This is a genomic window from Streptomyces kurssanovii (genome assembly GCF_040677245.1).
Lineage (GTDB): Bacteria > Actinomycetota > Actinomycetes > Streptomycetales > Streptomycetaceae > Streptomyces > Streptomyces kurssanovii.
The window spans coordinates 1-115,343 of record NZ_JBFAQK010000020.1; the positions used below are offsets into that span (position 1 = coordinate 1).

General features: G+C 71.5%; 104 protein-coding genes and 1 riboswitch (1 of these 105 running past the window's edge). Of the genes, 81 read left to right on the forward strand and 23 right to left on the reverse strand.

Annotated features, from left to right (window positions below; translation table 11 throughout):
• From AB0K36_RS16540 to AB0K36_RS16580, 9 genes are all read left to right on the forward strand, one after another.
• Positions 1-193 (forward strand): hypothetical protein (locus AB0K36_RS16540; protein WP_364594243.1); only part of this gene is annotated, 193 nt, incomplete at its 5' end.
• Positions 163-705 (forward strand): crossover junction endodeoxyribonuclease RuvC, encoded by a 543-nt coding sequence (ruvC, locus tag AB0K36_RS16545; protein ID WP_159693799.1) that lies wholly within the window; start codon positions 163-165, stop codon positions 703-705. The genes AB0K36_RS16540 and ruvC, both read left to right, overlap by 31 nt.
• Complete coding sequence (gene ruvA, locus AB0K36_RS16550; protein WP_364594246.1) at positions 702-1,310, forward strand: Holliday junction branch migration protein RuvA; 609 nt, start codon at positions 702-704, stop codon at positions 1,308-1,310. Before ruvC ends, ruvA begins: the two co-directional genes overlap by 4 nt.
• A 61-nt stretch (positions 1,311-1,371) precedes the next feature.
• Entirely contained in the window at positions 1,372-2,442 is a 1,071-nt protein-coding gene (gene ruvB, locus AB0K36_RS16555) for a Holliday junction branch migration DNA helicase RuvB (RefSeq protein WP_364594248.1), read from the forward strand.
• A gap of 162 nt (positions 2,443-2,604) precedes the next feature.
• Positions 2,605-3,093: a preprotein translocase subunit YajC gene (yajC, locus tag AB0K36_RS16560; protein ID WP_364594250.1), complete on the forward strand. Its 489-nt coding sequence runs from the start codon at positions 2,605-2,607 to the stop codon at positions 3,091-3,093.
• 152 nt (positions 3,094-3,245) lie between these two features.
• Positions 3,246-5,033, forward strand: coding sequence for a protein translocase subunit SecD (gene secD, locus AB0K36_RS16565; protein ID WP_364594252.1), 1,788 nt, complete (start codon positions 3,246-3,248; stop codon positions 5,031-5,033).
• A 1-nt stretch (position 5,034) separates the two neighbouring features.
• The gene (gene secF, locus AB0K36_RS16570; protein WP_364594254.1) at positions 5,035-6,135 is read left to right on the forward strand and encodes a protein translocase subunit SecF; all 1,101 of its coding nucleotides are present in this window, start codon (positions 5,035-5,037) and stop codon (positions 6,133-6,135) included.
• Positions 6,135-6,677: an adenine phosphoribosyltransferase gene (locus AB0K36_RS16575; protein ID WP_364594256.1), complete on the forward strand. Its 543-nt coding sequence runs from the start codon at positions 6,135-6,137 to the stop codon at positions 6,675-6,677. The genes secF and AB0K36_RS16575 overlap by 1 nt, the downstream gene beginning before the upstream one ends.
• 216 nt (positions 6,678-6,893) lie before the next feature.
• On the forward strand, positions 6,894-9,377 hold the full coding sequence (locus tag AB0K36_RS16580) for a RelA/SpoT family protein (protein WP_435877873.1): 2,484 nt from the start codon (positions 6,894-6,896) through the stop codon (positions 9,375-9,377).
• A gap of 114 nt (positions 9,378-9,491) precedes the next feature.
• On the opposite strand, the gene AB0K36_RS16585 is transcribed toward AB0K36_RS16580, so the two are convergent.
• Positions 9,492-10,721, reverse strand: a complete 1,230-nt coding sequence (locus AB0K36_RS16585; protein WP_189473599.1) for a DUF349 domain-containing protein — start codon at positions 10,719-10,721, stop codon at positions 9,492-9,494.
• Positions 10,722-10,895: 174 nt separating this feature from the next.
• On the reverse strand, positions 10,896-11,678 hold the full coding sequence (locus AB0K36_RS16590) for a peptidylprolyl isomerase (RefSeq protein WP_364594259.1): 783 nt from the start codon (positions 11,676-11,678) through the stop codon (positions 10,896-10,898).
• A 193-nt stretch (positions 11,679-11,871) separates the two neighbouring features.
• Between AB0K36_RS16590 and AB0K36_RS16595 the strand changes: the two genes are divergently transcribed.
• The 4 genes from AB0K36_RS16595 (at position 11,872) to AB0K36_RS16610 (ending at position 16,096) form a co-directional block, all read left to right on the forward strand.
• Positions 11,872-12,582, forward strand: coding sequence for an MBL fold metallo-hydrolase (locus AB0K36_RS16595; protein ID WP_364594262.1), 711 nt, complete (start codon positions 11,872-11,874; stop codon positions 12,580-12,582).
• Between the two features lie 13 nt (positions 12,583-12,595).
• On the forward strand, positions 12,596-13,858 hold the full coding sequence (gene hisS, locus AB0K36_RS16600) for a histidine--tRNA ligase (protein ID WP_364594265.1): 1,263 nt from the start codon (positions 12,596-12,598) through the stop codon (positions 13,856-13,858).
• A 192-nt stretch (positions 13,859-14,050) separates the two neighbouring features.
• Positions 14,051-14,695: a vitamin K epoxide reductase family protein gene (locus AB0K36_RS16605; RefSeq protein ID WP_364594268.1), complete on the forward strand. Its 645-nt coding sequence runs from the start codon at positions 14,051-14,053 to the stop codon at positions 14,693-14,695.
• Positions 14,696-14,737: 42 nt separating this feature from the next.
• Complete coding sequence (locus AB0K36_RS16610) at positions 14,738-16,096, forward strand: replication-associated recombination protein A (protein WP_189473604.1); 1,359 nt, start codon at positions 14,738-14,740, stop codon at positions 16,094-16,096.
• Between the two features lie 6 nt (positions 16,097-16,102).
• Here the strand turns inward: AB0K36_RS16610 and AB0K36_RS16615 are convergent, their stop codons facing one another.
• Entirely contained in the window at positions 16,103-16,798 is a 696-nt protein-coding gene (locus tag AB0K36_RS16615; RefSeq protein WP_364594271.1) for a DUF2470 domain-containing protein, read from the reverse strand.
• A 188-nt stretch (positions 16,799-16,986) separates the two neighbouring features.
• Here AB0K36_RS16615 and rpsD point away from each other — a divergent pair, with 188 nt between their 5' ends.
• A complete protein-coding gene (gene rpsD / locus AB0K36_RS16620; RefSeq protein ID WP_159693823.1) occupies positions 16,987-17,601 on the forward strand; it encodes a 30S ribosomal protein S4 in 615 nt (204 codons plus the stop codon).
• Positions 17,602-17,653: 52 nt separating this feature from the next.
• Here rpsD and AB0K36_RS16625 read toward each other — a convergent pair whose 3' ends face one another.
• Positions 17,654-19,798 (reverse strand): ATP-binding protein, encoded by a 2,145-nt coding sequence (locus tag AB0K36_RS16625; RefSeq protein WP_364594275.1) that lies wholly within the window; start codon positions 19,796-19,798, stop codon positions 17,654-17,656.
• Positions 19,799-19,957: 159 nt separating this feature from the next.
• On the opposite strand from AB0K36_RS16625, the gene AB0K36_RS16630 reads away from it, so the two are divergent.
• From AB0K36_RS16630 to nusB, 15 genes are all read left to right on the forward strand, one after another.
• Complete coding sequence (locus AB0K36_RS16630) at positions 19,958-20,389, forward strand: DUF948 domain-containing protein (protein WP_189473607.1); 432 nt, start codon at positions 19,958-19,960, stop codon at positions 20,387-20,389.
• Positions 20,390-20,395: 6 nt separating this feature from the next.
• Entirely contained in the window at positions 20,396-20,809 is a 414-nt protein-coding gene (locus AB0K36_RS16635) for a DUF6167 family protein (protein WP_189473608.1), read from the forward strand.
• The gene (gene alaS, locus AB0K36_RS16640) at positions 20,809-23,493 is read left to right on the forward strand and encodes an alanine--tRNA ligase (protein ID WP_364594278.1); all 2,685 of its coding nucleotides are present in this window, start codon (positions 20,809-20,811) and stop codon (positions 23,491-23,493) included. Before AB0K36_RS16635 ends, alaS begins: the two co-directional genes overlap by 1 nt.
• A gap of 17 nt (positions 23,494-23,510) precedes the next feature.
• A complete protein-coding gene (ruvX, locus tag AB0K36_RS16645) occupies positions 23,511-23,975 on the forward strand; it encodes a Holliday junction resolvase RuvX (protein ID WP_053557810.1) in 465 nt (154 codons plus the stop codon).
• 102 nt (positions 23,976-24,077) lie between these two features.
• A complete protein-coding gene (gene mltG, locus AB0K36_RS16650) occupies positions 24,078-25,931 on the forward strand; it encodes an endolytic transglycosylase MltG (protein ID WP_364594282.1) in 1,854 nt (617 codons plus the stop codon).
• Positions 25,931-26,758, forward strand: coding sequence for a shikimate dehydrogenase (locus AB0K36_RS16655; RefSeq protein WP_364594285.1), 828 nt, complete (start codon positions 25,931-25,933; stop codon positions 26,756-26,758). Before mltG ends, AB0K36_RS16655 begins: the two co-directional genes overlap by 1 nt.
• A 51-nt stretch (positions 26,759-26,809) precedes the next feature.
• Positions 26,810-27,133 carry a hypothetical protein gene (locus tag AB0K36_RS16660; RefSeq protein ID WP_364594288.1) on the forward strand — a complete coding sequence of 108 codons (324 nt, stop codon included), beginning with the start codon at positions 26,810-26,812 and terminating at the stop codon, positions 27,131-27,133.
• Between the two features lie 150 nt (positions 27,134-27,283).
• Positions 27,284-28,468 carry a chorismate synthase gene (aroC, locus tag AB0K36_RS16665; protein ID WP_189473613.1) on the forward strand — a complete coding sequence of 395 codons (1,185 nt, stop codon included), beginning with the start codon at positions 27,284-27,286 and terminating at the stop codon, positions 28,466-28,468.
• Positions 28,465-28,980 carry a shikimate kinase gene (locus AB0K36_RS16670; protein WP_189473614.1) on the forward strand — a complete coding sequence of 172 codons (516 nt, stop codon included), beginning with the start codon at positions 28,465-28,467 and terminating at the stop codon, positions 28,978-28,980. The genes aroC and AB0K36_RS16670 overlap by 4 nt, the downstream gene beginning before the upstream one ends.
• Positions 28,977-30,071: a 3-dehydroquinate synthase gene (gene aroB / locus AB0K36_RS16675; protein WP_364594291.1), complete on the forward strand. Its 1,095-nt coding sequence runs from the start codon at positions 28,977-28,979 to the stop codon at positions 30,069-30,071. The genes AB0K36_RS16670 and aroB overlap by 4 nt, the downstream gene beginning before the upstream one ends.
• Positions 30,068-30,508, forward strand: a complete 441-nt coding sequence (locus AB0K36_RS16680; RefSeq protein WP_189473616.1) for a type II 3-dehydroquinate dehydratase — start codon at positions 30,068-30,070, stop codon at positions 30,506-30,508. Before aroB ends, AB0K36_RS16680 begins: the two co-directional genes overlap by 4 nt.
• A 167-nt stretch (positions 30,509-30,675) precedes the next feature.
• Positions 30,676-31,560: a Pro-rich N-terminal domain-containing protein gene (locus AB0K36_RS16685; RefSeq protein WP_364594294.1), complete on the forward strand. Its 885-nt coding sequence runs from the start codon at positions 30,676-30,678 to the stop codon at positions 31,558-31,560.
• A 756-nt stretch (positions 31,561-32,316) separates the two neighbouring features.
• Complete coding sequence (locus AB0K36_RS16690) at positions 32,317-33,423, forward strand: aminopeptidase P family protein (protein ID WP_364594297.1); 1,107 nt, start codon at positions 32,317-32,319, stop codon at positions 33,421-33,423.
• A gap of 61 nt (positions 33,424-33,484) precedes the next feature.
• A complete protein-coding gene (gene efp, locus AB0K36_RS16695) occupies positions 33,485-34,051 on the forward strand; it encodes an elongation factor P (RefSeq protein ID WP_005319856.1) in 567 nt (188 codons plus the stop codon).
• Between the two features lie 2 nt (positions 34,052-34,053).
• Complete coding sequence (gene nusB, locus AB0K36_RS16700; protein WP_005319859.1) at positions 34,054-34,482, forward strand: transcription antitermination factor NusB; 429 nt, start codon at positions 34,054-34,056, stop codon at positions 34,480-34,482.
• Between the two features lie 239 nt (positions 34,483-34,721).
• Here nusB and bldD read toward each other — a convergent pair whose 3' ends face one another.
• Positions 34,722-35,222, reverse strand: coding sequence for a transcriptional regulator BldD (gene bldD, locus AB0K36_RS16705; protein WP_005319862.1), 501 nt, complete (start codon positions 35,220-35,222; stop codon positions 34,722-34,724).
• A 231-nt stretch (positions 35,223-35,453) separates the two neighbouring features.
• Here bldD and pyrR point away from each other — a divergent pair, with 231 nt between their 5' ends.
• From pyrR to AB0K36_RS16775, 14 genes are all read left to right on the forward strand, one after another.
• A complete protein-coding gene (gene pyrR / locus AB0K36_RS16710) occupies positions 35,454-36,032 on the forward strand; it encodes a bifunctional pyr operon transcriptional regulator/uracil phosphoribosyltransferase PyrR (protein WP_189473619.1) in 579 nt (192 codons plus the stop codon).
• An 89-nt stretch (positions 36,033-36,121) separates the two neighbouring features.
• Entirely contained in the window at positions 36,122-37,105 is a 984-nt protein-coding gene (locus tag AB0K36_RS16715) for an aspartate carbamoyltransferase catalytic subunit (protein WP_189473620.1), read from the forward strand.
• A 4-nt stretch (positions 37,106-37,109) separates the two neighbouring features.
• The gene (locus AB0K36_RS16720; protein WP_364594303.1) at positions 37,110-38,396 is read left to right on the forward strand and encodes a dihydroorotase; all 1,287 of its coding nucleotides are present in this window, start codon (positions 37,110-37,112) and stop codon (positions 38,394-38,396) included.
• Between the two features lie 11 nt (positions 38,397-38,407).
• Positions 38,408-38,959 carry a PH-like domain-containing protein gene (locus tag AB0K36_RS16725; protein ID WP_435877876.1) on the forward strand — a complete coding sequence of 184 codons (552 nt, stop codon included), beginning with the start codon at positions 38,408-38,410 and terminating at the stop codon, positions 38,957-38,959.
• Positions 38,956-40,107, forward strand: a complete 1,152-nt coding sequence (carA, locus tag AB0K36_RS16730; protein WP_189473623.1) for a glutamine-hydrolyzing carbamoyl-phosphate synthase small subunit — start codon at positions 38,956-38,958, stop codon at positions 40,105-40,107. Before AB0K36_RS16725 ends, carA begins: the two co-directional genes overlap by 4 nt.
• Complete coding sequence (gene carB, locus AB0K36_RS16735; RefSeq protein ID WP_364594310.1) at positions 40,100-43,408, forward strand: carbamoyl-phosphate synthase large subunit; 3,309 nt, start codon at positions 40,100-40,102, stop codon at positions 43,406-43,408. Before carA ends, carB begins: the two co-directional genes overlap by 8 nt.
• 58 nt (positions 43,409-43,466) lie before the next feature.
• Positions 43,467-44,576 (forward strand): quinone-dependent dihydroorotate dehydrogenase, encoded by a 1,110-nt coding sequence (locus AB0K36_RS16740; protein ID WP_364594313.1) that lies wholly within the window; start codon positions 43,467-43,469, stop codon positions 44,574-44,576.
• Positions 44,573-45,415, forward strand: a complete 843-nt coding sequence (gene pyrF, locus AB0K36_RS16745) for an orotidine-5'-phosphate decarboxylase (RefSeq protein ID WP_364594316.1) — start codon at positions 44,573-44,575, stop codon at positions 45,413-45,415. Before AB0K36_RS16740 ends, pyrF begins: the two co-directional genes overlap by 4 nt.
• Before the next feature lie 397 nt (positions 45,416-45,812).
• Entirely contained in the window at positions 45,813-46,136 is a 324-nt protein-coding gene (locus AB0K36_RS16750) for an integration host factor (protein WP_005319887.1), read from the forward strand.
• A gap of 39 nt (positions 46,137-46,175) precedes the next feature.
• Positions 46,176-46,739, forward strand: coding sequence for a guanylate kinase (gene gmk / locus AB0K36_RS16755; RefSeq protein WP_159693867.1), 564 nt, complete (start codon positions 46,176-46,178; stop codon positions 46,737-46,739).
• Positions 46,740-46,781: 42 nt separating this feature from the next.
• Positions 46,782-47,054, forward strand: a complete 273-nt coding sequence (rpoZ, locus tag AB0K36_RS16760; RefSeq protein WP_005319902.1) for a DNA-directed RNA polymerase subunit omega — start codon at positions 46,782-46,784, stop codon at positions 47,052-47,054.
• Between the two features lie 162 nt (positions 47,055-47,216).
• On the forward strand, positions 47,217-48,452 hold the full coding sequence (coaBC, locus tag AB0K36_RS16765; RefSeq protein WP_435877874.1) for a bifunctional phosphopantothenoylcysteine decarboxylase/phosphopantothenate--cysteine ligase CoaBC: 1,236 nt from the start codon (positions 47,217-47,219) through the stop codon (positions 48,450-48,452).
• Between the two features lie 307 nt (positions 48,453-48,759).
• Positions 48,760-49,968: a methionine adenosyltransferase gene (gene metK, locus AB0K36_RS16770; protein WP_364594320.1), complete on the forward strand. Its 1,209-nt coding sequence runs from the start codon at positions 48,760-48,762 to the stop codon at positions 49,966-49,968.
• A gap of 156 nt (positions 49,969-50,124) precedes the next feature.
• On the forward strand, positions 50,125-52,257 hold the full coding sequence (locus AB0K36_RS16775) for a primosomal protein N' (RefSeq protein ID WP_364594323.1): 2,133 nt from the start codon (positions 50,125-50,127) through the stop codon (positions 52,255-52,257).
• Positions 52,258-52,430: 173 nt separating this feature from the next.
• Here the strand turns inward: AB0K36_RS16775 and AB0K36_RS16780 are convergent, their stop codons facing one another.
• A complete protein-coding gene (locus AB0K36_RS16780) occupies positions 52,431-52,934 on the reverse strand; it encodes a hypothetical protein (RefSeq protein WP_364594326.1) in 504 nt (167 codons plus the stop codon).
• Positions 52,935-53,164: 230 nt separating this feature from the next.
• Here AB0K36_RS16780 and fmt point away from each other — a divergent pair, with 230 nt between their 5' ends.
• On the forward strand, positions 53,165-54,109 hold the full coding sequence (gene fmt, locus AB0K36_RS16785; protein ID WP_189473631.1) for a methionyl-tRNA formyltransferase: 945 nt from the start codon (positions 53,165-53,167) through the stop codon (positions 54,107-54,109).
• Between the two features lie 34 nt (positions 54,110-54,143).
• Positions 54,144-55,577: an RsmB/NOP family class I SAM-dependent RNA methyltransferase gene (locus tag AB0K36_RS16790; protein WP_364594329.1), complete on the forward strand. Its 1,434-nt coding sequence runs from the start codon at positions 54,144-54,146 to the stop codon at positions 55,575-55,577.
• A gap of 25 nt (positions 55,578-55,602) precedes the next feature.
• Here AB0K36_RS16790 and AB0K36_RS16795 read toward each other — a convergent pair whose 3' ends face one another.
• Positions 55,603-57,753, reverse strand: coding sequence for an MMPL family transporter (locus tag AB0K36_RS16795; protein ID WP_364594332.1), 2,151 nt, complete (start codon positions 57,751-57,753; stop codon positions 55,603-55,605).
• Between the two features lie 136 nt (positions 57,754-57,889).
• On the opposite strand from AB0K36_RS16795, the gene rpe reads away from it, so the two are divergent.
• From rpe to AB0K36_RS16815, 4 genes are all read left to right on the forward strand, one after another.
• A complete protein-coding gene (gene rpe / locus AB0K36_RS16800) occupies positions 57,890-58,576 on the forward strand; it encodes a ribulose-phosphate 3-epimerase (RefSeq protein ID WP_364594335.1) in 687 nt (228 codons plus the stop codon).
• Between the two features lie 110 nt (positions 58,577-58,686).
• Positions 58,687-59,730 carry a sugar-binding transcriptional regulator gene (locus AB0K36_RS16805; RefSeq protein WP_364594338.1) on the forward strand — a complete coding sequence of 348 codons (1,044 nt, stop codon included), beginning with the start codon at positions 58,687-58,689 and terminating at the stop codon, positions 59,728-59,730.
• A gap of 175 nt (positions 59,731-59,905) precedes the next feature.
• Positions 59,906-61,348 (forward strand): GuaB1 family IMP dehydrogenase-related protein, encoded by a 1,443-nt coding sequence (locus tag AB0K36_RS16810; protein WP_364594341.1) that lies wholly within the window; start codon positions 59,906-59,908, stop codon positions 61,346-61,348.
• 141 nt (positions 61,349-61,489) lie between these two features.
• Positions 61,490-62,365: an RNA polymerase sigma factor SigF gene (locus tag AB0K36_RS16815; RefSeq protein ID WP_435877875.1), complete on the forward strand. Its 876-nt coding sequence runs from the start codon at positions 61,490-61,492 to the stop codon at positions 62,363-62,365.
• A 256-nt stretch (positions 62,366-62,621) separates the two neighbouring features.
• Here AB0K36_RS16815 and AB0K36_RS16820 read toward each other — a convergent pair whose 3' ends face one another.
• Positions 62,622-63,023 (reverse strand): ATP-binding protein, encoded by a 402-nt coding sequence (locus tag AB0K36_RS16820; RefSeq protein ID WP_364594344.1) that lies wholly within the window; start codon positions 63,021-63,023, stop codon positions 62,622-62,624.
• 377 nt (positions 63,024-63,400) lie between these two features.
• Here AB0K36_RS16820 and AB0K36_RS16825 point away from each other — a divergent pair, with 377 nt between their 5' ends.
• The 4 genes from AB0K36_RS16825 to AB0K36_RS16840 all read left to right on the forward strand — a co-directional run bounded on the left by AB0K36_RS16825 (position 63,401) and on the right by AB0K36_RS16840 (position 68,273).
• Complete coding sequence (locus AB0K36_RS16825; protein ID WP_364594347.1) at positions 63,401-64,855, forward strand: amino acid permease; 1,455 nt, start codon at positions 63,401-63,403, stop codon at positions 64,853-64,855.
• A 94-nt stretch (positions 64,856-64,949) separates the two neighbouring features.
• Entirely contained in the window at positions 64,950-65,402 is a 453-nt protein-coding gene (locus AB0K36_RS16830; RefSeq protein ID WP_005319952.1) for an Lrp/AsnC family transcriptional regulator, read from the forward strand.
• A gap of 292 nt (positions 65,403-65,694) precedes the next feature.
• Positions 65,695-66,516 carry a carbon-nitrogen hydrolase family protein gene (locus tag AB0K36_RS16835; protein WP_364594350.1) on the forward strand — a complete coding sequence of 274 codons (822 nt, stop codon included), beginning with the start codon at positions 65,695-65,697 and terminating at the stop codon, positions 66,514-66,516.
• A 59-nt stretch (positions 66,517-66,575) separates the two neighbouring features.
• A complete protein-coding gene (locus AB0K36_RS16840; protein ID WP_364594353.1) occupies positions 66,576-68,273 on the forward strand; it encodes a flavin monoamine oxidase family protein in 1,698 nt (565 codons plus the stop codon).
• 10 nt (positions 68,274-68,283) lie between these two features.
• Here AB0K36_RS16840 and AB0K36_RS16845 read toward each other — a convergent pair whose 3' ends face one another.
• Complete coding sequence (locus AB0K36_RS16845; RefSeq protein ID WP_364594356.1) at positions 68,284-68,988, reverse strand: DUF5995 family protein; 705 nt, start codon at positions 68,986-68,988, stop codon at positions 68,284-68,286.
• A gap of 82 nt (positions 68,989-69,070) precedes the next feature.
• Positions 69,071-70,513: a uracil-xanthine permease family protein gene (locus tag AB0K36_RS16850; RefSeq protein WP_364594359.1), complete on the reverse strand. Its 1,443-nt coding sequence runs from the start codon at positions 70,511-70,513 to the stop codon at positions 69,071-69,073.
• A 130-nt stretch (positions 70,514-70,643) separates the two neighbouring features.
• On the opposite strand from AB0K36_RS16850, the gene AB0K36_RS16855 reads away from it, so the two are divergent.
• Positions 70,644-71,120, forward strand: coding sequence for an acyl-CoA thioesterase (locus AB0K36_RS16855; protein WP_364594362.1), 477 nt, complete (start codon positions 70,644-70,646; stop codon positions 71,118-71,120).
• Here the strand turns inward: AB0K36_RS16855 and AB0K36_RS16860 are convergent.
• Positions 71,080-72,303, reverse strand: coding sequence for an MFS transporter (locus AB0K36_RS16860; RefSeq protein ID WP_364594365.1), 1,224 nt, complete (start codon positions 72,301-72,303; stop codon positions 71,080-71,082). The genes AB0K36_RS16855 and AB0K36_RS16860 overlap by 41 nt on opposite strands.
• A gap of 88 nt (positions 72,304-72,391) precedes the next feature.
• Between AB0K36_RS16860 and AB0K36_RS16865 the strand changes: the two genes are divergently transcribed.
• Positions 72,392-73,537 carry an ROK family transcriptional regulator gene (locus AB0K36_RS16865; protein WP_364594368.1) on the forward strand — a complete coding sequence of 382 codons (1,146 nt, stop codon included), beginning with the start codon at positions 72,392-72,394 and terminating at the stop codon, positions 73,535-73,537.
• A gap of 21 nt (positions 73,538-73,558) precedes the next feature.
• Here the strand turns inward: AB0K36_RS16865 and AB0K36_RS16870 are convergent, their stop codons facing one another.
• Positions 73,559-74,554 carry a GNAT family N-acetyltransferase gene (locus AB0K36_RS16870; protein ID WP_364594371.1) on the reverse strand — a complete coding sequence of 332 codons (996 nt, stop codon included), beginning with the start codon at positions 74,552-74,554 and terminating at the stop codon, positions 73,559-73,561.
• Positions 74,555-74,608: 54 nt separating this feature from the next.
• Between AB0K36_RS16870 and AB0K36_RS16875 the strand changes: the two genes are divergently transcribed.
• Positions 74,609-75,250, forward strand: a complete 642-nt coding sequence (locus AB0K36_RS16875; protein ID WP_364594374.1) for a TetR/AcrR family transcriptional regulator — start codon at positions 74,609-74,611, stop codon at positions 75,248-75,250.
• A 77-nt stretch (positions 75,251-75,327) separates the two neighbouring features.
• On the forward strand, positions 75,328-76,071 hold the full coding sequence (locus tag AB0K36_RS16880) for a class I SAM-dependent methyltransferase (protein ID WP_364594377.1): 744 nt from the start codon (positions 75,328-75,330) through the stop codon (positions 76,069-76,071).
• A gap of 136 nt (positions 76,072-76,207) precedes the next feature.
• Here the strand turns inward: AB0K36_RS16880 and AB0K36_RS16885 are convergent, their stop codons facing one another.
• The gene (locus tag AB0K36_RS16885) at positions 76,208-78,571 is read right to left on the reverse strand and encodes a chitinase C-terminal domain-containing protein (RefSeq protein ID WP_435877877.1); all 2,364 of its coding nucleotides are present in this window, start codon (positions 78,569-78,571) and stop codon (positions 76,208-76,210) included.
• A gap of 265 nt (positions 78,572-78,836) precedes the next feature.
• Positions 78,837-78,967: riboswitch (FMN riboswitch) on the forward strand.
• Positions 78,968-79,122: 155 nt separating this feature from the next.
• On the opposite strand from AB0K36_RS16885, the gene ribD reads away from it, so the two are divergent.
• The 10 genes from ribD (at position 79,123) to AB0K36_RS16935 (ending at position 87,702) form a co-directional block, all read left to right on the forward strand.
• Positions 79,123-80,214 carry a bifunctional diaminohydroxyphosphoribosylaminopyrimidine deaminase/5-amino-6-(5-phosphoribosylamino)uracil reductase RibD gene (gene ribD, locus AB0K36_RS16890; protein ID WP_364594383.1) on the forward strand — a complete coding sequence of 364 codons (1,092 nt, stop codon included), beginning with the start codon at positions 79,123-79,125 and terminating at the stop codon, positions 80,212-80,214.
• Positions 80,215-80,823 (forward strand): riboflavin synthase, encoded by a 609-nt coding sequence (locus AB0K36_RS16895; protein ID WP_159693903.1) that lies wholly within the window; start codon positions 80,215-80,217, stop codon positions 80,821-80,823. It begins immediately after the preceding gene.
• A 5-nt stretch (positions 80,824-80,828) separates the two neighbouring features.
• Positions 80,829-81,476 carry a nicotinamide mononucleotide transporter family protein gene (locus tag AB0K36_RS16900; protein WP_189473692.1) on the forward strand — a complete coding sequence of 216 codons (648 nt, stop codon included), beginning with the start codon at positions 80,829-80,831 and terminating at the stop codon, positions 81,474-81,476.
• A complete protein-coding gene (locus AB0K36_RS16905; RefSeq protein WP_364594386.1) occupies positions 81,473-82,762 on the forward strand; it encodes a bifunctional 3,4-dihydroxy-2-butanone-4-phosphate synthase/GTP cyclohydrolase II in 1,290 nt (429 codons plus the stop codon). The genes AB0K36_RS16900 and AB0K36_RS16905 overlap by 4 nt, the downstream gene beginning before the upstream one ends.
• A 42-nt stretch (positions 82,763-82,804) precedes the next feature.
• The gene (gene ribH, locus AB0K36_RS16910) at positions 82,805-83,290 is read left to right on the forward strand and encodes a 6,7-dimethyl-8-ribityllumazine synthase (protein ID WP_159693905.1); all 486 of its coding nucleotides are present in this window, start codon (positions 82,805-82,807) and stop codon (positions 83,288-83,290) included.
• Between the two features lie 33 nt (positions 83,291-83,323).
• A complete protein-coding gene (locus AB0K36_RS16915) occupies positions 83,324-83,596 on the forward strand; it encodes a phosphoribosyl-ATP diphosphatase (protein WP_005319995.1) in 273 nt (90 codons plus the stop codon).
• Positions 83,597-83,647: 51 nt separating this feature from the next.
• Positions 83,648-84,496: an ATP phosphoribosyltransferase gene (gene hisG / locus AB0K36_RS16920; protein WP_005319998.1), complete on the forward strand. Its 849-nt coding sequence runs from the start codon at positions 83,648-83,650 to the stop codon at positions 84,494-84,496.
• A 17-nt stretch (positions 84,497-84,513) separates the two neighbouring features.
• Positions 84,514-85,002, forward strand: coding sequence for a PH domain-containing protein (locus AB0K36_RS16925; protein ID WP_364594391.1), 489 nt, complete (start codon positions 84,514-84,516; stop codon positions 85,000-85,002).
• Positions 85,003-85,210: 208 nt separating this feature from the next.
• Positions 85,211-86,563, forward strand: a complete 1,353-nt coding sequence (locus AB0K36_RS16930; protein ID WP_364594394.1) for a hemolysin family protein — start codon at positions 85,211-85,213, stop codon at positions 86,561-86,563.
• Positions 86,560-87,702: a hemolysin family protein gene (locus AB0K36_RS16935; protein ID WP_364594397.1), complete on the forward strand. Its 1,143-nt coding sequence runs from the start codon at positions 86,560-86,562 to the stop codon at positions 87,700-87,702. Before AB0K36_RS16930 ends, AB0K36_RS16935 begins: the two co-directional genes overlap by 4 nt.
• A gap of 12 nt (positions 87,703-87,714) precedes the next feature.
• Here the strand turns inward: AB0K36_RS16935 and AB0K36_RS16940 are convergent, their stop codons facing one another.
• Entirely contained in the window at positions 87,715-89,610 is a 1,896-nt protein-coding gene (locus tag AB0K36_RS16940; RefSeq protein ID WP_364594400.1) for an AAA family ATPase, read from the reverse strand.
• 433 nt (positions 89,611-90,043) lie between these two features.
• A complete protein-coding gene (locus tag AB0K36_RS16945) occupies positions 90,044-90,655 on the reverse strand; it encodes a uridine kinase family protein (protein WP_364594403.1) in 612 nt (203 codons plus the stop codon).
• Between the two features lie 199 nt (positions 90,656-90,854).
• Here AB0K36_RS16945 and AB0K36_RS16950 point away from each other — a divergent pair, with 199 nt between their 5' ends.
• From AB0K36_RS16950 to AB0K36_RS16960, 3 genes are all read left to right on the forward strand, one after another.
• On the forward strand, positions 90,855-92,231 hold the full coding sequence (locus tag AB0K36_RS16950; protein ID WP_364594406.1) for a C39 family peptidase: 1,377 nt from the start codon (positions 90,855-90,857) through the stop codon (positions 92,229-92,231).
• Positions 92,232-92,381: 150 nt separating this feature from the next.
• Entirely contained in the window at positions 92,382-92,531 is a 150-nt protein-coding gene (locus AB0K36_RS16955) for an SCO1431 family membrane protein (protein WP_364594409.1), read from the forward strand.
• 243 nt (positions 92,532-92,774) lie between these two features.
• Positions 92,775-93,947, forward strand: coding sequence for an acyl-CoA dehydrogenase family protein (locus AB0K36_RS16960; protein WP_364594465.1), 1,173 nt, complete (start codon positions 92,775-92,777; stop codon positions 93,945-93,947).
• Between the two features lie 603 nt (positions 93,948-94,550).
• On the opposite strand, the gene AB0K36_RS16970 is transcribed toward AB0K36_RS16960, so the two are convergent.
• Positions 94,551-94,967 (reverse strand): hypothetical protein, encoded by a 417-nt coding sequence (locus AB0K36_RS16970; protein WP_364594415.1) that lies wholly within the window; start codon positions 94,965-94,967, stop codon positions 94,551-94,553.
• A 205-nt stretch (positions 94,968-95,172) separates the two neighbouring features.
• Between AB0K36_RS16970 and AB0K36_RS16975 the strand changes: the two genes are divergently transcribed.
• From AB0K36_RS16975 to fxsA, 4 genes are all read left to right on the forward strand, one after another.
• The gene (locus AB0K36_RS16975; RefSeq protein ID WP_159693926.1) at positions 95,173-95,613 is read left to right on the forward strand and encodes an Lrp/AsnC family transcriptional regulator; all 441 of its coding nucleotides are present in this window, start codon (positions 95,173-95,175) and stop codon (positions 95,611-95,613) included.
• An 80-nt stretch (positions 95,614-95,693) separates the two neighbouring features.
• A complete protein-coding gene (locus AB0K36_RS16980; protein ID WP_364594418.1) occupies positions 95,694-97,340 on the forward strand; it encodes an amidohydrolase in 1,647 nt (548 codons plus the stop codon).
• Between the two features lie 544 nt (positions 97,341-97,884).
• Positions 97,885-98,700 carry a polyprenol monophosphomannose synthase gene (locus AB0K36_RS16985; RefSeq protein ID WP_189473659.1) on the forward strand — a complete coding sequence of 272 codons (816 nt, stop codon included), beginning with the start codon at positions 97,885-97,887 and terminating at the stop codon, positions 98,698-98,700.
• A gap of 46 nt (positions 98,701-98,746) precedes the next feature.
• A complete protein-coding gene (gene fxsA, locus AB0K36_RS16990) occupies positions 98,747-99,319 on the forward strand; it encodes an FxsA family membrane protein (RefSeq protein WP_364594421.1) in 573 nt (190 codons plus the stop codon).
• 170 nt (positions 99,320-99,489) lie between these two features.
• Here the strand turns inward: fxsA and AB0K36_RS16995 are convergent, their stop codons facing one another.
• The 4 genes from AB0K36_RS16995 to yczE form a co-directional block, all read right to left on the reverse strand.
• Positions 99,490-99,864, reverse strand: coding sequence for an RNA polymerase-binding protein RbpA (locus AB0K36_RS16995; protein ID WP_003959706.1), 375 nt, complete (start codon positions 99,862-99,864; stop codon positions 99,490-99,492).
• A 266-nt stretch (positions 99,865-100,130) separates the two neighbouring features.
• Positions 100,131-101,489, reverse strand: a complete 1,359-nt coding sequence (locus AB0K36_RS17000; protein ID WP_364594424.1) for an MFS transporter — start codon at positions 101,487-101,489, stop codon at positions 100,131-100,133.
• Positions 101,490-101,550: 61 nt separating this feature from the next.
• Positions 101,551-102,315, reverse strand: a complete 765-nt coding sequence (locus AB0K36_RS17005) for a glycerophosphodiester phosphodiesterase family protein (protein ID WP_364594427.1) — start codon at positions 102,313-102,315, stop codon at positions 101,551-101,553.
• Positions 102,312-103,031, reverse strand: coding sequence for a membrane protein YczE (gene yczE, locus AB0K36_RS17010; protein ID WP_364594468.1), 720 nt, complete (start codon positions 103,029-103,031; stop codon positions 102,312-102,314). The genes AB0K36_RS17005 and yczE overlap by 4 nt, the downstream gene beginning before the upstream one ends.
• Positions 103,032-103,061: 30 nt before the next feature.
• On the opposite strand from yczE, the gene AB0K36_RS17015 reads away from it, so the two are divergent.
• On the forward strand, positions 103,062-104,561 hold the full coding sequence (locus tag AB0K36_RS17015; RefSeq protein ID WP_364594430.1) for an SCO1417 family PLP biosynthesis transcription factor: 1,500 nt from the start codon (positions 103,062-103,064) through the stop codon (positions 104,559-104,561).
• Between the two features lie 69 nt (positions 104,562-104,630).
• Here AB0K36_RS17015 and AB0K36_RS17020 read toward each other — a convergent pair whose 3' ends face one another.
• A complete protein-coding gene (locus tag AB0K36_RS17020) occupies positions 104,631-106,214 on the reverse strand; it encodes a hypothetical protein (RefSeq protein WP_364594432.1) in 1,584 nt (527 codons plus the stop codon).
• Positions 106,215-106,247: 33 nt separating this feature from the next.
• The gene (locus tag AB0K36_RS17025) at positions 106,248-106,442 is read right to left on the reverse strand and encodes a hypothetical protein (RefSeq protein ID WP_005320068.1); all 195 of its coding nucleotides are present in this window, start codon (positions 106,440-106,442) and stop codon (positions 106,248-106,250) included.
• A 295-nt stretch (positions 106,443-106,737) separates the two neighbouring features.
• Here AB0K36_RS17025 and AB0K36_RS17030 point away from each other — a divergent pair, with 295 nt between their 5' ends.
• From AB0K36_RS17030 to AB0K36_RS17050, 5 genes are all read left to right on the forward strand, one after another.
• Positions 106,738-107,130, forward strand: coding sequence for an ankyrin repeat domain-containing protein (locus AB0K36_RS17030; RefSeq protein WP_189473665.1), 393 nt, complete (start codon positions 106,738-106,740; stop codon positions 107,128-107,130).
• 267 nt (positions 107,131-107,397) lie between these two features.
• Entirely contained in the window at positions 107,398-108,816 is a 1,419-nt protein-coding gene (locus AB0K36_RS17035) for a HEAT repeat domain-containing protein (RefSeq protein WP_364594436.1), read from the forward strand.
• Positions 108,817-109,042: 226 nt separating this feature from the next.
• Positions 109,043-110,167: a glycosyltransferase family 4 protein gene (locus tag AB0K36_RS17040; RefSeq protein WP_364594439.1), complete on the forward strand. Its 1,125-nt coding sequence runs from the start codon at positions 109,043-109,045 to the stop codon at positions 110,165-110,167.
• The gene (locus tag AB0K36_RS17045) at positions 110,164-111,333 is read left to right on the forward strand and encodes a glycosyltransferase (RefSeq protein ID WP_364594442.1); all 1,170 of its coding nucleotides are present in this window, start codon (positions 110,164-110,166) and stop codon (positions 111,331-111,333) included. Before AB0K36_RS17040 ends, AB0K36_RS17045 begins: the two co-directional genes overlap by 4 nt.
• Positions 111,334-111,386: 53 nt before the next feature.
• Positions 111,387-112,340 carry an SGNH/GDSL hydrolase family protein gene (locus AB0K36_RS17050; protein ID WP_364594445.1) on the forward strand — a complete coding sequence of 318 codons (954 nt, stop codon included), beginning with the start codon at positions 111,387-111,389 and terminating at the stop codon, positions 112,338-112,340.
• Positions 112,341-112,396: 56 nt separating this feature from the next.
• Here the strand turns inward: AB0K36_RS17050 and AB0K36_RS17055 are convergent, their stop codons facing one another.
• Positions 112,397-113,674 (reverse strand): MFS transporter, encoded by a 1,278-nt coding sequence (locus tag AB0K36_RS17055; protein WP_364594448.1) that lies wholly within the window; start codon positions 113,672-113,674, stop codon positions 112,397-112,399.
• A 358-nt stretch (positions 113,675-114,032) separates the two neighbouring features.
• Between AB0K36_RS17055 and AB0K36_RS17060 the strand changes: the two genes are divergently transcribed.
• Positions 114,033-115,343: the 5' portion of a hypothetical protein gene (locus AB0K36_RS17060; protein ID WP_364594450.1), read on the forward strand. The gene runs 234 nt beyond the window's last position; the window shows 1,311 of its 1,545 coding nt (coding positions 1-1,311); the start codon lies at positions 114,033-114,035; its stop codon lies beyond the right edge, outside the window.

The window sequence follows — 115,343 nt, forward strand, 5'->3', positions numbered from 1 at the left end:
CATCGCCTACGCGGAGAACCCGCCGAAGAAGTACCAGGACATCTACCCCATCGCGTTCGACGCGGACATGAAGGGCCTGGTCCGCGAGACGGTCCCGTACCGCCATGCTCTGTCGGTGGCAGCCGATAGCCTGCACAAACAGATGAACGATGGGAGGGGCGCGTGCGCGTACTGGGCGTGGACCCGGGGCTGACCCGGTGCGGCGTGGGCGTGGTGGAAGGCGTCGCGGGCCGTCCGCTGACGATGCGCGGAGTCGGCGTCGTGCGGACCCCGCCGGACGCCGAGCTGGGCGCCCGGCTCGTCGCCATCGAGCAGGGCATCGAGCAGTGGCTCGACGAGCACCGGCCCGAATTCGTGGCCGTGGAGCGGGTGTTCAGCCAGCACAACGTGCGCACGGTGATGGGCACCGCCCAGGCCAGCGCCGTCGCCATGCTGTGCGCGTCACGCCGCGGCATCCCCGTGGCCCTGCACACCCCCAGCGAGGTCAAGGCCGCCGTCACCGGCAGCGGCCGGGCCGACAAGGCGCAGGTCGGCGCGATGGTGACCCGGCTGCTGCGGCTCGACGCCCCGCCGAAGCCGGCCGACGCCGCGGACGCCCTCGCCCTGGCCATCTGCCACATCTGGCGCGCTCCCGCGCAGAACCGCCTCCAGCAAGCCGTCGCCGCGCACCGCACGACGTACGCATCGAAAGGACGTACCGCATGATCGCCTTCGTGAGCGGCCCCGTCGCCGCGCTCGCACCGACCACGGCGGTGATCGAGGTCGGCGGCATCGGCATGGCCGTCCAGTGCACCCCGAACACCCTCTCCGAACTGCGGATCGGCCAGGACGCGAAGCTCGCCACCTCGCTCGTCGTCCGTGAGGACTCGCTCACGCTGTACGGCTTCGCCGACGACGACGAGCGTCAGGTGTTCGAGCTGCTGCAGACGGCGAGCGGCGTCGGACCGAGGCTGGCGCAGGCCATGCTCGCCGTGCACAGCCCCGACGCGCTGCGGATCGCCGTCGCCACCGGCGACGAGAAGGCGCTCACCGCGGTGCCCGGCATCGGCAAGAAGGGCGCGCAGAAGCTGCTGCTCGAGCTGAAGGACCGGCTGGGCGAGCCGCTCGGCTCCGGCCCCGCCGTCGGCGCCCCGGTCAGCCGGTCGTGGCGGGACCAGCTGCACGCCGCACTGATCGGCCTCGGCTATGCCACCAGGGAGGCGGACGAGGCTGTCGCCGCGGTGGCGCCCCAGGCCGAGGCGATGGGGGCGGCCCCCGAGGTGGGCCCGCTGCTGCGGGCGGCGCTCCAGTCGCTGAGCCGGGCGCGGTGACCTGTCCGAGAGGGGCCGCAGCCCCTGCCCGCCCCACCCACCACCGAGAAGGCAGACACACGTGAACCGGGAAGACGAGACCACCACCGCCGCGGACGCCCGGCTGGTCGCGCCCTCCGCCGACACCGAGGACAGTGCCGTCGAGGCGGCCCTCCGGCCGAGGACGCTCGACGAGTTCGTCGGCCAGGAACGGGTCCGCCAGCAGCTGGACCTCGTCCTGCGGGCCGCCCGGCAGCGCGGCGCGACCGCTGACCATGTTCTTCTCTCCGGCGCGCCGGGCCTCGGCAAGACCACCCTGTCCATGATCATCGCGTCGGAGATGAACGCGCCGATCCGCATCACCTCCGGCCCCGCCATCCAGCACGCGGGCGACCTGGCGGCCATCCTCTCCTCCCTCCAGGAGGGTGAGGTCCTCTTCCTCGACGAGATCCACCGGATGTCCCGGCCCGCCGAGGAGATGCTGTACATGGCGATGGAGGACTTCCGGGTCGACGTGATCGTCGGCAAGGGCCCCGGCGCCACCGCCATCCCGCTGGAGCTGCCGCCGTTCACCCTGGTCGGGGCCACCACCAGGGCCGGTCTGCTGCCGCCGCCGCTCCGGGACAGGTTCGGTTTCACCGCGCACATGGAGTTCTACGAGCCGGTCGAGCTCGAGCGCGTCATCCACCGGTCCGCGCAGCTCCTCGACGTCGAGATCGACCCCGACGGCGCCGCCGAGATCGCCGGCCGTTCCCGCGGCACGCCCCGCATCGCCAACCGCCTGCTGCGCCGGGTGCGCGACTACGCGCAGGTGGAGGCCGACGGCCGGGTCGACCGCGAGGTGGCCGCCGCGGCACTGCAGGTGTACGAGGTGGACACCCGCGGTCTGGACCGCCTCGACCGGGCCGTGCTCCAGGCTCTGCTCAAGCTGTTCGGCGGCGGGCCCGTCGGCCTGTCGACGCTGGCGGTGGCCGTGGGGGAGGAGCGGGAGACCGTCGAGGAGGTCGCCGAACCGTTCCTCGTGAGAGAGGGACTGCTGGCCCGTACTCCCCGTGGCCGGGTGGCCACGCCCGCGGCGTGGACACACCTCGGGCTCACCCCGCCCCAGCAGGCGCACGGCGCAAGCGGACAACAGGGTCTGTTCGGGACGTGACGGCGAGGAGACTCGCACGCCCAGGAACCACGGTGGGATGCTGGGCGTTGTTCCATCGATGCGGACTCGCTTAGACTCCGCCGATGCCGCCCGTACAGGTCGGCGTGCCCACCCCCGTAGATCGGCCGCTCACTCAGCGCGGTCATGCGAAGGAATTCCCCCGTGGATATCTTGACCCTCCTCCCTTTCATCGTGCTCATCGGGGCCATGTTCCTGATGACCCGCTCCGCCAAGAAGAAGCAGCAGGCGGCCGCCAACATGCGCGACCAGATGCAGCCCGGAACCGGCGTGCGGACCATCGGTGGCCTCTACGCCACCGTCAAGGAGGTCACTGACGACACGGTCCTCCTCGAGGCCGCTCCCGGCGTCCACCTGGTGTTCGCGAAGAACGCGATCGGGGCCGTGCTCTCCGACGAGGAGTACAACCGCATCGTCCACGGCGACGACCCTTCGGCCGACACCGAGGCCGTTCCCGACGATGCCTCTTCGCTGACCGGCGCCGACGACGCGGACCAGCCCGCGGACGACGCCAAGCTCGACCTCGGCAAGAAGACCGAGAAGGCCGACAAGGCCGAGAGCGGCGACACGGCCGAGAAGGACGGCGTCGAGCCGAAGGACGGCAAGGCCGACGGCGAGGCCGACGCGAAGTAGCCACGATTCGGGGACCGCGGCGGCGCCGGCAGGCGTCCGTGCGGTCCCCCGGGCGTGCCGACTGATCGCGGGGGCAGGCCCCCACAACACTTCGTGGCCGCCCCGGGCGCACACCCTGCGCCGTGGGCGGTTGGACAGGGAGAAACGAGAAGGTGGCAGCACCGAACAGGGGCCGAAGGCCCGCGGGGGCTCAGGGCAAGCCGGGGCGTGCCCTGGCTCTGATCCTGATCGCCATGGTCGCGCTCACGGGCGGGATGTTCTGGGCCGGTCAGCTCACGCCGCGTCTGGGCATCGATCTGGCGGGCGGTACGACCATCACGCTCGAGGCCAAGAACCAGCCTGGCCAGGAGAACGCGGTCAACGAGACCAACATGAACACCGCGGTCGGCATCATCGAGCGCCGTGTCAACGGTCTCGGTGTCTCCGAGGCAGAGGTTCAGACCCAGGGCAACAGTCACATCATTGTGAACATCCCCAAGGGCACGAACTCCGAGCAGGCCCGTGAGCAGGTCGGTACCACCGCCCAGCTGTTCTTCCGGCCCGTGCTGACGGTCGCCGCCGGCGGTCCTGCCGCCCCGGAGCCCTCGCCGAGCGCCTCGACCAGCGGTGCGCCCAAGGACGACAAGGACAAGGAGACGGCCACCCCGCCGTCCGGTTCCCCGTCCGGCACACCGTCGCCCAGTGCCACCACCCAGGGCCGCGCGGTCACCGAGGGCCTGAAGGCCCCGGCAGCCACCCCCAGCCCGTCGGCCTCGGCGTCCGGATCGCCCAAGGCGTCCGAGAGCCCCAAGCCCGGTGAGAGCCCCGTGCCGACGCCGTCGGCCGACCCGGCCACCGCGGCGCTGGAGAAGCAGTTCACCACGCTGGACTGCACCGACGACAAGGCCCGCGGCACGCTCGGCGACAACGTCAAGCCGACCGAGCCGGCCGTCGCCTGCGGCAAGAACAGCGCGGGTGAGTGGGAGAAGTACATCCTCGGCCCGGCCGAGGTGAACGGCAAGGACGTCGACGACGCCAAGGGCCAGCTCGACCAGCAGCGCGGCATGTGGATCGTCACGATGGACTTCACCGAGGCCGGTGCCAAGAAGTTCCAGAAGATCACCAGCCGGCTGTCGCAGCAGCAGCCCCCGATGAACCAGTTCGCCATCGTCCTCGACGGTGAAGTGGTCTCGGCCCCGCAGGTCAACCAGACCCTGAGCGCCAGCGCCGAGATCACCGGCAACTTCGACCAGGACTCCGCCCAGAACCTGGGCAACATCCTGTCCTACGGCGCGCTGCCGCTGTCCTTCGAGGAGGACAGCGTCACCACCGTCACCGCCGCCCTCGGTGGCGAGCAGCTCCAGGCCGGTCTGATCGCCGGTGCGATCGGCCTCGCCCTGGTCATCATCTACCTGGTCGTCTACTACCGCGGCCTGTCGTTGATCGCTCTGCTGAGCCTCGCCGTCTCCGCGATCCTCACGTACACGATCATGACGCTGCTCGGCCCGGCCATCGGCTTCGCGCTGAACCTGCCGGCGGTCTGCGGCGCCATCGTCGCCATCGGTATCACCGCCGACTCGTTCATCGTCTACTTCGAACGCATCCGGGACGAGATCCGGGAAGGACGCACCCTGCGTCCCGCCGTCGAGCGCGCCTGGCCGCGCGCCCGTCGCACCGTCCTGGTCTCCGACTTCGTGTCGTTCCTCGCCGCCGCGGTGCTGTTCGTCGTCACCGTCGGAAAGGTCCAGGGCTTCGCGTTCACGCTGGGTCTGACCACCCTGCTCGACGTGGTCGTGGTCTTCTTCTTCACCAAGCCGGTGATGACGCTCATGGCCCGCCGGAAGTTCTTCGCCAGCGGCCACCCGTGGTCCGGACTCGACCCGAAGCGGCTCGGCGCCAAGCCGCCGCTGCGCCGTTCGCGCCGCGCCACCGCCCCGACGACCGAACCGAAGGAGGCGTGAGATGTCGCGACTCGGCAATCTCGGCGCCAGGCTCTACCAGGGCGAGGTCGGTTACGACTTCGTCGGCAAGCGCAAGGTCTGGTACGGCGTCTCCATCCTGATCACGATCACCGCGATCGTCGCCCTCGCCGTCCAGGGCCTCAACATGGGCATCGAGTTCAAGGGCGGAGCCGTCTTCACGACCCCGAAGGCGGACGTGAGCGTCAGCCAGGCCACGGAGGTGGCCGGGGAGATCTCCGACCACATCCCGATCGTCCAGGAGCTGGGCACCGGCGGTCTGCGGATCCAGATCAGCGGCGTGGACACGGCCGAGGCCGACCGCGTCCAGGCGGAGCTCGCCAAGGCCCTGAACATCGAGGCCGCCAGCATCAACGCCGACCTCGTGGGCCCCAGCTGGGGTGAGCAGATCGCCAACAAGGCCTGGACCGGCCTCGGCGTCTTCATGCTCCTGGTCGTGATCTACCTGGCCATCGCCTTCGAGTGGCGGATGGCCGTGGCGGCCCTGGTCGCGCTGATCCACGACATCACCATCACCGTCGGCATCTACGCGCTCGTCGGGTTCGAGGTCACCGTCGGTACGGTCATCGGTCTGCTGACCATCCTCGGTTACTCGCTGTACGACACGGTGGTCGTCTTCGACAGCCTCAAGGAAGGCCAGAAGGACATCACCAAGCAGACCCGCTTCACGTACAGCGAGATCGCCAACCGCAGCATCAACAGCACCCTGGTGCGTTCCATCAACACCACGGTCGTCGCGCTGCTGCCGGTCGCCGGCCTGCTGTTCATCGGTGGCGGCTTCCTCGGCGCCGGCATGCTCAACGACATCTCGCTGTCGCTGTTCGTCGGTCTCGCGGCCGGTGCCTACTCCTCGATCTTCATCGCCACTCCGCTCGTCGCCGACCTCAAGGAACGCGACCCGCAGATGAAGGCCCTGAAGAAGCGGGTGCTCGCCAAGCGCGCGGCCGCGGAGGCCAGGGGCGAAGCCGGCGAGGACCAGCAGGGCGAGGCCCCGGACGACGCGGTGCCGGACGGCGCCGCGCCCGCCGGCGCGGTCGTCGGACCCCGCGGCCGCGGCCGTGGCCGCCCCTCGGGCAGGCGTTGATGACGCTCAGCACCCAGGAGCTGCTGCTCAGCCGCATCCGTGACGTCGCCGACTATCCGAAGCCGGGGGTGATGTTCAAGGACATCACGCCCCTGCTCGCGGACCCGGTCGCCTTCACGGCGCTGACCGAGGCGTTCACCGAGTTCTGCGTCCGGCACGGCGCGACGAAGATCGTGGGCCTGGAGGCCCGCGGCTTCATCCTGGCCGCGCCGGTCGCCGTCCGCGCCGGCATGGGGTTCATCCCGGTCCGCAAGGCGGGCAAGCTCCCGGGGGCGACGCTCTCCCAGGCGTACGAGCTGGAGTACGGCACCGCCGAGATCGAGGTGCACGCCGAGGACCTCAGCGCGGGCGACCGCGTCATGGTCATCGACGACGTCCTCGCCACCGGCGGCACCGCGGAGGCGTCCCTCGAGCTGATCCGCCGGGCCGGAGCCGAGGTCGTCGGCGTCGCGGTCCTGATGGAGCTGGGATTCCTCGGTGGCCGGGCCCGGCTCGAGCCGGCGCTCGCCGGGGCACCGCTGGAGGCCCTGATCACCATCTGACGCGCCTCTGAGCTGCGGATTCACCGACAGCTTCGGCCGCTCACCCATCGAGACGGGCACCCGGGAACAACCGGGTGCCCGTCTCGCGTTGTGAGCAGCCTCCCCTCCCCGCGCGATCGGGGCGGCCGAGGTCGATACCATGGCCTTTCCGGGCCTGACCCGGGGGACCCGGACCCTCCCCCAGACTCCGTCTGGGGGGACCCCCAAGGAGCGCTCTTGCCAGACGAGGCCCAGCCCGCCGCCGCGCAGCCCGACGAGAAGGCCGAGAAGGCCGCGGCATCCCCTGTCACGCCCGAGCCGAAGCGGACGGAGAGGCCGGGGCCGGCCGCGCCCGAGCGAGTGAGCCAGGTCCCCGTCACGGCGCCCAAACCGTTGCCCCCGAGCACGGCGCGCACCGGCGGGTCCTCGAACCGGGTACGCGCGCGTCTCGCACGCCTGGGCGTGCAGCGCTCGTCGCCGTACAACCCGGTGCTCGAGCCGCTGCTGCGGATCGTGCGCAGCAACGACCCCAAGATCGAGACGTCGACGCTCCGGCAGATCGAGCGCGCGTACCAGGTCGCGGAGCGCTGGCACCGCGGGCAGAAGCGCAAGAGCGGCGACCCGTACATCACGCATCCGCTGGCGGTCACCACCATCCTCGCCGAGCTGGGCATGGACCCCGCGACGCTGATGGCCGGGCTTCTGCACGACACGGTCGAGGACACCGAGTACGGCCTCGACCAGCTGCGCCGGGACTTCGGTGACTCGGTCGCGCTGCTCGTCGACGGCGTCACCAAGCTCGACAAGGTCAAGTTCGGTGAGGCCGCCCAGGCCGAGACCGTGCGCAAGATGGTCGTCGCCATGGCCAAGGACCCGCGCGTCCTGGTCATCAAGCTCGCCGACCGGCTGCACAACATGCGCACCATGCGCTACCTCAAGCGGGAGAAGCAGGAGAAGAAGGCCCGCGAGACGCTCGAGATCTACGCGCCCCTGGCCCACCGCCTGGGCATGAACACCATCAAGTGGGAACTCGAGGACCTCGCGTTCGCGATCCTCTACCCCAAGATGTACGACGAGATCGTCCGTCTCGTCGCGGAGCGGGCGCCCAAGCGCGACGAGTACCTCGCCATAGTGACCGACGAGGTCCAGTCCGATCTGCGCGCCGCCCGTATCAAGGCCACCGTCACCGGCAGGCCCAAGCACTACTACAGCGTCTACCAGAAGATGATCGTCCGCGGCCGGGACTTCGCGGAGATCTACGACCTGGTGGGCATCCGCGTCCTCGTCGACACGGTCCGCGACTGCTACGCGGCACTGGGCACCGTCCACGCCCGCTGGAACCCGGTTCCGGGGCGGTTCAAGGACTACATCGCGATGCCCAAGTTCAACATGTACCAGTCGCTGCACACGACGGTCATCGGACCGAACGGCAAGCCCGTCGAGCTGCAGATCCGCACCTTCGACATGCACCGCCGCGCCGAGTACGGGATCGCCGCGCACTGGAAGTACAAGCAGGAGACCGTCGCCGGCGCCTCCAAGATCCGCACCGACGTCCCCAAGGCCGGCAAGGGCACGGCCGGCCAGGACACCGTCAACGACATGGCGTGGCTGCGGCAGCTGCTGGACTGGCAGAAGGAGACCGAGGACCCCGGCGAGTTCCTGGAGTCGCTGCGCTTCGACCTCTCCCGCAACGAGGTCTTCGTCTTCACGCCCAAGGGCGACGTCATAGCGCTGCCCGCCGGCGCCACCCCGGTGGACTTCGCCTACGCGGTGCACACCGAGGTCGGTCACCGGACCATAGGGGCTCGGGTCAACGGGCGGCTGGTGCCGCTCGAGTCGACCCTCGACAACGGCGACCTGGTGGAGGTCTTCACCTCCAAGGCCGAGGGCGCGGGCCCGTCCCGTGACTGGCTGGGCTTCGTCAAGTCGCCGAGGGCGCGCAACAAGATCCGCGCCTGGTTCTCCAAGGAGCGCCGCGACGAGGCCATCGAGCAGGGCAAGGACGCCATCGCGCGTGCCATGCGCAAGCAGAACCTGCCGATCCAGCGGATCCTCACCGGGGACTCCCTGGTCACCCTCGCCCACGAGATGCGCTACCCCGACATCTCGTCGCTGTACGCGGCGATCGGTGAAGGCCATGTGGCCGCTCAGGGCGTCGTGCAGAAGCTCGTGCAGGCGCTCGGCGGCGAGGAGGCCGCCAGCGAGGACCTCGCCGAGTCCACCCCGCCGTCCCACGGCCGCAGCAAGCGCCGCAAGAGCGCCGATCCGGGTGTCGTGGTCAAGGGCGTCGAGGACGTGTGGGTGAAACTGGCCCGCTGCTGCACACCGGTGCCGGGCGACCCGATCATCGGGTTCGTCACCCGCGGCAGCGGCGTGTCCGTACACCGCGCGGACTGCGTCAACGTCGACTCGCTCTCGCAGCAGCCCGAGCGGATCCTCGACGTCGAATGGGCCCCGACCCAGTCGTCGGTGTTCCTCGTCGCCATCCAGGTCGAGGCACTCGACCGGTCCCGTCTGCTGTCCGACGTGACCCGGGTCCTCTCCGACCAGCACGTCAACATCCTCTCGGCGGCCGTGCAGACCTCCCGCGACCGGGTGGCCACCTCACGCTTCACCTTCGAGATGGGCGACCCCAAGCACCTGGGCCATGTCCTGAAGGCCGTTCGAGGCGTGGAGGGCGTCTACGACGTCTACCGAGTGACCTCGGCACGACGACCGTAGGACCGAGGGGGAGGGCCCGCACCGCGAGCACGACGACCCCGATCCGGCCCCCGAGCACGACGAAGGCCCCGCGCCACTTGCGCGGGGCCTTCGTCACTCACGGACGGCCGGGCCTCAGCCCCCGAACTCGTGCAGGCCCTTCAGCGCCTGGTCCAGCAGCGCCTGACGACCCTCGAGCTCCTTGGCGAGCTTGTCGGCCCGTGCGTTGTTGCCCGACGCGCGGGCGGCGTCGATCTGGCCGCGCAGCTTGTCGACGGCTGCCTGGAGCTGGCCCGTCAGACCCTCGGCACGCGCACGCGCCTCCGGGTTCGTCCGGCGCCACTCGTTCTCCTCGGACTCCTGCAGGGCCCGCTCCACGGCGTGCATCCGGCCCTCGACCTTGGGACGGGCGTCCCGCGGCACATGGCCGATGGCCTCCCAGCGCTCGTTGATCGAACGGAAGGCGGCACGGGCGGCCTTCAGGTCGGTCACCGGCACCAGCTTCTCCGCCTCGGCCGCGAGCTCCTCCTTGAGCTTGAGGTTCTCCGTCTGCTCGGCGTCCCGCTCGGCGAAGACGCCGCTGCGGGCGGCGAAGAACACGTCCTGGGCGCCGCGGAAGCGGTTCCACAGATCGTCCTCGGCCTCGCGCTGGGCACGGCCGGCGGCCTTCCACTGCGCCATCAGGTCCCGGTACCGGGCCGCCGTGACACCCCAGTCCGTGGAACCGGAGAGCGCCTCGGCCTCCGCGACCAGCTTCTCCTTCGTCCTGCGGGCCTCCTCGCGCTGCGCGTCCAGCGACGCGAAGTGCGCCTTGCGGCGCTTGGAGAACGCGGAGCGCGCGTGCGAGAACCGGTGCCACAGTTCGTCGTCGGACTTCCGGTCGAGCCGGGGCAGGCCCTTCCAGGTGTCCACCAGCGCACGCAGCCGCTCGCCCGCCGACCGCCACTGCTCGCTCTGGGCCAGCTCCTCCGCCTCGGCGACCAGGGCCTCCTTGGCCTTGCGTGCCTCGTCGGTCTGCTTCGCCCGCTGTGCCTTTCGCTCCTCACGGCGCTTCTCGACCGTCGCCACGAGTGCGTCGAGCCGCACCCGGAGTGCCTGGAGGTCGCCCACCGCGTGGTGCTCGTCCACCTGCTGACGCAGATGGTCGATGGCGGCCTGGGCGTCCTTGGCCGACAGGTCGGTGGTCTTCACGCGCCGCTCGAGGAGGCCGATCTCGACCACCAGGCCCTCGTACTTGCGCTCGAAGTAGGCCAGAGCCTCCTCTGGAGTCCCGGCCTGCCACGATCCGACGACCTGCTCGCCCTCGGCAGTACGCACGTACACGGTGCCCGTCTCGTCGACGCGGCCCCACGGGTCGCTGCTCACAGCGCCTCCTCAACCTGATGCCGACGAGGGGTTCGTCCCCCGGGCATCGTCCACAGTTTCCCGGACGGGCCTCGCCCGCCCTCCACGGCGCGCGTCCAGCACGCGCCGTACAACGCCCAATCTAGGCGACCGGCCACCCGGCTGTCCGCACTCAGCGCGGCCGAAATTGCCCGGCTACACCTTCGGAACGGTGGCCTTCTCGATGGTCACGGCCTTCTTCGGCGGACCGTCCGCGCCGCCGCCCTCGACGCCTGCCTTCGCCACGTCCTGAACGGCCTTGAGGCTCTTCGCGTCCATGGTGCCGAACGGCGTGTACGTGGGCGGAAGTTTGGTGTCCTTGTAGACGAGGAAGAACTGGCTGCCGCCCGAGTCGGGCTGGCTGGTGTTCGCCATCGCGACCGTGCCCGCCGGGAACGTGACCGTGCCGTCGGCGCCTGCCTTGCCGAGCGCGTCGAGGTTCTCGTCGGGGATCGTGTAACCGGGACCGCCGGTGCCGTCGCCCTTCGGGTCGCCGCACTGCAGCACGAAGATGTTCTGGGTGGTCAGACGGTGACACTTCGTGCCGTCGAAGTAGCCCTTGTCCGCCAGCGACTTGAACGAGTTGACCGTGTGCGGCGTCTTCGCGGCGTCCATCGCGATCGCGATGTCACCCTGGTCGGTCTTGAGCTGGAAGGAGTACTTGGCCTTCTTGTCGATCGCCATCGCCGGTGCCGGCGTGCTGCTCTCGGAAGGGGAGGCGCTCGGCGGGGGATCGAGCGGCGCGGCGTCGTCCTTCTTGTCCTCCCCGGTGAGGCCCAGCGCGTAGACGGCGCCGCCGCCCGCGAGCACCACGGCGAGCGCCGCCGCGATCACGGAGTTGCGGACCTTGGCCTTCTTCCGCGCCTGCTCCCTGCGCTGCTGCTGGCGCTCGAACTTCTCCCTGGCGAGCTGCCGCCGTCGCTGATCGCTGCTGACCACCGGGTCTTCTCCTTGTAACTCGTGGGTCGAAGGTCGTTCAAGGCGCGTACGTCGGATGAGGCCGACCGCCGGGCTTGCCCCGTACCGTATACGGGTTGGCTGTGTGATGAGCAGCGCCGGTAGGCTCTGATCTGCTGCAATCCACTGCAAACCACGCAGCGGCCGACCGACGACGACCGAACTGAGGACGATCGTGCTTATTGCCGGGTTCCCCGCCGGGGCCTGGGGGACCAACTGCTATCTGGTCGCCCCCGCCGCAGGCGAGGAGTGCGTGATCATCGACCCGGGCCACCAGGCCACCGAGGGTGTCGAGGAAGCGCTGAAGAAGCATCGGCTCAAGCCTGTCGCCGTCGTCCTCACCCATGGGCACATCGACCACGTCGCGTCCGTCGTCCCTGTGTGCGGCGCCCATGACGTCCCGGCCTGGATCCACCCCGAGGACCGCTACATGATGAGCGACCCGGAGAAGGCACTCGGCCGCTCCATCGGGATGCCGCTCATGGGCGAGCTCACCGTCGGGGAGCCCGACGACGTCAAGGAGCTCACCGACGGCGCCGCGCTCAGCCTGGCGGGCCTCGATTTCTCCGTCTCGCACGCGCCCGGCCATACCAAGGGGTCGGTGACCTTCAAGATGCCCGAGTCGGCGGACGTCCCGTCCGTCTTCTTCTCGGGCGACCTGCTGTTCGCCGGCTCCATCGGACGCACGGACCTGCCCGGCGGCGACATGGACGAGATGCTCGAGTCGCTGGCACGGGTGTGCCTGCCCCTCGACGACTCGACCGTGGTGCTGTCCGGCCACGGCCCCCAGACGACCATCGGCCGCGAGCGCGCCACCAACCCGTATCTGCGGGAAGTGGCCGCCGGCCAAGGGAGCGGTCGGCCCGCTCCCCGACGAGGAATGTGACGAGACTCCACAGGTGAATACCTTCCAGGCCCCCAAAGGCACGTACGACCTGCTTCCGCCGCGCTCCGCGACGTTCCTCGCGGTGCGCGAGGCCATCGCGGCCCCGCTGCGAAACTCCGGCTACGGCTACGTCGAGACCCCCGGCTTCGAGAACGTCGAGCTGTTCGCGCGCGGTGTCGGTGAGTCCACCGACATCGTGACCAAGGAGATGTACGCCTTCGAGACCAAGGGCGGCGACAAGCTGGCACTGAGGCCCGAGGGCACGGCGTCCGTGCTGCGCGCCGCGCTGGAGGCGAACCTGCACCGGCAGGGCAATCTTCCGGTCAAGCTCTGGTACTCGGGCTCGTACTACCGGTACGAGCAGCCGCAGGCCGGCCGCTACCGGCACTTCTCCCAGGTCGGCGCCGAAGCGATCGGCGCCGAGGACCCGGCGCTGGACGCCGAGCTGATCATCCTGGCCGACCAGGCGTACCGCTCGCTCGGTCTGCGCGAATTCCGCATCCTGCTCAACTCGCTCGGCGACAAGGAGTGCCGTCCCGTCTACCGCGAGGCCCTGCAGAACTTCCTGCGCGACCTCGACCTCGACGACGACACCCGCCGCCGTATCGAGATCAACCCGCTGCGGGTCCTCGACGACAAGCGCGACGCGGTGCAGAAGCAGCTGGCCGGCGCCCCCATGCTGCGCGACTACCTGTGCGACGCGTGCAAGGCGTACCACGAGCAGGTGCGTGAGCTGCTGACCGCGGCGGGCGTCGCCTTCGAGGACGACGAGAAGCTGGTGCGTGGCCTCGACTACTACACGCGCACGACCTTCGAGTTCGTCCACGGCGGTCTCGGTTCGCAGTCCGCGGTGGGCGGCGGCGGCCGTTACGACGGCCTGTCCGAGATGATCGGCGGCCCCGCGCTGCCGTCCGTCGGCTGGGCGCTCGGCGTGGACCGCACGGTCCTCGCGCTGGAGGCGGAGGGCGTCGAGCTCGACATCCCGGCCGCCACCAGCGTGTACGCGGTGCCGTTGGGCGACGAGGCCAGGCGCGTGCTGTTCGGCATCGTGACCGACCTGCGCAAGGCGGGCGTCGCGGCCGACTTCTCGTACGGCGGGAAGGGCCTCAAGGGCGCGATGAAGAACGCGAACCGCAGCGGCGCCCGGTACGCGATCGTCGCCGGCGAGCGTGATCTCGCCGACGGCGTGGTCCAGCTCAAGGACATGGAGTCGGGCGAGCAGGAGCCGGTGCCCGTCGCCGAGGTCCTCACCCGGCTGCGCGCCCTGCTCGGCTGAGACGCTGCGCGGCCCGGCCGGCAACGGCGGTCGCGGGGGCCCGGGGCGGACAACTGCCCCGGGCCCCCGCGCTGTTACGGGTCCGGCGGGCCGGCCCGACCGGATCTTCCTTATCCGGATCGAACGGAGAGGATCCGTAGCGGTGCGGCAGAATGGCCGTGCCCAGCAGCCCCGGAGCGATGGAACGGCGAAATGACGAGTGCAGCGGCCAAAGACGTGCCCACCGACGATGACGCGCCCGGTGGGCGCGGGGTCGGCGCCGGCAGGGCCTTCGCCTGGCTGCTCGTCGTCACCGGCGCCGCCGGTGTGCTGGCCGCGTGGGTCATCACGATCGACAAGTTCAAGATCCTCGAGGCGAAGATCGCCGGCACCACCTTCACCCCGGGGTGCAGCCTCAATCCGGTGGTCTCCTGCGGCAGCGTCATGGAGAGCGACCAGGCCGCGGCCTTCGGTTTCCCGAACCCGATGCTCGGCCTGGTGACCTACGGCATCGTGGTCTGCGTCGGCATGAGCCTGCTCGCCGGCGCCCGGTTCCGCCGCTGGTACTGGCTGACCTTCAACGCGGGCACCCTCTTCGGTGTCGGATTCTGCACCTGGCTGATGCAGCAGTCGCTGTACGAGATCAACGCGCTGTGCCTGTGGTGCTGCCTGGCCTGGGTCGCCACGATCTTCATGTTCTGGTACGTGACCTCGCACAACGTCCGCCACGGACTGCTGCCCGCGCCGGCCTGGCTGCGCGGCTTCCTCGACGAGTTCACCTGGGTGCTGCCCGTCCTGCACACCGGTGTGATCGGCATGCTGATCCTGACCCGCTGGTGGGACTTCTGGACCTCCTGACCGGAGCCGGCGCTGTCAGTGGGCTGACATAGGCTTCACAGCGTGGAGCCCGACCTCTTTACCGCCGCAGCCGAAGAACGCCAGGAGAAGGACCCGACCAGCAGTCCACTGGCGGTCCGGATGCGCCCGCGCACCCTCGACGAGGTCGTCGGCCAGCGGCATCTGCTCAAGCCCGGTTCACCGCTGCGCCGCCTGGTCGGGGAAGGCGGCGGGGGAGGGCCGGCCGGCGTCTCGTCCGTGATCCTCTGGGGCCCGCCCGGCACGGGCAAGACCACGCTGGCCTACGTGGTCTCCAAGGCGACGAACAAGCGCTTCGTCGAGCTCTCCGCGATCACCGCGGGCGTCAAGGAGGTCCGGGCCGTCATCGAGGGCGCCAAGCGCGCCGCCGGCGGCTTCGGCAAGGAGACCGTCCTCTTCCTCGACGAGATCCACCGCTTCTCCAAGGCCCAGCAGGACTCGCTGCTGCCCGCGGTCGAGAACCGCTGGGTCACGCTGATCGCGGCCACCACCGAGAATCCGTACTTCTCGGTGATCTCCCCGCTCCTCTCCCGTTCGCTGCTGCTCACCCTGGAGCCGCTGACCGACGACGACGTGCGCGGTCTGCTGCGCCGGGCGCTCACCGAGGAGCGGGGCCTCGGCGGCGCCGTGTCGCTCCCCGAGGAGGCGGAGGCGCATCTGCTGCGCATCGCGGGCGGCGACGCCCGCCGGGCACTGACGGCCCTGGAGGCCGCGGCCGGTGCGGCCCTCGACAAGGGCGAGGAGGGGATCAGCCTGGTGACCGTGGAGGAGACGGTCGACCGGGCGGCGGTGAAGTACGACCGCGACGGCGATCAGCACTACGACGTCGCCAGCGCGCTCATCAAGTCCATCCGCGGTTCCGACGTGGACGCGGCGCTGCACTATCTGGCGCGGATGATCGAGGCCGGGGAGGATCCGCGGTTCATCGCCCGGCGGCTGATGATCTCGGCGAGCGAGGACATCGGTCTGGCCGATCCGACGGCGCTGCCGACGGCGGTGGCGGCGGCCCAGGCCGTCGCCATGATCGGTTTCCCCGAGGCGGCGCTGACCCTCAGCCACGCCACGATCGCCCTCGCGCTCGCCCCCAAGTCCAACGCGGCGACGACGGCGATCTCCGCCGCCCAGCAGGACGTGCGCAACGGCCTGGCCGGGCCGGTCCCGCGTCATCTGCGCGACGGCCACTACAAGGGGGCCGCGAAACTGGGCCACGCCCAGGGCTACGTCTATCCGCACGACGTCCCCGGCGGTATCGCGGCCCAGCAGTACGCACCGGACGCCGTCCACGGCAAGCGGTACTACGAACCGACGCGCTACGGCGCGGAGGCGCGCTACGCGGACGTGGTGGAGAAGGTGCGCGAGCGCCTGCGCGGCGAGGAGGACTGAGCGGCGTCAGTGGGACGCCGCCTCGAAGAGGGTGTGCATCGCGCGGCGCAGCTCCGTGACGTCCGCCACGGGTGAGGGGAAGTCGAAGCGGGCGTCGAAGCAGCGCTCGCCGGTGAACCGCACCCGCAGCCCGAACCGGTCCAGCGCCAGCGGTACCGCTCGCCGTCCTTCCTCTGCGGCCGTCCCTTCCCGCTCGCCGAGCAGTGAGCCCAGCGCCTGCACCTGGTCGCTGTGCGCGGAGTGCAGATGCTGGAGCAGTTCGGTCTCGTGGGAGACGAGCGGGTCGACGGCCGCGTGCGCGAACTCATCGGGTTCCACGCGGGCGGCGCCCCACAGGTCGTCGACGCTCGCCTCGCCGACCTCGAGGCGCAGCATCATGCAGCCGGGCTCGGCGGCGAGGCCGGGGACGCTGGTCAGCCAGCCGGAGACCCAGGCGCGGCCCCGGATACGATCGCGCACGGCGACGGGCGCGACGTCGGTGAGCTCCAGCACCGCCGACAACTCGTCGTCCTGTGCGTGGGTCGCGGCCCGCACGGCGGGGGAGTCGGCGGCGAACAGCATGAAGACCTCGCCGTCGGTACCGACCGCCCTGGCGCGGGGGCTCAACTGCTCCGGGCGGGCGCCCTCCAGCCCCGGGACGAGCAGTACCGCTGAGCATGTACTCTGTACGAGAGTTCGTGTGCGCTCGGCTGCTGACGGCATCCGAGTGATTTCAAGCCCGCTGGGACGCGGCTGACCATGAGCTGATCGGACCTCCGTCACCTCGATGCCCGAAGAGGCATCGGCGTTGTTTGTGCTGTCCGTGATGCGCTTGGTGTTCCCAGGGCGAGACATGCGATCTCCTTGAGTAAGGTGAGCCTAACCTAACCTACAACGGAGGTCTGGAGAACGTGCCTAACCAGTCGCGTCCCAAGGTCAAGAAGTCGCGTGCGCTCGGTATCGCGCTGACGCCGAAGGCTGTCAAGTACTTCGAAGCCCGCCCCTACCCCCCGGGCGAGCACGGCCGTGGCCGCAAGCAGAACTCGGACTACAAGGTCCGTCTGCTCGAGAAGCAGCGCCTGCGTGCGCAGTACGACATCAGCGAGAAGCAGATGGCCCGCGCCTACGACCGCGCGCGTAAGGCCGAGGGCAAGACCGGCGAGGCGCTGGTCATCGAGCTCGAGCGCCGCCTCGACGCCCTGGTCCTGCGTTCGGGCATCGCCCGCACCATCTACCAGGCCCGTCAGATGGTCGTCCACGGCCACATCGAGGTCAACGGTGGCAAGGTCGACAAGCCGTCGTTCCGCGTCCGTCCCGACGACGTCGTGATGGTCCGCGAGCGCTCCCGCGAGAAGACCCTCTTCCAGGTCGCCCGCGAGGGTGGCTTCGCCGCCGACGGCGAGACCCCGCGCTACCTGCAGGTCAACCTCAAGGCCCTGGCGTTCCGCCTGGACCGTGACCCGCAGCGCAAGGAAGTTCCGGTCATCTGCGACGAGCAGCTCGTCGTCGAGTACTACGCCCGCTGATCCTGGCGGCCCCTCCCGGCAGTAGCCGGGAGAGCCGGCCGCTCGCAGCGCTTCAGCCCGCCGCTTCCCCGCCGTTCCCGGTGGGGGAGCCGGCGGGCTCCCGCGTTTCCCGGGGCCGTACCCGCTGGGTCCCGACCAGTCCCGGCCGCGGCTTCTTCGGCGCCGCGAGGGCACGCCGCACCGCCTCGTCGAGGGACAGTCCGCGCCCGTCGCGTACGCATTCCTCGAACCGCTCGTCGCCCAGCAGCCCTCTTGCCCGCTCCTCGGACAGGGCCCGCGGCGCACCGAAGTAGCTGGAGCCGAACAGGGAAGGACCCACCGAGCCCCAGAGCGTGGCCGCCGCGCCCTGAAGGACCGCCGCCTCCGCCGGGTCCCCCTCGCTCGCCGTCACCAGGGCCAGCAGCTCGAGGGCCAGGACCAGGCCGACGAGGTCGTTGAACCGGTGGTCGATGGCGACGCACTCGTTCAGCAGCTCCCGCGCGTGGTCGTACGTGTCCGACTCCCAGGCCGCATAGGCGAGCACGTAGAGCGCGTACGCGCGGGCCCACTGCTCGCCGTGGTCCTCGCAGACCTCCTTGACGGCCTCGCACAGCACCACCGCCGCGTCCAGCCGGTCCTGGAAGACCAGCGTCATCGCCAGCTCGACCCGGCCCATCAGGACATTGCTGTTGAGCTCGCCCAGCTCCTCGTAGGAGGCGAGTGCCGAGCGCAGCAGCCGCTCGGCGCGCGGCATCTCGTCGGCGAGCAGCGCGAGGCAGCCCTTGCGGTGCGTCGCGTAGGCGGCGGCGAGCGGGTCCCCCGCCCGGTCCGCCCGCTCGGCGCACTCGTGCAGCGCGGCCGCCGCGGCCGCCGGGTCGCCCTGCAGGATCGCCACGTAGCCGAGCACCCACAGCGCCTTGAGCCGTGTCTCCTCGTGCCCCGAGTCGTGGGAGAGGCACCGGTCGAGCCAGTGCCGGCCCTCGGCGAGCCGGCCGCAGCCGACCCAGTAGAACCAGAGGGTCCCCGCCAGATGCCGCCCCAGATGCGCGTCCTCCGGTTGTTCCAGGCACAGTTCGAGGGCTGCCCGCAGATTGGGGAGCGCGCTGTCCGCGCAGGCCGCCACCTCCGCCTGGCGGGGGCTGAACCACTCCAGCTCGCACCAGGTGGCGAGCCCCATGTACCAGTCGCGGTGCCGTCTGCGCAGCCGCTCCGCGTCGCCGATCGCGCGAAGCCACTCCGCCCCGTACTCACGGACCGTGTCCAGCAGGCGGTAACGCAGCCCGGCCGGCGTCTCCTCGCGGCAGACCACGGACTGGGCGACCAGCTCGCCGAGCACGTCGAGGACACCGTCGGCGGGCAGCTCCGGGCCGGTGCAGATGTACTCGACGGCGTCCAGGTCGAACTGTCCGGCGAAGACCGACAGCCGGGCCCACAGCAGCCGTTCCTCCGGTGAGCACAGTTCATGGCTCCAGCCGACGGCGGTGCGCAGGGTGCGATGGCGCGGCAGGGCGCCCCGGCAGCCGCCGGTGAGCAGTGCGAAGCGGTCGTCGAGCCGGTGCAGCAGCTGGTCGAGGGAGAGCGCCGGCAGGCGTCCGGCGGCGAGTTCGAGCGCCAGCGGGATGTGTTCGAGGCGGCGGCACACTTCGAGGACCGCGGGCCGCTCGGCGTCGGTGGCACGGTGGTTCGGCAGCACGGCCGCGGCTCGGGCCTCGAAGAGCGCCGCGGCGTCCTCCTCCGTCATCGAGGCCAGCTCGAAGATCTGCTCCCCGTCGAGCCGCAGCGGTCTGCGGCCCACCGCGAGGACCTGCACACCGGGAGCGCGGCGCAGTACGTCCCGTACGAGCTCCGCGCACGCGTCGACGATCTGCTCGAAGCCGTCCACGACGAGCAGCAGGCTGGCGCCCGCGAGTTCGTCGGTCACGACCTCCCGGGGCGGCCTGGTGGTGTGGTCGGTGACGCCGAGCGTCTCCGCCATGGCGTGGGCCAGCAGATCAGGGTCCCGTAACAGGGACAGCTCGCACAGGCGCACCCCGTCGGCGTACCGATTCTGCACGGCCGCCGCGGCATGCACCGCCAGACGGGACTTGCCGACGCCGCCCGGTCCGACGACGGTGATCAGACGGGAGTCGTCGAGGGCGCCGATGAGCGCGGTCAACTCGTCGTTGCGACCCACGAAACGGTTCAGTTCCGCGGGAAGACTGCTGTGGCGACGTCGCATAGGACACGCAGCGTACTCATGCGTAAGCACTGCGTACAATCGGCCCGGACAACCTTCCCGGAGCACGCCGGTAATGCGGTACGGGCCGCCGTCGAGGGCGCGATAGGCTCGGAGGGCGATTTCCCGTACACCCGAAGACGATGCAGAGAGCGGTGCGCAGTGACCGGTGGAGAGGTTGCCGGGATTCTGGTGGCCGTCTTCTGGGCGATCTTGGTCTCCTTCCTCGCCGTGGTGCTCGTGAGGCTGGCCCAGACGCTCAAGGCGACCACCGAACTCGTGGCGGACGTGACCGAACAGGCGGTGCCCCTGCTGGCCGACGCCTCGGCGACCGTGCGCTCCGCGCAGACCCAGCTCGAGCGGGTGGACGCCATCGCGACCGACGTCCAGGAGGTCACCTCCAACGCCTCCGCGCTCTCCACGACGGTCGCCTCCACGTTCGGCGGCCCGCTGGTCAAGGTGGCCGCCTTCGGCTACGGCGTCCGCCGCGCCATGAGCCGCAAGGGCGACGACAAGCCCGCCGCGCCGTCGCGCCGTTCGGTGATCGTCGGCCGCACCGTGCCGGCCGCCCGGCGCTGGAACCGGAAGGGCTGAAGCACCATGTTCCGCCGCACGTTCTGGTTCACCGCCGGCGCAGCAGCCGGTGTCTGGGCCACCACCAAGGTCAACCGCAAGCTCAAGCAGCTCACCCCGGAGAGCCTCGCCGCCCAGGCCGCGAACAAGGCCGTCGACGCGGGCCACAAGCTCAAGGACTTCGCGCTCGACGTCCGCGCCGGGATGGTGCAGCGCGAGGGCGAACTCGCCGAGGTGCTGGGGCTGCACGCCCCCGTCGACGGCGAGCTGCCGGCCCAGCGGGGGCGGGCGGCGGTCGGGCGGGGGGAGCCCGCGCAGATCACGTACCTGCACGGCGGGAAGCCGGGCGGGAAGTCGCACCGCAAGCATTCGAACACCGAGCAGCCGCACGGCGAAGAGCCGCACGGCGAGCATTCGTACAACCGGAATGAGGACCACTGATGGAGTCGGCTGAAATCCGCCGCCGCTGGCTGAGCTTCTTCGAGGAGCGCGGGCACACCGTCGTGCCTTCGGCGTCGCTCATCGCGGACGACCCGACTCTGCTCCTCGTCCCCGCGGGCATGGTCCCCTTCAAGCCGTACTTCCTCGGTGAGGTCAAGCCGCCCGCCCCGCGCGTGACCAGCGTCCAGAAGTGCGTGCGCACGCCGGACATCGAAGAGGTCGGCAAGACCACCCGCCACGGCACGTTCTTCCAGATGTGCGGCAACTTCTCCTTCGGCGACTACTTCAAGGAAGGCGCCATCGAGCTTGCCTGGGAGCTGCTCACCAGCCCCCAGGACAAGGGCGGTTACGGCCTCGAGCCGGAGAAGCTCTGGATCACCGTCTACCTCGACGACGACGAGGCCGAGCAGATCTGGCGCGAGAAGATCGGCGTGCCCGCCGAGCGCATCCAGCGCCTCGGCAAGAAGGACAACTTCTGGTCGATGGGCGTCCCCGGCCCCTGCGGACCCTGCTCCGAGATCAACTACGACCGCGGTCCGGAGTTCGGCCCCGAGGGCGGCCCCGCCGTCAACGACGAGCGCTACGTGGAGATCTGGAACCTGGTCTTCATGCAGTACGAGCGCGGCGCCGGCGACGGCAAGGAGGACTTCCCGATCCTCGGGGACCTGCCGAGCAAGAACATCGACACCGGTCTCGGCCTCGAGCGTCTCGCCATGATCCTTCAGGGCGTGCGGAACATGTACGAGACCGACACCCTGCGCGTCGTCATGGACAAGGCCACGGAGCTGACCGGCGTCCGCTACGGCGACAAGCACGAGTCGGACGTCTCCATGCGTGTGGTCGCCGACCACATCCGCACCTCCACGATGCTCATCGGCGACGGCGTCACCCCCGGCAACGAGGGCCGCGGCTACGTGCTGCGCCGCATCATGCGCCGCGCCATCCGCAACATGCGTCTGATGGGCGCCACCGGCCCGGTCGTCAAGGACCTCGTCGACGTCGTGATCGACACCATGGGGCAGCAGTACCCGGAGCTGATCACCGACCGCAAGCGGATCGAGACCGTCGCCCTCGCCGAGGAGGCCGCCTTCCTCAAGGCCCTCAAGAGCGGCACCAACATCCTCGACACCGCCGTCACGGAGACCAAGGCCAAGGGCGGCACCGTCCTGCCCGGCGACAAGGCCTTCCTGCTCCACGACACCTGGGGCTTCCCCATCGACCTCACCCTCGAGATGGCCGCCGAGCAGGGCCTGACCGTGGACGAGGACGGCTTCCGCCGCCTGATGAAGGAGCAGCGGGACAAGGCCAAGGCCGACGCCAAGGCCAAGAAGACCGGCCACGCCAACCTCACGGCCTACCGCGAGATCGCCGACAGCTCGGGCAGCACCGAGTTCACCGGCTACACCTCCACCGAGGGCGAGTCCACCGTCGTCGGCCTGCTCGTCGACGGTGTCTCCTCCCCGGCCGCCTCCGAGGGCGACGAGGTCGAGGTCGTCCTCGACCGCACGCCGTTCTACGCCGAGGGCGGCGGTCAGCTCGCCGACCAGGGCCGGATCAAGCTGCACTCGGGCGCCGTCATCCAGGTCCGCGACGTGCAGCAGCCGGTGCCGGGCGTCAGCGTCCACAAGGGTGTCGTCCAGGTCGGCGAGGTCACCGTCGGCGCCTCCGCCTACGCCGTCATCGACGTACGCCGCCGGCGGGCCATCGCCCGCGCCCACAGCGCCACCCACCTGACCCACCAGGCCCTGCGCGACGCTCTCGGCCCGACGGCCGCCCAGGCCGGCTCGGAGAACTCGCCCGGCCGCTTCCGCTTCGACTTCGGCTCGCCGAACGCCGTCCCCGGCACGGTCCTCACGGACGTCGAGCAGAAGATCAACGAGGTCCTCGCCCGTGAACTCGACGTGCACGCCGAGGTCATGAGCATCGACGAGGCCAAGAAGCAAGGCGCCATCGCCGAGTTCGGCGAGAAGTACGGCGAGCGCGTGCGCGTCGTGACCATCGGCGACTTCTCCAAGGAGCTGTGCGGCGGCACGCACGTCCACAACACCGCCCAGCTCGGTCTGGTGAAGCTGCTCGGCGAGTCCTCCATCGGTTCCGGCGTGCGCCGGGTCGAGGCCCTCGTCGGCGTCGACGCGTACAACTTCCTCGCCAAGGAGCACACGGTCGTCGCCCAGCTCCAGGAGCTGGTCAAGGGCCGCTCCGAGGAGCTGCCGGAGAAGATCGCCGCCATGCTCGGCAAGCTGAAGGACGCCGAGAAGGAGATCGAGAAGTTCCGCGCGGAGAAGGTGCTCGGCGCCGCCGCCGGGCTCGCCGAGGGCGCCAAGGACGTCCGCGGCGTCGCCCTGGTCACGGGCACCGTCCCGGACGGCACGTCCGCGGACGACCTGCGCAAGCTGGTCCTCGACGTGCGCGGCCGGCTGGATCAGAAGTCGGGGGCGGCCGACCGTCCGGCCGTCGTGGCCGTCTTCACGACGGCCAACGGCCGTCCGCTCACGGTCATCGCCACCAACGAGGCCGCCCGCGAGCGTGGCCTCAAGGCCGGCGACCTGGTCCGCACCGCCGCCAAGACGCTGGGCGGCGGCGGAGGCGGCAAGCCGGACGTCGCCCAGGGCGGCGGCCAGAACCCGGACGCCATCGGCGACGCCGTGGCCGCCGTCGAGCGCCTCGTCCTCGAGACCGCGTGACCGAGGACAGGCCGCAGATGCGCCGCGGACGTCGCCTCGCGATCGACGTCGGGGACGCCCGGATCGGGGTCGCCTCGTGCGACCCCGACGGGCTCCTCGCCACACCGGTGGAGACCGTGCCGGGACGTGACGTCCCGGCCGCCCACCGGCGGCTGCGCCAACTGGTGGAGGAGTACGAGCCCATCGAGGTCGTGGTCGGCCTGCCCCGTTCCCTCAGCGGACGGGAAGGCCCGGCGGCCAAGAAGATCCGGAGTTTCGCACAGACGCTCGCACAGGGCGTCAAGCCGGTGCCCGTCCGGTTGGTCGACGAGAGGATGACCACAGTGACGGCCACTCAGGGACTGCGCGCTTCGGGCGTGAAGTCCAAAAAGGGCAGGTCCGTCATCGACCAGGCTGCCGCTGTGGTGATCCTTCAGAACGCTCTGGAGTCCGAACGGGCGTCAGGCAATGCCCCGGGCGAGGGCGTCGAACCGATTGTCTGATCGCGATACGGTAACGTTCCGCGCGATGCGGCGGTGTTCGAACAGCCGCCGCACAGAAAAGAGGCGGAACGTTCCGCGCCGTCTCGCGGCCCTAGGGGATCGATGACTGAGTATGGCCGGGGCCCCGGCTCCGAACCGTGGCACCCTGAGGACCCCTTGTACGGGGACCAGGGGTGGGGAGGACAGCAGCCCGCGGCCGGTCATGCTCCGTATGCCGGCGAACCGCAGCAGCAGCAGTACCCGCAGGCGCAGCAGGACCAGTACCAGCAGGGCCAGCAGGACCAGTACCAGCAGGACCAGTACCAGTACGGGCAGGGTCAGTACGACACCGGTCAGGGCCAGTACGCCCAGGGTCAGTACGACACCGGTCAGGGCCGGTACGACACGGGGCAGGGGCAGTACGCCCAGGGTCAGTACGACACCGGTCAGGGCCAGTACGACACGGGGCAGGGCCGGTACCAGGACCCGTACCAGCAGGGCGGTCAGCAGCAGTACCAGGACCCGTACCAGCAGCAGTCCGGGAACCAGCGGCAACAGCCGCACGACGGCGGCTGGGACACCGGCCAGCACTCCGCGGTGCCGTACGGCACCGACCCCTCGGCCACCTACGGCGGCGAGCCCGCCGGGTACACCACCCGCCAGGAAGCCGACTACTACGGCACGCCCGACGCCTACCCGCCGCCGCAGCCCCCCGGCCGGCGCCGCGCCGAGCCGGAGCCGGCCACCGACTGGGAGGCCGAGGCCCAGCAGGAGGAGACCCACCCCTTCTTCACCGGCGACGACAGCCGTGACGAGGACGACGGTTACGACGAGGACGCGCGTGGCGGCGGCGACGGTGCCGGTCGCGACCGCCGTGGCAAGGGAACGAAGAAGAAGGGCGGCCGCAACGGCCTGGCCTGCCTGGTGGTCGCCGCGGTCCTCGTGGGCGGCCTCGGGACCGTCGGCTACTTCGGCTACCAGTTCGTCCAGGGCCAGTTCGGCGAGCCTGAGGACTTCGAGGGCACCGGCGTCGCCGAGACCGTCGAGGTGAAGATCCCCAAGGGCGCCACGGGCAGCGAGATCGGGAACATCCTCAAAGAACTCGGCGTGGTCAAGAGCGTCGACGCGTTCGTCTCCGCCCAGGCCAAGAACCCCAAGGGCGGCACGATCCAGGACGGCGTCTACCTCCTGAAGAAGGAGCAGTCGGCCGAGAGCGCGGTCGAGTCGATGCTCAACCCCGCGAGCCGCAACAACCTGACGATCCCCGAGGGCACCCGCAACGCCACCGTCTACACGTCGATCGACAAGAAGCTCAAGCTCAAGCCGGGAACGACGGAGTCGGTCGCGGAGGCCAAGGCCGACAGCCTCGGGCTGCCCGACTGGGCGAAGAACCACGAGGACGTCAAGGACCCGCTCGAGGGCTTCCTCTTCCCGGCCGCCTACCCGGTCTCGCAGGGCGACAAGCCGGAGACGATCCTCAAGAAGATGGTCTCCCGCGCCAACCAGGAGTACGAGAAGGCGGGCCTGGAGTCCAAGGCCAAGGGCCTCGGCCTCGAGAACCCGTGGGAACTGCTCACACTCGCCAGCCTGGTCCAGGTCGAGGGCAAGACGCACGACGACTTCCGCAAGATGTCCGAGGTCATCTACAACCGCCTCAAGCCCGCCAACACCGAGACGAACCAGCTGCTCCAGTTCGACTCCGCGTTCAACTACCTCAAGGGTCAGAGCAAGATCGACATCTCTGAGGACGAGATCAACAGCAACCAGGACCCGTACAACACGTACACCCAGAAGGGTCTGACGCCGGGACCCATCAGCAACCCCGGCAACGAGGCCCTGACCGCGGCCCTCAACCCGACGGACGACGGCTGGCTGTACTTCGTGGCGACGGACGGCATGAACAAGACCGAGTTCGCGAAGACGCTCGCCGAGCACCAGAAGCTGGTGGACAAGTTCAACGACTCGCGGGGCAACTGATGGCGTCGCCCCGCCGTGCGGCCGTCCTCGGCTCGCCCATCGCACACTCGCTGTCCCCGGTGCTGCACCGCGCCGCCTACGCCGAACTCGGCCTCGGCGACTGGTCCTACGACCGGTTCGAGGTCGACGAGGCGGCGCTGCCGGGCTTCGTCGCGGAGCTCGACGGGTCGTGGGCCGGTCTGTCGCTGACGATGCCGCTCAAGCGGGCGATCATCCCGCTGCTCGACGAGATCAGTGACACCGCCGCCTCCGTCGAGGCCGTCAACACCGTCGTCTTCACCGAGGACGGCCGACGCGTCGGTGACAACACCGACGTCCCCGGCATGATCGCGGCCCTGCGCGAGCGGGGTGTCGGGACGGTGGACTCCGCCGCGATCCTCGGAGCGGGCGCCACCGCCTCCTCCGCGGTCGCCGCCCTCGCCCGTGTCTGCACCGGCCGGGTGACGGCGTACGTGCGCAGCGAGGCGCGGGCCGCCGAGATGCGCGGCTGGGGCGAGCGGCTGGGCGTCGATGTCCGCACCGCCGACTGGGCGGACGCCGCAGAGGCACTGCGCGCGCCCCTGGTGATCGCCACCACGCCCGCCGGCACGACCGACGCCCTCGCGGCCGAGGTCCCGGCCGCGCCCGGCACCCTCTTCGACGTGCTGTACGACCCGTGGCCGACGGCCCTGGCGGCTGCCTGGTCGGAGAACGGCGGCGGGGTCGTGGGCGGGCTCGACCTCCTGGTGCACCAGGCGGTGTTCCAGGTCGAGCAGATGACGGGCCGCTCACCCGCGCCGCTGCGGGCGATGCGTACCGCCGGTGAGCACGCGCTCCGAGCCCGCTAGGATCGGCGCGTTCGATCAGGAGCACGTCAACAGCACAGGGGGAGTCCGGCCATGGAAACCGGTCAGCCGCAGGCGTCGATCGCCAAGAACATCGTCGAGGGGATCCTCTCGTTCCTGCCCGAGTGGCTGCAGATCCCGATCGTGTGCCTGATCATCCTGCTGGTCGTCCTCGGCTGGGTGTCCTCGCTCCGCAAGAAGGCCGCGCGGCGCCGCGCGGCACGCAACCCCCAGCCGGTGCCGCCGGCCTACACCAACCAGGGCAGCGGTGCCGCCCACCTCGGCCCGTACGCGCCCGCCCAGCAGGCTCCGCGGCAGCCGAGCGGTGCCGACCACCTCGGGTCGTACGCGCCCCAGCAGCGCCGCGACGGCGACTGACCCGCTCCGGACCGGCCGTCCACGGGCGTCCGCCAGGTGGACCGGTGACCGGGAGCCGGGCGCGGACGTGGGAGGATCGAGGGAGGCGGGCCAGGGCCGCGCACCCGGTCGCGCCGTCGCAGTTCTGAGGCGCGAGCATGAGGAGCACCGTTGAGCAGGTTGCGTTGGCTGACCGCGGGCGAGTCGCACGGACCCGCACTGGTGGCGACGCTGGAGGGTCTTCCCGCCGGTGTGCCGATCACCACCGACATGGTGGCGGACCACCTCGCGAGGCGGCGCCTCGGCTATGGGCGCGGTGCCCGGATGAAGTTCGAGCGCGACGAGGTCACCTTCATCGGCGGCGTGCGCCACGGGCTGACCATGGGGTCGCCGGTGGCGGTCATGGTGGGCAACACCGAGTGGCCGAAGTGGGAGAAGGTCATGGCGGCCGACCCCGTCGACCCCGACGAGCTCGCCCAGCTGGCCCGTAACGCCCCGCTGACACGCCCCCGGCCCGGTCACGCCGACCTCGCCGGTATGCAGAAGTACGCGCTCGACGAGGCCCGCCCGATCCTGGAGCGCGCGAGCGCCCGTGAGACCGCGGCCCGGGTCGCCCTGGGCGCGGTGGCCCGCTCGTACCTGAAGGAGACGACGGGCATCGAGATCGTCTCCCACGTCGTCGAACTGGCCGCGGCCAAGGCCCCGTACGGTGTCGTGCCCGTCCCCGCCGACGAGGAGCGCCTGGACGCCGACCCGGTCCGCTGCCTGGACGCCGACGCGAGCAAGGCGATGGTCGCCGAGATCGACCAGGCCCACAAGGACGGCGACACCCTCGGTGGTGTGGTGGAGGTCCTCGCGTACAACGTGCCGGTCGGCCTCGGCTCGCACGTCCACTGGGACCGCAGGCTCGACGCGCGTCTCGCCGCCGCCCTCATGGGCATCCAGGCCATCAAGGGCGTCGAGGTCGGCGACGGCTTCGACCTGGCCCGCGTACCCGGCTCCCAGGCGCACGACGAGATCGTGTCCACCGACGAGGGCATCCGCCGCACGTCCGGCCGGTCCGGCGGCACCGAGGGCGGCATGTCCACCGGTGAGCTGCTGCGCGTACGCGCGGCGATGAAGCCGATCGCGACCGTGCCGCGCGCCCTGCGGACCATCGACGTCGAGACCGGCGAGCCCGCGGCAGCCCACCACCAGCGCTCCGACGTCTGCGCGGTGCCCGCCGCGGGCATCGTCGCCGAGGCGATGGTGGCGCTGGTCCTCGCCGACGCCGTCGCGGAGAAGTTCGGCGGCGACAGCGTGGCGGAGACCCGCCGCAACGTCCGCTCGTTCCTCGACAACCTGCACATCCGATGAGCGCCCCGCTGATCGTCCTCGTCGGGCCGATGGGCTCGGGCAAGTCCACGGTCGGCGAACTTCTCGCCGGCCGGCTCGGCGTGGCCTTCCGGGACACCGACGCGGACATCGTCGCCGCCGAGGGCCGCGAGATCTCCGACATCTTCGTCGAGGACGGCGAGGACCACTTCCGTGACCTCGAGCGCGCGGCCGTCCGGTCCGCCCTGGCGGAGCACGGCGGCGTCCTCGCCCTCGGCGGCGGCGCGATCCTCGACGAGGGGACCCGCGAGCTCCTCACCGGCCTGCCCGTCGCCTACCTGTCGATGGACGTGGAGGAGGCGGTCAAGCGCGTCGGGCTCAACACGGCCCGTCCGCTGCTCGCCGTCAACCCCCGCCGGCAGTGGCGCGAGCTGATGGACGCCCGCCGGCCCCTCTACAACGAAGTGGCCCGCGTCGTCGTGGCCACCGACGACCGCACCCCCGAAGAGGTCGCACAGGCGGTCCTCGACGCACTGGAGCTGAAGGACGCATGACTGACCAGGCAGTGACCCGTATCCAGGTCGGCGGAACGGCCGGTACGGACCCCTACGAGGTGCTGGTCGGCCGGCAGCTGCTCGGCGAACTGCCGGGCCTGATCGGGACCCGGGCCCAGCGGGTGGCGGTGCTCCACCCCGAGGCGCTCGCGGAGACCGGTGAGGCGCTGCGCGCGGACCTCGCCGATCAGGGCTACGAGGCCGTCGCGATCCAGGTGCCGAACGCGGAGGAGGCCAAGACCGTCGAGGTCGCCGCGTACTGCTGGAAGGCGCTCGGCCAGACCGGTTTCACCCGCACCGACGTCATCGTCGGCGTCGGCGGCGGCGCCACGACCGACCTCGCCGGGTTCGTCGCGGCGAGCTGGCTGCGCGGCGTGCGCTGGATCGCCGTCCCGACGACCGTGCTCGGCATGGTGGACGCCGCCGTGGGCGGCAAGACCGGCATCAACACCGCGGAGGGCAAGAACCTCGTCGGCGCGTTCCACCCGCCGGCCGGTGTGCTGTGCGACCTGGCGGCGCTGGACTCGCTGCCGGTCAACGACTACGTCAGCGGCATGGCGGAGATCATCAAGGCCGGCTTCATCGCGGACCCGGTCATCCTCGACCTCGTCGAGGCCGACCCGCAGGGCGCCCGCACGCCCGCCGGTCCGCACACGGCCGAGCTGATCGTGCGCTCCATCCAGGTCAAGGCCGACGTCGTCTCCAGCGACCTCAAGGAGTCCGGACTCCGCGAGATCCTGAACTACGGGCACACTCTCGCGCACGCCATCGAGAAGAACGAGCGCTACAAGTGGCGGCACGGCGCGGCCGTCTCCGTCGGCATGGTCTTCGCCGCCGAACTCGGCCGCCTCGCCGGACGGCTGGACGACGCCACCGCCGACCGGCACCGCACGGTCCTCGAGTCCGTCGGACTCCCGCTGACCTACCGCGGCGACCAGTGGCCCAAGCTGCTGGAGACCATGAAGGTCGACAAGAAGTCCCGCGGCAACCTGCTGCGCTTCATCGTCCTCGACGGGCTGGGCAAGCCGACCGTGCTCGAGGGCCCCGACCCGGCCGTGCTGCTCGCCGCCTACGGCGAGGTCTCCGCATGACCCGCCGGGTGCTCGTGCTCAACGGCCCCAACCTCGGCCGCCTCGGCTCCCGCGAGCCGGACGTCTACGGCGCGACCTCCTACGCCGGTCTGGTGGACACCTGCCAGGCCCTCGGCAAGGAGCTCGGCTTCGACGTCGACGTGCGTGAGACGAACGACGAGGGCGAGATGATCCGCTGGCTGCACGAGGCCGCGGACGGTTCAATTCCGGTCGTTCTCAACCCCGGTGCCTTCACGCACTACTCGTACGGGATGCGCGACGCCGCCGCCCAGCGCACGGCCCCGCTCATCGAGGTGCACATCTCCAACCCGTACACCCGCGAGGCGTTCCGCCACACTTCTGTGGTGGCCGCGGTCGCCAGCGGCACGGTGGCCGGCTTCGGCATCGGCTCCTACCGGCTCGCGCTGCGCGCGCTGGCGGAGGAACTCGGCGGCTGACGCGCCGCCGCGTGGAGCAGGGCACTTCGAGCCGCCCCGGACCGTTGTCGCTACGGCGGCCGGGCCCGGTCGCACATCCGAGCGGCACCGGGAGGGTACCGTTCGGTAGCACGGCGGCCGTCGGCCGTCCGACAGAGCGTCAGTCGTACGAGACGGAGTGGCACCGGATGCAGCACGCAGTGGGGGCTCCGCTGCCGCCGCCCCACGGACCGGGGCAGGGACCGACCGGATGGATACACGGTGCACAGCACCCGGGCCCCGGCCCGGGGCTTCCCGCGGGACCGCCACCGCCGCCGCCCGCGGCGCCCGCCGGACCTCCGCCGCCGCCCCCGCAGGGCTCCCCCGCGGGGCCCGCGATGCCTCCCCGCCGGCCCGGCCCGGCACCGCACGGCGGCCCACCGCAGCCCTCCCGGGAGACGACCGGCCACATCCAGCTCCCGCCCGGCGGGCTGGTCCCCATACCCGCCCCGCCCCCGGCGGACAGCGGCACCGGCACCGCGATGCTCGCCGTGCTCCTGATCGGTCCGGCCGGTGCGGGAAAGACCACGGTGGCGCGCCACTGGGCCAACCACCGCCGGGTGCCGACGGCGCACATCAGCCTCGACGACGTCCGGGAATGGGTGTGTTCCGGCTTCGCCGACCCCCAGTCGGGCTGGAACGACAACTCCGAGGCCCAGTACCGTCTCGCCCGGCGCACCTGCGGCTTCGCCGCCCGTAACTTCCTGGCGAACGGCATCTCCTGCATCCTCGACGACGCGGTCTTCCCCGACCGCCCCGCCGTCGGCCTCGGCGGCTGGAAGCGCCACGTCGGCCCCGGCCTGCTCCCCGTGGTGCTCCTGCCGGGCCTCGAGATCGTCCTCGAACGCAACGCGGAGCGCAGCGGTAACCGGCGCCTGTCGGACGAGGAGGTCGCCGGGATCCACGGGCGGATGGCCGGGTGGTACGGGTCGGGCCTGCCGATCATCGACAACTCGAAGTACGACGTGGAGACGACGGCGCGCGTCCTCGACGACGTGCTGGCACGGGCGATCGCGAGCCCTCCGAGCTGGTAGCCGGTACCAGCTCCCCCTCCGGCGTTCCTTTTTCCCCACCCCGCCCCTTCCCGAACCGGAGCCAGCCCCGTACCGCGCTCCGCGCGGTGCCTGGCGGCCGTGGGCGGCGCCCTTTAGGCGGGCTGGATGCCGCTGCGTGGCATCCAGCCCCAAGCGGCGGGTCCAGCCCCGCAGGCGCATTCATCCTGGTGGCGGCGCGAGCCCCGCCTGCGGCGGCTGACGGCCCCCGCCGGGCGGGTTTTGCGGATCACCTGCGGCGGCTGCGGCCCTTCGCATGCGCCGCTCATGCCTCCGCCGCACGGAGGAGTACTCAGCTTCGCTGGGTGTCTCCCCACGCCCGTCAGGCCGTGGAAAACACCGCCCGGGACGTTCCGGGCTGCGGCCTGACGGCGTCAACGCCACCGGGTCCTGTCTCGCCTGCGACGGCTGAGACCCTTCACATCCCCGGCCAGCCCTCGCCGGGAGTCGCTTCCCTGCACGCCAGGGCCAGCGGAGCTGAGGCGCGAAGGCCGGTGGCCCCGTCCGGGCCCCTGGACCTACGGCGTCGGCCGGGTGGCCATACGTGCGCGTTCGCCGGTGCGCGGCCTTCGAGCCCCGGAACGTGGCGCGGAGCGCGGCGGCAGGCCGGGGTGGAGGCCGGTTTCGGGAAGTGGGGGTCCCCACGGCCGTCAGGGCGCGGGGGAACGCGTTGCACCGCGGGGACCCGCTCGGCCGCGTCACCGGGCCCGCGGACCGCCGCGCTCGTACGCTCGAAGAATGTCTGAGGTGTATGGGGTCCGTCGTGGCCGACTGCGCGATCGATGCGCCGCGACCGGCAGCGCGGCGGCCCTGATCTCCCGGCCCGCGAACGTCCGCTATCTCGCCGGAGGGGCTCCGCCCGGCGCCGTGCTGCTCCTCGGGCCCGCCGACGACGTGCTCGTCTGTCCCCGCACGCCCACCGGCGATCCCGCCGACGGACGGCCGGACGAAGGGCTGCGGCTCGTCGTGATGCAGACGTCCGCCGGTGACGCGGCGGTCGCCGCCGCCGAGCTGGCGCGCACGGAGGGCGTCGAGTCGCTGGCGGTCGAGGAGCACCACCTCACGGTCGCCCGGCACCGTGCCCTCGGGTCCGTCGCGCCCCGCCTCCGCTTCGCCGATCTCGGGCTCGCCGTCGAGCAGCAGCGGATCGTCAAGGACGAGGACGAGATCGCCTGTCTGCGTATCGCGGCGGAGATCACCGACCAGGCCCTCGGCGAGCTGCTCGAGTCCATCCTCGTGGGCCGCACCGAGCGGCATCTCGCCCTCGAGCTGGAGCGCCGTCTGGTCGACCACGGCGCCGACGGCCCCGCGTTCCCGACCTCTGTCGCCACCGGCCCCAACTCGGGGCGAACAGGACACCGTCCGGGTGACCGGCGCGTGGAGGAGGGGGATTTCCTCTCCGTCTGCCTCGGCGCGAACTACCGCGGCTACCGTTGCGAGATCGGCCGTACCTTCGTGATCGGCACGACGCCGGCCGACTGGCAGATCGAGCTCTACGAGCTCGTCTTCGCCGCTCAGCGGGCCGGCCGGGAGGCTCTGCTCCCCGGCACCGCGTACCGCGACGTCGACCACGCGGCACGGCAGATCCTGGATGTGGCGGGCCACGGGGAGGAGCTCCCGCCCCGTACCGGGCACGGTGTCGGGCTCGAAATCGACGAGGACCCGCAGCTCGCCCCTGCGGCCATGGGTAAACTGGACGCTTGTGTGCCGGTCACCGTCGAACCGGGGGTCCACCTCCCGGGCCGGGGCGGGGTCCGGATCGATGACACGCTCGTCGTGCGCCAGGAGGCGGACGGCGGACCCGAGCTACTCACCATCACGACCAAGGAGCTGCTCGCGCTGTAGCGAGCCGCGGTGCGAAAGACTTGGTCGTCCACCCAGCGTCAGTCCAGGAGATTCCGCAACCGTGGCTTCCACGAACGACCTCAAGAACGGCATGGTGCTCAAGCTCGACGGAGGCCAGCTCTGGTCCGTCGTCGAGTTCCAGCACGTCAAGCCCGGCAAGGGCCCGGCCTTCGTGCGCACCAAGCTCAAGAACGTGCTCTCCGGCAAGGTCGTCGACAAGACCTTCAACGCCGGCGTGAAGGTCGAGACGGCCACCGTCGACCGCCGCGACATGCAGTTCTCTTACATGGACGGCGAGTACTTCGTCTTCATGGACATGCAGACCTACGACCAGCTGATGGTCGACCGCAAGCAGGTCGGCGACGCCGCGAACTTCCTCATCGAGGGCTTCACCGCCAGCGTCGCGCAGCACGAGGGCGAGGTGCTCTACGTGGAGCTCCCGGCCGCCGTCGAGCTGACCGTCCAGCACACCGAGCCCGGCGTGCAGGGCGACCGTTCCACCGGTGGTTCCAAGCCCGCCACCCTGGAGACCGGCTACGAGATCCAGGTCCCGCTCTTCATCACCACTGGTGAGAAGATCAAGGTCGACACCCGCTCGGGCGACTACCTCGGCCGGGTGAACAGCTAACCGTGGCTGCCCGTAACAAGGCCCGCAAGCGCGCCTTCCAGATCCTCTTCGAGGCCGACCAGCGCGGGGCGACCGTGCACACGGTCCTCGCGGACTGGGTCCGGCACGCCCGTACCGACGAGCGGCAGCCGCCGGTCGCCGAGTACACGATGGACCTCGTCGAGGGGTACGCGGAGCACGCGGACCGCATCGACGAGCTCATCGCCACCTACGCCGTCGGCTGGACCATCGACCGTATGCCGGTCGTGGACCGGAACATCCTCCGGCTCGGCGCGTACGAGCTGGTCTGGAAGGACGAGACCCCCGACGCGGTGGTGATCGACGAGGCGGTGCAGCTCGCCAAGGAGTTCTCCACGGACGAGTCGCCGGCCTTCGTGAACGGCCTGCTGGGCCGTTTCAAGGACCTCAAGCCGAGCCTGCGCCGCGACTGATCCGCGTCACGGCCGGTTTCACCGGGCCCGGGGCGGAAGACGAGAGTCTTCCGCCCCGGGCCCGGTGTTTTTCCCGGCGCGAGGTCGCGGCAGCCCACGCTGTGGAGCCACGGCGGGGGAGCGGGGGGAGCCGGACCCGGGCGACGCCGGGAGCCCGGAACGCCGGAGGGCGGGGCCGGTGGGATCCGGCCCCGCCCTCCGGCGTGACGTTTTTTCAAAAGTGCAGGCAGAGCCGGGGATCAGCTCTCCTCGTGCGCCACCGCACGGCGCGCGTCAGCGTCCAGCACACCCCAGCTGATGAGCTGCTCGGTCAGGACCGAGGGCGACTGGTCGTAGATCACGGCGAGGGTGCGCAGGTCGTCCTGGCGGATCGACAGCACCTTGCCGTTGTAGTCGCCGCGCTGCGACTGGATCGTCGCCGCGTACCGCTGGAGGGGGCCTGCCTTCTCCTGCGGGACGTGGGCCAGGCGCTCCAGGTCGAGGACGAGCTTCGGCGGCGGTTCGGCGGCGCCGCCGGGCGTGGTGCCGGGCAGCAGTTCCTGCACCGGGACGCCGTAGAAGTCCGCCAGCTCGGCGAGGCGCTGCACCGTGACGGCACGGTCGCCGCGCTCGTAGGAACCCACGACAACGGCCTTCCAGCGGCCCTGGGACTTCTCCTCGACGCCGTGGAGGGACAGCCCCTGCTGGGTGCGGATGGCGCGGAGCTTGGCCCCGAGCTGTTTTGCGTATTCGCTGGACATATAGCTCCCCGGACGCAGTGACGACGTGCGGCTCCGCCGCGTGGCTGGTAACTCACTGTGAGGTTACGCAGCGTTACTTGGATGAGTCAAGCCGAATGGGTCCGGACCGGTTCCGGCCGGCGGCCGGTGGACCCGGATCAGTGCATCCATCAAGCCCTGGTAACGTTGAGCGCGCAATTCCGACGTCCTTTAAGGTCCGTCCCGTGAGGCGGAGAAGGAGGTCCGTTTCCTATGGACACTTCCAGCAGTTCCGATGCCGCCAGGCCCGTTCTCGAAGGCCCCGACATCGCGCGGGTACTGACCCGTATCGCCCATGAGATCGTCGAGCGCGCCAAGGGCGCCGACGACGTGGTTCTCCTCGGCATCCCGACCCGCGGTGTGTATCTGGCCCGCCGGCTCGCCCAGAAGCTCGAAGGCATCACCGGCCGCAAGATCCCGGTCGGCTCCCTCGACATCACCATGTACCGCGACGACCTGCGGCTGAAGCCCGCCCGCGCGCTGGCCCGCACCGAGATCCCCGGTGACGGCATCGACGGCCGCCTCGTCGTCCTCGTCGACGACGTGCTCTTCTCCGGCCGCACCATCCGCGCCGCGCTCGACGCCCTCGGCGACCTCGGCCGGCCCCGGGCCGTGCAGCTCGCCGTCCTGGTGGACCGCGGACACCGCGAGCTGCCCATCCGCGCCGACTACGTCGGCAAGAACCTCCCCACGTCGCTGCGCGAGACGGTCAAGGTCCAGCTCTCGGAGGAGGACGGTCGCGACACCGTCCTGCTCGGTGTGCGGGAGACCGCCCCCGCCGGGGAGCGCTAGCACCCCCGTACGGCCACCCCTTCGTACGGCGTGCCCTTCCGTGCGCCCGCATGCCTCGCAAACCTCCACAGACCTGGAGAAACCCTCCGATGATGCGTCACCTCATCTCGGCCGCCGACCTCACCCGCGACGAAGCCGTCCTCATCCTCGACACCGCGGAGGAGATGGCCCGGGTCGCCGACCGGCCGATCAAGAAGCTTCCCGCCCTGCGCGGCCGTACCGTCTGCAACCTCTTCTTCGAGGACTCCACCCGCACCCGGATCTCCTTCGAGGCCGCCGAGAAGCGCCTCTCCGCCGACGTCATCAACTTCGCGGCCAAGGGCTCGTCCGTCTCCAAGGGCGAGTCGCTGAAGGACACCGCCCAGACCCTGGAGGCGATGGGCGTCGACGCCGTCGTCATCCGGCACGGCGCGTCCGGCGCTCCCTACCGGCTCGCCAACTCCGGCTGGATCGACGCCCCCGTCATCAACGCCGGCGACGGCACCCACCAGCACCCGACCCAGGCACTGCTCGACGCCTTCACCATGCGCCGCCGCCTCGTCGGCAAGGACGACGGGATCGGGCAGGACCTGGCCGGCAGGCGCATCACGATCGTGGGCGACGTACTGCACAGCCGCGTCGCCCGCTCCAACGTGGACCTGCTGCACACCCTCGGCGCCGAGGTCACCCTCGTCGCCCCGCCGACCCTGGTGCCGGTCGGCGTGGAGACCTGGCCCTGCGAGGTCTCCTACGACCTGGACTCGACCCTGACCAAGTCCGACGCGGTGATGATGCTGCGCGTCCAGCGCGAGCGGATGAACGCCGCGTTCTTCCCGACCGAGCGCGAGTACTCCCGGCGCTACGGCCTGGACGGCGAGCGGATGGCGCGGATGCCGGAGCACGCGATCGTAATGCACCCCGGGCCGATGGTCCGCGGCATGGAGATCACCGCCGAGGTCGCCGACTCGCCCCGCTGCACCGTCGTGGAGCAGGTCGCCAACGGCGTGTCGATCCGCATGGCGGTTCTCTACCTGCTGCTCGGCGGCAACGAGTCCGACGCCCCCACCACGAACACCCGTACCGAGGAGAAGTAAGACGATGAGCAAGACCCTGATCCGCGGTGCGAAGGTACTCGGCGGCGAGCCCCAGGACGTACTGATCGACGGCGCGACCGTCGAGCGTGTCGGCACCGGCCTCGAGGCCGGGGACGCGACCGTGATCGAGGCCCAGGGGCAGATCCTGCTGCCGGGCCTGGTCGACCTGCACACCCACCTGCGCGAGCCGGGCCGTGAGGACTCCGAGACGGTCCTCACCGGCACCCGCGCGGCGGCGAGCGGCGGCTACACGGCCGTGTTCGCCATGGCCAACACCTTCCCCGTCGCCGACACCGCCGGCGTGGTGGAGCAGGTCTACCGGCTCGGCAAGGAGTCCGGCTACTGCGACGTCCAGCCCATCGGCGCGGTCACCGTCGGCCTTGAGGGCAAGAAGCTCGCCGAACTCGGCGCCATGCACGAGTCCGCGGCCGGCGTCACCGTCTTCTCCGACGACGGCAAGTGCGTCGACGACGCCGTGATGATGCGGCGCGCGCTGGAGTACGTGAAGGCCTTCGGCGGCGTCATCGCCCAGCACGCCCAGGAGCCGCGCCTCACCGAGGGCGCCCAGATGAACGAGGGCATCGTCTCCGCCGAGCTCGGACTCGGCGGCTGGCCGGCCGTCGCGGAGGAGTCGATCATCGCCCGTGACGTCCTCCTCGCCGAGCACGTCGGCTCACGTGTCCACATCTGCCACCTCTCCACCGCCGGCTCCGTCGAGATCGTGCGCTGGGCCAAGTCCCGCGGTATCGACGTCACGGCCGAGGTCACCCCGCACCACCTGCTGCTGACCGACGAGCTGGTCCGCTCGTACAACCCGGTCTACAAGGTCAACCCGCCGCTGCGCACCGAGCGCGACGTCATGGCGCTGCGCGAGGCGCTCGCCGACGGCACGATCGACATCGTCGCCACCGACCACGCCCCTCACCCGCACGAGGACAAGGACTGCGAGTGGGCCGCCGCCGCCATGGGCATGGTGGGCCTGGAGACCGCGCTGTCCGTCGTCCAGCAGACGATGGTCGAGACGGGACTGCTCGACTGGGCCGGCGTCGCCGACCGGATGTCCTTCAGGCCCGCGGTCATCGGCGGGGCCAAGGGCCATGGACGGCCCGTCTCGGCTGGTGAGCCCGCGAACCTCACCCTGGTCGATCCGGCATACCGTGGAGCGGTGGACCCCGCGGGCTTCGCCTCCCGCAGCCGCAACACCCCGTACGAGGGCCGTGAGCTGCCGGGACGCGTCACGCACACCTTCCTGCGGGGCCGGGCAACGGTTGTGGACGGGAAACTGGCGTGACACCTGCACTGATGATTCTGGCCGCCGAGCAGAAGTCGGCGGAGGTGACGGACTGGGCCGCCCGCATCGGCTGGGTCGTCGGGCTGCTGGCCTTCGTCGCCTTCGTCTACTGGCTGATGCGCCAGGGATGGAAGTGGCGCGGCAGCCTCCAGTCCGACCTGCCGGAGCTGCCCACCGCGCCGGTGGAGCCCGGCGAGGCGAAACTGACGATGACGGGCCGCTACCACGGCTCCACCACCGCCGGGCAGTGGCTCGACCGGATCGTCGCCCACGGACTCGGCACCCGCAGCCGCGTCGAGCTCACGCTCACCGACGCGGGACTGGCCGTGGTACGTCCCGGCGCGCAGGACTTCTTCGTACCGGTCCAGGCACTGCGTGAGGCCCGGCTCGACAAGGGCATCGCCGGCAAGGTCCTCGCGGAGGGCGGTCTGCTGATCGTCACCTGGGCGCACGGCGACAAGCTGATCGACTCCGGCTTCCGCTCCGACCACGCGGCCGGGCAGAGCGAATGGGTCGACACCCTGACACACATGATCAAGACGACGGAAGGCACCGCACGATGACGACCTCCACCCGGGGAGCCGCCAACGCTCCCGCCGTACTCGTCCTGGAGGACGGCCGCACCTTCCGCGGCCGTGCCTACGGGGCCGTGGGGGAGACCTTCGGCGAGGCGGTGTTCAACACCGGCATGACGGGCTACCAGGAGACGCTGACGGACCCGTCGTACCACCGCCAGGTCGTGGTCATGACCGCGCCGCACGTCGGCAACACCGGCGTGAACGACGAGGACGACGAGTCGAAGAAGATCTGGGTCGCCGGCTATGTCGTGCGCGACCCCGCCCGTATCCCCTCGAACTGGCGCTCCCGCCGCACGCTCGACGACGAACTGCGGGCCCAGGGCGTCGTCGGCATCAGCGGCATCGACACCCGCGCCCTCACCCGCCATCTGCGTGAGCGCGGCGCGATGCGCGTCGGCATCTTCTCCGGTGACGCCCTCGCGGACGAGGCGACGCTGCTCGCCCGGGTCCTCGAAGCGCCCGAGATGAAGGGCGCCGACCTGTCCGCGGAGGTCGCCACCACCGAGGCGTACGTCGTCCCGGCGATCGGTGAGAAGAAGTTCACCGTCGCCGCGCTCGACCTGGGCATCAAGGGCATGACGCCGCACCGCATGGCGGAGCGCGGCATAGAGGTCCACGTCCTGCCCGGCACGGCCACCGTGGAGGACGTCTACGCCGTCGCCCCTGACGGTGTCTTCCTCTCCAACGGCCCCGGTGACCCGGCCACCGCCGACCTCACCGTCATCCGGTCGGTCCTGGAGCGCAGGACGCCGCTGTTCGGCATCTGCTTCGGCAACCAGCTCCTCGGCCGCGCGCTCGGCTTCGGCACCTACAAGCTGAAGTACGGCCACCGCGGCATCAACCAGCCCGTGCAGGACCGCACGACCGGCAAGGTCGAGGTCACCGCGCACAACCACGGATTCGCCGTCGAGGCCCCCCTCGACAAGGTCTCCGACACGCCCTACGGACGCGCTGAGGTCTCCCACGTCTGCCTCAACGACAACGTCGTGGAGGGGCTGAGGCTGCTCGACCAGCCGGCCTTCAGCGTCCAGTACCACCCAGAGGCGGCCGCCGGCCCGCACGACGCCGCGTACCTCTTCGACCGCTTCACGTCTTTGATGAGCACCGCCCAGATGGAGGCCGAGCGTGCCTAAGCGCACCGATATCCAGTCCGTCCTGGTCATCGGCTCCGGCCCGATCGTCATCGGCCAGGCCGCCGAGTTCGACTACTCCGGCACCCAGGCCTGCCGCGTCCTCAAGGCAGAGGGCCTGCGCGTCATCCTGGTGAACTCCAACCCGGCGACGATCATGACCGACCCGGAGATCGCCGACGCCACCTACGTCGAGCCGATCACCCCCGAGTTCGTCGAGAAGATCATCGCCAAGGAGCGCCCCGACGCGCTGCTGCCCACCCTCGGCGGCCAGACCGCGCTCAACACCGCCATCTCCATGCACGAGCAGGGTGTGCTGGAGAAGTACGGCGTCGAGCTGATCGGCGCCAATGTCGAGGCGATCAACAAGGGCGAGGACCGCGACCTGTTCAAGGGCGTCGTCGAGGCCGTCAACGCCAAGATCGGCCACGGCGAGTCGGCCCGCTCGGTCATCTGCCACTCGATGGACGACGTGATCAAGGGGGTCGACACCCTCGGCGGCTACCCGGTGGTCGTCCGCCCGTCCTTCACCATGGGCGGCGCCGGCTCCGGCTTCGCGCACGACGAGGAGGAGCTGCGCCGCATCGCCGGCCAGGGCCTCACCCTCTCGCCGACCACCGAGGTGCTCCTCGAGGAGTCCATCCTCGGCTGGAAGGAGTACGAGCTGGAGCTGATGCGCGACAAGCACGACAACGTCGTGGTCGTCTGCTCCATCGAGAACTTCGACCCGATGGGCGTCCACACCGGCGACTCGATCACCGTCGCCCCTGCGATGACGCTGACCGACCGCGAGTACCAGCGGCTGCGCGACATCGGCATCGCGATCATCCGCGAGGTCGGCGTCGACACCGGCGGCTGCAACATCCAGTTCGCGGTGGACCCCGACGACGGCCGGATCATCGTCATCGAGATGAACCCGCGTGTCTCCCGGTCCTCGGCCCTCGCGTCCAAGGCCACCGGCTTCCCGATCGCCAAGATCGCCGCGAAGCTCGCCGTCGGCTACACGCTGGACGAGATCCCGAACGACATCACCGAGAAGACCCCGGCCTCCTTCGAGCCGACCCTCGACTACGTCGTCGTCAAGGCGCCGCGGTTCGCGTTCGAGAAGTTCCCCTCGGCCGACGCCACCCTCACCACGACCATGAAGTCCGTCGGCGAGGCCATGGCCATCGGCCGGAACTTCACCGAGGCGCTGCAGAAGGCCCTGCGCTCGCTGGAGAAGAAGGGCAGCCAGTTCGCCTTCACCGGTGAGACCGGCGACAAGGACGAGCTGCTGCGGGAGGCGGTCCGTCCCACCGACGGCCGGATCAACACCGTCATGCAGGCCATCCGCGCCGGAGCCACCCCGGAGGAGGTCTTCGACGCGACGAAGATCGACCCGTGGTTCGTCGACCAGCTGTTCCTGATCAAGGAGCACGCGGACGAGCTCGCCGCCGCGGAGAAGCTCGACCCCGAGCTGCTCGCCGACGCCAAGCGCCACGGCTTCTCCGACGCCCAGATCGCCGAGATCCGCGGCCTGCGCGAGGACGTCGTGCGCGAGGTCCGCCACGCGCTCGGCATCCGCCCGGTCTACAAGACGGTCGACACCTGCGCCGCCGAGTTCGCCGCCCGCACCCCGTACTTCTACTCGTCCTACGACGAGGAGTCCGAGGTGGCGCCGCGTTCCAAGCCCGCCGTGATCATCCTCGGCTCCGGTCCGAACCGCATCGGCCAGGGCATCGAGTTCGACTACTCCTGCGTCCACGCCTCCTTCGCGCTGCACGACGCCGGGTACGAGACCGTGATGGTCAACTGCAACCCGGAGACCGTCTCCACCGACTACGACACCTCCGACCGCCTGTACTTCGAGCCGCTGACGCTCGAGGACGTGCTGGAGATCGTGCACGCCGAGTCGCTGGCCGGCCCGATCGCCGGTGTCGTCGTCCAGCTCGGCGGCCAGACCCCGCTGGGCCTGGCCCAGGCGCTCAAGGACAACGGCGTCCCGGTCGTCGGCACCCCGCCGGAGGCCATCCACGCCGCCGAGGACCGCGGCGCGTTCGGCCAGGTGCTCGCCGAGGCCGGGCTGCCCGCGCCGAAGCACGGCACCGCCACCACCTTCGCGGGCGCCAAGGCCATCGCCGACGAGATCGGCTACCCGGTCCTGGTCCGCCCGTCGTACGTGCTCGGCGGCCGCGGCATGGAGATCGTGTACGACGAGGCGCGCCTCGAGGCGTACATCGCCGAGTCCACCGAGATCTCCCCGACCCGCCCCGTGCTGGTCGACCGCTTCCTCGACGACGCCATCGAGATCGACGTCGACGCCCTCTACGACGGCACCGAGCTCTACCTCGGCGGCGTGATGGAGCACATCGAGGAGGCCGGCATCCACTCCGGCGACTCGGCCTGCGCCCTGCCCCCGATCACGCTCGGCGGCTTCGACATCAAGCGGCTGCGCGCCTCCACCGAGGCCATCGCCAAGGGTGTCGGCGTGCGCGGTCTGATCAACATCCAGTTCGCGATGGCCGGGGACATCCTCTACGTCCTCGAGGCCAACCCGCGTGCCTCCCGGACGGTGCCCTTCACCTCGAAGGCGACCGCGGTCCCGCTCGCCAAGGCCGCCGCGCGCATCTCGCTCGGCGCCACCGTCGCCGAGCTGCGCGAGGAAGGCCTGCTGCCGAAGAACGGCGACGGCGGCACCCTGCCGCTCGACGCGCCGATCTCCGTCAAGGAGGCCGTCATGCCGTGGTCGCGCTTCCGCGACGTGCACGGCCGCGGCGTGGACACCGTCCTCGGCCCGGAGATGCGCTCCACCGGCGAGGTCATGGGTATCGACTCGGTCTTCGGCACGGCGTACGCCAAGTCGCAGGCCGGCGCGTACGGCCCGCTGCCCACCAAGGGCCGCGCGTTCGTCTCCGTCGCCAACCGCGACAAGCGATCGATGATCTTCCCGGCCCGTGAGCTGGTCGCCCACGGCTTCGAGCTGCTGGCCACCTCCGGAACCGCCGAGGTCCTCAAGCGCAACGGCATCAACGCGACCGTCGTGCGCAAGCAGTCGGAGGGCGAGGGGCCGGGCGGTGAGAAGACCATCGTCCAGCTGATCCACGACGGCGAGGTCGACCTCATCGTCAACACCCCCTACGGCACCGGCGGCCGCCTCGACGGCTACGAGATCCGCACCGCCGCCGTCGCGCGGGGCGTCCCGTGCCTGACGACGGTGCAGGCGCTCGCCGCCGCCGTCCAGGGCATCGACGCGCTCAACCGGGGTGACGTCGGCGTCCGTTCACTGCAGGAACACGCGGAACACCTGACCGCGGCCCGCGACTAGCAACGACGAGGGGGACACCGGAAACGGTGTCCCCCTCCTCATGAGGACACCACTTCCCATGTACAAGTTCTTCTTCGACCTGGTCTTCAAGCGGATGGACCCGGAGCAGGCCCATCACCTGGCCTTCCGCTGGATCCGGCTCGCGGTCCGCGTCCCCGTCCTGCGTACCTTCGTCGCCGCGGCCCTGGCGCCCCGTCACAAGGAACTGCGCACCGAGGCGCTCGGCCTGCGGATGCACGGCCCCTTCGGTCTCGCGGCCGGCTTCGACAAGAACGCCGTCGCCATCGACGGCATGTCGATGCTCGGCTTCGACCATGTCGAGATCGGCACCGTCACCGCACAGCCCCAGCCGGGCAACCCCAAGAAGCGCCTCTTCCGGCTCGTCGCCGACCGCGCCCTGATCAACCGGATGGGCTTCAACAACGACGGCTCGGCAGCCGTGGCCGAGCGGCTCGCGGCCCGCCGCGAGATCTTCCGCACGGTCGTCGGCGTCAACATCGGCAAGACCAAGGTCGTCCCGGAGGAGGAGGCGGTCGCCGACTACGTGACCTCCACCGAGCGCCTGGCCGCCCACGCCGACTACCTCGTCGTCAACGTCTCCTCGCCGAACACGCCCGGCCTGCGCAACCTCCAGGCCACCGAGTCGCTGCGTCCGCTGCTGACCGCCGTGCGCGAGGCCGCCGACCGGACGGTGACGGACCGCCGCGTCCCGCTGCTCGTCAAGATCGCCCCCGACCTCGCGGACGAGGACGTCGACGCCGTCGCCGACCTCGCCCTGGAGCTGGGCCTGGACGGCATCATCGCCACCAACACCACCATCGCGCGGGAGGGCCTCGGCCTGAGGTCCCCGGCCGATCTGGTCAAGGAGACCGGCGGGCTGTCCGGCCGGCCCGTCAAGGAGCGCTCCCTGGAGGTCCTGCGCCGCCTCTACGCCCGTGTGGGCGACCGCATCACCCTCGTCGGCGTCGGCGGCGTCGAGAACGCCGAGGACGCCTGGCAGCGCATCCTGGCCGGGGCCACCCTCGTCCAGGGCTACAGCGCCTTCATCTACGAGGGCCCCTGCTACGCCCGCGCCATCCACAAGGGCCTCGCCGCGCGCCTCGCCGCGAGCCCGTACGCCACCCTCGCCGAGGCCGTCGGCGCCGAGACGCGAAAGGCCGCTTCATGACCCTCCCGGAAACCTTCGGCGCACGGCTGCGCCACGCCATGGACACCCGCGGCCCACTGTGCGTCGGCATCGACCCGCACGCCTCGCTGCTCACCGCGTGGGGACTGAACGACGACGTCGACGGCCTCGAGCGGTTCACCCGCACCACGGTCGAGGCGCTGGCCGACCGGGTCGCCGTCCTCAAGCCGCAGTCCGCGTTCTTCGAGCGCTTCGGCTCGCGCGGCATCGCCGTGCTGGAGAAGGCCGTGGCGGAGGCGCGCGCCGCCGGTGCGCTGGTGCTGATGGACGCCAAGCGGGGCGACATCGGCTCGACCATGGGCGCGTACGCGGAGACCTACCTCCGCAAGGACTCCCCGCTGTTCTCCGACGCTGTCACCGTCTCCCCGTACCTGGGCTTCGGATCGCTGCGCCCGGCCCTGGACCAGGCCGTGCTGAGCGGCTGCGGTGTCTTCGTCCTGGCGCTCACCTCCAACCCGGAGGGCGCGGAGGTGCAGCGCTCGACCGCGGCCGGCGGGAAGTCGCTGGCGCAGGTGATGCTCGACCACATGGCCGCGGAGAACGCCGGCGCGCAGCCCCTCGGACCGGTCGGCGCGGTCGTGGGCGCGACGCTCGGCGACGCGGGGGTGGACCTCGACATCAACGGGCCGCTGCTGGCGCCCGGCATCGGCGCCCAGGGCGCGACACCGGCCGACCTTCCCGGGGTCTTCGGCGCGGCCGTGCGCAATGTGGTGCCGAGCGTGAGCCGTGGCGTCCTTCGGCACGGACCGGACGTCACGGGGCTGCGCGACGCGGCCGCGCGGTTCGCCGACGAGATCCGCGCGGCGGTCGCCTCGGTGTGACGGCCGCCGGTGCGCCCGTCGCCGAAGCTCTCCGTGCATGCGGTGTCGGCTCTGCGTAACGCCGTCACCAGCGGCGGACGCGCGGAAGGGGGCCTTCAGGGCCGTCGGTGACCCCTCGCGGGGCGGCCGAGGAGCGGTGGCAGGGAGCGGCCCGAAGATTCTTTGACGGTTTCTTCACGCAAATCCCGGTTGTTTTGCCCGAATTGTCCTGGTCGGTCGATGCTGACCAGGACTTTTCGTCTGTTCTCGCTGACTGGAGCGGCCATGGCCGCTAGTCTCCGTCGAAGAGAACGTGCAGGGCAGAAGCGCTGCGTTGCTCGTTGCTCCCCCTGGTGTGGGGCGACTAGGTTCCTCACCGGTCCGTATCCGACAGTTCGACATCCGAGGTGACGTAGGCGTGGCTCTTCCGCCCCTTACCCCTGAACAGCGCGCAGCCGCGCTCGAAAAGGCCGCCGCGGCTCGCCGGGAGCGGGCCGAGGTCAAGAATCGACTCAAGCACTCCGGCGCCTCCCTCCACGAGGTCATCAAGCAGGGCCAGGAGAACGACGTCATCGGCAAGATGAAGGTCTCCGCCCTCCTCGAGTCCCTGCCGGGCGTGGGCAAGGTCCGCGCCAAGCAGATCATGGAGAGGCTCGGCATCTCCGAGAGCCGCCGGGTCCGTGGTCTCGGCTCCAACCAGATCGCCTCCCTCGAGCGCGAGTTCGGCGGCGGCGCCGCCTGACGTTCCCGGGCACTCCCGGGAGGCTGGAATAATCGCTGCATGGCAGCAGAGGTACGTCCGCGGCTGACCGTGCTCTCCGGCCCCTCCGGGGTCGGCAAGAGCACGGTCGTCGCTCATATGCGCAAGGTCCACCCCGAGGTCTGGCTCTCGGTGTCGGCAACCACCAGGAAGCCGCGTCCCGGCGAGAAGCACGGCGTCCAGTACTTCTTCGTCAGTGACGAGGAGTTCGACAAGCTGGTCGCCAACGGCGAGCTGCTGGAGTGGGCCGAGTTCGCGGGCAACCGCTACGGCACGCCCCGTCGCGCGGTCCTCGACCGCCTGGAGGCGGGCGAGCCGGTGCTGCTGGAGATCGATCTCCAGGGCGCCCGGCAGGTGAAGGAGTCCATGCCGGATTCCCGGCTGGTCTTCCTCGCCCCGCCGAGCTGGGAGGAGTTGGTCCGCCGCCTCACCGGGCGCGGCACCGAGTCCCCCGAGGTCATCGAGCGCCGGCTGACGGTCGCCAAGGTGGAGCTGGCGGCCGAGTCGGAGTTCGACACCACCCTGGTCAACACCTCCGTCGAGGACGTGGCCCGTGAGCTGCTAGCCTTGATGGCAGTTGTTTGATCTTTTGTCCGATCTTTCTGCAAGTTCTTCGGAAGGCATAGCGTGTCCTCTTCCATCACCGCGCCCGAGGGCATCATCAACCCTCCGATCGACGAGCTGCTCGAGGCGACCGACTCGAAGTACAGCCTCGTGATCTACGCCGCCAAGCGCGCGCGTCAGATCAACGCGTACTACTCGCAGCTCGGTGAGGGCCTGCTCGAGTACGTCGGGCCGCTCGTGGACACCCACGTCCACGAGAAGCCGCTCTCGATCGCCCTGCGTGAGATCAACGCGGGTCTGCTGACCTCCGAGGCCATCGAGGGCCCGGCCCAGTAAGCGCGGCAAGCTTTTTCCACAGGCCCGGCGGACTGTCCGCCGGGCCTGTGGTGTGCATCGAGGGTGGTGCGAGACGCTCGTCCATGAGTGATGCAGCATGAGGACGTAAGGATCCGGGCCCGACCAACGACCGGTGGGCACCAGTGGAGGGCGGGAGACGCGGTGGTGGACTCAGTGGACGGCTCGGTGGACGCGGCGGTCAGGCCGAAGGTGGTTCTGGGCGTGAGCGGGGGCATCGCCGCCTACAAGGCGTGCGAGCTGCTGCGCAGGCTCACGGAATCCGGCCACGAGGTCCGGGTCGTGCCGACCGCGTCGGCACTGCGGTTCGTCGGCGCGCCGACCTGGTCCGCGCTCTCCGGGCAGCCGGTCGACACCGACGTCTGGTCGGCCGTCCACGAGGTCCCGCACGTACGCATCGGCCAGCACGCCGACCTCGTCGTCGTCGCGCCCGCCACCGCGGACATGCTCGCCAAGGCCGCCCACGGCCTCGCCGACGACCTCCTCACCAACACCCTCCTCACCGCCCGCTGTCCGGTCGTGTTCGCCCCCGCGATGCACACCGAGATGTGGGAGCACCCCGCCACCCAGGAGAACGTCGCCACCCTGCGCCGCCGCGGCGCCGTCGTGATCGAGCCCGCCGTGGGCCGGCTCACGGGCGTCGACACCGGCAAGGGCCGGCTGCCCGACCCGGGCGAGATCTTCGAGATCTGCCGCCGCGTCCTCGCCCGCGGGGTCGAGGCGCCCGACCTGGCCGGCCGCCATGTCGTCGTCAGCGCGGGCGGCACCCGCGAACCCCTCGACCCGGTCCGCTACCTCGGCAACCGTTCCTCCGGCAAGCAGGGCTACGCGCTCGCACGCACCGCGGCCGCCCGCGGCGCCCGCGTCACCCTCGTCGAGGCGAACACCGGGATGCCGGACCCGGCAGGCGTCGACGTCGTCCACGTCGGCACGGCGGTGCAACTGCGCGAGGCCGTGCTCAAGGCGGCCGCGGACGCCGACGCCGTCGTCATGGCGGCGGCCGTCGCGGACTTCCGCCCCGCCACCTACGCCGAGGGGAAGATCAAGAAGAAGGACGGCGTGGAGGCCCCGGTCGTCACGCTGGTACGCAACCCCGACATCCTCGCCGAGATCTCCGCGGACCGGGCCCGTCCCGGCCAGGTGATCGTCGGTTTCGCCGCGGAGACCGACGACGTACTGGCCAACGGCCGCGACAAGCTGCGCCGCAAGGGCTGTGACCTCCTCGTCGTCAACGAGGTGGGCGAGAACAGGACGTTCGGCGCGGAGGTCAACGAGGCCGTCGTGCTGTCCGCGGACGGCGGCGAGACGCCGGTGCCGCACGGCCCCAAGGAAGCCCTCGCCGACACGGTCTGGGACCTCGTCGTGCCCCGGCTCGCCTGAGGTCCCTCCCGCGCTCTCCAGGGGGTGCGCTCTCCCGCAGGTGCCGCGAAGCTCCCGTGAACACCGGGCGGCACCGGCGCGACGGGCCGACCACGGAAACCCGCGAAATGTGGCGAATCGCTCACCGCCAGGCGCTATCGTCGTACCGTCTCGGTCGTGATCCCAGGTCAGCGGACTCCCAGCCTGCGAGACGGGTTGTCCGGTCCCGGAGCGCGACCGATAAACTGGTCGCGGAACGTCGCGGGGCGCAGCCCCCTGCCGGTCCGTCAATGATCAGCCAGCAGCCGCTGCAACCCCAGGGAGCGATGTGTCCCGCCGTCTCTTCACCTCGGAGTCCGTGACCGAGGGTCACCCCGACAAGATCGCCGACCAGATCAGCGACACGATTCTCGACGCCCTCCTGCGGGAGGACCCCACTTCCCGGGTAGCCGTGGAGACCTTGATCACCACCGGCCTCGTGCACGTCGCCGGTGAAGTGACCACCAAGGCTTACGCCGACATCCCCACGCTCGTGCGCAGCAAGATCCTGGAGATCGGCTACGACTCCTCGAAGAAGGGCTTCGACGGGGCGTCCTGCGGCGTCTCGGTCTCCATCGGCGCACAGTCCCCGGACATCGCGCAGGGTGTCGACACCGCGTACGAGAAGCGCGTCGAGGGCGACGAGGACGAGCTCGACAAGCAGGGCGCCGGCGACCAGGGCCTGATGTTCGGCTACGCCTGCGACGAGACGCCCGAGCTGATGCCGCTGCCGATCCACCTGGCGCACCGGCTCTCCCGCCGACTGTCCGAGGTCCGCAAGAACGGCACCATCCCCTACCTGCGCCCGGACGGGAAGACCCAGGTCACCATCGAGTACGACGGCGACAAGGCCGTCCGCCTCGACACCGTGGTGGTCTCCTCGCAGCACGCGTCCGACATCGATCTGGACTCCCTGCTCGCGCCGGACATCCGTGAGTTCGTCGTCGAGCACGTCCTGAAGCAGCTCGTCGAGGACGGCATCAAGCTCGACACCGACGGCTACCGCCTCCTGGTGAACCCGACCGGCCGCTTCGAGATCGGCGGCCCGATGGGCGACGCCGGACTGACCGGCCGCAAGATCATCATCGACACGTACGGCGGCATGGCCCGCCACGGCGGCGGTGCCTTCTCCGGCAAGGACCCGTCCAAGGTCGACCGCTCCGCCGCGTACGCCATGCGCTGGGTCGCCAAGAACGTCGTCGCCGCGGGCCTCGCCGCCCGCTGCGAGGTCCAGGTCGCGTACGCCATCGGCAAGGCCGAGCCCGTGGGCCTGTTCGTCGAGACGTTCGGCACCGCGACGGTCGACGTCGAGAAGATCGAGCAGGCCATCGGCGCGGTCTTCGACCTCCGGCCGGCCGCGATCATCCGCGACCTCGACCTGCTGCGCCCGATCTACGCCCAGACCGCGGCGTACGGCCACTTCGGCCGCGAGCTGCCCGACTTCACCTGGGAGCGCACGGACCGCGTGGACGCGCTGCGCACGGCGGCGGGTCTGTAACCCACCGCGCACCCGGCTCGCCGAAGGGCCGTACACGGCTCCACGAAGGGCCCCGGACCGTTCTCGGTCCGGGGCCCCTCTCGTGCGTCGCGTGGACAGGTTCCGGACAGGTGCCGGGCGCGCGGCGCTGTCAGTGGTCTCTGGCAGGATTTGGCTGTGAGCAGCGAGGACAAGCAGCCTTCCGAGCCCGTCGGTGACGGGCCCGAGCAGCTTGCGCTGATCCGCGAGAGCGTCCGCAAGGCCAAGGTCCCCAAGGCGAAACCGCGCACCTGGCGCGGAGCCGCGCTCGCCAAGGACCTCCCCGTCGCCCGGGTCATGGTCAACAAGGGCGCCCTCCACCTCGACCAGTTCTTCGACTACGCCGTCCCCGAGGAGCTCGACGCCGACGCCAGGCCCGGAGTGCGGGTGCGGGTGCGCTTCGGCGCCGGGGCGCACCGCGTCCGCGGCGGACGCCGCGAAGGCGGCGGCCTGATCGACGGCTTCCTCATCGAGCGGCGCGCCGAATCCGACTACCAGGGGGCGCTCGCCGCACTCGCCTACGTCGTCTCGCCCGAGCCGGTCCTCAGCCCCGAGATCCTCGGCCTCGCCCGCGCCGTCGCCGACCGTTACGCGGGCAGCCTCGCCGACGTGCTCCAGCTCGCCGTACCCCCGCGGAACGGCCGGGCGGAGGCCGCCCCCTCTCCGGAGCCGCTGCCGCCGCCCCCCGCGCCTGCTCCCGCCACCTGGCAGCGGTACGTGCGGGGCCCGGCCTTCATCGAATCCCTCGCGGCCGGCGGATCGCCACGCGCCGTGTGGACCGCGCTGCCCGGGCCGCACTGGCCCGACGAACTCGCCCGCGCCGTCGCCGCGACCCTCGCGTCCGGGCGGGGCGCCCTCGTCGTCGTCCCCGACGGCCGGCGCGCCGCCCGCGTGGACAGCGCGCTCACCGCCCTGCTCGGTGAAGGGCGCCACGCGCTGCTGACCGCCGAATCCGGACCTGAGAAGCGGTACCGGCAATGGCTCGCCGTGCGCCGCGGCTCCGTCCGCGTGGCCGTCGGCACCCGGGCCGCCATGTTCGCCCCCGTGCAGAACCTCGGGCTCGTCGTCGTCTGGGACGACGGCGACTCCAGCCACAGCGACGACCGCGCCCCCTTCCCACACGTCCGCGAAGTCCTCGAGCTGCGGGCCACCCACGACCGGTGCGGATTCCTGCTCGGCAGTACCAGCTGCACCGTCGAAGCCGCCCAACTCGTCGAGAGCGGCTGGGCGGCGCCCCTCGTCGCCGACCGGGCCCGGATCCGGGCCGTCGCCCCCGTGGTACGGACGGTCGGCGACCACGACCTGGCACGGGACGAGGCCGCCCGCGCGGCACGTCTGCCCAGCATCGCCTGGCAGGCGGTCAGGGACGGACTCGCCGACGGGCCCGTCCTCGTCCAGGTCCCGAGGCGCGGCTATGTGCCGCGGCTCGCCTGCGAGCGCTGCCGCACCCCTGCCCGCTGCCGCCACTGCGCCGGACCCCTCGAAGCGCCCGACGAACGCGACCTGCGGTGCGGCTGGTGCGGGCGCGCGGAGTCCGAATGGCACTGCGGCGCCTGCGGGGCCACCCGGCTGCGGGCCCAGATCGTCGGCGCGCGGCGCACCGCCGAGGAACTCGGCCGCGCGTTCCCGGCCGTGCCGGTCCGCACCTCCGGACGCGACCACATTCTCGACAGCGTCCCGGCGCGCCCCGCCCTCGTCGTCTCCACGCCCGGCGCGGAGCCCGTCGCCGACGGCGGATACGCGGCCGCGGCGCTCCTCGACGGCTGGGCCATGCTCGGCCGGCCCGACCTGCGCGCAGGCGAGGAAGCGCTGCGCCGCTGGATCGCCGCGGCCGCGCTCGTGCGACCCCGGTCGGAAGGCGGAGTGGTGGTCGTCGTCGCGGAACCGACCCTGCGGCCCGTGCAGGCCCTCGTCCGCTGGGACCCGGTCGGGCACGCCCTGCGCGAACTCGCGGAACGGGCCGAGCTCGGCTTTCCGCCGGTGTCGCGGATGGCGGAGGTCGTCGGAGCGGCGCCGGCCGTGACGGCGTTCCTCGCCGACGTGGAACTGCCCGCGGACGCGGAGATCCTCGGGCCCGTCCCACTGCCGGTCCCGGAACGCCCCGGCGCCCGCCGACCCGACGCGGCCGCGGGGGCCCGGGCGCTGCTACGGGTGCCGCCGGGCAGCGGAGCGGCGCTGGCCGCGGCGCTCAAGTCGGCGCAGGCGGCGCGCCTGGCACGGGGCGGCCAGGACCAGGTACGCATCCGCATCGACCCCCCGGACATCGGCTGACCGCGGGGCGTGGCGGCTCTGGCGGGGCCTTGGCGCGAAATCCTCTGGGAGGGACCGGCGTCAGCCCCTCACGGGCCCGGGCGCGCGCCCCGGGGCCCGGCCCCGGGGCGGGTGCCGGGGCCGGGTGCCGGGGATCGGGGGGCGTGGCTTCCGGGCCGGGGCCGGCCGGGGCGTCAGCCGTTGCGGGGGCCCGGGAAGGCGTTCGGGCGGGTCTCGCTCGGCTGCGGCGGCATCGAGCGGGCCGCCGGCACCGCCGGGACGGCGGACAGGCCCGGCGGCGGCAGTGTGCGCGTCGCGGCGCCCTCCGCCTCCGCCTGTGCCGCGGCAGCCTGCCGCCGCGAGCCGTAACGGCGGTGCACCGCCTGCTTGGTGACGCCGAGGGCGGAGCCGACCGCGTCCCAGGAGAAGCCGAGGGAGCGGTCGAAGTCCACGGCCGCGGTCACGAGGGTTTCGACGCTGTCCCGCAGTTCCTGCGCGAGGCGGACGGTCGGGGCGGGTGCCCTGCCGTAGACGACGAAGCCCGTGGACGGGCCGGAGCGGCGGGGGCGGTAGACGTTCCCCAGCTGGGCGGTGAGCGTGCGCAATGCGTCCACCTGCCGGCGGACCCGCTCGATGTCCCGCACCAGCAGATGCAGGCTGGCCCGGGCTTGGGCGTCGTGGGTTGCGTGGTCGGCCATTGACAAGCCTCTCGAACCGGCGGTTAAAAGGGGTCGGGTCGCGTCCGGGGCGGCCCGCTTCGGTCAATCTCTCTTGACCAACGCGCCGGTGGGTGGTCTGGTCACGCTTCGGGGCGTATGTGCCTGTGCGCGGGGCGCGCGGGCTCCCGTACGCCCCCTGCTGCCACGGCTCATAGACTGGTGTGCTGCTCGTCACCGCACGCCCCAGTCTGAGAGGCAGTCAGCCACCGATGAAGCTCGTCTTCGCAGGTACTCCCGAGGTCGCCGTCCCCGCCCTGGACGCCCTGATCGCCTCCGACCGGCACGAGGTCGCCGCAGTCGTCACCCGGCCGGACGCGCCCGCGGGCCGCGGGCGGCGGCTCGTCGCAAGCCCGGTCGCGCAGCGCGCCGCCGACGCCGGGATCGAGGTGCTCAAGCCGGCGAGGCCGCGTGACGAGGAGTTCCTCGCGCGGCTTCGGGAGATCGGCCCCGACTGCTGTCCCGTCGTCGCCTACGGAGCCCTGCTGCCCAAGGCGGCCCTCGATGTGCCCGCCCACGGCTGGGTGAACCTGCACTTCTCGCTGCTGCCCGCCTGGCGCGGCGCCGCCCCGGTGCAGCACGCGATTCTCGCCGGTGACGAGATGACCGGCGCGGCGACGTTCCGGATCGAGGAGGGGCTCGACACCGGACCGGTCTACGGCGTGATCACGGAGCCGGTGCGCCCCACGGACACGAGCGGCGATCTGCTGACGCGGCTGGCCTTCGCCGGTGCGGGGCTGCTCGCGGCGACGATGGACGGCATCGAGGACGGCACCCTGCGGCCCGTGCCGCAGCCCGCGGACGGCGTCACGCTGGCCCCGAAGATCACCGTCGAGGACGCCCACGTCGACTGGACCGCTCCCGCGCTGCGGGTCGACCGGGTCGTGCGGGGCTGCACCCCCGCGCCGGGCGCGTGGACGGCCTTCCGCGGCGAGCGTCTCAAGCTCATCCAGGTCGGGCTGCTGCCCGACCGCAAGGACCTCGAACCGGGCGTGCTCGACGCCGGCAAGAACCATGTGCACGTGGGCACCGGATCCCATGCCGTGGAGCTCCTGTGGGTCCAGCCGCAGGGCAAGAAGCCGATGCGTGCGGCGGACTGGGCGCGGGGTGTGCGGATCGCTCCTGGCGAGAGGGTCGGCGCACCGGTCGTAGGCTGAGAGGGATCACGTTTCATCGAACGCGGAGCACCTTTTGAGTGAGCAGTCCCGTCACCGTCCCGCCAAGCCGTACCGCCGCCCCAAGAAGGACCCCGTGCGGATCCTCGCCTTCGAGGCGCTGCGGGCCGTCGACGAGAGGGACGCGTACGCCAACCTCGTCCTGCCGCCGCTGCTGAAGAAGGCGCGCGAGAAGGACGACTTCGACGGGCGGGACGCGGCGCTCGCGACGGAGCTCGTGTACGGGACGCTGCGCCGCCAGGGCACCTACGACGCGATCATCGCGGCCTGCATCGACCGGCCGCTGCGCGAGGTCGACCCGCCGGTGCTGGACGTCCTCGCGCTCGGCGCGCACCAGCTGCTGGGGACGCGTATCCCCACGCACGCGGCCGTCTCCGCGAGCGTGGAACTGGCGAGGGTGGTGCTCGGCGACGGGCGCGCGAAGTTCGTGAACGCCGTGCTCCGCAAGATCTCGCAGCACGACATGGGCGCCTGGCTGGAGAAGGTCGCCCCGCCCTACGACGAGGACGCGGAAGACCATCTGGCGGTCGTGCACTCGCACCCCCGGTGGGTCGTCTCCGCCCTGTGGGACTCGCTCGGCGGCGGCCGCGCCGGCATCGAGGACCTGCTGGAGGCCGACAACGAGCGGCCCGAGGTGACGCTCGTGGCGCGGCCGGGGCGTTCGACCACCGGCGAACTGACGGACCTGCTGGGCGAGGACTCCGTCCTGCCCGGCCGGTGGTCCCCCTACGCCGTCCGGCTGGCCGAGGGCGGCGAGCCGGGCGCCATCGAGGCCGTGCGGGACGGACGCGCGGGCGTCCAGGACGAAGGCAGCCAGCTGGTGGCGATCGCCCTCGCCGACGCGCCGCTGGAAGGCAGCGACGAGCGCTGGCTCGACGGGTGCGCGGGGCCCGGCGGCAAGGCGGCGCTCCTCGGTGCGCTCGCGGCCGGCCGTGGCGCGTCCCTGCTGGCCGCTGAGAAGCAGCCGCACCGCGCCCGGCTGGTGGAGCGGGCACTCGCCGGCAATCCGGGGCCGTACCAGGTGATCGCGGCCGACGGCACGCGCCCGCCGTGGCGTGAGGGCGTGTTCGACCGGGTGCTCGTCGACGTCCCGTGCTCGGGACTGGGCGCGCTGCGCCGCCGCCCGGAGGCCCGCTGGCGCCGCCGCCCCTCGGACCTCGAGGGTTTCGCCCCGCTCCAGCGGGAGCTGCTGCGTGAGGCGCTGAAGGCCGTGCGGGTCGGCGGAGTCGTGGGGTACGCGACCTGTTCACCGCATCTCGCCGAGACACGCGTCGTCGTGGAGGACGTCCTGCGCGGCCGCGGCGGCCCCGCCGTCGAGGCGGAGTGGGTGGACGCCCGCCCGCTGATGCCCGGCGTCCCGGCACTCGGCGACGGCCCGGACGTGCAGCTGTGGCCGCATCTGCACGGCACGGACGCGATGTACCTGGCCCTGCTGCGGCGCACCGCCTAGCTTCCGCGGCGGTTCCCCGGCCGGCTCACGGCCGGGGCCCCGCCTGCCGGACCTCCTCGCGGGACAGCCTGTGGGGCCACCACACCTTCGGGCCCACGTCCAGGAACAGCGACGTGACCAGCACGGAGCGGACGACGAAGGTGTCCAGCAGGACGCCCAGGGCCACCGCGAAGCCGATCTCGGCGAAGGCGACCATGGGCAGGGTCCCGAGGGCGGCGAACGTACCCGCGAGGACCAGACCGGCCGAGGTGATCACCGCGCCCGTCGCGGCGAGGCCCGTGACCACGCCGGGCGCGGTGCCCTGCCGACGGGCCTCTTCGCGGATACGGGTCGTGAGGAAGATGTTGTAGTCGATGCCCAGCGCCACCAGGAACACGAAGACGAACAGCGGGAAGTCCGTCGACTCGCCCGCGTAGTCGAAGAGGTACCGGAAGGCGAGCGCGCTCAGCCCGAGCGCGGCGGCGAACGACAGCACCACCGTGCCGATCAGCAGCAGGGGCGCGACCAGGGATCTCAGCAGCACCATCAGGATCAGCAGCACCACGAGCAGCACCAGCGGGATGATCAGCATGTTGTCGTGGGTCGTCGCGGCGTCCATGTCGAGCAGCGCCGCCGTGCCGCCGCCCACCTGCGCGTCCGCGTCCGGAACGGCGTGCACGGCGTCCCTGACCTGCTCGACGGTGTCCTTGGCGGCCTGGCTGTCGGCGGGATCCTCCAGCGTGGCCTCGAAGAGCACACGGCCCTCGTGCACGGGTGCGGTACCGGGCGGCAGCCCGAGCGACGTGGGCACCACGCCGGGTGTGGCGGCCACCGCCTCGCCCACCTGACGGGCCTGCCCCCCGTTGCTGATGACCACCAGAGGATCGCCGCTGCCCGCGGGGAAGTACCTCGCCTGGACCTCCTGGCCGGTGATCGACTCGGGCTTGCCGGTGAAGGAGTCGGCGTTGCTGATGCCCTCCGCGCGCAACTGCGTGAGCCCCAGGGCGCACACCGCGAGAGCGACCGCCGTGCCGGCCCACACCGCTCGTGGACGACGGGAGATCGACCGTCCGGTACGGGCCCAGAAGCCGCGCTCGGTGGGCTCGGGGGAGCCCAGGTGCGGGACCACCGGCCAGAAGATCCAGCGGCCGAAGATCACCAGGAGCGCCGGGAACAGCGTCAGCATGGCGACGAGGGCGACGGCGACGCCGATGGCGGCCACGGGGCCGAGACCGCGCGTGGAGTTCATCTCCGCGGCCATCAGCACCAGCATGCCGAGGACCACCGTCGCACCGCTCGCGAGCACCGCCGGCCCCGCCCGGTGCAGGGCCAGCGCCATCGCCTCGTGCCGGTCCTCGTGGCGGCGCAGCTCCTCCCGGTAGCGGGCGACCAGCAGCAGGGCGTAGTCGGTGCCCGCGCCGAACACGAGAACGGTCAGGATGCCGGCGCTCTGGCCGTTGACCGTCAGATCGGCATGCTCGGCCATCAGATAGATGACGGCCTGAGCCGCGCCGAGGGCCGCGATCACCGAGAACAGCGGGACCAGCAGCAGAGTGGGGCTGCGGTAGGTGATCAGCAGCATCACGATCACGACGGTCATCGCCGAGAACAGCAGCGTCGAATCGATGCCCTCGAAAGCCTCGGAGAAGTCGGCAGAGGTGCCGCCGGGCCCGGTGACGTGCACCGACAGGCCGTCGCCCCCCGTGCCCGTCTCCGCGCGGATCGAGTCGACGGCCGGGGCGATCCGCTCCCAGCCCTCCTCGTCCATGGTGATCGGTACGAAGACCTGGGCGGCCCGCGGATCCGTCGGCCGGTCGAAGACCGGGCCGCGGGTCTCGGCCCCGCGCACGCCGTGGTCGCGCAGCTCCTTGACGGCCGCGACGTCCGCGCCGATCCGCTCGCGGTCGGCGGCGGTGAGACCGTCCTCGCGCGCGTAGACGACGATCGCGGGGATCACCTCGGGCCGGAAGTCCTCCGCCTCGGTCAGGACCTGGGTGGACTCGGCACTGCCCGGCAGCCAGGAGGAGGCGTCGTTGTCCTGCGCGTCCGTGAGCTTCTGCGCCAGGGGGAAGGCCAGCACCATGACCGCGAGCCACAGGACCAGCACGATCCACTTGCTGCGCCGTCCGCAGACGAGATGCGCGATTCCCTTGCCGGCCGCCCCTGAGGGCGCGCTGTCGTGTTCAGCCTCCGCCATGACGCTCCCGTATCTGCCTCTTCGGGGACCGAATCGCCGGAATTGCGGGGGGCTGGGCCGGTCCGGTGTGTCGTTGGTCCATACCGAGTGCCGTCCCGGGGAGGGGAACTGCCCGAGGACATGGCAGTCTTGGCGCATGGCCGTTCAGATCAACCCCAGTATCCTCTCCGCGGACTTCTCGCGCCTGGCGGAAGAGGCCAAGGCCGTCGAGGGTGCCGACTGGCTCCACGTCGACGTGATGGACAACCACTTCGTGCCCAACCTCACCCTGGGCGTGCCGGTCGTCGAGTCGCTCGCGAAGGCGACGGACACCCCGCTGGACTGCCACCTGATGATCGAGGACCCCGACCGGTGGGCTCCTCAGTACATCGAGGCGGGGGCCGGGTCCGTCACCTTCCACGTCGAGGCCGCCGCCGCGCCGGTGCGGCTGGCCCGCGAGATCCGGGCGAAGGGCGCCCGGGCCTCGATGGCCCTCAGGCCGGCCACGCCGATCGAGCCGTACGAGGATCTGCTTCCCGAGCTCGACATGCTCCTCATCATGACCGTGGAGCCGGGCTTCGGCGGTCAGGCGTTCCTCGACATCATGCTGCCGAAGATCCGCCGCACCCGGGAGCTCATCTCCAAGCACGGCCTCCAGCTGTGGCTGCAGGTCGACGGCGGGGTGTCGGCGTCGACCATCGAGCAGTGCGCGGAGGCGGGCGCCGACGTGTTCGTGGCGGGCTCCGCGGTCTACGGCGCGGACGATCCGGCGGAGGCGGTGCGGAAGCTTCGTGACCAGGCGGCGGCGGTGACGGCTTCCGCGGCCTGGGCGTGCGGGCACTGAACCGTGCCCGCGCTTGTTCAACCGGTGTTGGCCCGGCAGGGCTGATCAAGGGCGCACGGATCTGACAGGATGGCGGATCCGGAGTGTGTACAACGGCAAGTTTGTACGGCATGAACAGCAGTGAGGAGATCGCGGTGTCTGCTAGGTCGGCGGGACGGTCTGCCCTGCGGATGGGGCCCGCTGAGCTTGTGCAGGCGGCGGCCATGGCCCGTCGCTTCTACCTCGAGGGCAAGTCCAAGATCCAGATCGCCGAGGAGTTCGGCGTCAGCCGCTTCAAGGTCGCCAGGGTTTTGGAGACCGCTCTCGAACGTGATCTCGTGCGCATCGAGATCCGCGTCCCCGCCGAGCTGGACGCCGAGCGCTCCGACGCGCTGCGCGCCCACTTCGGGCTGCGGCACGCGGTCGTCGTCGAGTCGCCCTCGGAGGGCGCCGACGAGTCGCCCGACCCGGAGAACCTGGGCGAGGTCGCCGCCGATCTGCTCGGCGAGCTCGTGGCGGAGGGCGATGTGCTGGGCCTGGCCTGGGGCCGGTCCACCATCCACATGGCCGCGGCCCTCGACCGGCTGCCCCCGTGCACGGTCGTCCAGCTCACCGGCGTGTACGACGCGGGCACCGCGGAGCGCGGCTCCGTCGAGGCGGTACGAAGAGCGGCCCAGGTCTCCGGCGGCGAGGCCCACCCCATCTACGCCCCGATGCTGCTGCCCGACCCCGCGACGGCGGCGGCACTGCGCCACCAGACGGGCATCGCCCGGGCCTTCGACTACTTCGACAAGGTCACCGTCGCCTGTGTCTCCATCGGCTCCTGGGAGCCCGGCATCTCCACCGTGCACGACATGCTCTCCGACGAGGAGCGCGCCCACTACGCCTCCCTCGGTGTGGCCGCCGAGATGTCCGCCCACCTCTTCGACACCCAGGGCCGCCGCGTCGGCCGCGACCTGGGAGAGCGCTGCATCACGGTCGAGGCCGACCGGCTGCGCCGCATTCCCGAGGTCGTGGCGATCGCGGGCGGCCCCCGCAAGGCGGAGGCGATCGCGGCCGTGCTCCGTTCCGGTCTGGTCACCAGCCTCGTGACGGACACGGCGGCGGCCGACCTGCTGCTCACCGCGGCGCCCGGTCCGCGCCCGGCGCTGGAGCGCGCCGACCCGGACGACTGAGCGGGCCCGGGGCCTGCCGCCGACGGCTTGGTGCGATCGCACCAAGGCACCCCCTCTGACCTGGACGATTGTCCTGAGCCGTTCAGGGGTGCCGGCATGGGAGAATGAAGTACGTGCGATTTCCTCCGGCCGCATCGTCGGGGGGCCGACTCCGATCGACTGGGATGTTAAGCACGTGCGTTTCCTCAACGACATCAAGCCGCCGTACGACCTGACGTACGACGATGTGTTCATGGTGCCGAGCCGCTCGGCCGTCGGTTCGCGGCAGGGCGTGGACCTCTCCTCCCCGGACGGGACCGGCACGACGGTGCCGCTGGTCGTGGCCAACATGACCGCCATCGCCGGCCGCCGGATGGCGGAGACCGTCGCCCGCCGCGGCGGACTCGTCGTCATCCCCCAGGACATCCCGATCGACGTCGTCACCGACGTCATCTCCTGGGTGAAGACCCGCCACCATGTGCTGGACACCCCGATCGTGCTGGTCCCGCACCAGACCGTCGCCGACGCCCTGTCCCTGCTGCCGAAGCGTGCGCACGGCGCGGGCGTCGTCGTTGACGAGGAGCGCCGGCCCGTCGGCATCGTCACCGACCACGACCTGGCCGGGGTCGACCGGTTCACCCAGCTGTCCGAGGTCATGTCGAAGGACCTGCTGCTCCTCGACGCGGACATCGACCCCCGCGAGGCGTTCAACACCCTCGACGGCGCCAACCGGCGCTACGCGCCCGCCGTGGACGGCTCCGGCAGGCTCGCCGGCGTGCTGACCCGCAAGGCCGCCCTGCGTGCGACGCTGTACACCCCCGCCGTCGACGCGGCCGGCCGGCTGCGGATCGCCGCGGCCGTCGGTATCAACGGAGATGTGGCGGGCAAGGCCAAGCAGCTGCTCGACGCGGGCGTCGACACGCTCGTCGTCGACACCGCGCACGGCCACCAGGAGTCGATGATCAGTGCCGTCAAGGCCGTTCGCGCTCTCGACCCGCAGGTGCCGATCGTCGCCGGCAACGTCGTCGCGGCGGAAGGCGTGCGTGACCTGATCGAGGCCGGCGCGGACATCGTCAAGGTCGGTGTGGGCCCCGGCGCCATGTGCACCACCCGCATGATGACCGGTGTGGGCCGCCCGCAGTTCTCGGCCGTCCTGGAATGCGCCGCGGAGGCGAAGAAGTTCGGCAAGCACGTCTGGGCGGACGGCGGAGTCCGCCACCCCCGCGACGTGGCGATGGCGCTGGCCGCGGGTGCGTCCAACGTCATGATCGGCTCATGGTTCGCCGGCACGTACGAGTCCCCGGGCGACCTCCAGCAGGCCCCCGACGGGCGGTTCTACAAGGAGTCCTTCGGCATGGCGTCGAAGCGCGCCGTGCGCAACCGCACCAGTGAGGAGTCCGCGTACGACCGTGCCCGTAAGGGCCTGTTCGAAGAGGGGATCTCGCACTCGCGGATGTTCCTCGACGCGAGCCGTCCCGGCGTGGAGGACCTGATCGACTCGATCATCGCGGGCGTCCGCTCCTCGTGCACGTACGCCGGTGCGGGCTCCCTGGAGGAGTTCGCGGAGAAGGCGATCGTCGGCATCCAGAGCGCCGCCGGTTACGCGGAGGGCAAGCCCCTGCACGCCAGCTGGAACTGACCCGTCGTCACATGGTCCGGCCCCCCGAGGACGTGGGGGCCGGACCTGTCGAGTTTTCGGCCAACTCGACTTTGTACGCATGCGGCACGGCGTCGCGGGTAGGCGCGCTCTCGCACTGACATCGGAGCAGGGGAGGACGAAGTGTCCACGGCGAGCACGGTCCCGACCGAACTCACGCAGCCTGAAGCGCAGCGCCCGGAAATCCTGGAGCTGGGTCTTCCGGAAGTGGAGAACCCGGGGGAGGTTGCACCCAAGGACGCACGTGAGATCTCGAAGACGTTCTTCGTGAGGCTGGCCTCTCTCGAGGAGGGCACCCACGAATACCAATACGTGCGCAACACCCTGATCGAGCTCAACCTGGCCCTCGTGAAGTACGCCGCGGGCCGGTTCCGCAACCGCGCGGAGCAGATGGAGGACATCATCCAGGTCGGCACGATCGGCCTGATCAAGGCGATCGACCGCTTCGAGCTGAGCCGTGAGGTGGAGTTCGCGACGTTCGCCGTCCCGTACATCATCGGTGAGATCAAGCGCTTCTTCCGCGACACCAGCTGGGCCGTGCACGTCCCGCGGCGGCTTCAGGAACTGAGGATCGACCTCGCCAAGGCCGTCGACGAGCTCTCGCAGAAGCTCGACCACACACCCACCACGGCCGAACTCGCGGAACACCTCGGCATGGACGAGGAAGAGATCATCGAGGGTGTGGTCGCGAGCAACGGCTACACGGCCGGTTCGATCGACATGCCGATGGACGACGCCTCCGACCATGGGGCCGTGCCGCTGTCCGACCGGCTGGGCGCACCGGACGCCGAGCTGGAGATCGCGGAGAACGTGCAGGCGCTCAAGCCGCTGATCGAGGAGCTCGACGAGCGCGACCGGCGCATCCTGCAGATGCGGTTCGGCGAGGAGATGACGCAGTCGGAGATCGGCGCGGAGCTCGGTGTCTCCCAGATGCATGTCTCCCGGCTGCTGTCGCGGATCACCGGAAGGCTGCGTGAAGGGCTGCTCGTCGTGGAGTGATCCCTGCGGCGCCGGCGGGCGGCCGTGGCCGCCCGCCGTGGATCGCGCCCGGGCCCTGACCCTCGAAGCCCTGGCCCGCCCGAAGACCGGAGCCCCCCACGGGCAGAAACGGCGTCCTGCCCGCCAGGACGCCGTTTCTGTTTCCGGCCCGTCGTGAGCGTCTGTTTCCGGCGTTTCCGGCCCGTTGTGCGCGTCCGGTCCGTCGTGCGCGTCGGCGTCGGGCCCGGTCGTCGGCGGCGGGCACGGGAAGAGAGGGTCAGCAGTGGGCGGTGGCGGGGCGCGCCCATGTCGCCAGGATGCTCTTGCCGTAGGGGAGTTGACGGACCTCCACACAGCCGGCCAGCCGCTGCACCATGTGCCATCCGAAGCCGCCGCCACCCGCGAGGTCCGGCTGCCGGGGGACCGGTGGCAGCGGGCTGGAGTCGTCCATCTGGACGACCAGGGTGTCGTGTCCGGCCGTCAGACGCAGCCGCCACCACCCGGCGGTGTGGCGCACGGCGTTGGTGACGAGCTCGGAGACGACCAGCAGCACCGCGTCGGCGTCGGCCCACGCGCAGTGCTGCAGCAGGAACTCCGCGGTGGCCGTGCGGGCGCCCGCGCTGTGCCTGCTCTCCTGATGGGGCGATTCCTCGATCACCACCTGCGGCTGTGCGTTCATCACCGCTCGCTTACCCAGAAGTCGCGCGAGTATCAACCCCGCGCACCGGTATCTCACACAACGACGGGAGGGCCGGGGTTTCTCACGGTTCGCGGCGCGGTCCGGCCGAGGTCCGGCCGAGGCGCTCATGACGCTCCTGTTTCACCGGAGCGCAATGTTTCCCCGTGGCTCCCGTCAGCGCGCAATGATCGTCCGCCGATGCGCAACAACGGTGCATTACGGCTGTGAGCAGCGGACTCGTAGGCTCGACCCCCGTACCAGGAGTGGCGGTGACCGTCTGCTCGGCGGTTCCCCCACCCATGCGCGGGCTTCTTCTGCCTGCCCGCGGGCCGCCGTCGGGCCGCCCGCCGAGCCGCAGCGATGAAGGAGCCAACGACGTGCTGGACCAAGGCGCAGCGCCACCGACGACCGAGCCGTCGAACGGAAAGAGCCGGGGAGCCGGCGCCCGGCTGATGAGAAGGAAGCCGGTCGAGCGGCTGGTCGCGGAGGGCGGGCAGGGCGAGGGCGGTGCGCTGCGCCGCTCGCTGTCCATGTGGCAGCTGACCATGATCAGCATCGGTGCCACGCTCGGCACCGGCATCTTCGTCGTGCTCGGCGAGGCGGTCCCCGAGGCGGGCCCCGCCGTCACCGTCTCGTTCGTGATCGCCGGTCTGACCGCGCTCTTCTCGGCCCTCTCGTACGCGGAGCTGGCCGGCACCATCCCGGTCTCCGGATCGTCCTACTCGTACGCCTACGCCACCATGGGCGAGCTCGTCGCCTGGGTCTGCGGCTGGTGTCTCATCCTCGAGTACGGGGTCTCCGTCGCCGCCGTGGCGGTCGGCTGGGGCGAGTACCTCAACGAACTCCTCGCCGGCACCATCGGCGTCACCATCCCGGAGGCCCTGTCGGCGCCGCCCGGTGACGGCGGGTTCTTCAACCTGCCCGCCCTCCTCGTCGTGCTGCTCGCCATGGTGTTCCTGCTCGGCGGGGCCCGCGAGAGCGCCCGCGCCAACACCGTCATGGTCGTGGTGAAGATCGCGGCTCTCGTGCTGTTCTGCGCCGTCGGGATCCAGGGATTCCGCAGCGGCAACTACGAGAACTTCATGCCGCTGGGCATGGCGGGCGTCAGCGCCGCCGGAGCGTCGCTGTTCTTCTCGTACATCGGTTTCGACGCCGCCTCCACGGCCGGCGAGGAGGCCAAGAACCCTCAGCGTGACCTGCCGCGCGCCATCATGCTGTCGCTGCTGATCGTCACCGCGCTGTACGTGCTGGTCGCCGCCGTCGCCGTCGGCGCCCGCCCCTGGGAGGGCTTCGGTGAGTCCGAGGCCGCGCTCGCCGGGATCATGGAGGACGTCACCGGGCAGAGCTTCTGGGCCGTGCTGCTCGCCGCGGGCGCCGTCATCGCCATCGCCAGCGTCGTTCTGACGGTGCTGTACGGGCAGACCCGCATCCTGTTCGCCATGTCGCGCGACGGCCTGGTGCCCAAGGTGTTCTCCCGGGTGCACGCCAAGAGCGGCGCGCCCCGGGCCAACACGGTGATCGTCTCGCTGTTCTGCGGCGTGCTGGCCGCCGCGGTGCCGCTGGGCCGGCTGGCCGACGCCACGAGCATCGGAACCCTCTTCGCGTTCGCGCTGGTCAACGTGGCCGTCGTCGTGCTGCGCCGGACGCGCCCGGACATGAAGCGGACCTTCCGGGTGCCGCTGTCTCCGCTCTTCCCGGTGATCGGCTTCGGGTTCTGCGTGTGGATGATGTTCAGCCTCGACACCATCACCTGGATCGTGTTCGGCGTCTGGATGGCGGTGGGCCTGGCCGTCTACTTCGGCTACGGCATGCGCAGGTCCGCACTGCGGTGAGGCCGCGCCGGGGGCACGCGCCCGTATCCCTGATGGATACTGTCTTGACCAGGGAGCCGCTGCTCCCCGGCACGGACCGAGCATGGTGTGAAAGTTGCTGAACGACCTCGACGAGCGCATCGTCCATGCCCTGGCGGAGGACGCCCGCCGCTCCTACGCGGACATCGGCTCGATGGTGGGGCTCTCCGCCCCGGCGGTGAAACGACGGGTGGACCGCCTGCGGGCGGAAGGCGCGATCACCGGTTTCACCGTGCGGGTCGACCCCAAGGCGCTCGGCTGGGCGACCGAAGGGTTCATCGAGATCTTCTGCAGCCGCAACACCTCTCCCGAGGCGATCGAGCGCGGCCTCAAGCGCTATCCGGAGATCGCGTCCGCCTCCACCGTCACCGGTGAGGCGGACGCGATCGTCCAGGTCTTCGCCTCCGACATGCGCCACTTCGAGCGGGTGCTCGAGCGCATCGCGGGGGAGCCGTTCGTGGAGCGCACCAAGTCGGTCCTGGTGCTCTCCCCGCTGCTGCGGCGGTTCTCCTCCGGCGCTCCCGCGTAACGCCCGCGGCTTGCTGGGGCGGCACCGGCTTCCCGGGGCCGCCCCGTCCGCGCGATCCCGCCGGTGAGCGCCGGGCCGGGACACCCGGCGGTGACCGGAGCGCGACGCACGGTGGCTTGTCGGGGCGTCCCGTAGTACGGGCCACCGGATGCGCAACGAATCGCCGGTTCGGGCCGGAACGACGCAACACATCGACCGTCCGCGCGCAACGCTCGCGCCTTGTCCCGGCCGATCGCCGGACCGTACCGTCATAGACGTCTCCCGTTCACCCGTCCCATGCCCGAGGTCACCCATGCCCCTGCGCACCGCCCTGCTCCAGAGTTCCGGCCGTCCGGGCTCGGTCGCGGAGAACCTGAAGGTGCTCGACGAGGCCGCGGGCCGGGCCGCCGAGGCCGGTGCGGGACTGCTCGTCTGCCCCGAGATGTTCCTCACCGGATACGCGATCGGTGACGACGTGCCCATGCTGGCCGAGCGCGCGGACGGGCCCGGCGCGCTCGCCGTCGCCGACATCGCCGTACGCCACGGCATCGCGGTGCTCTACGGCTACCCCGAGCGGGCGGACGAGGGCAGCGGCACGGTCGGCGACACGGGCACGATCCACAACTCCGCCCAGCTGATCGACGCGGCCGGGCGGCGCCTCGCGAACTACCGCAAGACGCACCTCTTCGGCTGCTACGAGCAGCGATGGTTCACCCCGGGCGAGGAGACCGTCGTCCAGGCCGAGCTCGACGGCATCCGCGTGGGCATGCTGATCTGCTACGACGTGGAGTTCCCCGAGAACGTCCGCGCCCACGCCCTGGCCGGCACCGACCTGCTGCTGGTCCCCACCGCGCAGATGCACCCCTTCCAGTTCGTCGCCGAATCACTGGTCCCGGTCCGCGCCTTCGAGAGCCAGATGTACGTCGCGTACGTCAACCGGACCGGCCCGGAAGGCGAGTTCGAGTTCGTCGGCCTCAGCTGTCTCGCCGCCCCCGACGGGACGGTGCGCACCCGCGCCGGCCGCGGGGAGGAACTCGTCATCGGCGAGGTCGACCCCGAGCTGCTCAGCGCGTCGCGCCAGAACAACCCGTACCTGCGTGACCGGCGGCCGGGCCTGTACGGCTCGCTGACCTGACGCCGCCCCCGCCCCACCGCCCCACCGCTTCGCCTTTCCCCGCAAGGAGTCCGTACCCCATGACGTCCACGGTGCCCACCACCGCCGTCCAGCACAGCGACGCGCAGCCGCCGATCACCATGTTCGGTCCGGACTTCCCCTACGCCTACGACGACTTCCTCGCGCACCCCGCGGGCCTCGGCCAGATACCGGCGACCGAGCACGGCGCCGAGGTCGCGGTCATCGGCGGCGGCCTCTCCGGAATCGTCGCCGCGTACGAGCTGATGAAGATGGGCCTGAAGCCCGTCGTCTACGAGGCCGACCGGATCGGCGGCCGGCTGCGCACCGTCGGCTTCGAGGGCACCGGCACGGACGAGCTGACCGCCGAGATGGGCGCGATGCGCTTCCCGCCCTCCTCCACCGCGCTGCAGCACTACATCGACCTCGTGGGCCTGACCACCCGGCCGTTCCCCAACCCGCTCGCCCCCTCCACCCCCTCGACCGTCGTCGACCTCAAGGGCGAGTCGCACTACGCGGAGACGATCGACGACCTGCCGCAGGTCTACCGCGACGTGATGAACGCCTGGAACGCCTGCCTGGAGGAGGGCGCCGACTTCTCCGACATGAACCAGGCCATGCGTGAGCGCGACGTCCCGCGCATCCGCGAGATCTGGGCCAAGCTCGTCGAGAAGCTCGACAACCAGACCTTCTACGGCTTCCTGTGCGACTCGGAGGCCTTCAAGTCCTTCCGGCACCGGGAGATCTTCGGGCAGGTCGGCTTCGGCACCGGCGGCTGGGACACCGACTTCCCCAACTCCATCCTGGAGATCCTGCGGGTCGTCTACTCGGAGGCCGACGACCACCACCGCGGCATCGTCGAGGGCAGCCAGCAGCTGCCGCTGCGCCTGTGGGAGCGCGAGCCGCAGAAGATCGTCCACTGGCCGCTCGGCACCTCGCTGTCCTCGCTGCACGACGGCACGCCCCGTCCGGCGGTGACCCGGCTGTCCCGCACGGCCGGCAACCGCATCACGGTCACCGACGCGGCCGGCGACATCCGCACGTACCGGGCGGCGATCTTCACCGCCCAGTCGTGGATGCTGCTGTCCAAGATCGCCTGTGACGACGCGCTGTTCCCCATCGACCACTGGACGGCGATGGAGCGCACCCACTACATGGAGTCCTCCAAGCTCTTCGTGCCGGTGGACCGGCCGTTCTGGCTGGACAAGGACGAGGTCACCGGACGCGACACCATGTCGATGACGCTGACCGACCGGATGACCCGCGGCACGTACCTGCTGGACAACGGCCCGGACAAGCCGGCCGTCATCTGCCTGTCGTACACCTGGTGCGACGACAGCCTGAAGTGGCTGCCGCTGTCCGCGAACGAGCGGATGGAGGTCATGCTGAAGTCGCTCGGCGAGATCTACCCCAACGTCGACATCCGCAGCCACATCATCGGCAACCCGGTGACCGTGTCGTGGGAGAACGAGCCGTACTTCATGGGCGCGTTCAAGGCCAACCTGCCCGGCCACTACCGCTACCAGCGCCGGCTGTTCACCCACTTCATGCAGGACCGGCTGCCCGAGGACAAGCGCGGCATCTTCCTGGCCGGCGACGACATCTCGTGGACGGCGGGCTGGGCCGAGGGCGCCGTGCAGACCGCGCTCAACGCCGTGTGGGGCGTGATGGCCCACTTCGGCGGCACGACGGATCCGTCCAACCCGGGCCCGGGCGACCTCTACGACGAGATCGCGCCGGTCGAGCTGCCGGAGGACTGAGCCCCCGGCCTCAGCGCCAGGGCGTCAGCAGACAGCGCCCGACCAGGCCGACACCGGCGTCCAGACGCTCGGTGAACTCCTCGGCCAGGTCGGGCAGGTCCCGCAGTCCCCACAGCAGCCGGGCGGCCGACCAGGCGCTGTCGCGGGCCCGTTCGAGGCTCCACGCGCCGACCAGATGGGTCAGCGGATCGGCGATCTCGAGCAGGTCGGGGCCGGGCATCAGATCCTCGCGGATGTGCTCCTCCAACTGCACGAGGATGTCGCCGACACGGTCGAACCCGCTTTCCAGGTCGACCGGTTCACTGCCGAGCGCACGGCAGGTGTCCACCACGGCGAGGGCCAGGTCGTGCCCGATGTGGGCGTTGATCCCGGCGAGCGCGAACTGCAGCGGCCGCACGCCGGGATGGCGGCGGTACTGGAACAACGGCCGCCAGCACGCGGGCGGCCGCCGGCCCTCGGCCGCGTCGTCCACGGCTGCCAGATAGCGGCGGGCGAAGAGCACGGCGAGCGTGTCCGCGGCCGGCCGGTCGCTGAAGTGCCCGGCCTCGGAGTACCGGCCGAACTCCTCCGTGACCGCCAGGTAGACGCGGTTGAACACCGCGAGCCCGTCGCCCGGGGGCAGGGCGGAACGCAGCGAGCGCATGCGCTCCACCACGGACCCGACCGGGGAAGGACCGTGGGCCGCCCGCACCGCGAACTGTTCCGTCTGCGCCATGGGGGCCAGGGTCCCAGCCTCTGGCCCGTCCGCACGGTGACGGGCCGGGGCTTCCCCGGAAAGAGGGACGTTTCCGCAGTGACTACCGGCCGGTCGTCCGGCCCGGCCCCGGGTCGCCCGCGGTCCCGGCGGGTGCCTCGGACACGGCGTCGTACGAAGAGGTGCCGGAGTCCAGCAGGGGCTCCTCGTCCTTCATCCGCTCCTTCATGTGGGCGGGGGCGAAGGCGCGCAGCACGTGGTAGCCGGTGATGACCACGATGGTGCCGAGCGCGATGCCGCTGAGCTCGAAAGTGTCCGTGATCTTCAGGCTGACGCCGCCGACGCCGATGATGATGCCCGCCGCGGCCGGCACCAGGTTCAGCGGATTGCGCAGATCCACCTTGGCGTTGATCCAGATCTGTGCGCCGAGCAGTCCGATCATGCCGTAGAGGATCACGGTGATCCCGCCGAGGACGCCTCCGGGGATCGCGGCGACCACCGCGCCGAACTTGGGGCACAGGCCGAAGAGCAGGGCGAAGCCCGCGGCGGCCCAGTAGGCGGCCGTGGAGTAGACGCGGGTCGCGGCCATGACGCCGATGTTCTCGGAGTACGTGGTGTTCGGGGGCCCGCCGACGGCGGTGGACAGCATGGAGGCGGCACCGTCGGCGGCGATCGCGGTGCCGAGCTTGTCGTCGAGGGGCTCGCCGGTCATCTCACCGACGGCCTTGACGTGCCCCGCGTTCTCCGCGATGAGCGCGATCACGACCGGCAGGGCGACCAGGATCGCCGACCACTCGAAGCTGGGCGCGTGGAACGACGGCAGGCCGATCCAGTCGGCCTTGGTGACACCGGACAGGTCGAGCCGCCAGTGGTCCACGGCCTCCGCGCCGCCGGCGGGGGAGTGGATCTTCCCGAAGACCCGGTCGAGCGCCCAGGAGAGGGCGTAACCGAAGATCAGGCCGAGGAAGATCGCGATACGGGAGAAGAAGCCACGCAGGCACACCACGGCGAGACCGGTGAAGAGCATGACCAGCAGCGCGGTCCACTGGTCCTGCGGCCAGTACGTCGAGGCGGTCACCGGGGCGAGGTTGAAGCCGATGAGCATGACGACCGCGCCCGTGACGATCGGCGGCATCGCGGCGTGGATGATCCGCGCGCCGAAGCGCTGCACGGCCAGGCCGGCGACGAAGAGCGCGGCGCCCACGACCAGCACCGCGCCGGTCACGGTGGCGCTGTCGCCGCCGGAGGCCCGGATGGTGGCGGCCACACCGACGAAGGAGAGCGAGCAGCCCAGGTAGCTGGGCACCTTGCCGCGGGTCGCCAGCAGGAATATCACGGTCGCGACGCCGGACATCATGATCGCGAGGTTGGGGTCCAGACCCATCAGCACCGGAGCGACGAAGCTCGCCCCGAACATCGCCACCACATGCTGGGCGCCGAGGCCCGCCGTACGCGGCCAGGACAGCCGCTCGTCGGGTCGTACGACGGCACCGGGAGCGGGTGTCCGCCCGTCGCCGTGCAGGGTCCAGCGCACGCCGAGGTTCACGGGCCGCTCCACTTCGTGTAGTCGTCAACGATCGGCGTAATGGTAGTGCCCCTTCCGGGCGGTCCCGACGGCTGTGAGCGGGCGCTTAGGATGAGATGTTTTCGGCCAGCACTGCTCAGGAGCCCCGACCGTGACCACGCAAGCCCCTCCGACCCCCGCCACCCCGCCCGCCTCCGGCGCCGAGCACGGCGTGCTCGTCCCCGCGGTCGTGCACTTCGACGACCTCGACGCGCTCGGGCTGCTCCACAACGCCCGCTACCCGCTGATGGTCGAGCGCGCCTGGGTGACGTACTGGCAGGAGCGCGGATTCGCCTTCGAGGGCGACTGGGCAGCGGCCGGCGACGCCTGCAACGCCGTCAGGGAACTGCGCATCGGCTACGAGCGCCCCGTGGACCGGACCGGCGACTACGCCGTTCACCTGTGGCTGGAAAGGCTCGGGCGCACCGGCCTCACCTACGGTTTCCGTTTCTGCTCCGCGGACGGCGCCGAGACGTACGCACAGGGCTCCCGGGTCCTCGTCAGGCTCGACCCGGACACCATGCGGCCCGCCCCCTGGAGCGAACGGTTCAGAGCCGCGGGTCGTGCACTGCTGGCGCCGGCTGAGTGACCTTCACGCTCTCCCGCCCGGCCGAGCGCAGCACACCGGCACCCGCGACCAGACCGAGGGCGAGCGCCGTCACCAGGCCGAAGGAGACGACCAGGCTCGTCGCGTCGGCCACCGCGCCGATCGCCGACGGTGCGATCAGCCCCGAGGTGTAGGTGATGGTGGCGACACCGGCGATCGCCTGGCTCGGATTCGGTCCGCTGCGTCCGGCCGCGGCGAAGGCCAGCGGCACGACCACGGCGACGCCGAAGCCGATGAGCGCGAATCCGCACATCGCCAGGGCCGGATGCGGGGCAAGGACCACCAGCAGCCCGCCGATCGTCGCGAGCACCCCGCCGACCCGCACGGTCCGCACGGGCCCGAAACGGTCGACGATGCGGTCGCCCGCGAGCCGTGCCACCGCCATCGTCAGCGCGAACGCCGTGGTCGACGCGGCCGCCAGTCCCGGCGAGGTGTCCAGCACGTCACGCAGATAGACGGCCGACCAGTCCAGGCTCGCTCCCTCCGCGAACACCGCGCAGAATCCGACCGCGCCGATGATCAGCGCCGACTTCGGCGGCAGGGCGAAACGCGGCGGCGGCTCCTCGTCGGCGGAACTGCGCAGGTCCAGCACCCCCTGACAGGCGATCAGCCCGAGCACGGTCAGCGTCAGGGCGGCCAAGGTGTGGTGCAGCCGTGCGTCACTGCCGAGGTGGGCGGCGAGTGTGCCGCCCGCGGAGCCGATCAGCGCACCGGCGCTCCACATGCCGTGCAGGCCCGACATGATCGACCGGTCGAGACGGTTCTCGACCTCCACGCCCAAGGCGTTCATCGCCACGTCGGACATGCCGGAGGTGGCGCCGTAGACGAACAGTGCCGCGCACAGGGTGAGCAGGTTCGGGGCGAACGCCGGCAGGACCAGGCTCAGCGTCCACAGTGCCAGCAGTCCGCGCAGCGCCGCGCGCGCGCCGAAGCGATGGCTGACGGCTCCGGCCAGCGGCATGGCCACGGACGCCCCGAGCGCCGGGAACGCCAGGGCGAGGCCCAGCTGACCGGCACTGACCCCGGCGTGGTCCTGGATCCAGGGGATCCGGGTCGCGAAGCTGCCGGTGACCGCGCCGTGCACGCAGAAGACGGCGGCGACCGCGAAGCGGGCGCGCCGTAGCTGTGGCAGCCCGACGGCCGTTCGGCTCGATGCGCTGGACATGCGTCTACCCCTCCCCGAGTACGTGAGCGGTAAACTATCAGGAACCCTGCCTGATAAATAGGCGGTATGTGTCTGGAAGGATTCCGGCATGCGCGCTTCCCCGAGCACCGCCCGGGCCATCAACGACCGGCTCGCCCTGGAACTCCTCCGGCAGGAGGGCCCGTTGACGGCAGGACAGCTCAAGACCAGGACCGGCCTCTCCCGGCCCACCGTCGCCGACCTCGTGGATCGGTTGCAGGGGGCCGGGCTCATCCGGGTGGTCGGCGAAACGGGCGCCGACCGGCGCGGACCGAACGCCCGGCTGTACGGGATCGTCGCCGACCGCGCGCACCTCGCGGCGCTCGACGTACGCACCGAAAGCGTCTCCGTCGTCGTCGCGGACCTGCTCGGGACGCGTCTCGCGGAAGCGTCCCTGCCCATCGGCGGCGACAGCGAGCCCGGGCCCGTCGTGCAACGTGCCGCGGCGCTGGTGGAGCGCACGTCCCGGGACGCCGGAGCCGCCGCGCTGCACAGCGTCTGCGTCGGCGCGCCCGGTCTCATCGACCCGTCGACCGGCGAACTCCGCGACACGACCGGCCTGCCGGCCTGGCATCGCATGCTGGTGGCGGCGCTGCAGCAGCGGCTGCCCGCCCGGGTGATCGTCGAGAACGAGACCAACCTCGCGGCCGTGGCCGAACAGCGCCTCGGGGCCGCGGGCGACCGCGAATCCTTCGCGTTCCTCTGGCTGGGGCAGGGGGTCGGCGCGGGAATCTTCCTCGACGGCCGGCTGAGGAGGGGGGCGTCCGGCGGGGCGGGCGAGATCGGCTTCCTGCCGGTGCCGGGCACGGCGGGCATACCCTCCGCCGTCGACTGCACCGGCGGCTTCCACTCGCTGGCCGGGGCGGCGGCGATCCGCGGACTGGGGGAGCGGTACGGACTCGTGGGCGAGACGGCGGCAGGCGTGGTGGCGGCGGCCGTGGCCGAGGACCGCGGCGACTTCCTCGACGCCCTCGCCGACCGGCTCGCCCTCGGCGCGGCGGCGGTGGCCGCGGTCCTGGACCCCGGGTGCGTGGTCCTCGGCGGCGAGACCGGCCACGCGGGCGGCGATGCCCTGGCGTCGCGCGTCGAGTCGCGGGTGGCCACCCTGTCCCCGCTGCGGACTCAGGTCCGTGCCGGTGTACTCGGCGACGCCGCGGTCCTCAGCGGCGCGCTGCTGACGGCGGGAGATTCGGCGCGGGGGGAGCTGTTCGGCTGACCGCCACCATGATCGGCACGGTCATCCGGTGCCGGTGCCGGTGCCGGTGGCGATGGCGGGCGCGTCGTCCCAGGCCAGCGACGACATTTTCCACCCTGCCGGGGTCCGGACGAACTGGGTGGTCTTGCAGCCGGATCCCTCGAACCACTCGCCGCGGTGGAAGCCCGACTTGCGGTATTCGCTGAACCGGTGCGCGACCGATCCGAAGATCTCGGTCCGCTCGGCGACCTCTCGCTCCGAGAACTCGGTGAGCGTCCCGTCCGTGAGCATCTTCTGCCGGGGCTCGATGAACGCGTCGAGGTTGTAGATCACGGGCTCGTCCCCGACGTTCGCGATGATCATCCCCTGCGGGATGAAAACATCGCGGATGACGCCGAGGTCCGGCCGGGAACCGCCGGTGTTGGTGAAGCCGCCGACGAACACGCCCATCAGCCGGGCGAGTTCGGCCCGGACGCCTGCCTCCGGCACCTCCGCGGCAGGCGGCCGTTCCGTGGCGAGGACCGACCACACCTCGGTGTCGTACCGCACACCCCGGTACGAGGAACGCTGCCTCAGGACACCGTCGCGGGTCATGCCCAGCCGGCGCGCCACTTCGATACTGCGGCTGTTGCCCGACGCGACCCACCATTCGACGCGGCTCATCCCGCGTTCCTGGAAGGCCCAGTCGATCAGAACCCGGCAGGCACGGGTCACGAGGCCCCGCCCCTCCCCGGCCCGCTCCAGCCAGCAGCCGACCTCGCACACCCCGGAAGCGCTGTCGAAGCGGGTGAACATGACGCCGCCGACCAGCGTGCCGTCCAGCCGGATCCCGTAGATGCGGCCGGTGTCGTCGGCCAGGCGGTCGGCGTAGCGCTGGAGGGAAGCCGTGGCCGAGTCGAGGTCGGTGCTGAACGTCGCCCAGGGTATCCAGGGATCCACGGAGGCCCGGGCCCGGTCGATGTGAGACAGGAACTCCGGTGCCTGCCAGGGTTCCAGTGGGCCGAGTTCGGCATGGTCGCCGAGCGGCAGGGTGAACATGGGAAGCCTCGCTCTCCAGGTGCGTAACGAGCGTTCGGTACGTAGGATGGCAGCATGCCACCCGCACCCGGAGACCGTGAAGCCCGCCGCAAGGACGTGTCGGAGGCGGTGTGGCGCGTACTCGCCGACAAGGGGTTCGGCGGGCTGACCCTGCGAGCCGTCGCCGCCGCGATGGGGGTCTCGACCGGGATGCTCATGCACTACTTCCCGACCAAACGGGCCCTGGTCACGCACGCCTTGGACCTGCTGGAGAAGCGCACCGCCGAGAGGCCCCGACGCGCGCGGCCCGCCGCGGGCCTCGCCGCCGTCCGCGCCGTGCTCATGGACATCCTGCCGCTGACCCCTGGGGACACCGCCCGCAACCGCATCTGGGTCAGCTCCTGGGACCTCTCCCTCGCCGACGACGGGCTGACCACGGAACAGGCCGACCGCTACAGCCGGCTGCGCTCGACGATCCGTCCGCACCTCGCCGCCGCACGTGAACTCGGCGAGCTGCCCGCGGCCGCCGACCCGGAGCAACTCGCCGCCACCGCCGTCGCCTTCACCCACGGACTCGTCGTCCAGGCCCTCTTCGACCCCGGCCGATTCCCGGAGGACGTACAGGTCGCCATGCTCGACGACTTCCTCGCTTCGATCGCGCCTCCCCGGCCCGACGGCGGCACCCGACCGGCCCCCGGTGCCGGCGTACGGTCCTGAGCGTGCGTCCCCGGCGCTGCCGTGGCGGGCCGGATATTCGCTGGACATCACCCCGGCCGGCGGCGAGCGTTGGGGGAATGCAGAAGGGCAATCTCTGGGGCGCTGATGTCGCCCGGCGGTACGACACACCCGGATCCGGCATGTTCGCGCCGGAGGTCCTGGGGCCGACCGTGGACCGCCTCGCCGAGCTCGCGGGGGAGGGGGCGGCGCTCGAGTTCGCCATCGGGACCGGCCGGGTAGCGGTTCCGCTCGCCGGGCGTGGGGTGCCGGTCGCCGGCATCGAGATGTCAGAGCCGATGATCGAGCAACTGCGCACCAAGGCGGACGAAGCGACGATCCCCGTGGTCGTGGGTGACATGGCGACCACTGTCGCTCCTGGGAAATTCTCCCTGGTCTACCTCGTCTACAACACGATCTCCAACCTGCTCACCCAGGCCGGACAGGTCGAGTGCTTCCGCAACGCCGCCCGTCACCTCGAGCCCGGCGGCCGGTTCGTGGTCGAGCTATGGGTACCCGAGCTGCGCAAGCTGCCACCGGGCCAGGCGGCCACCGTCTGGCAGTACGACCCCGGCTACATCGGCCTGGACACCTACGACGTCCTGCGCCAGCACGTCGTGTCGCACCACTTCCGGTTCGACGAGACCGAGCAGGCACAGCTGTTCCGCAGCCCCCACCGTTACATCTGGCCCGCCGAACTCGACCTCATGGCTCAGCTGGCCGGATTCGACCTGGAGGCCAGGCACGCCGACTGGGCCGGCGCCGCCTTCACCGCCGAGTCGCGGTCCCACGTCTCCGTCTACCGGCTCCCGGCCGCGCGATAGCCGCGCCCGTCCCGGGGGCCGGCCCTCCGCGTCCGCGGGTGCGGAAGGGCCGAAGGCCGCCGCCCGAGGGCGGCGGCCAGGGCCCGGCGGCGGCAAGCCGGTGACCGCCGCCGGGCTGCTCTGCGAGGGAGGAGGCTCAGCAGGCGCCGAGGTCCTGCCAGACACCCCACTCCCCGGTCCTACCGGGCTCCTCGCCCTTCGTCCACCACTTCGACTTCCACTGGTGCGACGCGTGGGAGACGGTCACTCCGCCCCCGTACTCGGACGTCGCGTTCCACGCCGGTGCGGTGCACGCCCCGGGCGTGCCCGGCTCGGACGGGGACGGCGAGGGGGAGGAGCCGGATCCGGGCTCGACCAGCTTCGTGCCGCGGCCCAGGTCACCGGCGAGGGCGTACGCCGTGCCGGCGATGTTCACCGTCCAGTTCGACGGGGTCGAGACCGGCAGGTAGTAGTTGAACGACAGCTCGACCGTGCCGCCGGGTGCCAGCGACTGCCAGGCCGGGAGCTTCAGCGACACCCGGTGGAAGTCGCCCTTTAGGCCGCCGGTGTTGCCGCCGGTGTGGTCGCTCTTGATCACCTTGGTACCGAAGCCGGACTGGTCGGAGGCGTTGGCCGGTGCGGCGGTCGCGTAGTCGAACTGGAACTCCGTGCCACCGGGCAGCGTGGCCGAGGTGTTGTTGGTGATCTTCAGCTTGGGCGTGATCGGGTAGTTCGAGTCGCCCAGCTTGAACTCGGTGAAGTCGACGGCGATGTCCACCGCGTCGGTGGGCAGCGGGCTGTTGGACTTCTTCGCCCCGTACGGGGCGGCCGACTTGAACTTCTCGTACATCGACGTGGTCAGCGTGTCGCCGATCTCGTACTGGCCCTTCGCCGCGTTCCAGTCGTAGTCGCCCGCGAGTTCCCAGACCATCGTGCCGCCGATGCCGCGGTCGACCACGTAGTCCGCCTTCGCCGCCACCGACTGCTCGTCCTCGGTGGAGAGGAAGACCTTCTTCTCGGAGTTCCACAGCCAGGGTGCGACCAGCGTGGAGTCGTACTTGCGCACGTAGGTGCCGGTCAGCCGGGTGTCCGCGGGGAAGCCGTACTGCGTGACGTAGTCGCCGACGATCCCCTTCTCCAGGTTCTTGGCGTGCCACATCGGGTTGGAGCCCGCCGGGGACTCCTTGCCGTTGTCGTCCTTGTCGTGCCACAGGTTGTCGATGCCGACGGCGCCGTCACCGCACTTGGTGAGGCCGGAGCCGGCCGGGCAGGAGGCCGCGGCGGCCTTGCCCCACAGGCCGTCCGTGCCGCCCTGCACGTTCTTGTGGCCGCGGGTGTAGTACGGGAGGCCGATGTTGATGCGGCCGGCGGGCATGGAGCCCCGGAAGTAGTGGTAGGCCCAGTCGGTGTTGAGATAGCCGATGCCGCCGTACTGCGCGCTGCCGTAGACGTTCGCCGAGGCCAGTTCGGCGTCCTTGCCGTCGTCGAACAGCGAGGCGTTCGGGCCGACGTACTCGTTCCAGGCGCCGTGCAGGTCGTACGACATGATGTTGACGTAGTCCAGGTACTTCTGGACCTGGAAGGTCTCCATGCCGCGCAGCAGATAGCCGGACGAGGGCGCCGCGACGGTGAGCATGTAGTGCTTGCCGTCCGCCGCGCCGGCCCGGTCGAGCTTCTCGCGCAGGGTCTTCATCAGCGCCGCGTAGCCCTTGTTGAGGCCGCCCCGGCGGGCGTTGGAGACGGGGAAGTCGGCCGGGTGGCCGGCGTCCTTCATCGAGGTCGGGTACTCGTAGTCGATGTCGACGCCGTTGAAGCCGTACTTCTTGATGAAGGCGACGGCGGAGTCGGCGAAGGTGTTGATCCCCGCCTGGTTGACCGAGCCGTCGGCGTTGGTGGCCATCGAGTAGAAGCCGCCCGAGTTCACCCGCACGCCGTTGTCGTCGAAGTAGCCGCCGGTCTCCGCCCAGCCGCCGACGGAGATCAGCGTCTTCACGTCCGGGTGCTGCTTCTTGAACTTGTTGAGCAGGTTGAAGTGGCCCTTGTACGGCAGGGCCGGGTCCATCTCCGCCCCGGTCACTCCCGGCCAGGTCATCCCCGTCGCGGCGTTCTTCTCCCCGTCGGCGCCGACCGAGAGCTTGTGGGACGAGTCGATGTGGCCGAAGGCGTAGTTGATGTGGGTGACCTTGTCCCACGGGATGTCGGACGCGAGATAGGCAGGCTGCCCGTTCTTGCCGGTGCGCCAGCCGGTGAAGTAGCCGATGACCCGGCGCTGGTGGTCCGCGCCCATCTTCTCGCGGCCCTCGGTGTCGTACACCGAGCAGTACGGGACGTCGACGCCGGGTGTGGCGTAGAGCCCGTCGGGCCGGCAGTTCTCCTGCGACGCGGCGTGGGAGACGCCGGGGGAGAGCATGCCTGCCAGCAGCGCGGCCGCGGCGGCGCCGGCTGCGAGCAGGGACGCCCCGGCTCTGGTACGGGTGGGGGACTGCACGATCAGTTCCTCCTGGTGGGGATCCCCCTGCATCGCCCGCCAGGAGCGCAGGGGGGTTCGGCCTCGCACAACTGACGGATGGGGGAAAGGGGTTGGCCCTGGTGTGCGCACACCGGCGGGCCTGGTCCGCGGAGGTGTCGCAGACATTAAGAGGACTAGACCAGAGCGTCAATAGGTCTGGACCATTGCGTCTCGGATATGACGGCGGGTGACGCCGCGTGCCCGTATGTGAGCGAGTCCACAGACATCACCCGCATGGCTCAGCGCCGGCCGTGGCACACTGGCCCTGTATCAGCAGCAGCGCACTCCGGGGTCGGTGCAATTCCGAACCGGCGGTTACAGTCCGCGACCCGTCCGCAGCCAGCGGCCGGTTGACCAGGTGAGATTCCTGGACCGACGGTTAAAGTCCGGATGGGAGGCAGTGCGCGGCGGATGGCACCGTCAGGTGCGTCGGCCGTCTGTCGATCGCCGTTCACCACGTGGCGATCGCCGTTCAGGCATCGGCGTCCCCCTGTGGTGTTCCTCCGCTCTCTGTCGTCATCGACAGGCCCCGGAGTCCGTGCCCGAAGAGGCAGGAGGACCCGGTGGCCACCGCAGCCGAAGCAGACGCCATGCGTCGGGCGATCACGCTCGCCGCCCGCGGACTCGGCTCCACCAGCCCCAACCCGGTCGTCGGGTGCGTCATCACCGACGCCTCCGGACACGTGGTCGGCGAAGGCTTCCACCAGCGCGCCGGCGGACCCCACGCCGAGATCCACGCCCTGCGCGCCGCCGGGGTCCTCGCCCGCGGCGGCACCGCGTACGTCACCCTCGAGCCCTGCAACCACACCGGCCGCACCGGCCCCTGCGCGCAGGCCCTCGCCGAGGCGGGCGTCGCCCGCGTCGTCTACGCGGTCGCCGACCCCAACCCCGAGGCCACCGGAGGCGCCGACACCCTGCGCGCCGCCGGGATCGAGGTCGAACAGGGACTCCTCGCCGACGAGGCGGCCGCGGGCAACGCCGGCTGGCTCACCTCCGTACGCCTCGGCCGCCCCCACGTCACCTGGAAGTACGCGGCCACACTCGACGGCCGCGTCGCCGCCGCCGACGGCACCAGCCGCTGGATCAGCTCGCCCGAGTCCCGCGCCGACGTCCACCGGCTGCGCGCCGAGGCCGACGCCGTCCTCGTCGGCTCGGGCACCGCCCGCGCCGACGACCCGCACCTGGCCGTCCGCGGCATCGCGGGCGCCACCCAGCCGCTGCGCGTCGTGATCGACAGCGAGGGGGTCGCCGTGAAGCCGGGCGCGCGGGTCCTCGACGACGCCGCGCCCACCGCCGTCGCCGTGGCCGAGGACGTCCTGCCCGACGCCACCGCGCATCTCGGCGAGGTCTGGCGGCTGCCCCGCGCGTCCGGCGGCGGCCTGGACATCGCCGCACTGCTGGCCACGCTCCACGCGCGCGGCGTGCGGTCCGTGCTCCTCGAAGGCGGCCCGACGCTCGCCGGCGCCTTCGTCGCCGCCGGAGCCGTCGACCGCGTCATCGGCTACATCGCCCCCGTACTCCTCGGCGCGGGCACCGCCGCCCTCACCGACGCCGGAATCACCACCATCACCGACGCGTTGCGGCTCGATGTCACGGAGACCGTCCGCATCGGAACCGACCTGCGCGTCACCGCCACCGTCCCCAAGGGAGCTTGAGTGTTCACCGGAATCGTCGAAGAGCTGGGCGAGGTCACCGCCGTCGAGGACCTCGGCGACGCGTCCCGCTTCCGTCTGCGCGGCCCGATCGTCACCGAGGACGCGAAGCACGGCGACTCCATCGCCGTCAACGGCGTCTGCCTGACCGTCGTCGAGACGGGCGACGGGGAGTTCACCGCTGACGTCATGGCCGAGACGCTGAAGCGCTCCAGCCTGGGCGTGCTCCAGGCCGGTTCCCGCGTCAACCTCGAGCGGCCCACCGCGGTCGGCGCCCGGCTCGGCGGCCACATCGTCCAGGGCCATGTCGACGGCACCGGCACCGTCGTCGAGCGCACCCCGTCGGAGAACTGGGAGATCGTCAAGATCTCGCTGCCCTCCGGTCTCGCTCGATACGTTGTCGAGAAGGGCTCGATCACGGTTGACGGTGTGAGCCTTACCGTGGTCGACGCGGGCACCGACCACTTCACGATCAGCCTCATCCCCACCACCCTCGCCCTGACCACGCTCGGGATCAAGCAGCCCGGCGACCCGGTCAACCTCGAGGTGGACGTCATCGCCAAGTACGTCGAGCGGCTGCTCGGCACGCAGGCCGAGGAGAGTGCCGAGTGAGCGCCATCGACTGGCTGAACGGCGAGGCCTTCACGGCCTTCGGACAGCACATCAAGTGGTCGGACATGATCGGCAACACGATCGGGCTGATCGCCCTCGCCCTCGGCTGGCGGCGCTCGATATGGACCTGGCCCGCCCAGTTCCTCTCCGGCGTCATCCTCTTCGCCGCCTTCGCCACGTCCCACCTCACCGGCAGCGCCGGCAAGCAGGTCGTGGTCATGGCCGTGGCCGCGTGGGGCTACTGGCAGTGGACCCGCCGCGGCCGGCAGCAGGCGCAGGACGGCTCGATCGCCGTCCGGTTCGCGACCTGGCGTGAGCGTGCCTACCTGATCGGCGGCGCTGTCCTCGGCACCGCCGCGGTCGGCGGCCTGTTCACCCTGTACCCGTCGCTGTCCTGGGACCCGTGGCCCGACGCGTACATCTTCGTCGGCACCCTCGTGGCGATGATCGCCCAGGCCCGCGGCATGGTCGAGTTCTGGTTCGCCTGGCTGCTCGTCGACCTGGTCGGCGTCCCGCTCAACTTCGCCAACGGCTTCGCCTTCTCCGGCTTCGTCTACGTCCTCTACGGCGCGCTCGTCCTGTGGGGCCTGCGCGACTGGTGGCTGCGCTCGCGGACGAGCGGCCGGCCCGCACTGGAAGGAGCGGCAGCATGACCGCACTGCCCACCTGGTTCGCCGCCGACAGCATCGAGGACCTCTCCCTCGACCCGGTCGAGCAGGCCGTCCGCGACATCGCCGCGGGCCGCCCCGTCGTGGTCGTCGACGACGAGGACCGCGAGAACGAGGGCGACCTCGTCATCGCCGCCGAGAAGGCCACGCCCGAGGTCGTCGCCTTCATGATGAGCGAGTGCCGCGGCCTGATCTGCGCCCCCATGGAGGCCGACGAGCTGGAGCGGCTCGACCTGCCCCAGATGGTCGGCCACAACACCGAGTCGATGCAGACCGCCTTCACCGTCTCCGTCGACGCCGGCCCGGCCTACGGGGTGACGACCGGCATCTCCGCCGCCGACCGCGCCGTCACCCTCCAACTGCTGGCGGGCGGCGAGGCCGGCCCCGCCGACTTCGTACGCCCGGGGCACGTCTTCCCGCTGCGCGCCAAGCCCGGCGGCGTCCTCACCCGCCCCGGCCACACCGAGGCCGCCGTGGACCTCGCCAGGCTCGCGGGCCTGCGCCCCGCCGGCGCGATCGTCGAGATCGCCGGCGAGGACGGCGTGATGCTGCGGCTGCCCGAGCTCGTGCCGTTCGCCCGCAAGCACGGCCTGACGATCATCTCCATCGAGGACCTGATCGCCTACCGCCGCAGCGAGGAGCCGACGGTCAAGCGCGAGGCCGAGGTGCATCTGCCCACCGCGGCCGGTGAGTTCACCGCGTACGGATACCGCTCGACCGTCGACGGCGTCGAGCATGTCGCCCTGGTGCACGGCGACATCGGCGACGGCGACGACGTCCTCGTGCGCGTCCACTCCGAATGCCTCACCGGCGACATCTTCCACTCGCTGCGCTGCGACTGCGGCCCCCAGCTCAACGCCTCCATGGAGAGCATCACGAGGGCCGGGCGGGGTGTCGTCGTCTATCTGCGCGGGCACGAGGGCCGCGGCATCGGGCTGCTGTCCAAGCTGCGCGCGTACGAGCTCCAGGAGAGGGGCAGGGACACCCTCGACGCCAACCTCGAGCTCGGTCTGCCCGCCGACGCCCGCGACTACGCGGCCGGCGCCCAGATCCTCGCCGACCTCGGCGTGCGCAGCGTGCGGCTGATGACCAACAACCCGGACAAGTCGACCGCGCTCGTCAGGTACGGGATCACCGTCCTCGGACGCGAACCGATGCCCGTCCAGGCGGGCGAGCACAACCTGACCTATCTGCGCACCAAGCGCGACCGGATGGGCCACGACCTGCCCTGGCTCGACGCGGCCCCCGCGACGACCTGCGGCAACCAGTAGTTCCCGCACGACCAGCACAGAAGAACGGCTTAAGGGAGAAACATGAGCGGCAAGGGTGCGCCCGAACTGTCCGTCCGCAACTGCGGAGACCTGCGGGTAGCGGTGATCGCCGCCCAGTGGCACGAGAAGGTCATGGACGGTCTCGTCGACGGCGCGCTGCGCGCACTGCACGAGCTCGGCATCGACGAGCCGACGCTGCTGCGCGTCCCGGGCAGCTTCGAGCTGCCCGTGGTGGCCAAGGTGCTCGCGGGCCGCGGCTACGACGCGATCGTCGCCCTCGGCGTCGTCATCCGCGGCGGCACGCCGCACTTCGAGTACGTGTGCCAGGGCGTCACCCAGGGCCTGACCCAGGTCTCCATCGACACCGGCGTCCCCGTCGGCTTCGGTGTGCTGACCTGTGACACCGAGGAGCAGGCCCTCGACCGGGCAGGGCTCGAGGGCTCGAACGAGGACAAGGGGCACGAGGCGGTCACGGCGGCGGTCGCCACCGCGACCATCCTGCGTTCAGTATCCGAACCCTGGCGCTGAGCAGCGGCCGCTTCCGCGTAGTCTGGGACCACCATGTCCAATAAGACGTTCGAGGAGCTCTTCGCCGAGCTCCAGCAGAAGGCCGCCGAGGGCGACCCCGCCACCTCCCGCACCGCCGAGCTGGTCGGCAAGGGCGTCCATGCCATCGGCAAGAAGGTCGTCGAGGAGGCCGCCGAGGTGTGGATGGCCGCCGAGTACGAGGGCAAGGAAGCCGCCGCGGAGGAGATCTCGCAACTGCTGTACCACGTCCAGGTGATGATGGTCGCACGCGGAATCTCCCTCGACGACGTCTACGCCCACCTCTGAGCCAGCCCGCCCCTCCGCACACACATCACGCGAACAAAGGAAGCCCGTCTCATGCTGCGCATCGCCGTCCCCAACAAGGGTTCACTGTCCGGACCTGCGTCGGCGATGCTCCATGAGGCCGGCTACCAGCAGCGCAAGGAGTCCAAGGAGCTCGTCCTCGTCGACCCCGAGAACGAGGTCGAGTTCTTCTACCTGCGCCCGCGTGACATCGCGATCTACGTCAGCTCCGGCAAGCTCGACATCGGCATCACCGGCCGTGACCTGCTGCTCGACTCCGGCGCCGACGCCGAGGAGATCCTCCAGCTCGGCTTCGCCCGTTCCACCTTCCGCTACGCCACCAAGCCGGGCACCGCGGCCGGTGTCGAGGACTTCGGCGGCATGACGATCGCCACCTCCTACGAGGGCATCGTCGCCGCGCACCTCGCGGAGAGCGGCATCGACGCCTCCGTGGTCCACCTCGACGGTGCCGTCGAGACCGCCATCGAGCTCGGTGTCGCCCAGGTCATCGCCGATGTCGTCGAGACCGGCACCAGCCTGCGCAACGCGGGGCTCGAGGTCATCGGCAAGCCGATCATGACCTCGGAGGCCGTCGTCATCCGCCGCACCGGCGCGGACGGCGAGGACCCGAAGGTGCAGCAGTTCCTGCGCCGCCTCCAGGGCGTCCTGGTCGCCCGCAGCTACGTGATGATGGACTACGACTGCCGGGTCGAACACCTGGAGCAGGCCGTCGCTCTGACCCCCGGCCTCGAGTCCCCGACGATCTCCCCCCTGCACCACGAGGGGTGGGTCGCCGTGCGTTCCATGGTCGCGGCCAAGGAGGCCCAGCGGATCATGGACGACCTGTACGCGCTCGGCGCGCGGGCCATCCTCACCACGGCCATCCACGCCTGCCGCCTCTGAGAGACCGACGACACACCATGTCCGCATCTGCTCCGGCGCCTCGGCCGCCCGCGCTCCCGGTCACCTTCAGGCCGACCCGTACCCGGATCGTCCTGCTGACCGTGGGCGTGGCCATGTTCGCCGCCGTCACCACCGTCACCCTGCTCCTCGACAAGCTCAGCCCGCCCGAGCAGGTCAGCTTCATCTTCACGGCCCTGCTCTTCCTCGCGGTCCTCGCCCTGCTGAGCCGGCCGAAGGTCGTCGCCGACGACGACGGGGTCACCGTCGTCAACCTCACCCGTACGCGACGGCTGGCATGGGCGGAGATCCTGCGGGTGAACCTGCGCTCCGGCGACCCCTGGGTCTTCCTCGATCTCAGCGACGGCACAAGCCTGCCGGTGCTGGGCATCCAGCCCGGTATCGCCAGGGCCCGCGCCGTCGAGGACGCCCGCGCCCTGCGGGCCCTCGCAGAGACCCATGGGACCCGGCCGGAGCAACCCGGCGGCACCCGGCCGGACCAACACTGAGGGCAGCGACCGACATTTGGGGCAGCGCCCCTGCCCTCGACAGCCCTGGCTTGATTACTCTGGTGGCGGCGGCGCCGAGTGCGCCCCGCCCCGCATCGCACGGCCCGTCGGCCGGCGGGGCCACCCTGCGACCCGAGGAGTGACTCCCTCCAGCAATGGACGGATCGTCCGGTAGTACCTGCGCCGCCCCCTCTCAGGAGGCGGCGGCATGATCGTCCCGCTTCTGCTGCTCGCCGCAGCATTCCTTCTCATCCTGGCCAACGGCTTCTTCGTGGCCGCCGAGTTCGGACTCGTCACCGTGGAACGCCCGGACGCCGAACGCGCCGCGGCCGAGGGCGACCGCCGGGCCCGGCGCGTCGTCGGCGCGCTGCGCGAGCTGTCCTTCCAGCTCTCCGGCACCCAGCTCGGCATCACCATCACCTCTCTCGTCGTCGGAATGCTCGCGCAGCCCGCGCTCGCCGGGCTGCTCGGCGGACCTCTGACCGCGACCGGGCTGCCCGAAGGCGCCGTGCCGGGTGTGGCGGTGGTCATCGGCATGCTGCTGGCCTCCGCCGTCCAGATGGTGATCGGCGAACTGGTCCCCAAGAACTGGGCGGTGTCCAGGCCGCTCCAGGTGGCCAGGTTCGTGGCAGGCCCGCAGACCGCCTTCTCGTCCGCCTTCCGCCCGGTCATCACCTTGCTGAACGCCGCCGCCAACCGTCTTGTACGGCTGGCGGGCGTGGAGCCCGCCGAGGAGCTGGCCTCCGCGCGCACCCCGGTCGAGCTGATGTCGCTGGCCCGCCATTCGGCGCGGGCCGGCACGCTGGAGCAGGACACCGCGGACCTGTTCGTCCGCACCCTGTCGCTCGGCCACCTCACCGCGCAGCACGTGATGACCCCGCGGGTGAAGGTGAGCGCTCTCCAGTCCGACGCCACCGCGGCGGACGTCCTCAACCTCACCCGGGCCACGGGCCTTTCACGCTTCCCCGTCTACCGGGAGCGCATCGACGAGATCGTGGGCATGGTGCACCTCAAGGACGCCCTCGCCGTGCGCGCGGAGGAACGCCGACGGGTCGGCGTGGAGCGGATCGCCGTCGTCCCGCTGATGGTGCCGGAGACCCTCCCGGTGCAGCAGCTGCTCGAACAGCTGCGCAGCGAGCAGCCCATAGCCGTCGTCGTCGACGAGTACGGCGGCACGGCCGGTGTCGTCACCCTCGAGGACATCATCGAGGAACTGGTCGGCGAGGTCCGTGACGAGCACGACTCCGACTCGGACGCCCGTCCGGAACTGGCGCCCGTCGCCCCGGAGGACGGACGGCCCGCATGGGAGGCCGACGGCAGCTGCCGTGTGCTGACGCTCCGGCGGATAGGCCTCGAGGTGCCCGACGGACCGTACGAGACCCTCGCCGGTCTCGTCGCCGACCTGCTGGGACGCATCCCCGCCCCCGGCGACCGCGCCGAACTCCCCGGCTGGCGACTGTCCGTGCGCCAGGTCGACCGCTACCGCGCGGAACGGGTCCGCCTGGTGCGCACCGCCGACACCGTCACGCAGGACGAGGCCATGACGGGGGCCACCCGGTGAGCGCTCTCCAACTGCTCTTCGCCCTGCTGCTCGTCGTGGCCAACGGATTCTTCGTCGGCGCCGAGTTCGCCCTGGTGTCCGTACGCCGCAGCCAGATCGAGCCGCTCGCCGCGGCCGGCTCCTCGCGGGCCCGACGGGTCCTGCACGGCCTGGAGAACCTGCCGCAGATGATGGCCGCCGCCCAGTTCGGCATCACCGTCTGCTCCCTCACCCTCGGCGCCGTCGCGGAACCGACCGTCGCCCGTCTGCTGGAGCCCGTCTTCCACGCGGCACATGTCCCCGAGGGAATCGTCCATCCGCTCGGCTACGCGATCGCCCTGGCCGTCGTGGTGTTCCTGCACCTCGTCGTCGGCGAGATGCTGCCGAAGAACCTCGCCATGGCGGCGCCCGAGCGCACCGCCCTGTGGCTCAGCCCGGGCCTGGTCGGCTTCGCCCGGCTCTGCCGCCCCGTCACCACCGCGCTCGGCGCCTGCTCCCGGCTGGTGCTGCGGGCCTTCCGGGTCGAACCGAAGGACGAGGTCGAGGCCGTCTTCACCAGCGTGCAGCTGGGCCGGCTCGTCGAGGACGCGGGCCACGCCGGGTTGCTGGCACCCGCGGAGCAGGAACGGCTCGAGGACGCCCTCGAGCTCGGCAGCCGCCCGGTCACCGACGTGCTGATCCCCCGCCCGGCGCTGGTCACGGTCACGCCGTCGGTCACCCCCCGGGAGCTGGAGGAGCTGACCGTACGCACCGGCTACTCGCGCTTCCCGGTCTGCGCGGACGGCGAGAGCCCTTTCATGGGATATCTGCACGTCAAGGATGTCCTCGATCTCGAGGACGGGGAGCGTGCCGTGCCCCAGCACATCTGGCGGCCGATGGCGACCCTGCGCGCCGAACTGCCGCTCGACGACGCGCTCACCGTGATGCGCCGTGCGGCCACCCATCTCGCGCAGGTCGCCGACGCGTCCGGACGGGTGCTGGGACTGGTAGCGATGGAGGACGTACTGGAGATGCTCGTCGGCGAGGTGCGCGACCCTTCCCACCGGGTCGCGGTGCCGGGCACCTCCCGGACCGCCTCCGCCCCGGCCGTGACCACCGGCCCCGCGCCCGCGGTCGCCGGCGCGCGGGACAGCGACGCCGGAGCGCTCGTGAACGGCTGAGCAGCGTACGGATCACCCGAACGGAGGCTCCTGCGGGCCGCGGCCGGCCGGACCGCGGCCCGACAGGACCTCCCCGTACGCCTGCATCAGATCGGGCAGCCGCAGCGTCGACAGGTCCTCGCGGGTCGGCGGACCGGGACAGCCGGACAGCCGCAGATCGCGGTAGGCGCAGCTCTTCTCGTACAGGGTGCGCAGGAAGCGGCCGTTGCCCAGCTCGTCGATCCAGCCCTGGTCGACCACATGGCCGCTGATCGAGCGGAGCTCGTCGCGCGCCTCCTCGTCCCATACGTCGCCGTTGTCGGCGGCCAGCACCCCGCCGATCGCGGTCAGTTCCAGCGGCCGGTACGACGGGAAGTCGACGCGGGTGGTGAAGCGGGACGACAGTCCGGGGTTGGCGGCGAGCAGCCGGTCCATGCCCTCCGGATAGCCGGCCAGGATGACGACGAGGTGGTCGCGGTTGTCCTCGGCGCGCTTGAGCAGCACCTGCAAGGCCTCGTCGCCGTACGCGTCGCCCTTGCTGTAGCCGGAGTTGGACAGGCTGTACGCCTCGTCGACGAAGAGCACGCCCCCGAGCGCCGAGTCGATGAGCTCGTTGGCCTTCACCGCCGTCTGGCCGAGGAACTCCCCGACCAGATCGGACCGTTGGGCCTCCACGAGGTGATCGCCGCCCAGGAGGCCGAGGGCGTAGAAGACCCGGCCGAGGATACGGGCGACGGTCGTCTTGCCCGTCCCCGAGGGGCCGGAGAAGACGAAGTGCCGCTTCGGTGGCTGTACGGGCAGCCCCTGAACGGCCCGCAGCCGGGCCATCTCCAACTGTGCCGACAGCGCCTTCACCTGCCGCTTCACCGGCTCGAGCCCCACCATCCGCTCCAGCTCCGCCAGCGCCTGGGCGAGCAGGTCCGGGTCGGTGGGCCCGGCCGGGAACTGCGGGGGAGAGTACGGCGACGGCGCGGCCGACCTGCGGCGCGGGCCGTCGGCCGGCACGACCGGCGCGGGCCCCGGCACGGTGACCCCGGCGTCGCCGCCGAACCGGGACTCGGGGCCCTGGGCCGTCTCGCCCTCCGCCTGGACGTCCGCCGCGTCACCGCCGTATCCGGCCAGGGACACGGCGGCCAGACCGACGGAGTCGTCGTACACGTCGATCCCGTCGTACTCGGCGATGGCCGCCAGGCGGGCCGCGGTGTCCATGAAGGCCGGATCGATGCGGTGCACCGCGCGGTACAGGGGCAGCGCCGCGGCGCTGCGGCCGGTGCCCTCGTGCGCCCGCGCCAGCCAGTACCGCAGCTCCTTGCGCTGCGGCTGCTCGCTGCGGCAGCGCATCAGGGCGGCGGACAGCAGCGGCTCCGCCTGCCCGTACATTTCCAGCCTCACCCGGGCCATGCCGCCGAAGAGCCCGGCCTCGATGCCCAGCAGCGGGTCGTCGACCAGCGGCTCCGTATGGCGTACGAGCTGCTCCCAGTCCTTGACGAGATAGGCCCGGCAGGCGTGCAGGAAGCGCACCTGCGGATCGGTGTCCACCGGCGGGAGCGCGGCGAGCGCCCGGTCGAGCTCGGGCACATGGCGGCCGTCGAGCCAGTGGGAGGCGTGCGCGAGCAGGAGGTCACGCCCGCTCTCCAGTACCGGCTGCACCCACCAGCCCAGCCAGTACCAGGAGTTGAGGGTGCGGCGGTGACGTGCCCGCTGCTCGCCGAACCGGTCGCGGCCGCGGTACATGTGGATCAGCGCGGTCGAGGTGTCGACCCGCAGCGCGTGCAGCCCGAGCCAGGCGTCGGCCATTCCGGGATCAAGCCGGACGGCGGTGCGGAACTCCTCTTCGGCCTGCGGGTACGCGCCCATGGTGCAGGCGTCCACGCCACGCACCCAGGCCAGGTCCGCCGGCGACCGTGACCCTTGCGTGCCGATGTCCATAGGGTCCCCCCACTCCCCCCTACAAACCGTGCACCAGTGTTGTCGCGCCGGGCGGAGGCCCACGACCGCTGCCGGAACAGCCATGCCACGAGGGGGAGTTGGGCGCCCGCTGTGGCGTGGCAGCCGTCAAAGGCTTCCAGTCGTGCATCGTACCCGCGCACGGGGCGGCGATTAAGAGCGCCACAACGACCCGGTGACGGCGCGGAGATGGTGACCCAGGGTGAGCGGCAACGGCTCACGAGGGGTGAAAGAAGCAGGAAAACGGGCAGAACGAAGCCCCCGATCACGGGGGAACAACCGGGGGCTTCGCGTCTGCGACGGCTTCGGAAAGCCGCACATTGAGAACGTAAGACCTGTACGCCCCGTCGGTCAAGCAGAGTTGAGGCACTCTTGAGACGTAATCCCGACACCTCGGAATGCCGTGGGAAGGCCATTACTGCGAGTGATCGATCGGGTGCGAACCTGCAGTCCCGGCGGGCACCTGGAGCCACTCGTAGCCCGTCGGGCACTCGCGTATCAGGGCATCGGCGAACGGTGCCGAAGGATCGGACAAGAAATGGCGCATCTCCGCCGCTGTCCATCCGTCCCAGAAGCCGGAGAGCGCCGCACCGTCACGGGCTCTGCCGCGTTCCCAGGACTCCTCCGCACCCCGGTCCATCCACAGCAGCGCCGCGAGATACGGACGCAGCGCCCGCCGCCCCGCCCCGACTCCCTCCACCAGGACCAGGGGCGCCGCCGGCAGCACGCGCGGGGCGAGGAGGCGCCGGAGGTTCCAGTCGTACGGGTGATACGCCGCGTCCCGGCCGTGCGCCAAGGGCTCGATCACCTGGTTCAGCATCCGCCCCGTCCAGTCGAACAGCTCCTCGTGGGTGGCCAGATCGTCGAGGTGCAGTACGGGCACGTCCGCGCCGAGCGCGTCGGCGAGCCGGCCGGCGAAGGTGCTCTTGCCCGAGCCCGCGTGACCGTCCACCGCGACCAGGCGCACAGGGCCGCACGAGGGCGGCAGCGCGTGCAGCCGGGCGGCCCGGCGGTCGAGGTCGTCCATGGGGCCACCCTAAGAGGCGGTCGTCCAGCGCGGCAGTCCGGTCCGGTACGGCGCCCCAGGTCACCTCCCTGACCCCGACGGCCGAAGCGCCGGTGGACCAGACCAATATTGCTTCCGCGACGCGAGGCGAATCCCTGGCAGAAGCGAGCCGCGAACCGCGATAGTGGCCCCACTGTCGCGCTCCTGACTTGGGGGTCCCATGGCCAGACCTACTTCGCGCAGAGACGTTCTGGGCGCCGCGCTCGCGGTGGCCGCCACCGCCGGAACCCTGTCCGTCGCCGCCGGGCAGGCGGCCGCCGTGAGCGGTACGGCCGCCGCACCCGCCGCATCCGCCAGGCGCCCGCAGCCGCTCGTCGACAATCGCTTCTGGTCCTCGTACACGGACTGGCGCTGCGGCGACCGCGCCGGGACGAAGGCCGTCGCCGGCCTCCGCCCGGGCGTGGTGATCGCCCGGCCCGCCGGCACCGCCGACTACACCGACCCGCACACCGGCACGACCGCGAGCTGGGAGTACGCGACCTGGACCTCGCCGGTGCACCGCTCACGCGTGCCCGCCACCGAGGCCATCGCCTCCTGGAACGCGGACACCCCCGCCGGGACATGGCTCCAGGTGGAGCTGAGCGGGCAGTACTCGGACGGCACGGCGACGCCCTGGTTCGTGATGGGCCGCTGGGCCGCCGGCGACCAGGACATCCGCCGGACGTCGGTGGACGACCAGGGCGACGGCCGGGCGAGCATCTGGACGGACACGTTCTCCGTCGACGACGCCGCGAGCGGGCTGCGCCTGGACTCGTACCGGCTGCGGCTCACCCTCTACCGCCGGCCGGGGACCTCCCTCACACCCACCGTGTGGCGGCTGGGCGCGATGACCTCCGACATCCCGGACCGCTTCGGCGTACCGGCGTCGGAGCCGGGCCTCGCCCGCGAGCTGATCGTGCCGAGGTACTCCCAGAACACGCACGTGGGCCAGTACCCGGAGTACGACAACGGCGGCGAGGCATGGTGCAGCCCCACGTCGTCGCAGATGATCATCGAGTACTGGGGCCGGAGGCCGACGGCCGACGATCTGGCGTGGGTCGACCCCGCGTTCGCCGATCCGCAGGTCTGTCACGCCGCCCGTTTCACCTTCGACCACCAGTACGAAGGCTGCGGCAACTGGCCTTTCAACGCAGCCTATGCCGCTACCTACCGCGACATGAGCGCCGTCGTCACCCGGCTGACCTCGCTGACCGATCTGGAGACGCTGATCGCCGCCGGCATCCCGGCCATAACGTCCCAGTCGTTCCTGAAGGAGGAGTTGACAGGGGCCGGCTACGGCACCGCCGGCCACCTCATGACAGTGATCGGCTTCACCGCCGACGGTGATGTGATCGCCAACGACCCGGCCTCCCCGACCAACGAGGCGGTGCGCCGCGTCTACCGCCGTGCCGAGTGGGAGAAGATCTGGCTCCGTACCAAGCGCTACAACGCGAGCGGGAAAGTGGTCTCCGGCACAGGAGGCGTCTGCTACCTGTACTGGCCCGCGCACCCGACAGCCGCCCAGCGTGCGGCTCTGGCGGCCGTCGGCGTCCACTGACGCACCGCGCGGCCCCCGGCGGCAGTGACGAACGTCTCTACCCCGGGGGCCGCGGTCGCTGGCACTGTTGTGTGGCCAGGGTCTGCCGCCCGAAACGGACGAAAGACCCCCAGGGGGAGCCATCTGCCGGACGACCGAACGAGACGCACCATGACCTCGAACGCAGCAACCGCCGACCGCACCCTGCCGACGACCCGCACCGGCGGCCCGGACGACGGACCCGACGTCCTCGAGCACGTCCTCGGCTGGACGCTCGTCGTGGTCCTGGCCATGCTCATCACCCAGGTCGGCCTGATCTAGCTCCGGGACGCCCGCCGGCAACGCCCCCACCTCCCGGGAACCGCCCCGCGGGCTGCGGCTTTCGCCCCCGGCACACCCGTGACGCCCGCCTTCCGATCGGGCATACTCATGCGCGCCACAAGCCGCCATGCAGCCTCTTTCGTGATCCGGAAGGGCACCATCGGCCTGGCAGAACAACCGGCGGCGCGCCCACACCCTTCGCGCGTGACCGCCGCAGCGCCCGACAGGGAGGAGAGCGCCGCCATGCCCGACCGCGCACCGCAGCCGGTGGACCGTCAGCTGCCCACCGAGGAGGCCAGGGATCTGATCACCCTGGTCCGCGACATCGTCCAGCGGGAGATCGCCCCGCGCGCGGCCGAGGAGGAGGACGCCGGACACTTCCCGCGCGAGGTCTTCTCGCTGCTGTCCGAATCAGGACTGCTCGGCCTTCCCTACGACTCCGAGTTCGGCGGCGGGGACCAGCCGTACGAGGTCTATCTCCAGGTCCTCGAGGAGCTCGCGGCGGCCCGCCTCACCGTCGGTCTCGGCGTGAGCGTCCATTCCCTGTCCTGCCACGCGCTGGCCGGATACGGCACCAAGGAGCAGCAGGGCGAGCACCTGCCCGCGATGCTCGGCGGCGGTCTGCTCGGCGCCTACTGCCTCTCCGAGCCCGCCTCCGGGTCCGACGCCGCGTCGCTGCGCACCAAGGCGGTCCGGGACGGCGACGACTGGGTCATCACCGGGACGAAGGCCTGGATCACCCATGGCGGCGTCGCCGACTTCTACACGGTCCTCGCCCGCACCGGCGTGGAAGGCCCGCGCGGCATCACCGCGTTCCTGGTGCCCGGGGACGCGCCGGGGCTGAACCCCGCGGTACCCGAGAAGAAGATGGGCATGAAGGGATCGCCCACCGCCCAGCTCCACTTCGACGGTGTCCGGATCCCCGACGCGCGCCGCATCGGCGAGGAGGGCCAGGGCTTCGCCATCGCGCTGTCCGCCCTCGACTCGGGCCGTCTCGGCATCGCCGCCTGTGCCATCGGTGTCGCGCAGGCCGCGCTGGACGAGGCGCTCGGCTACGCCACCGGACGCAAGCAGTTCGGGCGCCCCATCGCCGACTTCCAGGGCCTGCGCTTCATGCTCGCGGACATGGCCACCCGGATCGAGGCGGGGCGCGCGCTGTACCTCGCCGCTGCCCGGCTGAGGGACGCGGGACAGCCGTTCTCCCGGCAGGCCGCCATGGCGAAGCTGTTCTGCACGGACGCGGCGATGAGCGTCACCACCGACGCCGTCCAGGTCCTCGGTGGCTACGGCTACACGCTGGACTTCCCGGTGGAGCGCTACATGCGCGAGGCCAAGGTGCTGCAGATCGTCGAGGGGACGAACCAGATCCAGCGGATGGTCATCGCCCGCCACCTGGCCGGCCCTGAGACGCGCTGACCCGCGCGCTCTGTGCCGGTGGCGCCGCGAGTCTGACCCACTCGGGGTCGCGGCGCCCCGGCAGCGTTCTGCCCCGGCTCGCCCACAGTTGGAGAAGCTCACGGTAGATGGGCGGATCGGCCGGGTGCGGAACCGATTCTTCACGAACGGGCACGACGAGGCGCCGACGGCCTTGCGTGGTCGGGGGGTGCAGGCTCATGCCCGGCCAACGCGCCACGCGCGGAAGCGGTTACCGCCAGGACTATTCGAGCGCCAGTGCAGGGGCTACACGGTCGCCGACCGCGGCGCGAAGCGCTGCGTGGTCACGTTCCTACGGCACCGGAAGCACGTCCGGGCCCCGGCACACGTCTGCGGTCGTGTTCGTCGGCACCGGGAGCGCGTGCGGCGCCCCGGGCACACGTGCGGATCGTGTTTCATCGGCCGGAGCGCGGGCGGCCCCGGCACATGTCTGCGGTCGTGTTCATCGACGCCGGGGGCACGTGCGGCCCCCGGGGCGCGTGGCGGTCACGCCCGGTGTCCGGCGCGGGCCGTCACGCTCCTTGTCCGGCGTGTCCGTCACACCCGCGGTCCGGGGAGCGCGTCGGGCTCCCCGGGGCACGTCGTTCAGGCGGCCCGCCGCATCGGCGGCACCTTCAGCGGCCGCGAGCCGGGGCCACCGACGTGCGAGAACGGCTGGGTACGCCAGTCCAGGCCCTGCGGCAGCGTCAGCAGGAGCGCGGTGTCCTGCTCCTGGACCTCCAGCGTCTCGTCGGCGGGACGGGCGAGGGAGGCGTCCCGGCCGGTGCCCGAGCAGACCGTCAGCCCGAACGGGTTCCACGGGGTGGGGCACAGCGCGTGCTCCGGCAGGACGTCCTCGTCCGCCAGCAGCGCGATCGGCTGAGCGCAGTCCGGGCAGATCACCCGGTACATCTCGAAGGTGTCGTACGCGTCCAGGACGTCCGTCTCCGCCGGCTCGGCCGGATCAACAGGCTCCGGTTCGGTACGTCCGGACTTGGAAGACACAGTCTTGACACTCTGCATGGAGAATCTCCCCCTTGGATGGGCCGACCAGGCATGTGCGGCCTCGACCACAGCAAGCAATGCCCACCGTGCAGGTCGGGTAACCGTGGGGTCACGGCGCATCGGCCGGGCAAACCTGTGGCGTTGGTCACATGGGGGCCTCTGGTGCCCGTCCGGACGCTCCGGGACTGTGCCGGAAGCGATCCAGGGCCATAGGTTGATCCGCATGGAGGAGCTGGATCGTCAGATCGTGGACCTGCTCGTCAAGGACGGGCGGATGAGCTACACCGACCTGGGCAAGGCCACCGGCCTGTCCACATCGGCGGTGCACCAGCGCGTCCGCCGCCTCGAGCAGCGGGGCGTCATCCGCGGCTACGCGGCGGTCGTCGACCCGGAGGCCGTCGGGCTGCCGCTCACCGCGTTCATCTCGGTGAAGCCGTTCGACCCCAGCGCTCCCGACGACATCGCGGACCGGCTCGCCGGCGTGCCCGAGATCGAGGCCTGCCACAGCGTCGCCGGCGACGAGAACTACATCCTCAAGGTGCGCGTCTCGACCCCCCTCGAACTGGAGCACCTGCTCACCCGCATCCGCTCGCTCTCCGGCGTCTCCACCCGCACGACGGTCGTCCTCTCCACCCCGTACGAGGCCCGCCCGCCGCGGATCTGACACCCGGTGGTCCACGGGCAGCGGCCAACGGACCACCGGCCCGGTACGGGGCGTGCCCACCGGCTCTCTAGGCTTGCCCCATGACCGAGAGCACCGCCCCCCAGAGCGAACACCGCACCGTGCTGCTGCGCGGTGGAGAAGTCCACAGCCCCGCCGACCCCTTCGCCACCGCGATGGTCGTCGAGAAGGGACACGTCGCCTGGGTGGGCTCGGAAGGCGCCGCCGACGCCTTCGCCACCGGTGTCGACGAAGTGGTCGACCTCGAAGGGGCCCTGGTCACCCCCGCGTTCACCGACGCCCACGTGCACACCACCTCGACCGGCCTCGCCCTCACCGGCCTCGACCTGTCAGGTGCGGCCTCGCTCGCCGAGGCCCTCCGCCTCGTACGGGAGTACGGCGCCGCCCACCCCGCCGCCGGCCAGGTCCTCCTCGGGCACGGCTGGGACGCGACGCGCTGGCCCGAGCGGCGGCCCCCGAGCCGCGCGGAACTCGACGAGGCGGCCGGCGGACGACCGTTGTACCTGCCGCGGGTCGACGTCCACTCGGCGGTGGTCACCACCGCGTTGCTGGATCTCGTCCCCGGCGTCACCGGTCTGGCCGGCTTCCACCCCGACGCCCCGCTGACCGCGGCGGCCCACCACGCCGTGCGCGCCGCCGCGCACGCGGCCGTCACCCCCGCCCAACGGCGGGCGGCGCAGCGGGAAGCGCTCTCCCGCGCCGCGTCCCTCGGCATCGGCAGCATCCACGAGTGCGCGGGCCCCGAGATCTCCGACGAGGCCGACTTCACCTCCCTGCTCGCGCTCTCCCGCGCGGAGCCGGGACCCCGGGTCGTGGGCTACTGGGCAGAGCAGGTCGCCGACGAGAAGGACGCCCTGCGCATCCGCGAACTCGGCGCCTCCGGCGCGGCAGGGGACCTGTTCGTCGACGGCTCCCTCGGCTCGCACACCGCCTGCCTGCACGCCCCGTACGCCGACGCCCCGGCCACCAGCGGCAGCGCGCATCTCGACGCGGGGGCCGTCGCCGCCCATGTGACCGCCTGCACCCGGGCCGGGCTGCAGGCCGGGTTCCACGCCATCGGCGACGCCGCCCTGAGCGCGGTCGTCGACGGTGTGCGTGCGGCGGCCGACCTGCTCGGGCTCGAGCGGGTCCGTGCCGCGAGGCACCGGATCGAGCACGCCGAGATGCTCACCCCGGAAACCATCGCCGCCTTCGCCGAGTTCGGGCTCACCGCATCCGTCCAGCCCGCCTTCGACGCGGCCTGGGGCGGCGAGGACGGCATGTACGCCGAGCGTCTGGGTGCCGAGCGGGCCCGTACCCTCAACCCCTACGCGGCGCTGCTGCGCGCCGGGGTGCCGCTCGCCTTCGGCTCCGACAGCCCGGTGACCCCCCTCGACCCGTGGGGCACGGTACGGGCCGCCGCCTTCCACCGGACGCCCGAGCACCGCATCTCCGTACGGGCCGCCTTCACGGCCCATACCCGTGGCGGCTGGCGTGCCGTCGGCCACGACGACGCCGGTGTGCTCGTGCCGGGCGCCCCGGCCGACTACGCGGTCTGGCGGACCGGGGCACTGATCGTCCAGGCGCCCGACGACCGGGTCGCCCGCTGGTCCACCGACCCGCGCTCCGGCACGCCCGGCCTGCCCGACCTCGGCCCCGGCGCCGAACTGCCCGTTTGCGTGCGGACAGTGGTGGGCGGACGAACAGTCTTCGAGGGACCGAACGGGTGACGTAAGGACATTTCGCACCGCCGGGCCGCATTCCCGCCGCTCCGCCTCGACCTGCGGATCTTCGCCCCTGACCTGGCGGTTCCGGTAATTCTCGCTGATCAGGCGACTGTTGACAGCGAGCGCCCACCGGCCGGTAGGTTCGGGACAGTCCACCGAAGAACTCCGACCGGCAACCTCCACGCAAGTCGTCGAACGCCGCTGGGTCATGGGGTGGTGTGCCGCACCGGCGCACCACCGCTGGGAGCCAGGTTCAGCGCCCGCGCCTCGGGGGCAGAGGGAAGGTTTCCGCCGGCCGGCAGGTGCGACCCGGGTGGGGCCCGGCGTTCAGTAGACAACGGCTCTCGGTCGACCCGCAGCCAGCGGGCCCCAGGTCGGCCCGAAGGACGCCGGGCCCGATCCGCTGCGTCCGGCCGGGCCGCGGGCCGTTCCGTCCCCCGCTCGGTGTCCTCGTCGCCCCGTCGCCGCCGGGAAGATCCGTGCCGCCGGAAGCGCCCCGCCGGGGCTCGCTATGGTTGGGCTCTGCGACGGACTTTAAGGGGCAGCAGTGAACGACGGTGGTGCGGTTCCCCATGGTGGACCCCAGGGGAGGCGGTACGGCCCGCTCGGCCGAGCGTTGGTGATCATTCCCACCTACAACGAAGCCGAGAACATCCGGTCGATCGTCTCCCGGGTGCGCGCCGCCGTGCCCGACGCCGACGTGCTCGTCGCCGACGACAACAGCCCCGACGGCACGGGCAAGTTCGCCGACGAGCTCGCCGTGCAGGACGAGCAGGTGCACGTCCTGCACCGCAAGGGCAAGGAGGGGCTCGGCGCCGCCTACCTGGCCGGCTTCCGCTGGGGCATCGAGCACGACTACGGCGTCCTGGTCGAGATGGACGCCGACGGCTCCCACCAGCCCGAGGAGCTGCCCAGGCTGCTGACCGCCCTCAAGGGCGCCGATCTCGTCCTCGGGTCCCGCTGGGTGCCCGGCGGGCGTGTCGTGAACTGGCCCAAGCACCGCGAGATCCTCTCGCGCGGCGGCAGCACCTACTCCCGGCTGCTGCTCGGTGTGCCGCTGAGGGACGTCACGGGCGGGTTCCGGGCCTTCCGTGCCGAGACCCTGGAAGGCCTCGGCCTCGACGACGTCGCCTCGCAGGGCTACTGCTTCCAGGTCGACCTGGCCCGGCGGGCCGTGGCCGCCGGATTCCATGTCGTCGAGGTCCCGATCACCTTCGTCGAGAGGGAGCTCGGCGACTCGAAGATGAACAGGGACATCGTCGTCGAGGCCCTCTGGCGCGTCACCGCGTGGGGAGTGGAGGAGCGGGCCGGCCGCCTCCTCGGCCGCAAGGCGTCACCGCCCCGGCCTCCCCGATCTTCCTGACAACCCCCTTACGCCGCTCCGGCAGGCGCCCAGGCACACTGGGAGCATGACGACCGGCGCACCGCCCCCGACCGCCCCGAGGCGCTCCCGCGCCCGCACTTTCGTCCCCTTGGCCATCGCCGCCTGGCTGGTCCTGGAGATCTGGCTACTGACCGTCGTGGCGGACGCCGCCGGCGGCTTCGCCGTCCTCGGGCTCCTCGTCGGCGCCGCGGTGCTCGGTGCCGTGGTGGTCAAGAGGGCGGGGCGGCGGGCCTTCGCCAACCTCACCGCGACGCTTCAGCAGCAGCCGGGCAGCCAGGAGGCCGTGCCGCCGGGGCGCGCCGAGGGCAACGGACTGCTGATGCTCGGCGGTCTGCTGCTGATGCTGCCGGGCCTCGTCTCGGACGTGGCCGGGCTGCTGCTTCTGGTGCCGCCGGTCCGGACCCGGCTCGGCCGGGCCGCCGAACGCTCGCTGGAGCGGCGGATGAACGCCGCGAGGGCCGGCGGCCTCGGCGACGCGTTCCAGCAGGCTCGCATGCGCCGCCCGGACGGCAAGGTCGTCCAGGGCGAGGTCATCCGCGAGGACGGCACGCGGCCCCGCGACGACGAACCCGGGCAGCGGCCACCGCTGGCGCCCTGACCCCCTGATCCCGCGCCCCGGCGCGGCCCTTCCATGACGGCGGGCGCCGCACGGGGCCGCGCGAAGGCCCGAGGTCCACGGGTGCGAACACGACGAGAGCCGCGGCCGGCCCACACGGTGTGTGGGCCGGCCGCGGCTCTCGTGCTGCTCGCTTCGCGCGCCTGAACGCGCTACGCGGACTTGCGGCTGTCGCGCGGGTGCACCGCGATGTTCATGGCGCCGGAACGAAGGACCGCCAGCCGTTCGGCCAGCACCTCTTCCAGCTCCTCGCGGGTACGCCGCTCCATCAGCATGTCCCAGTGCGTGCGCGCCGGCTTGCCCTTCTTCTCTTCGGGGCCGTCCCCGTCGACCAGGAGTGCCTGGGCGCCACACGCCTTGCACTCCCACTCCGGCGGAATTTCCGCCTCGACCGAGAACGGCATCTCAAAACGATGTCCGTTCTGGCATGCGTACTCCACCGCCTGGCGCGGGGCCAGGTCGATGCCGCGGTCCGTCTCGTAGCTGGTAACCACAAGTCGCGTGCCGCGGAGAGCTCGCTCACTCATGAATCGTGCCTCCCGGGCTTGTCGCCCACAGGACAGGTGTCGCTGTCGTCGTCATCCGGTCAACGTCCGGTCGGCGGTAAAGATTCCCGTTCCGGGTCATGCGTCGCCCGTCGTGCCGCTGCTTTGCCATTGGTTGGGGTACCCACCAGTGCCCGGTTTGTCACATCTGACAGAAAGTGTCACCCATTGATTTCACTGTTCCAGCACGCAGTAACGGTCCGCCTGGCAAGCCAAAGGCGTACACTACCGGCCTTTCACTCAGGCGTCTAAATCCGCTCCGGTACCGGGTTCCCCGCGGCGGCCACCGCACGCCTCACGGGAACCCTCGCGAGCAGCACGAATCCCACTCCGAAGAAGATCACCAAAGAGATGATCGCGTCACGGTAGCTGCCCGACATCTGATACGCCAGACCGAACACGAGCGGTCCGAGCCAGCTGAGTCCCCTGTCGCTCATCTCGTAGGCCGAGAAGTACTCCGCCTCCTTGCCCCGGGGCACGAGATGGGAGAACAGCGACCGCGACAGCGCCTGGCTGCCGCCCAGGACCAGTCCGATGCCGGCCGCGAGGCAGTAGAACCACACCGGCTCGCCGGCGGGCAGGAAGTACCCCGCCGCCAGGATCAGGGTCCACACCGCGAGCGAGGCGAGGATCGTGCGCTTCGCCCCGTACGAACGGGCCAGCCGGCCCATGCCCAGTGCCCCCGCGACCGCCAGCACCTGCACCAGCAGCACCGCGGTGATCAGGGTGGTCTGGTCCAGGTCCAGTTCCTCCGAGCCGTAGACGGAGGCCTGCGAGATGACCGTCTGCACGCCGTCGTTGTAGACGAGGTACGCCAGCAGGAAGGAGAGGGTCAGCGGATGCCGGCGCATGTCCCGGAGCGTCGCGACGAGCTGCCGCCATCCGGAGCCGACCGCGCCCTCGCCGGACGGCGCGATCCTGCGGTCGCGCAGCCGGCGCAGCGGTATCAGTGTGAAGGCGCCCCACCAGAGACCGGCCGAAGCCAGGCAGATGCGGACCGCGTCGCCCTCAGAGAGGCCGAACGACTCGTGGCCCGAGTAGACGATCAGGTTCAGCACCAGCACGAGGGCGCCGGACGTGTAGCCGAAGGCCCAGCCGCGCGACGACACCGCGTCACGCTCGTCAGGGCCGGCGATCTGCGGGAGATACGCGTTGTAGAGGACCATCGACACGGCCAGCGCCGCGTTCGCCACGATCAGCAGGAGCGCGCCCAGCAGATACCGGTCGCCGTCCAGGAAGAACATTCCGGTCGTCGCCGCCGCCCCCACGTACGCGGCGACGGCGAGCAGCGGCTTCTTGCGGCCCGTACGGTCCGCGGCCGCCCCGGCGAACGGCATGATCAGCACCGCGAGAAGCACGGAGACCGACACCGCGTACGGGAAGACGGAGCCCGCCCGCACCGGGATGCCAAGGGGATGGACGAAGCCCTCGGCGTCCGCCGCGGCCTTCGCCACCGACGTCAGATAGGGCCCGAGGAAGACCGTGAGCACGCTCGTCGAATAGACGGAGCACGCGAAGTCGTAGAAGTACCAGCCCCGTTGCTCGCGTCTGCGTGCGCCGTCGTCATCGCCGGTGCCCTCGGTGCTTTCCGCCGTCTCCGCACTCACTCGGCGCCCCCTCGCTCATGCCGCCGCAGACGCCGGTGCCCCCGCGGCCGCGCGGGCGCGATCAGACCCACACTCCCCGGTCGGTCAGCACCGTGCGCAACGTCTCAAGATGATCGGTCATGATGCCATCCACGCCAAGGTCCAGGAGCCGGGCCATCCGGTCGGCGTCGTTCACCGTCCACACATGGACCTGCAGACCCCGCTCGTGGGCCGCGCGCACGAACCGCCGGTCCACCACGCGGATCCCGCCCTGCGTCTCCGGCACCTGCGCGCATACCGCCCCGCTGCGCACCGCGGCCGGTATCCCGTACGAACCGAGCCGCAGGCCGAGCACGCCCCGCACCCCGTACGAGGTCGCCAGGCGCGGACCCGCGAGCCGCGTCGCCCGCGCCACCCGGGCCTCGGAGAACGAGCCGACGCACACCCGGTCCCACGCCGCGGTGCGGCGGATCAGCTCCACCAGCGGCGCCAGCGCGGACTCCGCCTTCAGGTCCACGTTCCACCGGGCCTCGGGGAACTCCTCCAGCAGCTCCTCGAACAGCGCCAGCGGCTCGCGGCCCGCCACCCTCGCCCTGCGTACCTCGCTCCACGGCAGGGCGGCGATCCGCCCTCTGGCGTCGGTCACCCGGTCCAGCGTGGTGTCGTGGAAGGCGACGAGGTGTCCGTCCGCCGTCGTGTGCACATCGGTCTCGAAGTAGCGGTATCCGGCCGCGGCGGCCCGCCGGAAGGCCTCCGCGGTGTTCTCGATGCCGTCGGCCGCCCCGCCGCGGTGGGCGAAGGCGAGCGTGGCGGGGTGGTCCAGATAGGGATGGCGTATGCGGGTCACCGCGGCAGTATGGCCTGCGAGGGTGACCCGGTGGCGACCACGGTGCTGCGCCCGTCCCTCTCCTGAACGGCGAACAGGCGCAGGAACAGCTGCGCCAGCGGGCCGATCGCCAGCGCGTACGCCACCGTCCCGATGCCGACGGAACCACCGAGCGCGAACCCGGTCGCGACGACGGCGACCTCGATCGCGGTGCGCACCAGCCGGATCGAGCGGCCCGTCAGCCGGTGCAGGCCGGTCATCAGGCCGTCCCGCGGGCCCGGCCCGAAACGGGCCGCGATGTAGAGACCCGTCGCCGCGCCGTTGAGCACGATGCCCGCGGCCATCAGCGGGATCTGCCCGGCGAGCGCCGTCACCTGCGGTACGAGGGACAGGGTGGCGTCCATGGCGATGCCGATGACGAACACGTTGGACACGGTCCCGAGGCCGGGCCGCTGCCGGATCGGTATCCACAGCAGCAGCACCACGGCGCCCACGATGATCGACACCACGCCGATCGTCAGCCCGGTCAGCTCGGCCAGCCCCTGATGCAGCACCCCCCACGGTTCGAGGCCGAGCCCGGCCCGCACCAGCAAGGCGGAACTCGCTCCGTACAGCGCGAGGCCGACGTACAGCTGAAGCAGTCGGCGGGTGAGATGCGCGGACACGATGGCGCCCCCTGTCTGGTGTTCGTGGACTGACGCATGACACTCTGTGGCTATGGAACGACCGGCAACCATGGCCAATTCGAGGAAGGTGGACCGACTTCCATGACGCAGTGGACTTCTGCCGTGGGCGCGGCCCAGCTCGCCCGACAGCTCACCTCCCAGCAGGCGCGCCCCGCCGGACCCGGCACCCGTAAGCCGCCGGCGTACCGCGCGCTCGCCGACGGCATCCGCCTGCTCGTCCTCGAGGGCCGCGTGCCGGTCGCGGCACGGCTGCCCGCGGAACGCGAACTGGCGCTGTCCCTCTCGGTCAGCCGCACCACCGTCGCCGCCGCGTACGAGGCGCTGCGAGGCGAGGGCTTCCTCGAGTCCCGCAGGGGCGCCGGCAGCTGGACCGCCGTGCCCGCCGGGAACCCGCTGCCCGCCCGCGGACTCGAGCCCCTGCCGCCGGAGTCGCTCGGCTCCATGATCGACCTGGGCTGTGCCGCCCTGCCGGCACCGGAGCCGTGGCTGACCCGGTCCGTCCAGGGCGCCCTCGAGGAGCTGCCGCCCTACGCCCACACCCACGGCGACTACCCCGCCGGTCTGCCCGCCCTGCGCCAGATGCTCGCCGACCGCTACACGGAACGCGGCATCCCGACCATGCCGGAACAGATCATGGTCACCACCGGCGCGATGGGCGCCATCGACGCGATCTGCCACCTGTTCGCCGGCCGCGGCGAACGCATCGCCGTCGAATCGCCCTCCTACGCCAACATCCTCCAGCTGATGCGCGAGGCCGGTGCACGGCTCGTGCCCGTCGCCATGGCCGAAGGCCTCACCGGCTGGGAGCTGAACCGCTGGCGCCAGGTGCTGCGCGACGCCGCGCCCCGCCTCGCGTATGTCGTCGCCGACTTCCACAACCCCACCGGCGCCCTCGCCGACGAGCACCAGCGCCGGGCCCTGGTCGAGGCCGCCCGCTCGGCCGGGACGGTGCTCGTCGTCGACGAGACCATGTCGGAACTGCACCTTGACCCCGACATCGAGATGCCCCCGCCCGTCTGCTCGTTCGACCCCGCGGGCTCCACCGTCCTGACCGTCGGCTCTGCCAGCAAGGCCTTCTGGGCGGGCATGCGGATCGGCTGGGTCCGCGCCGCCCCCGACGTGATCCGCTCACTCGTCGCCGCCCGCGCCTACGCCGACCTCGGCACGCCCGTCCTGGAGCAGCTCGCCATCAACTGGCTGATGCGCACCGGAGGCTGGACAGAGGCCGTCTCCATTCGCCGGGAGCAGGCCCGCGACAACCGTGACGCGCTCGTCGCCGCGGTGCGCAGGGAACTGCCGGCCTGGGAGTTCGACGTCCCGCGCGGCGGCCTCACCCTCTGGGTCCGCACCGGCGGCCTCTCCGGCTCCCGCCTCGCCGAGGTCGGCGAGCGCGTCGGCGTCCGGGTTCCGTCGGGCCCGCGCTTCGGGGTCGACGGCGCTTTCGAGGGCTACGTACGCCTGCCGTTCACCGTCGGCGGCCCGGTCGCGGAGGAGGCGGCGGCCCGCCTCGCCGCGGCGGCACGCCTGGTCTCCAAGGGGGCGACGACGGGCACGGAGGCCCCGCGCACGTTCGTGGCGTAGCCCTGGTGCCGCTCCGTGACGCTGTCGGACCGGGCGATCGCCCGGTCCGACAGCGTTGTGCCGGGCAGCTCAGGGCTCCGCCGGGACCGTGGGCGGACAGAGCGGCTTCGCCGGGATCACCGGCGGCGCCGGGGGAGCTTCGGGGGTGTCCGGCCCGGGAGGCAGGAGGGCCAGGACCGCCTGCCGGTGGGCCTCCGCCGTCGCGTCGTCGAACGGGTCGGGTGTAGCCGGGACCTGGAGCCGCAGGACCGGGCCGTTGCCCAGCCGTGCGTATCCCCGGCCGGCCGGGACGTCGGAGACGGGCGTGGTGCGCGGGGTCTCCCCGAGCACGGACCGGATGTCGTCGACGCCGGCCCCGCCGAGCACCACCCGGGCACGGGTGTGGGTGCGTACCGCCTCGGTCAGCGCGTCGACGCTGTCGAACTGCTCGGCGACGACCACCGTCACCTGCGCGGCCCGCCCGTGCCGCAGCGGCACGGACAGCAGCTCCTGAGGATCCATGTGCCCGTCGGCCGCGGCCAGGTGTCCGAAGACGCTGGGCCGGTCCACCAGGATCCACAGCGGCCGCCTGGTGTCCTCCGGGGCCGGCTGCCCGGCCTGCCGGGCCCGGTTGGCGGCGATGAGCCGCCGCTCCGTCTCGTGGGCGGCCCACTCCAGGCTCGACAGCGCGCCCGCGAGACCGCATTCGACGGCCAGGACTCCCGCGCGGCCGACGAGACAGGCGTATTCGCCGGTTCCGCTGCCCTCCACGATCAGTACGTCCCCGTGCTGCAGCGCCTGCAGGGCGATGGAGCGGAGGAGGGTCGTGGTGCCGCTGCCCGGTTCGCCGACGGCCAGCAGGTGCGGCTCCGTGGAGCGGGGTCCGGTGCGCCAGACGACCGGGGGCGCCTGGACGGTCCCGTCGCCCGTGACGACCGGCACCGTGCGCTGGACCGCGTCCGCGTCGGTGAAACCGAGGACGGTCTCGCCGGGGACGGTGACGAAGCGCTGGGCGGCGATGCCGGTGGACAGGGCGGGCAGCACGCTCATCACGAGCTCGTTGCCCTCCTCGTCCCAGGTGAAGAGATATTCGCGCCCCCGCCCGGACTTCGCGTGCAGCAGTTGCTCGATCCGGGCCCGGGCAGTGGCCTCGCCGTCGGTGAAGTACGCGGGATACGTGACGCGCAGCCGGGTGAGGCGGCCGTTGCCGTCGAACTCGTACTCACTGAAGGCCTTGCCCCACTCCCCGCCGTGAGCGAACAGCGGAGCCGGGTCCTCGGGGACGGAGAAGTACGGGACGAGTGCTTCGTACAGCGCCCGCAGCCGGGCGGTCTCCGCCTCGTTCGGTCCGGTCCTGACCGGGGTCCTGGCACGGCCCTGCCAGGCGGCCGCGGCCATCACCGTGATCAGGGCGACCAGCGGCCCGTACGGGATGAGCGCGACCACCAGGACGCAGGCGGCGACAAGGAACAGGGTCGGACCACGCCGCTCCTTGGGGGTGCCGGCCCACTTCTGCCGGCCCTTCGCGGCGAGCTTCCGCAGACCGCGGGAGACCGTGATCAGCGGATGGAGGACGTCCGTGGCGCTGTCGGCGGCCGTGCGCGCGATCTCTCGGCTGCGGGTGATCTGCGCGCTGCCGCTGCTCAGAATGCGGGGGAGTGGACGCCGGGCCACATCGTCTCCTGTGGGTGCCGAAGGGACAGGCGGTCAGAACTTGATCCCGCCCAGCAGACCGGCCAGGCTCGTCGTGCCTGCCTGGATGCTGGGGGCGATCGCGGTGCCGGCGAGGAAGAAGCCGAACAGCGCGGACACGAGCGCGTGCGAGGCCTTGAGGCCGTCCTTCCTGAAGAACAGGAAGACGATGATGCCGAGCAGCACGACGCCTGACATGGACAGAATCATGAGGTTCTCCTGGGTGAGGGGACAGTCACCATGAGTTCTTCCAGGCTTACCGAAAGTATCTATGTGACAAAAGGTGCAAAAGAGTGAAATTCTCGGCATTTCACTGCACTGGCGGACGGCCGGTCGTTGCCCGGCGGGCAGAGGGCCGGACCGCGCGGCACAGTGCCTCCGCGACGGGATCCATTGCCACCGCCGGGCCGCGTCATGTCGGCCGCCGGGCAGTACCCTGTCGATTCACTCGTACGGCTGCTCCTGCCGTGCGGGCCAGGTCAAACGGTGAAAGGCGGTACGTCCGATGAGTGAGGTCCCGGACCCCGAGGTGATCGAACTCGCGACCAAGGTCTTCGACCTGGCGCGCCAGGGGGAGACCGAGGCGCTCGCCGCGTACGTGGACGCCGGCGTCCCGGCCGACCTCACCAACGACAAGGGCGACACGCTCGTCATGCTCGCCGCCTACCACGGCCACGCGGCCGCCGTGGAAGCGCTCCTCGCCCGCGGCGCGGAACCGAACCGGGCCAACGACCGCGGGCAGACCCCTCTCGCCGGCGCCGTCTTCAAGGGGGAGGACGCCGTCATCCGCGCCCTGCTCGCCGGAGGCGCCGACCCCGAGGCGGGCACCCCGTCCGCGGCGGATACCGCGCGGATGTTCGGGAAGACGGATCTTCTGGAGCTGTTCGAAGGCCGCTGAGCGGCTCGCGGGCCGCTGTGCAAGGGCCACCGCGGGGGGCGCCGTAAATGTGGTCGCGGTGGCGAAATGGGTGGGTCATCATGACGTCAGCCCCATCCCGGACGACATCAACCGGGAGTTTCCCCTGGGGCCACCGAAGAGAGGCAGAGGAAGATGGTCTACACCGAGCGGAAGACGCGTACGACGACGGGCGGCCCTGCATGCTGCTGCGTGGCCTAGGCACATCAGTCCCCGGTTGCGTCGACAGCTTGATGTGAGGCATTTTCCATGTTCGATCCAGTCATAGCGCCGAGCGGCACCTTGCTCGGCCTGCTGCAGAGGGGCCGTGGCGACGGCACGCTGCACGCGCTCGCGGCCCCGCGGGCCGAAGCGCTCGCCGCCCTCAACCACTGCGTGCTCAACGACCCCCGCCACGACTGGCAGGTCGAGAACCGCTCCCTGTACTACGCACGCCTCTACCTCGATCTCCACGGCAGTCTCGAGGAGATCGAACGGCACCTGTGCGACGCCGACGACCACCTCGACACCGAGGAGTGCCGGACCGGTCTCGCCCTCGCGGTGCTCGGACATCTCGCCTCCTACGGCAGGGGCGACGCACTCGCCCTGCTGCGGCAGTACGCGAGGAACGGCGCCAACTGGGCCTGGGCGCTCGACGAGCTCGCCCTCCGGGACGACGACGCGGGGCTGCGGGCACTGGCCCTCCCCGTCCTGTCCCGGTTCCCCGCGACCCCCGAAGGCGACGCCGAACTGGCCGCCGCGGTGCGCGACTCCTTCGAGCCGCGGCCCTGGCGGCTGTGGGCGGAGGACGCGCGGGAAGCCGTGGGCGCCAGGATCAGGGCCGCACAGGAAGCGGGCTCCTTCGACCGCTGGCAGCGCCAGATGCGACCCTCCGGGCCCCGGCCCGGCTGGAGCGTCCAGGCAGTCCTGGACTGGGCGGACGAGGGCCTGGAGCGAGGCAGCGCCTTGCACGTCCCGGCAGCCCGGTGCCTGACCGCCGTCGCGGGTCCGGAGGACCGGCCCGCCATCGTCGCGGCGGCCCGCAGCGGCCCGGACGGCGCGCGCTGCGCCGCCCTCCACTACCTCGCCGAGTCGCGCGACCCCGTCGTCCTCGACCTGATCGAAGCCGCGGTGGGCGCCGGTTCGAGGACCGTCGCCGAAGCCGCCGTCGCCGCCTTCGAGCGGATGTGCGGCGAGGAGGCCGTCGACCGCGCACGGGCCTGGGTGCACCGCCCCGACGCCCTGGGCGCCTCCGCGGCCGGCGTGCTCGCCTGCCGGGGCGTCCCCGCCGACGCACAGCTCGTCCTCGGCGCCCTGCGCGAGACGGTGCGGGGCGACGGCCCCGACTCGCCCCGGCTGTGGACCCTGGTCGACGGGGCGGGACGGCTCGGCATCGCCTGCGCCGCCCCCGTCCTGCGCCATGTGTACCGGGAAACCGCCTCCTCGCATCTGCGGGGCCGCGCCGCCAGGGCCCTCGCCACGACCGATCCCTCCTTCGCCACCGGCTTCGCCGTCGAATGCCTGTGGGACTGCGAGGAGACCACCAGGGAAGTCGCCGCACGCCACGCGGAGACGGGTGACGTACGCGTCGCCGACCGGCTGCGCCGCCTCGCCGCCGACCCCGCGGAGGAGGCCGAGGTGCAGACCGCCGTGCGGAGCCGGATCGGCCCGGACCGGCCGACGGTGTGACGGACGGGCCCGTGACGGACCCCGGCGCCCCGGGGTCCCGGAACGGCGGCCTCCCGCCTTGCCGTCGCGGAACGGCGGCACCCCGCCCCGCCGATGCCTGTGGGGGAGGGTGACCGGCGGCTGACACCGGTTGACGCCCGGCCCGGACACAAACGCTCATGGGACGTTCCACATACGGAAAGATCCACGTTGGCGCAGCCACTCCGGGGCCGACGACAACACGGGTATGCGTGTCGTCATCGTCACCGAATCCTTTCCGCCAGACGTCAACGGTGTGGCGCACTGCGCCCAGCAGACCGCCCGGCATCTCGCCGCCCGCGGTCATGAACCGCTCGTCGTCGCCCCGGCCACGGCCGGGGCGACGAGCTGTGACGCGGCCGCCCCCTACCCGGTGGTGCGCGTGCCCTCGCTGCCGCTGCCCGGCTATCCGCAGGTACGCGTCGCCCTGCCCAGCCGCCGGGTCGCGGCGGCGATCACCGCGCACCGGGCCGACCTCGTCCACCTCGCCGGCCCGTTCGTGCTCGGGGTGCGCGGCATGGCCGTCGCGGCACGCCTCGGCCTGCCGGCCGTCGCCGTCTACCAGACGGACCTGGCCGGCTACGCCCGCACCTATGTAGGAGCGGGCGAGGGTGCCGCGTGGCGGCGCATCAGAGCCGTGCACGGCGCCGCCGACCGCACGCTCGCGCCGTCCACCGCCGCCGTGCGCGACCTCGAGGAACACGGTGTCCAGCGCGTGCGGCTGTGGCCGCGCGGAGTGGAGACCACACGCTTCCGGCCGCAGCTGCGGGACGAGGAACTGCGCCGCACCCTCGCGCCGGACGGCGAGGTGATCGTCGGATACGTCGGCCGGCTCGCACCCGAGAAGCACGTCGAACTCCTCGCCGGGGTCTGCGCGCTGCCGGGCGTACGGCTCGTCGTCGTCGGCGACGGCCCCAGCGGGACGGCACTGCGCGCCGCCCTGCCCGGCGCCGTCTTCCTCGGCCGGCGGACCGGCGACGACCTCGCCCGGATCTTCGCCTCGCTGGACGTCTTCGCGCACACCGGCCCCTACGAGACGTTCTGCCAGACCGTGCAGGAGGCCATGGCCTGCGGGATTCCCGTGATCGCGCCGGCCGCCGGCGGCCCGCTCGACCTCGTCGCCCACGGCCGGACGGGGCTCCTCGTGGAGCCCCACAGCGCCGACGCCGTACGCGCGGCGGTCGCGGCGCTCGCCGGCGACCCCGCCCTGCGGGCCGCGTACGGGCGTGCCGGGCTGGCCGCGGTCGAGGGCCGGACCTGGGCGGTGGTCGGGGACCTGCTGCTCGACCACTACGCCGATGTGCTCGGCGCGCGTACGGCGGTGGCCGCGTGAGCGGGGGAGGCGGGCTGCGCATCGTACGTCTGGCGAACTTCGTCACTCCCTCGTCCGGGGGGCTGCGCACCGCGCTCGCCGAACTCGGCCGCGGCTACGCGGCCGCGGGCCACGAGCCGGTGCTCGTCGTCCCCGGTGAGGTGGAGAGCGACCGGCTGACCGGGCAGGGGCGCGTCATCACCCTGCCCGGGCCGGAGATCCCCGGCACCGGCGGGTACCGGGTGCTCGCCGGGCGGCGCCGGCTGCGCGGACTGCTGGAGGAACTGGCGCCCGACCGGCTCGAGGTCTCCGACCGCACCACACTGCGCTGGACCGGCGAGTGGGCGCGGCGGCGGCGGATCCCCTCGGTGATGGTCTCGCACGAGACCGCCGACGGAGTGCTGCGCACCTGGGGCCTCTCCGAGTCCGTCGCCGCCGCCACCGCGGACCGGCTGAACCGCCGCAGCGCATGGGCCTATTCACGGATCGTCTGCACGACGGAGTGGGCCGAGCGGGAGTTCGTGAGGATCGGGGCGCGCAATGTCGTACGGGCGCCTCTCGGCGTCGACCTGCGGCGCTGCAGGCCGGAGCGGCGCAGCGCGCTGCTGCGCGCCCGGCACGCGGCGGGAGCCGACGTACTGCTCCTGCTGTGTTCGCGGCTGTCCGTGGAGAAACGTCCCGCTACCGCCCTCGACGCGCTCGCCGCACTGCGCGGGAGGGGCCTGCGGGTGTCGATGGTCGTCGCGGGCGACGGGCCGCTGAAGGCCTCGCTCGTACGCCGGGCACACGCGGACCGGCTGCCTGTCCACTTCCTCGGCCATGTCCCCGACCGGGAGGCGGTCGCCGACCTCCAGGCGGCGGCCGACGTGTGCCTGGCGCCGGGGCCGGCCGAGACCTTCGGGCTCTCCGCCCTCGAAGCACTGGCCTGTGGCACCCCGGTCGTCGCCAGCGCCTCGTCGGCGCTGCCCGAGGTCGTGGGCGACGCGGGAGTCGCGGCGGCCGACACGGGCGCGGACTTCGCGGCCGCCGTCATGGACCTCCTCGCGCGCCCGGAGGAGGCGCGCCGCCACGCTGCACGGACGCGGGCCGAACTCTTCGACTGGCAGCGGTCGGTGACGGCGTTCCTCACGGCACACCAGGCGCTGCCGGCCGCGGACCCGGCGTCCGGCCCGGGAAGCAGACGATGACCCCGGCCGGGACGCCCGACCGCCTCCGGCCACCCGCGACGGTGGGGGAATCCATGGACGAGCGGGGCCACGGTCCCGGCGGCCCAGCCGCGCCGTCCCGCCGCACGGGTACGGCGCGCGGCGGCGGCCGTGCCGCGCGGACCGTACGGTTCGCGGCGCTCGGAGACTCGCTGACCGCCGGCGTCGGTGATCCCGTCGAAGGCGGCCGGAGGGGATGGGCGGCGCTGCTCGCCGGCACCATCGGCGGCGCCGGTACGTCCGTGGTCTTCCGCAACCTCGCCGTCAGCGGCGCCCTCAGTAAGGACGTCGCCGAGGTCCAGAAGCCCGCCGCTCTCACGTTCGCACCGGACATCGCGTCCGTCGTCGTCGGCGTGAACGACACCTTGCGCCGCACGTTCGACATAGCCGACGTCGCCCGGCGGCTGGACGATGTCACATCCGCCCTCGCCGCCCGCGGGACCGTGCTGCTGACGGCGTGCCTGCCCGACCCCGGCGCCATGTTCGGCCTGCCGGCCCCGCTCGCCCGCCCGCTGGCCCGACGCCAGCGGGCGGTCAACGCCGTGGTGCACGCGCTGTCCGACCGCTACGACACCGTTCACCTGCACGCGGCCGACGCGGCATGGGTGGCGGACCGCGCCATGTGGAGCGCCGACCGGCTGCACCCGGGGGAGCGCGGCCACCGGATGCTCGCCCGGCGCTTTTACGAACTGCTCGCCGCCCGCGGTCTCGCCGACGGCCACCCACCGGACGCCGAGCCCGATCAACCGCATCCGACCACGGCGGCAGCGCTGCTGTGGCTGGCGACGGCGGGCACGGCCTGGGTGGGGCGCCGCTGCACCGACCTGCTGCCGCAGCTGCTGCGGCTCGCCGGTGACGAGGTGCACCACTGGGCCCGCGGCACGAGCGCCCGCCTCGACCGCAGCGCGGAACTCGCCCTGTCCGCGGCGCTCGCGGCGATGTCACCGGCCGTTCCCGGCGCGCACCTCGGGCCGGGAACGGGGGACTGACGGGGCGCGCCGGCCGGTGTCGAGTCACCCGCCGCGCGAGGCCGTCGTGCGGCAGGTCAGAGGAGTTCGCGGTCGCGCGTCTCCGGCAGGCCGGTCAGGGCGAGCACGGCGAGGCCGTAGCCGGCGGCGCCCAGGACCAGGGCACCGCCCACGCCCCAGCTGTCGGACAGGAATCCGACGAGCGTGGGCAGGAACGCGCCCACCGCGCGGCCGCTGTTGTAGGTGAAGCCCTGTCCGGTGCCGCGCACCGCCGTCGGGTACAGCTCGCTCAGGAACGAACCGAACCCGCTGAAGATGGCCGACATGCAGAACCCGAGCGGGAAACCGAGCACCAGCAGCAGACCGTTGGAGCCCGGAGGGATGTTGGTGTAGGCGAGGATCCCCACCGAGGACAGCACGGCGAACAGCGCGATGTTGTTCTTCCGGCCGATCCGGTCGGTGAGGTAGCCGCCGGTCAGATAGCCGATGAAGGCGCCGGAGATGAGGAACGTGAGATACCCGCCGGTGCCGACGACCGTCAGCCCGCGCTCGGTCTTCAGGTAGGTGGGGACCCAGGTGGCGAGCGTGTAGTAGCCGCCCTGGACGCCGGTGGACAGCAGTGTGGCGAACAGTGTGGTGCGCAGCAGGTCCTTCTTGAAGATCGTGGTGAACGATCCGCGCGCGGTGCCGGCGCGGCGCAGTTCCGCCGCTTTCGGGGCGTCGCTCACATTGCGGCGCACGTAGATCACCAGCAGTGCGGGCAGCGCGCCGGTCCAGAACAGCACGCGCCACGCGGTGTCGGCGTCGACGAACCGGAAGACGAGGGTGTAGACGATCACGGCGAGCGCCCAGCCGGCCGCCCAGGCGCTCTGGACCGCGCCGAGCGTGCGGCCGCGGTGCTTGGCCGTGGCGTACTCGGCGACGAGGATCGCGCCGACCGCCCACTCGCCGCCGAAGCCGAGGCCCTGCAGGGCACGGAAGACGAGCAGGGTCTCGTAGTTGGGCGCGAAGCCGCAGAGCACGGTGAACACGGCGTACGTGATCACCGTCGCCATCAGTGCCTTCACCCGGCCGACGCGGTCCGCGAGGATGCCGGCGAGGGCGCCGCCGACCGCGGAGACGACCAGGGTGACGGTGGTGAGAAGCCCGGTCCTGCCGTTGTCGAGGCCGAAGTACGCGGAGATCGCCACCATGCTCAGCGGCAGGGTGAAGTAGTCGTACGAGTCGAGGGCGTAACCGCCGAACGCGCCTCCGAAGGCGCGCCGGCCGCGTGGGCCGAGGGCACGCAGCCAGGCGAACGTGCCGGTGTCCTCGGGGAGTCGGTCGTGCTTCGGCCGGACCTGGGGCGTGCTCATCTGCACCTCGCTGGGGGAGGAGAGCGGGAAGGAGCATCTGACGGTGTACGGTCACGCCAAGGTAGAGGATTGTTGAACGATACGGCAAGAGTCGTGTTGAGCGTTCCCGCTGTCGCCGCACGGTCGGGGCACGGCGGCGGCGTGACGGACGTGCACTCCCTCCCCTTTTGAGCTCAACCGGCCGCGAGCAGAGGCAGATTGAGGAAGGGTCCCGACGTCCTCCGCCGGCGCCTTCGCAGGGAGCGCCGAGGCCGGCGGCGCAGGCGGCTCCCGAGACACGGCCGTCGCGGCCGCTGGTGCCGAAGGGCGCTCTGCGTCGTTTCGACCGTTGTCGGTGCGAGGACCTAATCTGTGCTCCGTGACTTCGCCTGCCTCGACGGACCTCGCTCCGCCCCAGCTCAGCGCGGGGCCGCGCCCCGCGCAGGGCCCGGCCGCCGACGAAGGGCTCGCGCGGCGGCTCCGCGCGCTCGCGTGCACCGCGCCCCTGCACGACCTGGACGTGCGCAAGGCGAATCTCGCGGGCGAGTACTCGGTCTACGCCATGGCGGAGGTCGCCCTCGCGGCCATCGACCTCGTCACGCTCAACATGGACTTCGACACCGGCGCCGACCACGACCAGATAGTCGCGCGCCTGCTTCCGCGCGTCGCCGCCCAGGCCCCGGGGCGGCCGGCCGCCGAGCACGAGCGCGTGGCCCGCTGGGTGCTGGAGAACCTGATCAACGTGGGCAGCGTGGACCGCGGCTTCCGCGCCGTGTACGGCACCTTCGGCCCGGACGGTGTCTACACCCGCCGTGACTACGACTTCAAGCTCATCGAGGAAGTCCCCGGCCACGACGGCACCGTCTATCTGCGCACCACCGACGAAGCGGTCAACGTCCTGGTCGGCGCACTCGACACCGATGTCACCAGCGCGCAGATCGCCGCGGAGGTGAAGCTCGAGGTGCTCATCAGCCGCGGCCGCCTCGCCGACGCGCAACTCGCCGCCGAGCAGGCCCGCTACCGGACCGTGCAGTACAGCGAGACACTGCGCCGCACCCTCGAGGCCACCCGGCGCAACGTCCGCGCCGTCGACTGGCTACGGACCGTCCCCGACATGATCGCCGAGGCGCTCGACCACGTCGCCGACCGCTACCGCCACGAGAACGCGATCCTCACCAACATCCGCAAGGCCCGTGACGAGGCCGAGACCGGCACCGATCCGAAGACGGCCGAGCACAAGCGGCGCGCCGCCGAGCTCGTGGACATAGTCAAGGACTGCATCCGGCGGCACACACAGCTGCAGTCCCGGCTGCTGGAGGCCGGACCTCTGTTCCGCGCCGAGCAGGACCGGCAGGCCTTCGCCCGGCCCACCGCCCGCAGCGGCCTCGACCTGTACGGCCAGCTGCTGGCTCCGCTGCTGCCGCTGCCCGTGGAATCGGCGATCCGCGTCACCGACGCGTTCTTCGCGAGCGGCACCGGGCTGCGCACACCGTCCTCCGTACGCGTCGGCGACCTGGTCGACATGCTGCTGACCCCGCCGGCGGAACGCGAACACCTCGGCGCGGAGATGCCGGAACCGGACCTGATCGCCACCCCCGACGACAGCCGCTTCAGCGAGGAGCAGCTCGCGAGCGCCATGGAACTGCTCGACCTCGAGCACGACGCGCCGCGCCGCCTCTCCGGGCTGCTC

What these genes read in the sequence shown, in the direction of transcription:
- AB0K36_RS16950 (WP_364594406.1), top strand. Translation starts at nt 90,855, where the DNA reads ATGGCCAGACCTACTTCGCGCAGAGACGTTCTGGGCGCCGCGCTCGCG.
- aroB (WP_364594291.1), top strand. Translation starts at nt 28,977, where the DNA reads ATGACTGACCAGGCAGTGACCCGTATCCAGGTCGGCGGAACGGCCGGT.
- AB0K36_RS16660 (WP_364594288.1), top strand. Translation starts at nt 26,810, where the DNA reads ATGGAAACCGGTCAGCCGCAGGCGTCGATCGCCAAGAACATCGTCGAG.
- AB0K36_RS16840 (WP_364594353.1), top strand. Translation starts at nt 66,576, where the DNA reads ATGACGTCCACGGTGCCCACCACCGCCGTCCAGCACAGCGACGCGCAG.
- AB0K36_RS16970 (WP_364594415.1), bottom strand. Translation starts at nt 94,967, where the DNA reads ATGCAGAGTGTCAAGACTGTGTCTTCCAAGTCCGGACGTACCGAACCG.
- AB0K36_RS16860 (WP_364594365.1), bottom strand. Translation starts at nt 72,303, where the DNA reads ATGTCCAGCGCATCGAGCCGAACGGCCGTCGGGCTGCCACAGCTACGG.
- AB0K36_RS16820 (WP_364594344.1), bottom strand. Translation starts at nt 63,023, where the DNA reads ATGAACGCACAGCCGCAGGTGGTGATCGAGGAATCGCCCCATCAGGAG.
- AB0K36_RS16925 (WP_364594391.1), top strand. Translation starts at nt 84,514, where the DNA reads ATGTCCGCATCTGCTCCGGCGCCTCGGCCGCCCGCGCTCCCGGTCACC.
- rpe (WP_364594335.1), top strand. Translation starts at nt 57,890, where the DNA reads ATGGCCGTTCAGATCAACCCCAGTATCCTCTCCGCGGACTTCTCGCGC.
- AB0K36_RS16720 (WP_364594303.1), top strand. Translation starts at nt 37,110, where the DNA reads ATGAGCAAGACCCTGATCCGCGGTGCGAAGGTACTCGGCGGCGAGCCC.
- AB0K36_RS16880 (WP_364594377.1), top strand. Translation starts at nt 75,328, where the DNA reads ATGCAGAAGGGCAATCTCTGGGGCGCTGATGTCGCCCGGCGGTACGAC.
- AB0K36_RS16725 (WP_435877876.1), top strand. Translation starts at nt 38,408, where the DNA reads ATGATTCTGGCCGCCGAGCAGAAGTCGGCGGAGGTGACGGACTGGGCC.
- AB0K36_RS16955 (WP_364594409.1), top strand. Translation starts at nt 92,382, where the DNA reads ATGACCTCGAACGCAGCAACCGCCGACCGCACCCTGCCGACGACCCGC.
- AB0K36_RS17025 (WP_005320068.1), bottom strand. Translation starts at nt 106,442, where the DNA reads ATGATTCTGTCCATGTCAGGCGTCGTGCTGCTCGGCATCATCGTCTTC.
- hisG (WP_005319998.1), top strand. Translation starts at nt 83,648, where the DNA reads ATGCTGCGCATCGCCGTCCCCAACAAGGGTTCACTGTCCGGACCTGCG.
- AB0K36_RS16715 (WP_189473620.1), top strand. Translation starts at nt 36,122, where the DNA reads ATGATGCGTCACCTCATCTCGGCCGCCGACCTCACCCGCGACGAAGCC.
- AB0K36_RS16740 (WP_364594313.1), top strand. Translation starts at nt 43,467, where the DNA reads ATGTACAAGTTCTTCTTCGACCTGGTCTTCAAGCGGATGGACCCGGAG.
- fxsA (WP_364594421.1), top strand. Translation starts at nt 98,747, where the DNA reads ATGACGACCGGCGCACCGCCCCCGACCGCCCCGAGGCGCTCCCGCGCC.
- pyrF (WP_364594316.1), top strand. Translation starts at nt 44,573, where the DNA reads ATGACCCTCCCGGAAACCTTCGGCGCACGGCTGCGCCACGCCATGGAC.
- AB0K36_RS16870 (WP_364594371.1), bottom strand. Translation starts at nt 74,554, where the DNA reads ATGTTCACCCTGCCGCTCGGCGACCATGCCGAACTCGGCCCACTGGAA.
- AB0K36_RS16875 (WP_364594374.1), top strand. Translation starts at nt 74,609, where the DNA reads ATGCCACCCGCACCCGGAGACCGTGAAGCCCGCCGCAAGGACGTGTCG.
- AB0K36_RS16865 (WP_364594368.1), top strand. Translation starts at nt 72,392, where the DNA reads ATGCGCGCTTCCCCGAGCACCGCCCGGGCCATCAACGACCGGCTCGCC.
- AB0K36_RS16915 (WP_005319995.1), top strand. Translation starts at nt 83,324, where the DNA reads ATGTCCAATAAGACGTTCGAGGAGCTCTTCGCCGAGCTCCAGCAGAAG.
- AB0K36_RS16960 (WP_364594465.1), top strand. Translation starts at nt 92,775, where the DNA reads ATGCCCGACCGCGCACCGCAGCCGGTGGACCGTCAGCTGCCCACCGAG.
- AB0K36_RS16655 (WP_364594285.1), top strand. Translation starts at nt 25,931, where the DNA reads ATGGCGTCGCCCCGCCGTGCGGCCGTCCTCGGCTCGCCCATCGCACAC.
- AB0K36_RS16625 (WP_364594275.1), bottom strand. Translation starts at nt 19,798, where the DNA reads ATGCGACGTCGCCACAGCAGTCTTCCCGCGGAACTGAACCGTTTCGTG.
- yczE (WP_364594468.1), bottom strand. Translation starts at nt 103,031, where the DNA reads ATGGTTGCCGGTCGTTCCATAGCCACAGAGTGTCATGCGTCAGTCCAC.
- alaS (WP_364594278.1), top strand. Translation starts at nt 20,809, where the DNA reads ATGGAGTCGGCTGAAATCCGCCGCCGCTGGCTGAGCTTCTTCGAGGAG.
- AB0K36_RS16885 (WP_435877877.1), bottom strand. Translation starts at nt 78,571, where the DNA reads ATGCAGGGGGATCCCCACCAGGAGGAACTGATCGTGCAGTCCCCCACC.
- AB0K36_RS16685 (WP_364594294.1), top strand. Translation starts at nt 30,676, where the DNA reads ATGCAGCACGCAGTGGGGGCTCCGCTGCCGCCGCCCCACGGACCGGGG.
- AB0K36_RS16615 (WP_364594271.1), bottom strand. Translation starts at nt 16,798, where the DNA reads ATGCCGTCAGCAGCCGAGCGCACACGAACTCTCGTACAGAGTACATGC.
- AB0K36_RS16780 (WP_364594326.1), bottom strand. Translation starts at nt 52,934, where the DNA reads ATGGCCGACCACGCAACCCACGACGCCCAAGCCCGGGCCAGCCTGCAT.
- AB0K36_RS16690 (WP_364594297.1), top strand. Translation starts at nt 32,317, where the DNA reads ATGTCTGAGGTGTATGGGGTCCGTCGTGGCCGACTGCGCGATCGATGC.
- bldD (WP_005319862.1), bottom strand. Translation starts at nt 35,222, where the DNA reads ATGTCCAGCGAATACGCAAAACAGCTCGGGGCCAAGCTCCGCGCCATC.
- AB0K36_RS16635 (WP_189473608.1), top strand. Translation starts at nt 20,396, where the DNA reads ATGTTCCGCCGCACGTTCTGGTTCACCGCCGGCGCAGCAGCCGGTGTC.
- AB0K36_RS16795 (WP_364594332.1), bottom strand. Translation starts at nt 57,753, where the DNA reads ATGGCGGAGGCTGAACACGACAGCGCGCCCTCAGGGGCGGCCGGCAAG.
- mltG (WP_364594282.1), top strand. Translation starts at nt 24,078, where the DNA reads ATGACTGAGTATGGCCGGGGCCCCGGCTCCGAACCGTGGCACCCTGAG.
- gmk (WP_159693867.1), top strand. Translation starts at nt 46,176, where the DNA reads ATGGCAGCAGAGGTACGTCCGCGGCTGACCGTGCTCTCCGGCCCCTCC.
- AB0K36_RS16835 (WP_364594350.1), top strand. Translation starts at nt 65,695, where the DNA reads ATGCCCCTGCGCACCGCCCTGCTCCAGAGTTCCGGCCGTCCGGGCTCG.
- pyrR (WP_189473619.1), top strand. Translation starts at nt 35,454, where the DNA reads ATGGACACTTCCAGCAGTTCCGATGCCGCCAGGCCCGTTCTCGAAGGC.
- AB0K36_RS16605 (WP_364594268.1), top strand. Translation starts at nt 14,051, where the DNA reads ATGACGAGTGCAGCGGCCAAAGACGTGCCCACCGACGATGACGCGCCC.
- AB0K36_RS17050 (WP_364594445.1), top strand. Translation starts at nt 111,387, where the DNA reads ATGGACGAGCGGGGCCACGGTCCCGGCGGCCCAGCCGCGCCGTCCCGC.
- secF (WP_364594254.1), top strand. Translation starts at nt 5,035, where the DNA reads ATGTCGCGACTCGGCAATCTCGGCGCCAGGCTCTACCAGGGCGAGGTC.
- ruvX (WP_053557810.1), top strand. Translation starts at nt 23,511, where the DNA reads ATGCGCCGCGGACGTCGCCTCGCGATCGACGTCGGGGACGCCCGGATC.
- AB0K36_RS16670 (WP_189473614.1), top strand. Translation starts at nt 28,465, where the DNA reads ATGAGCGCCCCGCTGATCGTCCTCGTCGGGCCGATGGGCTCGGGCAAG.
- AB0K36_RS17015 (WP_364594430.1), top strand. Translation starts at nt 103,062, where the DNA reads ATGACGCAGTGGACTTCTGCCGTGGGCGCGGCCCAGCTCGCCCGACAG.
- AB0K36_RS17030 (WP_189473665.1), top strand. Translation starts at nt 106,738, where the DNA reads ATGAGTGAGGTCCCGGACCCCGAGGTGATCGAACTCGCGACCAAGGTC.
- AB0K36_RS16845 (WP_364594356.1), bottom strand. Translation starts at nt 68,988, where the DNA reads ATGGCGCAGACGGAACAGTTCGCGGTGCGGGCGGCCCACGGTCCTTCC.
- AB0K36_RS16995 (WP_003959706.1), bottom strand. Translation starts at nt 99,864, where the DNA reads ATGAGTGAGCGAGCTCTCCGCGGCACGCGACTTGTGGTTACCAGCTAC.
- AB0K36_RS16905 (WP_364594386.1), top strand. Translation starts at nt 81,473, where the DNA reads ATGACCGCACTGCCCACCTGGTTCGCCGCCGACAGCATCGAGGACCTC.
- AB0K36_RS16575 (WP_364594256.1), top strand. Translation starts at nt 6,135, where the DNA reads ATGACGCTCAGCACCCAGGAGCTGCTGCTCAGCCGCATCCGTGACGTC.
- AB0K36_RS16805 (WP_364594338.1), top strand. Translation starts at nt 58,687, where the DNA reads ATGAACAGCAGTGAGGAGATCGCGGTGTCTGCTAGGTCGGCGGGACGG.
- AB0K36_RS17035 (WP_364594436.1), top strand. Translation starts at nt 107,398, where the DNA reads ATGTTCGATCCAGTCATAGCGCCGAGCGGCACCTTGCTCGGCCTGCTG.
- AB0K36_RS16680 (WP_189473616.1), top strand. Translation starts at nt 30,068, where the DNA reads ATGACCCGCCGGGTGCTCGTGCTCAACGGCCCCAACCTCGGCCGCCTC.
- carA (WP_189473623.1), top strand. Translation starts at nt 38,956, where the DNA reads ATGACGACCTCCACCCGGGGAGCCGCCAACGCTCCCGCCGTACTCGTC.
- AB0K36_RS16980 (WP_364594418.1), top strand. Translation starts at nt 95,694, where the DNA reads ATGACCGAGAGCACCGCCCCCCAGAGCGAACACCGCACCGTGCTGCTG.
- fmt (WP_189473631.1), top strand. Translation starts at nt 53,165, where the DNA reads ATGAAGCTCGTCTTCGCAGGTACTCCCGAGGTCGCCGTCCCCGCCCTG.
- AB0K36_RS17055 (WP_364594448.1), bottom strand. Translation starts at nt 113,674, where the DNA reads ATGAGCACGCCCCAGGTCCGGCCGAAGCACGACCGACTCCCCGAGGAC.
- AB0K36_RS16975 (WP_159693926.1), top strand. Translation starts at nt 95,173, where the DNA reads ATGGAGGAGCTGGATCGTCAGATCGTGGACCTGCTCGTCAAGGACGGG.
- AB0K36_RS16940 (WP_364594400.1), bottom strand. Translation starts at nt 89,610, where the DNA reads ATGGACATCGGCACGCAAGGGTCACGGTCGCCGGCGGACCTGGCCTGG.
- AB0K36_RS16930 (WP_364594394.1), top strand. Translation starts at nt 85,211, where the DNA reads ATGATCGTCCCGCTTCTGCTGCTCGCCGCAGCATTCCTTCTCATCCTG.
- ruvA (WP_364594246.1), top strand. Translation starts at nt 702, where the DNA reads ATGATCGCCTTCGTGAGCGGCCCCGTCGCCGCGCTCGCACCGACCACG.
- AB0K36_RS16945 (WP_364594403.1), bottom strand. Translation starts at nt 90,655, where the DNA reads ATGGACGACCTCGACCGCCGGGCCGCCCGGCTGCACGCGCTGCCGCCC.
- AB0K36_RS17040 (WP_364594439.1), top strand. Translation starts at nt 109,043, where the DNA reads ATGCGTGTCGTCATCGTCACCGAATCCTTTCCGCCAGACGTCAACGGT.
- ribH (WP_159693905.1), top strand. Translation starts at nt 82,805, where the DNA reads ATGAGCGGCAAGGGTGCGCCCGAACTGTCCGTCCGCAACTGCGGAGAC.